Raw genomic sequence first — 114,251 nt, 5'->3', positions numbered from 1 at the left:
TTGAAGGGGCCTTGTACCTCTGCGGTGATCCAGCCTCCGTAGAAGTCGCCTTCCTGGGCGGTGACGTCTTCTCCGGCGACGGTGCAGCGGTCCATGCGGCTGGGGTAGAAGGCGAGGAAGTCGGTAATGGCTGCGTAGTCGGGCTCAGGGTGGGGGTAGCTCCAGGCGGCGCGAGCGCGTACATCGTTTCCGACGATGACGTCCCAGTAGCGGGCGGTCCCCTTCCACTCGCACCGGCTCCGGCCCGAGACGGCAGGGCTGACAAGCTCGGTGCGGACGTCCTGGGCCGGGATGTAGAAGACGGGGGGATGGCTGGTTTCCAGTACGCGGATCGCGCTGCGGGTCTCGGCCACGACCTGCCCGGCGCATTCGACGCGTACGAGGCGGTCGTCGTCCTGGAGGGCCGGTGGCCGTGGGTAGTCCCAGACGGACTCGGCAGGGCGCGAAGCGGAAGGCGGCCGGTGGCCATCCAGCGGATCGAGGTACACCTCGTCCTCATAGCACCAGGCCCACGCCTGGCCCGCAGCCAAAGTCAGGGCCACCGGGTGATCGCTGGAGTCGAAGTGCGCTGTGGCGTGAGCGCCGGGGGAGCTGTCGCTGCAGCCCACATGCCCGCACGTGAGGCACAACAGCAGCTCGCCCGGCACGCGTCCGCGCGCCCCACAGGGCAAGCACGTCTCACTGAGCGGCGTGGGGTCGGTCGTCCACGTATGGGAGCAGTGTTTGCCGGACGGCCGTCCGCCGTCGTGTCGGGGCGTCCATCTCGTCATCGCTGCGCACCCGTCCGCCTGCCTGCTGCATCGGGCCTCTTCGGACCGCCGGCCCGCGGGCCGATGTCCCCGTTGCTCATGAGTGCTCCTCCGGTCGTTTTTGTGTCCTCGTCGGTGCTTCGGCGCCGCCTTGTGCGAGGGATGCAGGCTGGGGGTCGCCGACGTCACGAGAGGGGGCGACGGCGCCCCTGGGGCGACCATCGTGGTGGATTCCGGGATCACGCCGCCGGTATTCCACAGTGGTGCGTTCACCGCTCGACGCGTCCCGTGAGCTGGAGGCCCGACATCTCCGCGGAGGGGCATCAGGATCGGCCGGATGCACAGCCGGCGTCCGCCGTACATCTCGACGGCCGCCGCGGCGGCAGCGTCGGCCGGGCTGGTCAGACGCCGGAGCCTTCCCGCAGTCCATCGCGTACGGGGCCGTGCCAGTCCAGGCACACGACGGTGGCGTCGTCCAGCACGAGCCCCTCGCAAGCCTCAGTGACTGCGGCTACCAGGGTGCGCACGACCTCACGCGGATGCTCGGACGTGGTGGAGAGCAGCAGGTCGGGAAGGTCGACCGCTGCCGCCCGGCGGTCCTGCATGCCGTCGGTGTAGAGCAACAGGCGGTCGCCGGGGCGCAGATCCAGGTGCTGCACCGTGTAGGGCCCCTGCCCATGGACTCCGAAGGGCAGGTTGACCGTCAGGTGCAGTTCCTCGACCGTGCCGTCGCGCAGGCGCAGCGGCCAGGGGTGTCCGGCATTGACGAGCTGGACGCCGGAGCCGTCGAGGGCGAGGCGCAGGAGCAGGCCGGTGGCGAACGTCCGCCGGCCGTGGTCGAGCAGGGCCTGGTGGGCCAGGCGGGCTTGTTCGACCAGGTCGACGCCGGCGCGGCGGGCCCCTCGCGACGCGTTGACCAGCAGTGTCGCCATGAGTGAGGCATTGACGTCATGCCCCATCGCGTCGGTGATGGACAGGTGCAGGGTGTCTTGGTCGAGGGAGTAGTCGTAGGTGTCCCCGGCGATGTCGGAGGCCGGGACCAGCGCGCCCGCCAGCGAGAACTGGGCGGCTTCGCAGGACGGCGCTGACGGCAGGAGCTGGCGCTGGATCTCCGCCGCCAGGGTGACGGAGGTCGTGCGGTTGCCCCAGTGATAGAGATCGGTGAAGCGGCGGTCCGTGACGATGATGTACGCCAGCGCGTGCGCGGCCTCCTCCACCTGCCTCAGCACGTCCTCGGTGACCTCGTCGAGAAAAAGCTCCAGCACGCCGATGGCGTCGCCGCGGTTGGTGACGGGCGCGAGGACACGCTGTCCCTGCTTCCCTTCCGCGGCCCGCACCAGTTTCTGGGTGCGCAGGACGTCGTCGTAGACCCCGCTGCCGGCGAGGGGGACCTGATCGGCGCGCCGAACCCGCGGTGTCTCCATCGCGTCGCTGACCCGCAGCAGGCGTCGGCCCACGATGTCGACGAACAGGAAGGACACGTAGCGGGCCTCGAACCGGTCGCGCAGATTGCGTGCCACGACATCGAGGGAGGCCACGGGTGCGGCCTCCTCTGCCGCTGCCAGCACCTCGGCCAGTCCGATTCGGCCACGTTCCACTTCAGCCTCCCTAAGCCATCAGTTCTTCTCTTCTTCCCGCTCAGGCGTCGGCATGTCGTCCGGTCGGATTTCAGCCGTGTACGTGGCACGATGCGCGCGTTCGCTCCGCAGTGCGGGGACGGCGGACGAGATGGGCGGGGATGGCGCAGGGGCGCCCGGGTACTCACGTGTGGGTGGTCGTGACCGGCCGCGGCCGGTCAGGTTCTGTGAGGCAGGGGGCATGCAGTGGGTTTCGTCGAGTCGGGTGCCGCCCTGGTGTCCCGTTGCAGTGCCCGAGTGCTGGCGGGCCGCTACCGCCTGGACGCAGTGATCGGATCCGGCGGCGCCGCCGACGTCCATCGGGGCTTCGACCTGCGACTGCGCCGCCCGGTAGCGGTGAAGGTCTTCCGGCACGGAACCGGCTTCGACAGCGAGGAGGATTTCCGCCGCGAAGCGGAGATCCTGGCCCGGCTGGAGCATCCGGCCGTGGTGAGCGCGTACGACACCGGGCGGCACGGCGCCGACGGCTACCTGGTCGTCCAGCTGGTCGACGGCCCCACATTGAAGGCCCGTATCGCCGAAGGGCCCCTGCCGTGGCAGACGGCCGCGGTGCTGGGCGCCGGGCTGGCCGACGCTCTGGCCCATGCGCATGGGCAAGGAGTCGTCCATCGGGACGTGAAGCCGTCGAACATCCTCCTGGACTCGTCCGGGCGTCCCTACCTGAGCGACTTCGGTATCTCCTGCCTGCTGGACGCCACCACCCGCGCAGCCCCCGGTGCCCTGACGGGCACAGCCGCCTATTTGTCCCCCGAACAGGTCATGGGCAGGCCCGTCGACCGGCCCGCGGACGTCTACGCCCTGGGCCTGGTCCTCCTGGAATGCCTCACCGGCAGGCTCGAGTACGGCGGTGCACCGCTGGAAGCCGCCATCGCGCGACTGCACCGCCCGCCCCGTATACCCGACAGTGTGCCCGCGGAGTTCACGGCCCTGTTGCGGCACATGACCGACCTGGACGAGCACGCCCGGCCCGGGGCTGACGACTGCGCGCGGTCACTGAGCCTGCTGGCAGCGTGTACCGGCCCCGGGACAGCGGCCGCCCCGTCCGGGGTGCGGCCGCATGAAATCCCCTCGCCGCCGATGGCGAGGGACGCGGGTCTCGCCCTGGCACCAGACGTCGCGCGGTCCGACACGACGACGGCCGCCTCCGAAAAGCCGGGGGGCGCCGCGCCCGCGCGCCACAGGGGGCGGATGGCGGGTGCGGCGGTGGCCGTCGCCGCCTCGATCGTGGCCTTCGCCGTCATCGAGGGCACCGCCGGTCACACCACGGGGGGCGAACAGGCCACCCCCGTCACGTCACACACGCCGGCCGAGGACACTCCTGCGGGGACGGGCGCCACGCCCGCGGATGAACAGCCGGTTGCGTCCCGCGCGCCCACCGGCACCGCGGCGGGACAGGGCACCACGGGCCTCGGCAGTCAGCCAGGAACCAGGCCCGCACAGGCCGGTCGCGCCCCCACGCTTGCGCACCCACCCGCCGCTCCAGGGACGACGAAGGCCGACGAACCGCGTGGACAAGCCAAGCACAAGGCCGGCAGCGGGACGTCAGGCAAGAGCGGTTCGGCTGAGCGGGGCAAGCAGCGGCAGCGCCCTTGACGGGGCGTCTTCGGCAGACGAGACGACTCACGCTCCCGGGTGAACAGGCGCCCAACCTCGCCGGCTGGAGGGGCCGCGGAGACCGAGCAGGTGGGCCCGGCTCGCTCAGGGGCAGACGGGGCAGGATGCCACAGGCAATCCAAGCCGCCGAAGGTCGTCGCCCTGGCTTCCGTGGTCGTGCGCGACTCGTGCCGCCATGGGAATGCTGGCTGCGCTGGCCGGACGCGTAGCGCCTGGCGAACGGCGCGCTCATCGAGAAGGTAGGAGGGGAGTGCCCCGTTTCAATCGTCTGCGCCGACCAGCCGAACCGCTGTTCCGCTTCATACGTCGCCACTGGCGGTCAGGGCACGGTGCTCTTGCCGGTGACCAGATCGGTGACGGCGGGCAGGCCGCCACGGGCCAGGGCGGCGCGTTGCCGATCGGCGCCGGTGCCGTCCTGCAGGAGCCGGTGGACCAGGGCCGTCACCTGCCTGCTGTCGCCGGATGCGTCGAGTGCGGGAGCGACATGGCGCAGCAGCTCGTACAGCATCTCGCCGGCCCGGCGTTGCCGGCCACCCGGGTCGATGAGGGTGCTGCTCAGCCCGTGGCGGGCCGCGTGCCACATGCTCGCCTGCAGCAGTTCCTGATCACAGTCGAGCACGGGAGCATCGGCGGCAGCCTCCGCACGCGCGGTCTCCACCAGGGCCCGGACGAGGCCCGTGAGCATCACCGCGTCGTCCGGGCGCAGCTGCACGTCCAGGCACCGCACCTCGATGGTGGGATACCGGGCCGAGAGCCGGGCGTGCCAGTACAGCTGACCGGTGTCCGAGATCAGACCACTGTCCAGCAGCTGTTGCACGCGCCTGTCATGGTCGGCGACGCCGGCGAAGTGCGGTGGCATGCCGCTGACGGGCCAGCGGCTGAAGATCATGGTGCGCCAGCTGGCGAAACCGGTGTCGTGACCGTCCCACAGCGGAGAGTTCGTGGACAGGGCGGTGAGGGTCGGCAGCCACACCCGGATCCGGTTCAGGATCTGCACGCCGGTGTCCCGACTGGGGACGGCGACGTGCACATGCATGCCGTTGACCAGCTGCTCCGCCACCAGTTGGGGCGCCTGGGTGAGCATGGCCCGGTACCGTGCCTGGTCGGTGACCGCCATGGGGTGGCCGTGGCGTAGCGGGGGTGTGGCGCAGGCCGCGATCCGGCAACCCTGCTCCGCGGCGGCCGCTCCGACGGCGTGGCGCAGTCTGAGCAGGTGCCCGCCGATCTCTTCCAGGGTGCCGCACACCGGTGTGGCGACCTCCACCTGCGCCTGCAACAGCTCGAAGTGCACCTCCTGGTCGGTTACGAGGTGCCCGAGGCCGGCCGCCGCGCGCACCTTGTCCGCCATGGGTACCGGCAGACCCGTGACCGGGTCGAGCAGCAGGTACTCCTCTTCGACACCGATCGTCGTCATCGATTGCCTTCTGTTCCGCCCGTCCGTGCCGGGCTGGCTCCCGACGCGCCCGGCGGGTGCATCGCACGGCGAGGACTCCTGGGAAGGGTCCTTTGCGGTGTCCGAGTGCCGCGCCCCACTTCGCGGTAAACCATCACCCGGGCCGGTCGTTCAGCCGTGGCCCACGCGGCGGCCCGGTCCTTAGCCAGCCATTAGCGGTTGCGGCTCGTCGGCGGGGAGTCCGAGCCGGCGAAACGCTGCAATGGGGCGGGTGGACCCAGGTCCGTTCCCGGGCGCCTCACGGCGGGGCGTCGCCGCGCCCCTGTTCTTGCTCCAGGAGGGCGTCAAGGTCGGTGAGGCGGTCCAGTCCCCGAACGGCCTGGGCCATCCGCGGATTGTGCTCCAAGCGGGAGCGATGGCGTTGCAGAAAGGCCCAGTAGCCCGCTGTGAAAGGGCAGGCCGTCTCGCCCACCCGTACGGTGGGCCGAAAGGCGCAGGGACCGCAGAAGTCACTCATCCGCTGTACGTAAGCCCCGCCCGAGGTGTAGGGCTTGGTGGTCATGAGGCCGCCGTCCGCGTACTGCGACATGCCCACCACGTTGGGCAGCATGACCCAGTCGTAGCCGTCGATGAAACAGCGGTGGAACCAGTCGGTCACGGCTGCCGGGTTCCAGCCGCGCTGGAGGGCGTGGCTGCCCAGCAGCATCAGCCGCGGGATGTGATGGGTCCAGCCGGTGTCACGGACCTGGGCGAGAACCGTGGCAAGACAGTGCGCGGTGACTGCCTCGGCGTCGAGTTCCAGGAACCATTCCGGCAAGGGCGCCTGGTGCCGAAGAGCGTTGCGATGGCGGTAGTCCTCGCCGAAGTACCAGTAGAGCTGCCAAACGTACTCGCGCCAGCCGGCGACCTGGCGGACGAATCCTTCCACGCTGTTGACCGGAGCGTCACCGGAGCGCCAGGCCTGCTCGGCAAGTTCGACGCACTCGTGCGGGTCGAGCAGCCCCAGGTTCAGGGACGAGGACAGCAGGCTGTGACTCAGCACCGGATCAGCCGACATCATCGCGTCCTCATGCGGGCCGAAGCCGGCGAGCCGCTCTGTCACGAAGCGCCGTAGAGCGGCGAGTGCCTCGCGACGGGTGGCGGGAAAGAGGCGCGGTCCGTCGCGTCCCACGAAGGTCACTTCGCCGGAGCGCTCCCAGCGGTCGAGGTCGAGGCGTACCTGGTCGTCGATGTCGTCCTCGCGTGGCCGGTAGGGCGGCGGGGCCCCGAGGGAGATCTCCTTTCGGGGCGGGGGCTGCCGGTTGTCGTGGTCATGGTTCCACCGGCCGCCTGCGGGCTGCGCACCGTCCATGAGCAGGTCGTGGTTCTGTCGCACCCAGCGATAGAAGTCCTCCTGGCGAAGCCGCTGCCCGCCGCGGCCGTCGGCCCACGCGCGGAAGTCCTCGTGTGCTACGAGGAATCCGCGCGCCGGCAGGACACGTACGCCCTCGATCGCGTTCACGAGACGCAGTGCGGCACGAGAGGTGGGGTGGTGGACGGTGACAGGCGCGCCGCCGGTCGCCTTGCGCAGGCCCTCGCGGTACGTTTCCGCCCTCACGTAACGGGCGCGGTCGCCGAGTTCCGCGGCCCGATGGCGCATGGCGGACAGCACGAGATGCGCTTTGGCCCGGTGAAAGCGGCGGCGTCGGAAGACCGACAACGCCTCGATGATCACGACTGGCGTGTCGCGGCCCGGGCCGTGCGGACCGGGGCTGAGGTAGTGCGGTCCGAGCTGATCACCGAAGAGCCAGTGGAACGTCGTCATGCCGCCTCCGCCGCTGTGCGTGGTGCCGTCGGTGTCGTTCGAGTGGGCGTCGCCCTTTGCCGGGGCGGCGTGACAGGTAGAAGCCCGTAGGAAGGGGGCGGGGCGTGAGACACGGGGCGCCTCCGGGCTCTGCTGCGGTCAGGACCTACACATGGCTTTCGCTCGGCGGGGTATGCATGGATGCCCGCCGTAAGGGTGAAGGTGATTTTGGCGGCGCGTGCGGAGGTCGAGTCGGGCAGTGCAGTTTGGCGAGCGTTGTCGGGAGTTGGAAGCGCGCGGGGGCCGTTGGGCAGCGGATGCGTACTGGGCGTGAGTGCAGGATCCTGATCGCATGACCGACCCGTTGGTACCTCCGGAGGAGACTCCCCCGGTCGAAGGTTCGACAGCCGAGGCCCACGAGGAACGACCGGATGGCGGCATCTGGGAGCACCCGCGTTTCTGGATGTGGCTCGTCATGATCGGCGCCGTCCTGTTTGCCGCGTTCTTCCTCGCCCGGGTCTTCTATCTGTAGGCGTGGCTATCGGCCGGGCGGATCAGCCGACTGACGTGAACTGGGGGCGCAGAGCGGCGGGCCACTGTGGAGTGTCGGGCCAGCCTTCGGGCGCTCCGAGTGGGCTGAGCGCCCATGTCCGTGGAGCCGTGGAGCCGCGGAAGGCCAGTTATAGGGGAGTGCCCGGGCGGTGCGACCGTCCGCCCCGCGAGCCGTTCTCCGTGGGCGGGCGCCCTCTGGGGAAGGAGGCGACTTGCACTCCGGTTGCACGGCCGTGCCTGGCGCGCAGGTCAGCGATCGAGGCGTCCGCCCGCTGAGGTGCCGGTAACGCCCAGAACCGCGCATGTCCCACGGGCGACGCGCGCGGGGACGTCGTCCTGGTCCGGTCCGGGCAGCAACATGTGGCTGAGCGTCAGTCGTACCGCCACGTCCGCGGCTTCGTCGCGGCGCTGCTGCGCGCTCCCGGGCACGGTCTCGGCCGGCCAGGAGGTCAGCAGGTCACGTGCGGATGAGACACCGGGCCGGGCCGGCTCGTCAGGAACGGAAGCAGCGCGTCCGTGCCTCCTCGCGCGGCCACGAGGACGGCCCGGATGAACGGGCTGTGCCGCTTGGTCTCGCTCTCCACCAGGGCTTGTCCGACCCCTGCTCGGTCTCCGAACTCCTTGTGGATGGAGGGGCGTGACACCTCGGCCCGCTCCTCCAGGTCGGCGATCCGCACTCGGTCTCAGCCGTCGTGAGCGGCCAGCGCCCACGCTTCACGCAGCACGCGTTCACGCATCTGGCGTCGCCAGGCGACACGCTGTTGTGCCGACTGCGTCCTGACGGGCGCTACGCATGGAAGCTGCGGAGGGCCGGCGGGGCGAAGGCTGTCATTCGTCGTGGAGTTCGGCCGGCACCGCGGCGGCAAGTCGGTCCGGCGCGGCGGGGGGCAGCGCAGAACCGGCGACTTGACGAGCACTGAACCGAAATTCGGCGCCATCTAGGAGCCTCGCCATCGGTTCCGTGTCATCAAGAACGTCGTATCAGTCCGGGCGCAGGCAGCCGCGGGGGCATCGTTCGGCACGTTGCGAGAACGGATGCGTCCGAGTACAGCAAGGTCCGGCGTTGCTTCGGAGGTATCGGCTGGCCACCCCGACGGTCGCCGTCGGGCCATAGCTTGCGGTACAGCATCGGCGGGCCGCTGCGGGGCGGCTGGCCGGGCGATCCTGCCGACCGCGGCGAGCGTCAGGTCCTCACTTGAGAAGCGCGACGTTGGTCTGAGGTCCTTCTCGCGGGGCGTGCGTAGCGAGACGGACTTTACGGGCGGTGGAGCACTCCCCGCAGACCGTTCACTCTGCGTCAAGTGGAGAGCGCCAGTCTGTCGGTGTGCGGCGGCGTCAATGCCCGCCGGGCTCGTCATCGCACTGACGAGATGACCTTGTACGTCCGCATCTGATGAAAGAGGGAGGACCCACCTCATGAGCCCAGTGGGCCCGTTCCGGAGAATCGTGACCGGCCATGACGCGTTCGACCATGCCGTGATCGTGCAGGACGCGCCGCCGACCCGTGTAGTGGAGATCGGCGGGCCTGGCGGCCCGACCTTCTACGAAGTGTGGAACACACGCCAGACACCGGCTCTCATCGACCGGCAGGCAGGCGAGCCGGCGGAGGACGTTCTGGTGCTCGGGCCTCCCGAGCGTGGTACTCGCCTCCGGGTGATTGATTTCCCGCCGGAGGACGACCGGATCCGGAACCTGACGGGGGCCGAGGCCGCTGAGAAGTTCGGGGAGATGGGCGGGGCCGACGCGGCAACGTCCGTTGCCGATGCCCCGCATCCGTTGATGCACCGCACGCAAACGATCGACTACGGGATCGTCATAGAGGGCGAACTCACGCTCGTTGTCGACGATGGTGAGACCACCGTGCGCACCGGAGACATCGTGATTCAGCGTGGCACCAACCACGCGTGGGCAAACCGGTCCGCTGCGAACTGCCGGGTCGCCTTCGTCCTGATCGACGGCCAGTACGCCGACGGACTTTGAGGAGGGAGAATCACATGCGCATTCGACCCATCCCGCCCACAGAGCTCGACCCTCAGCTGCGCGAGGTGCATGACGGCATCGCCGGTCTCGTCACCGAGGAGCAGGGCCGCGTCGTCATCCTTGACGACGACGGTGCGCTCGTCGGACCGTTCGCGGCGATGCTGCACTTCCCGACGTTCGGGGTTCCGGCTCTGTTCCTTCAAAGGGCGGTCGCGGCCGAGGCTCGCCTCGATCCCATCGTGCGTGAGGTGGCGATCCTCACCGTGGGTGGCGCCCACGGTGCCCGGTACCTGCTGTACGCACACGAGCAGACGGCAGATCAGGTCGGCCTTCCGGCGGCACAGATCGCCACCTTGGCCGCGGGCGGGCGACCCTCCGGGCTGAGTGACGAGCAGGCTGTCGCCCACGATGTCGCGATGGCGTTGACCGCCGGGCGCGTAGTGCCGGACTCCACATACGATCGTGCCACGCAGTTGCTGGGCCATGACGGGGTCGGCGAGCTCGTGTTCCTCATCGGCAGCTACTGCCTCATCGCGATGGTGTTGAACTGCTTCGACGTGCCGGTCCCGGATCGAGATCCGTCAACTCCCCAGCCGTGACAACGACAGGTGTCCGCCGACGATTACGGTGGCCGCCGCCCGCGCCCGCGAGCCTGTGGAGGTCTTCTGCGGCGAACTCCTCGCCGGCCTGGCCGCCGACCACGGCGACCACGGCGACGACGTCGCCGTCCTCGCCGCCCGCCATCCGGTCTGAGGAGCAATGGTCAGGAGTTGTGGCTCTCGTGGCGTGAGAGTTGGGGCACCGCACCGCACTCGGGCGTGCCCCTCCCGGCTCTCATCCGTGGCTGCGGCAGCCGGTCATCCCTCGTCGAAGCACAGGCAGAAGGAATGGCCGGCCGGTCGAGGAGAACCCGGACATTGTCCTGCGGCTGAACTTCACCACCGTGGCGCCCAGGGCGACCGCCGAGTCCAGATCGCCGACCTGGACGTCGAAGTGCATCATCGGGCGCGATTCCCCCTCGACCGGAGACCGGAGGCCACACCGGCGGCGTGATGGTGAGCGGACGGCAGTGGACGGCCCGCCATCCGATGTGGGCCTCGGTGGTGGCCCACCATCTGTTTGCGCTCATCTCCACAGAGTGCGTCGGTCTCCTGCGGGGCGCACGACTGCGTCGCGAGCCGCTCCCGACCGGCAGAGTGGTGGTCCGAACAGCATCGCGGCAATCGTGGCCGCCCGGATGCGCCGCCGGACAGCACCGCGTCTCCTCTCGTGAGGCGTCTCCGTCCTCTAGGACGGGGACATCGCGGCTCCTTGGTCTCGTCCCGGATGCTGGTCCCGGATTCTTTGCGATGCCGCGTGCCCCGCTTGGCCTAAGAACACCGTTTGCCTAGGGCGGTGGTCCGCAGAACGGATCACGGCGGCCGGTCGGAAATGGTCCTCGTCCGTTACAGGGATGTGCGTGCGCGGTGATGGTTCGCCGGTACCCAAGGCACCGGGACCTGTCCTGTTTCCCGTACAGCGCGGCGGGGCACAGGCCGCTGACGGTACGTGGCGTTCGTCCTCGTCCACGCGCCTACGTTGCACGTCGCGCCCACCGTGTGACGTCGGTTCGGCCCGGCGCCCCGGGACCGGCAGAGGGTGCTGCGAGGCCGCGTGGCTCTCCCTGAGGGGCGGATTCCGGTCAAGAGCGGTGTCCAGATGCTGTAGGCCCGCTACAGCCCGGTGTCAGCATCCTGACACCGATGTCCCCCCTGGTGCGGCCTGCGCGCTGGCATCGTCGAAATGGCCGGAAGCGATCCGGTGAGGAGCTCCGACCAAGGGGGAACCTTGACCAGAACATTGCCCTGTAGGAAGTCGTCCGTACCAGCGCGTGTCATCACCGCGCTGGGGCTCACCATCGTGGCGGTGTCGCTCTCAACCGGAGTCGCAATGGCGTCCGGCGGCGAGGGGCCAGGGGCGTCGGCGCGGTACGGCGCGGTCGGCCCCACGCATGCGGCCCTGATCGTCTGCGAGCGGTTGGCCGAGGCCGTGGCCACCCATCCCGTCGCGGACGCCGTCGTTCCGGTCTGTAAACTGGTCAACGGCTGGGACTAGGCGAGCGTGATGCGGTTTCTCATACTCGGGCCGCTGAGCATCACGGACGGCTCCGACACCGCCGTACTCCAGCCCTCCAAACCCACCGTCCTGCTGGCCGTACTGCTGCTGCACGCCAACACCGTCGTCTCCGCCGAATACCTTCAACGGGCCATCTGGGGCGAGGAACAGCCCGTCACGGCCCGGGCCGCGCTCCATACCTGCGTCCTGCGGCTGCGGCAGCTCTTCACCCGGCACGGCGTGATCGACACGCCCGTGGAAGCGGTGCCCGGCGGCTACCGGATCACCGCCGGACCGCGGGCCCTGGACCTGATCGGATTCCGGGAGAAGGTCGGCCGGGCGGAGGCGGCCGACACCCCGGAGACCGAACTCCATCTCCTCAGGGACGCGTTGGCGCTGTGGCAGGGGCCGCTGCTGGCCAACATCCGCTCCGACTCGCTGCACCGCGACGAGGTGCCCCGGCTCGCGGAGGAACGGCTGCGGACCCTGGAACGCGTCTGCCGGCTGCAGTTGCGTCTGGGCCACTGCAGTGAGGCCCTCGTGGACCTGTGGGGCGCTACCCGGGAACACCCCGGTCATGAGCGGTTCCGCGAGCAACTGATCGAGGCCCTCTACCGCACCGGCCGGCAGGCCGAGGCGCTGGCCGAGTACCGGCGCGTCAAGGAGTACCTGCTGGACGAGCTGGGCGTGGACCCGTCCCCCGCTCTCCAGAAGCTCCAACTGGCTGTCCTGCGGGGCGAGGACCTGGGCCCCGCGACGGAGGCACAGCGGCCGAGGACGGGGGTGACCGGACCGGAACTGCGGGCGCGCGTCACGCACCCGGCACCCTCGCTGGTGGTCCCCGTGCCCGGGGTGCCGTCCTTCACCGGGCGGACGGCCGAGGTCGCCGCCATGGTGGCCCGGCTCACGGCGGCAGAGAGCAGCGGCGAATCCAAGACCGTGTTGATCTCCGGAGCTCCGGGCATCGGCAAGTCGGCCCTCGCCCACCACGTCGCCCACCTGGTGCGGGACAGCTTTCCGGCGGGCGGGCTGCTGGTGCCGATGGTCCACCCGGACGGGATGCCGCGTCGGCCGTCCGAGGTGGCGGAGGACGTGGCGGCGGCCCTGCACGGCCGGCGGCCCGGCGACCGGGCGCTGCTCGTCCTCGACGACGTGGTGGACGCCGACCAGGTGGGACCACTGCTGACGGCGGGTGGCGGCGATGCCGCCATCGTCACCAGCCGGAGGGGGCTCGCGAGTCTGGTCGCCACGCACGGCGGCTGGGTGCACCGCCTCTCCACCTTCGACGACGAGGACGCCTACCGGCTGCTGCTCGCCGTGCTGGGCGCCGAACGCGTGGAGGCCGAGCCCGAAGCGGCGCGTCGTCTCGCGGCGGCCTGCGGCCACTATCCGCTCGCCCTGCGGATCATGGCCGCCCGGTTGCTGACCCGCCCCGGACTGCGGCTCGCCGACGGTGTCGGCTGGCTCGCCGAGGACCCGCTCGCCCGGCTGTTGTTGGCCGACTCGCCCCGGATGTCCGTCGAGCACGTACTCGGCGGGGCGCTCGGCCGTCTCGACCCCCGGCTCGCCGACGCCTTCGTGCGGATCGGGCGGCTGCCCCTGAAGGCACTGCGCGCACAGGACTGCGCACCGGGGCTCGGGATGGCCGTCCCCGAAGCCGAGAGCGTCCTGGAACGGCTCGCGGACGCCGGGTTCCTGGAGGAAGGGCCGCCCGGCCCGTACCGGGTGCACGACCTGCTCCGCGTGTACGCACGCCGCCACGCCCCGAACGAACTCGACCGGACAGTGCTCCGGACGGCAGACCGGACAGAAAAGGTGTGATCCTCCATGGCTGAAGCCATCGCTGAAGAAGTGACCGGTACGTTCGACTCGCTCGCCGGCACCCGGCCCCGCATCCGCCGGGACGTCCTGTTCACCGAGACCCCGGGCGGAGTCCTCTTCCACAACGCCGACGGCGGCTTCCATCTCACGGGCCGCACCGCCTACCGCTTCGCCTCCCTCATGGTCCCGCACCTCGCCGGCCACCACCGCCTGGACGAGGTCTGCCAGGGCTTCGGACCGGCCCAGCGGGCCATGGCGGCCGAACTGGTCAAGACGCTGTTCGAGCGGGGCTTCGCCCGCGACATACCGGAGACCGAGGACGGTGACCGGGTGGCACTGGGCGAGGATGTCGAGCGGCGGTTCGGCGCCCAGATCGCCTACGTCGACCACTACGTCGACGGCGCGAGCGAGCGGTTCGCACGCTTCCGCAGTACCCGGGTCGCGGTGCTCGGCGACGATGAGGTGGCGCGCTGGTGCGCACTGAGTCTGGTCCGCAACGGCTGCGCGCGCATCGGTGTCACGACCGGCTTTCCCGACGTCGAGGCCGAGGCTCAGGAGGCGACCGCGGACGGCTGCGCGGTGCGGCTCGACCGGATCGGCCCGGACACGGACGGTGAGAGCCGCATCGGCTGGGACGACCTGGCCGAGTACGACGTGGTCGTCGTCACCGGCGCGGGCGGCGCCGCCCGCGCCCAGCGGCTGCTCGCCGCCGGCGTACCCGAGGGCAGGACGCTGATCCCCGCATGGACCTTCGGCGAACGGGCCGTCACCGGCCCGCTGTCCACCGCTGTCTCCACCGGCTGCCTGTGCTGTGCGGTGCTGCGGCTCGGAGGCAACGTCGACCCCGGTGCGGCCGCTGACCTCTGGAGCGGGATCGCGTCCGGTACCGCGGCCCTGTCACCTGACGCGGGCGGCCCGCTCCAGGGGCCGGTCGCCGCGATGTCGGGCAACCTCCTGGGCTACGAGGTCTTTCGGATCACGACGGGCGCGCTGCCCGCGGAGACGGAACGGCAGGTCCTCGTGCAGGACCTCGAATCGCTGGACGTCATCGCCGAGCCGGTCCTGCCCCACCCGCGCTGCCGCCGCTGCGCCTCCCTCACCGACCGGCCCCTCGCGGAACTGCCCGACGCGCTCGCGCTGCCGGTCACCCCGACCGTGGACACGGCCCGGGAGGCCGAATCCGTGGTCGACGAGCTGAACCGGGTCAGCGCCGCGCTGGTCCGCCCGTACACCGGCGTGTTCAGCCGGTTCGACGACGAGGACCTGACCCAGACCCCCTTGAAGATCAGCCGGATCGAGGTGGCACTGGGTCACGGCGTGCGCCGCAGGATCGCCGCCTTCGACGTGCACCATCTCGCGGGTGCGCGGACGCGGGCGCTGTACGCGGCGGCCGAGGTGTACGTCGAGCACGTGGTGCCCCTCGTCCCCACGCGGACCCGCGCCGGAGCGGCTGTGGGTCCCGACGCCCTGGCGACGGGCGCGGGCAGGGGCGGGACCGAGCAGGACGTGGCCGCCTGGATCACCGCTACCTCGCTGCTCACCAAGGAGCCGGTGGCGGTGCCCGCGGCCGCCGTGCGGCCCTTCGGCGCCTACAACCAAGGGCGGCTGCACCAGGCGACGGCGGCCGGCACGGGGGCCGGGGGCACGGTGCAGGAGGCGGCGGGGCGCGGGCTGCTGTCGGCGCTGGCCCATGACGCGCTGCTGCGCGCCGTGCGCGGCACCGCGGAGACCAGCGCGGTGACCGCCGACGCCGACCCCGAGCTGGTCTTCCTGTTCAAGTCCGCGGCCAACCTGGACATCGAGGTGGAGCTCGTGGACCTCGGGGAGGGCGCGCGTTCCTCGGCCCAGGTCGTGCTGGCCCGCGAGGCAGAGGGTCGCTGGGCGGTCGGCTCGGGCCTGTCGCGGCGGGCAGCGGCCTGTGCGGCGCTGCGCGACCTGCTGGGGCGGATCCAGCTGGCCGCGGAGGACCCCACCGAGGCGGTCGACACCGGCGACCCGCTCCTGCACGACCTCGCCGCCGGCACGATCGCGGTGACGGGCGCTCGCGTCGCCGCGGACGACACCGCCACCACCTTCGACGCCGTGCTGGAGCGGCTGCGCGGCGCGGGCCGGGACGTCCTCTACATTCCCACCACCCCGGCCGATCTGCCCGCGGGCGGGATCAGTACGGCCCGCGTCCTGCTCACCACCGAGGCCACGGGCGGCAGCGATGTCCGCTGAGACCACCGCCCCGCTGGAGCGCTCCTGCGCGGACCTGGCCGAACGGCTCCGCCAGGGGCTCGCGGCCCACGGCGCCGAGGCACCGCTCGACGTGGCCCCCCTGGGCGTCCACGACGCCTTCGGCCCCACGGCGCCGCAGCCCGCGCCGGGCGCCGTCCCCGTACGGTTCTACGGTCGGCACGCCATCGTCGGCCCGTTCCCGTTCCCGTTCCCGGCCCCGGGACGGGACAGGGAACGGGGCGCTGCCCCGTCCCTGGCGGGGGAGCGAACCGACGGTGTGCGGGGATCCGGCGGGCAGGAGAAGGAACCCGCCCGGCCGTGCGCCCGCTGTCTTGCACGGCGCTGGCAGGCGGTGCGTTCCGTCGCCCTGCGTGAGGCGCTCGAACTCGGTTCCGGTACCCGGGCCGCCGGTGAGTCGCCCTACCTCACCCCGTTCACCGCGTCCGCGCTGGCAGGGCTGATCGCTGCCCGGTTGGACGGCACCGGACCGCGCACCGGAACGTTTCCCGCCATCCACCTCGTGGACCTGGTGACCCTGATGGTGCGTCACTACCCGCTGGTGCCCGATCCGGAGTGTCCGCGCTGCGGACGCAGCGAGCAGGACACCCCCGAGGCAGCGGTCCTCACCCTCCGGCCTGCCCTCAAGCACAAACCAGGCACCTTCCGGGTACGGGACATCAGCGCCTACGAGCTGCCCGTCGAGCCGTACGCCAACCCCGTGTGCGGATCCCTCGGCCCCTCCGTCATCCACGATGTGTCGTCGCTGTCCACCTCCGCCACCATCGGCTGCTTCTCGATGCGGTCGGGCGAGTACCTCCGCGAGACGTTCTGGGGCGGACACGCCGACACCTTCGGGCACAGCGAGCGGATCGGCGTACTGGAGGGCCTGGAGCGGTACGCGGGTATGCGTGCCCGCGCCAGGGCCGCCGGCGTCCGGGACTCCCTCAGCGGGCTGCGGGCGCGCGGCGAACACGCCCTGGACGCCCGGGAGTGCGGGCTGTACTCGCAGGAGTTCCACCGCGCCAACCCACACGTAGCCCCGTTCACGCCCGATCGTCAGATCCCGTGGGTGTGGGGGTACTCGCTGCGCGACAGCCGGCCGATCCTGGTCCCCGAGGTGCTGACGTACTACCACGCACCCGGCCTGGAGAACCGCTTCGTGCAGGAGAGCTCCAACGGCTGTGCCTCCGGCGGATGTCTGGAGGAGGCCGTCTACTGGGGCCTGATGGAGGTCGTCGAACGCGACGCCTTCCTGCTCACCTGGTACGGGCAGGCGGCGCTCCCCGAGATCGACCCGCGCACAAGCGCCCGGCCCGCCACCCGGCAGATGGTCGACCGGCTGGAGATGTACGGCTATGAGGCCCGCTTCTTCGACACCCGGATCTCCTTCCCGATTCCTGTCGTCACCGGTGTCGCCGTGCGGCCCGACGGCGGCCTGGGCCGCATGTGCTTCGGTGCCGGCGCCGGACTCGACCCGGAGGCCGCGCTGGCCGGCGCGCTCTGCGAGATCGGCACGGACGCCGTCAACCTCCAGGGCCGCACCGAACGGGACGAGGCCCGGCTGCGGGCCATGGCCACCGACTTCGGCAAGGTCGAGGCGCTGCACGACCATCCGTTGGCGTACGGCATACCGGAGATGGGCGACCACGCCCACTTCCTGATCGGCGCACCGGGCGCCCCCCGCCCGCCCTCGCACACCATGGCCGAGCTGTACGGGAACGGCTCCGTGCCGCCCGTCTCCGACGATCTGCGCGACGACCTGACGCGCTGCGTCGAGGCGGTCACGGGCGCCGGGTTCGACGTGATCGTGGTCGACCAGACCATGCCGGAGCAGCGCGACCTCGGGCTGACGACGGTCGGTGTCATCGTGCCGGGTCTGCTGCCGATCGACTTCGGTTGGACGCGCCAGCGGGCGCTCGGCATGCCGAGGCTGCGCACCGCGCTGCGGGCGGCCGGTCTGCGGGACCGGGATCTGGTGCCGGCCGACTTCAATCCCGCGCCCCATCCGTTCCCGTGACCCGGATGGCGCCCTCCCTCTCGTGAGCGTCCGGGCGCCCGACCGGGCTCAGACCGCGCAATGTGACCAAGGAGTTCACCATGGGGTACGCCCATGAATACGCCGCTGCCATCCTGCAGCGCGGCCGGGTCCCGATGCCGCCGGCCGACTTCGTGCCGAACTGGACCGACAGCCCGCGCAAGACCAAGTTCTATCCGGGCACGGACATCGTGCCGCTGCCCGACGGAGGTTGCCCCGCCGAGGCCACCCTGGACCGCGGACTGGCCGAAGTCCCGGACGAGGGGCTGCCGTTCGACCTCGACCTGCTCTCCGGCATGCTGCGCGACTCGTACGGGCTCGTCGGCCGCCGCCTCGGCGTGCAGGCCAACACCGACCTGAGCGCGCTGCCGTCCTACCCGCTCGCCAACTGGTCGCGCGGCACGGCCTCCGGTGGGGGCCTGTACCCCGTGAGCGTCTACTGGGTCTCCGGGCCGGGCGGGCCGCTGGCGCCCGGAGTGCACCACTACTCGACCCGGCACCATGCCATGCGGCGGCTGCTCACCGGCGACGTCTCGGGCGAGGTGCGCGCGGCCCTCGGGGAGGACGCGCCGGGCGTGGACACCGACCAGTACCTGGTGCTCGGCATCAAGTACTGGCAGAACGCCTTCAAGTACAACAGCTTCTCCTTCCACGCCGTGAGCATGGACGTCGGCACCGTCGTGGGGACCTGGCGCATGTGGGCGCGAGCGCGAGGCCTGGGCGTCGAACCAGCGCTCTGGTTCGACGAGGAGCGGCTCGCGCGGCTGCTCGGGGTGCGCACCGAGGAGGAGGGCGTCTTCGCGGTCGTCCCGCTCAACTGGCATGGAGCCGCACCGAGTTCGCGGACCACCTCGCCCGTCGCCGGGGCCGTGCGGCACCGGGACGTCGAGCGTTCCAGGACCGTCCTCACCTTCGACGCGGTACAGCGCATGCAGGCCGCCACCTCCCGGCACGCGACCCGGCGGCCCGCTCCGGGTGAACTCGCGCCGGCCGCCGCCCTGCCCGCGGACCCCTCCCGGCCGCACGTTCCGCTGCCCGACGCCCGGCCGCTGGACACCGACGTACGCAGCGCGCTGCGCCGACGCCGCAGCAGCTTCGGCCGCTTCGACGCACAGCGCCCGGTCACCGGCGACCAGCTCGCCGCCTGTCTGGCCGCCGCGACGTCCGGGGCGCGGCTCGGCGGCGACACGGGAGACGCCCGGCTCGCGAAGCTGTACGCCTTCGTCAACCACGTCGAGGGCCTCCACCCCGGCTCCTACGAGTACGACCCCGACACCCGCGGTCTGCGGCTGGTGCGGGAGGGCCGGCCGGGCGAGTTCCTGCAGGAGAACTACTTCCTGTCCAACTACAACCTCGAACAGGCCGGCGCGGTCCTCGTACCAACGGTCCGCACCACCGCCGTCCTCGACGCCGTGGGCGACCGCGGCTACCGGCTGGTCAACGCCACCGTCGGTGCCGTGTCCCAGGCCGTCTACACGGCGGCCTCGGCCCTGGAGCTCGGCTGCGGTGTCGCGCTGGGCTTCGACAACATCTCGTACATCGAGGAACTCGGCCTGGAGGAGACGGGCGAGGCGCCGCTGCTGATCATGATGATCGGCAACGAGCGGCCGGCTCCGGCCGACTTCCGGTACGAGATCGCCTAGCCGATGAGTACCGGAAGGGGAGAAACGTCGATGCCGTTCATGATCCGGGTCGCCGGACTGCCCATCGAGACCGTGCATGGCCTGCGCTGCCCCGACAGCCGTCGCTGGGCCGATGAAGTACTCGCCATGACCGAGGAGTTGCGTGTCGCCGCCGAGAGCGTGGGCGAGCGTCTGCACACCCTCGTCGGCAGCGGCGAGGACGACGCCGTGCGGCGCAGACTGCTGAAACTGCGCCGTGAAGTGTTCAACAACCGGTTGCCGCAGGACGGTGACACCGCTCTCGCCCTGGTCCGCGGCCTTGACCAGGAGAGCGGCGCTCAGCTCGACGCCTGGCTGTCCGGCCGGCGGCGGCTTGCGGGCCTACAGGCCAGGGGCGCCGCGCTGCTCGCCGCCGAGACCGCGCGCAGCCGCGCCGAACTGCGCCGCCTGGTGGGGGAGGAGCGACTGCGCGGCGGGCTGCTGCTGGCCTCGCCCTCGCTGGACGCCCAGCTCGGTGCCTTCGCGGGGACGGCACCGGAGCACCCCGGCAAGAAGGAGCGCAAGATCGAGCGCTCACTGCTCGCGTACCTGTACCGGACCGTGTGCAAGACCAGCCCGTTCAGCACCTTCACCGGCGTCGCCCTCGGCGCGTTCGGCCACGGCGGCCTGGACGTGACGATCGACGACGAGTGGAGCAGCCACCCGAGGCTCAGCGTGGTCGCCGTCGCGCGGCTCGCCGAGGCCGTGGTCGCCGACCCGGCCCGCCGCGCCGACCTTCCGGTGGCGCTCGCCTCCGGCTGGGGACGCGACGACGACCGGGTGCGCTACGTGCGGCGCTGGGTGACCTCGGGTGACGACGACACCGCCGTCACCTTCGACGCCGTCAAGGACCGGCTGTTCTTCCTGCGCCGCAGCGGCACCCTGGAGCGGCTGCTCGGCCTCTTCGAGGAGCGCGGGACCCTCCGTTACGGCGAACTGTCCGCCTGGCTCGCGGCCGACCGGGACGCCCCAGCGGACGAGGTCGAGCAGTACCTGGAGGCACTCCTCGATCTCGGCATGGTCCAGGTGCCCTGCCTGCGCACGGAGGTGCACGACACCGATCCGCTGCGAGCCTTCCAGACGTCGCTACGGGCCCTGGGCCGCCCCTGGGCCGGGCAGTTGGCGGACCGTCTGGACGGGCCGATCGCCTGCGTCGACGGCTTCGCCGCGGCCGGCCCCGCCGAACGCGGTGAGCTCCTGCGCCGGTTGCGTGAGGGGCTGCGCACGGTGCAGGAGGACCTGGGCGTCGAACGCGCCAGGGTCCCGCAGACCGTGCTGTACGAGGACGCCGCGGCAGGCCGGGATGTCACGCTGGACCTGGACGCCTGGACGGAGCTGGCCTCGGGACCGCTGAGCGCGGTGGAGCGGATCCTGCCCGCCTTCGACCTGACCCTGCCGCAGCGGATCACGTTCAAGGGCTTCTTCCTGGCCCGCCACGGACAGGGCGGGCGCTGTGACGACCTGCTCAAGCTGGTGCACGACTTCCACGAGGACTTCTTCGACCAGTACATGTCCTTCACCGCCGGGCGTACGTCGTTCGACGCGCAGGGGCGGTACGTCCCCGAGGAGAACTGGCTGGGCCTGGCCCAGCTGAAGGCGCTCGACACCGCGCGCCAGACCTTCGTGGAGCGGATGCGGGCCCTGTGGGACCGAGCGGGCGCGGGCGGGGCGGACGGCTGCGACGAACTCGTGCTCGACGACGGCCTCCTCACCGACGTGGCAGCCGAACTCGCGGGCGTGGCACCGGTGTTCGCGCCGATGAGCCACCACCTCCAGCTCGCCCTCGGCGACGGCGATCCGCTGGTCGTCCTCAACCGCTCCTACGGCGGACTGTCGTTCCCCTTCAGCCGGTTCACGCACCTCTTCGAGGGGCTCGACGACCGACTGCGCGAGAACGCGGAGCGAATGTGTCCGCCGGGCGCGGTGTTCGCCGAGGTCACCGGAGGCCCTGTCACCAGCAACCTGAACCTGCACGGCCGGTTGACCGAGTACGAGATCGTCTGCCCCGGCGAGAGGGGCACCCTGCCCGAGGAGTTCGGGCTGCGTCTCGACGACCTGCGCATCGAACACGACGAGGCCGAGGACCGGCTGGTGCTGCGATCGAAACGGCTCGGCCGTGAAGTGATTCCGGTGTATCTCGGCTATCTGGTGCCGCTCGCCCTGCCGGAGCTGGCCCGCACCCTGCTGCTGCTCTCCCCGACCTCGATGGCCCCGCTCAACGTCTGGGGCGGCGTCCCGGAGAGCGAGCCCGTGGACGGAGTGACCCGGCGACCACGCGTGCGGCACGGCAACGTCGTCGTCAGCCGGCGCAGTTGGAGCGCGCCCGCCTCGGTGCTGCCACTGCACGCGCCAGGCCTGTCCGACCAGCAGTGGTTCCTCGGCTGGCACCGCTTCCGGCGGGCGCACGCACTGCCCGACCAGGTCTTCGTGACCGTCTCGGACAGCGGGGCACGGGGTGCCACCGGTGCCAAGCCCCAGTACCTCGACTTCGACAGCCCCCTGTCGCTCACCGCGTTCGAGGCGCTGCTCAAGAGCCCGGAGGCCCGCGCGGTGTTCCGGGAGATGCTCCCGGACGAGGGCGGCCTGCACGCCGTCTCCCGCCGAGGCCGCCATGTCGCCGAACTGGCGGTGGAGACCGCCGCCTTCACCGGCGCTTCGACCGACACCACCGGCGTTCTCGCTGCCGGCTCCATCCCACAAAGGACCACGTCATGACCCTCTCCACGGTCACGGGAGCCGGCGCGTGGCAGGCCACGCACGTCTTCTACGCCGCCAACCCGCGCCCCCTGCTGATCGACTGCGTCCGCCCGCTGGTGGACGAACTGGAGGCGGAAGGGCTGATCGCGGGCTACTTCTTCATCAACTACTGGCTGGAGGGCCCGCACGTCCGGCTGCGCCTCAAGGCCACCACACCCGAGGCCGAGCCGGAGGTGCGCCGCCGTACCGAGCGGGCGATCGACGCCTTCCTGGCCGCGCGACCCGCGCTGTACGAGGTGGACTCGGGGTTCCTCAACGATTTCTACAACACCCTCTTCGAGATCGAGTTCCCCGGCACCGAGCGCGGCCACTACATGGACGACCAGGGGCGGATGAACCTGCGTCCCAACAATTCGCGCAGCGCGGAGGCGTACGAGCCGGAGTACGGCAAGTACGGCGGCCCGGCCGGGATCGAGCTGGCCGAGTGGCACTTCCGGCACTCCAGCGACCTGGTCATCGACGCCCTGCGGACCAAGAACCTCCATCTGCGAACCGTCCTGCTCGGCACCGCGGCCCAGCTGATGATGGTGATGTCCGCGACCTTTCTGCCGGGCGACCAGGAACTGGCCGACTATCTGGACAGCTATTACGAGTTCTGGCACAAGGCCTTTCCCGGCACCGGCTTCATCGGCAGCGCCGAGTACGACACCAACTACGCCGCGATGGCACCCGGCTTGAGCGCTCGCTTCGCCGGAATCCGCGCGGCCGTCACCCGGGGCACGTCCGGCGGACTGCCCGCCTTCCTCGCCGGCTGGGCCGACCACTGCGCCGAACTGCGAGACCGTGCAACCACGTTGGCCACCGACGGTGACCTGGTGTTCCGGTCCTGGGACGGCGAACGCGACGAGACCGTCACGGACCCGGCGGTGGCTCTGCCCCTGCTCCTGTCCCCGTACATGCACATGACCAACAATCGGCTGCACGTCACCATCCGGGACGAGGCGTACCTCTCCCACGTGTTGGGCCGCTGCCTGCGCGAGAGGCTCACGGAGGCGGCGTCATGAACACCCCGTCCCCGCCGGCCTCCCCGGTCGCCTCCGCCCAGCAGTACCGACCCGAGCTGCGGGCGGAGATACGGGTCAGCGACGAACTGCTGCTGGGCAACGGGACCGTACACCTGATCAAGAACACGCGCAGCGGGCAGTCCTTCAAGGTCGGGGGCAAGGAGCACTTCCTGATCTCGCGGATGGACGGGTCGCGGAGCCTGGAGGAGATCGGCGCGGAGTACGCGGGGCGGTACGGGCGGCGCCTGTCCGACGCCAACTGGCAGCAGCTGCTGAGGATGCTGGGCACCCGAGGGCTGCTGGTCGGGGCACCCGCAACAGCACCGCAACAGGCCTCGGCACCTCAGAGCGGTGAGAAGCCGGCGGACGCGGACGCGCCCAAGCCCGGACGGCGGCTGCTGCGCGGCACGCTGCCGCTCGTCGCCGACGCGGACGCGACGGCGCACCGGCTGCACCGCGCGTTCGGGTTTCTGCTGTCCCGCCGGTGGATGGTGCCGCTGCTGACCATGGCCCTCGTCATGGAGGCCACCTTGGTCGTGCGGGCGGGCGAACTGGCCCTGGCCACCCGGGAGACGTTCACGAACCCGGTCCTGCTGACCGCGACGGGTGCCCTGCTGTGGCAGAGCACCGCTCTGCACGAGCTGGCCCACGGCGTGGTGGCCAAGCACTACGGGGGGCGCGTCGCCGAGATAGGCCTGCGCTGGCGGCTGCCCACGGTGATCATGTACTGCACGGTGGACAACTACCTGTACCTGCGCACACGTTGGGCCCGAGTCGCCACAGCACTGGCCGGGGCCGCGATGAACCTGCTCTTCCTGCTGCCCTTCTTCGCACTCTGGCTGCTGGCACCCCTGGACAACGCCACGCACGACGCCCTGGCGGGGTTGCTGTTCCTCGGCAGCGTCCAGGCGTTCGCCATGTTGCTCCCGCTCCCGCCGCTCGACGGCTACAAGATCGCCGCTCAGGTGCTGGGCGCGACGGAGCTGGCGGCGTCCAGCGGCGCGTATCTGCGCCTGGCCGTACGCCGCGACGCCCTCGCGGCCGGATATCCGCGCCGCGCCCGGATCGCCTACACCGCCTACGGGCTGCTCTGCCTGTTCGTCCTCGGTGCGCTCGTGGCGGGCGCGGTGTCCCTGTCCCACTTCCTGCTGACGACGTCTTGAACGCCATGAACACCGCGAGCACCTCGACCGACGCGCGCACCGATCCCAAGGAGAGTTCCATGACCGTCGCCTCCGCCCAGTCCGCCGAGGACGGGCCGGCCGTCGTCCTCGACGGTGTTCACAAGCGCTACGGAAGCATCCGGGCCGTCGACGGCGTCTCACTGACGGTGGGACGCGGCGAGTTCTTCGGACTGCTCGGCCCCAACGGCGCGGGCAAGACGACCCTGGTCGAGATCATGGAGGGGCAGCGGCAGGCGGACTCAGGCACGGTGTCGGTCCTCGGCCAGCGGCCCTGGCCACGCAATGTCGCGCTGCTGCCCCGGCTGGGCGTGCAGACCCAGTCCTCGGCGTTCTTCGTGCGGCTGACCGCGCGTGAGCACCTGCGGACCGTGGCCGCGCTCTACCGGACCGACCGGGCGGCGGCCGAACGCGCCCTGGCGAGCGTCGGGCTCAGCGAGCAGGGCGACCACCGGGTGGACGCCCTGTCCGGCGGCCAGCGCCAGCGGCTCGCCATCGCCTCCGCGCTGGTCCACGGCCCGGAGCTGATCTTCCTCGACGAGCCCACCGCCGCCCTCGACCCGCAGGCGCGCCGCGCCCTGTGGGAGGTGCTGCGCGACCTCAAGCGCGCGGGCCGCACCATCGTCTACACGACCCACCACCTGGACGAGGCCGAGGCGCTCTGCGACCGCGTCGCCATCATGATCCACGGCCGGATCGCCGCCCTCGACACCCCCAGGCGCCTGGTGGCGGCGAAGAGTCCCACGACACGGCTGCTGGTTCCCGGCGAGCGGCTGACCCTGGAGGTCGCGCAAGCCATTCCAGGAGTGGACCGGGTCGTCCAGGAGAGCGACGCGATCGTGCTGGAGACCCTGCACTCCGGGCCCGTCCTGGCCGCCATCGACGAACTCGTCGGTCTCCAGGGGGTACAGACCCGCACTGCAAGCCTCGAGGACGTCTATCTCGAACTCACCGGCACCGCCCACTCGTAGACCCGGCGCACCGGCCGCCCCCACCGGCCGGGCCTCACGGCAGCGACCGCCACCATCGGATACGGAGACACCATCATGAGCGCCTACGCAGCGCTGAGCCAGGCCGGGTACCGGGCCTACACCCGGGACAAGACCACCCTGTTCTTCACCTTCGCCTTCCCGCTGCTCTTCCTGATCGTCTTCGGGCTGATCTTCCACGGCCAGGCGGTCGAGCAGAGCGGCAAGCCGTACATCAACTACATCGCTCCCGGCGTGCTGTCCTGGGGTGTCGCCAACGCCGCGGTGTTCGGCGTCGGCTTCACCCTCATGCAATGGCGCCGCGACGACATCCTGCGCCTGGTACGGATGACGCCGACCCGGCTGTCGGCCGTGCTGGCCTCCCGCTATGTGCTGGCCCTCGCCATCGGCGTCGTCCAGGCGGTGCTGTTCGTGGCCGTCGCCCTGTTGCCGTCGTTCGGGCTCAGCCTGTCGGCACGCTGGCCGCTGGCGCTGCCCGTGCTCGTGCTCGGCGTCACCGCGTTCCTCGCCATCGGCGTCGTCGTCGGCTCGTACGCCAGGACACCGGAGGCCGTCGCCGCGGTCGCGAACTGCCTGATGATTCCCATGGCGTTCCTGTCCGGGTCGTTCTTCCCCCTGGACGCCATGCCGGACTGGATGCAGACCCTGTCCCGGGTGCTGCCGCTGCGCTACCTGAACGACGGCGTCTCCGAGGCTCTCACCGGGACCGACACGATGGGCGACATCGCCGTCGCCTGCGCCGTGCTCGCCGCGTTCGCCCTCGTCTTCTGCGCCGTCGCGCTGAAGACCTTCCGCTGGAGCGACAAGTCATGACGCCGTCGACCCCGACCACCGGGGCCGCGCCGGCCCAGGCAGACCTGGCGGAACAGGCCGCGCACACGCCGCTGGAGGGCGGCCGCGCCGTGCTCCAGCAGGCGCTGACCGCGCGCCACGCGGCGCTGTACGGCCCGGCGGGCGGGGAGCATGTCCTGCCCGCACCGCTGGTCGTGCCGCTCGGCGCCGCCGACACCCTGGGCTTCGGCCACCGCGACCCCTACGCCGCGGTCCGGCCCGCGGCCACCGTCCACCTCACCTCCCGCGCCGCGCTGATCGGCCCGTGGGGAGGAGAACCGGGCACCACGGCCTGCGGGCAGTGCCTCGCCATGCGCTGGCAGCGACTGCGCAGCCGCTCCGAACGCGAGGCCCTCGAACTCGGCCACGAGCCGAACGGGGCGGTTCAGTGGCCGGTGCTCACCCAGTACGCCGTCGACGCGGTCTGGGCGGCGTACCGAGCGGTGCTGGGCGGCACGGAGGGGGCGACCTCGGCTCTCGTGGGTGGCGTCGAGCCGCCCCACCTACCGCAAGGCGCGCTCGCCGCAACCCGGCGCCCCGTGGCCGACCGTGTGCTGCCGCAGGTCACCCGCGTCGATCTCGTCACCCTCGCAACCGCCGGCTTTCCCCTGCTGCCCGAGCCCCTGTGTCCCTCCTGCGTGGCGACGCGTCCCGACACCGCCGAGTCGGCGCGAATGAGACTGGGGTCCGCCCCCAAGCCGGACCCGGCCGGATACCGGCTGCGCGCCCTGGACTCCTATCCGCTGCCGACCACCGCCCTGGCCAACCCGGTCTGCGGCGCCCTCGGTTCGGACACCTGGATCAACCCGGCGTCGACCACCACCGCTCCGGTCGCCGGCACGCACTTCGTCCGCGGCTACGCCGGACTCAACGACGTCACCTGGAGCGGCCAGGCCAACAGCTACCGCACCAGCCGCACCCTCGCCTACCTCGAAGGCCTCGAACGGTACGCCGGTACGCACCGGCGCCGCGGCACCACGCCGGTCGTCGACTCCTACCACCGCCTCGCCGACCACGCGCTGAACCCGGCGGAATGCGGCTTTTACGCCCCCGAGACATACGCCAGGGACCACCTCGTCAGCCCCTTCGACCCCAACCGGCCGATCCCCTGGGTATGGGGGCACTCCCTGCGCGACGACCGCCCGATCCTCGTGCCGTCCCGGCTGGCGCACTACAGCGCCGGCGTGGACGCCGACAACTTCGTCTTCGAGTGCTCCAACGGCTGTGCCACCGGCGGCAATCTGGAGGAGGCGATCCTCTTCGGGCTGCTGGAACTCATCGAGCGCGACGCGTTCCTGCTCGCCTGGTACGGCCGGGCCCGGCTCACCGAGATCGACCTCGGCTCCTGCCGGGGCACCGTGCGCTCCATGCTCGACCGGGCCGCGCTGCACGGCTATGACGTGCACGCCTTCGACACCCGCATGGATCTCGCCGTCCCGGTCGTCACCGCCCTCGCCGTACGCCGTGACGGCGGCTACGGCACGCTCTCCTTCAGCGCAGCGGCCGGCTTCGACCCGCACGCAACCGTCGAGTCCGCGCTCTCCGAGGTCCTGACGTACATCCCGCACCTGCCGTACCAGGTCGCCGAGCGGCATCGCGAACTGGAGGACATGGCGCAGGACTTCACCAAGGTGCTGCACCTCAAGGACCACGCCCAGCTCTACGGACTGCCGCAGATGGCGGAGCAGGCCCGCGAGTATCTGGAGCCGGAGGCCGTAGTGCCGCTCGGTGAGCTGTACCGCGACTGGGAGACCGTACGGCCGCGCACCGGCGACCTCTTCGACGACCTGACACTGCTGCGCGACGAACTGGTCCGCACCGGACACGACGTCATCGCCGTCGACCAGACGACGCCCGAGCAGCACCGGATGGGACTGCACACGGTCAGCACGATCGTTCCGGGCCTGCTCCCGCTCGACTTCGGCTGGACCAGGCAACGCGCCCTGCTGATGCCCCGGCTGAGGACCGCCCTGCGGACGGCGGGACGGCGCACGGACGATCTGTCCGAGTCGGACATCAAGGCCGTACCGCACCCCTTCCCGTGACGTCCGCCGTCCGGCCCTGCGCGCACTCCACGCGCGCGGGGCCCGCTTGCCACCGCGTCACCGGCGGCACTGCCTGCCGCCGGTGAAACGCGTGCCGTCCGTGCCGCAACGCCCGGCAGCCCCCTCCACGACGGGGGTGCCGTCGAGGAAGGGGCTGCCGATCGGAGGCAGGTGCCGGATCAGGCGCTGCAGGAGGTGGTGCTGGTGGTGCTGGAGCAGGTCGACGTCGAGGAGGAGGACGTGGACCCGGCGAGGACGACCTCGACCGCGTCCGAGTAGTCCGAGATCTCGAAGGTCTCCGACTCCAGCTCCAGGATCTCGTCGGCGAGGGTGGCGAGCTCGGTCTTCGGGGCCATGGGATTCTCCTTTGCCCGGAGGGGCCGCGCCGGCCGTTCCGGCGGCGTTCCCCTTCGATGACTCCATTCCAACGGAGCCCGCTGTCAGATCGGCCCGGCTCCCGCTCTCAGGTCGCTGACACCTCCTGACAGCGATCCGACAGAGGTCTGGGGCCCACGGACCGCACGCTCGCGAACAACGGACACGGGCGACGAACGGCCCCGCGGCAACCGCCGGAAGCGATCGAACGCACGCCGCGCACCCCGCGACGACCGACAAGGACGAGTGAGGGAAAAAGGGAGGTGAGGGCAGTGACCGAAGCATCCGACATCCCGCGGGACGTCCTGCGGTCCGCCATCGAGCTCTACCTCGATCTGCACGCCCACCCGGAGCTCTCGGGCGCCGAGGCCCGCACGGCGGCGCGCTTCGCCGCGCTGCTGCAACAGCACGGCTGCACGGTCACCCGCGACGTCGGCGGCCACGGAGTCGTCGGCGTCCTGCGCAACGGGCGTGGCCCCACGGTGATGCTGCGCACCGAACTCGACGCGCTGCCCGTCGCGGAACGCACCGGTCTGCCGTACGAGAGCACGGCGCCCGGCGTCATGCACGCCTGCGGTCACGACCTGCACATGGCCGCGGTCGCGGGAGCGCTCATGCAGCTCTCCCGCGACCGCGACGCCTGGAACGGCACCGTCCTGGTCGTCGGCCAGCCCGCCGAGGAGACGCTCGACGGGGCCCGCGCGATGCTGGCCGACGGACTGTACGAGCGCTTCGGCACACCCGACGTGGTCCTCGCGCAGCACACCGCCCCACTGCCCGCGGGCAGCATCGCCCACGGCCGGGGGCCGCTGATGGCCGGCAGCACCGCGCTGGACGTCGTCATCCACGGACGCGGCGGCCACGCCGGCACTCCGCACCTGACGATCGACCCGGTGACGACCGCCGCAGCAACCGTGCTGCGCCTGCAGACGGTCGTCTCCCGGGAGAGCGCCCCGGCGGAACAGGTCGTCCTGTCGGTCGGCTCGCTCCACGCGGGCCGCCGCGGCAACGTGATCCCGGACGACGCCGAACTGAGCCTGTGCGTACGGGCCTTCTCCGCCGCCGCACTGGACCGGGTGACGGCGGCCGTCGAACGGATCGTACGCGCCGAGTGCGCGGCTTCCGGCTGCCTCAAGGACCCCGAGTTCATCGTCACCGGCCGCTCGCCGGTACTGATGCCCGACGAGGTGCTCACGGGGCCCGTACGCCGGGTGCACGAGGAGCTGTTCGGCCCGCACCGGGTGGCCGACTGGCCGGCCTCGACCGCCACCGAGGACTTCCCCTGGTTCGCCGCGGCGGCCGACGGGGTGCGCACGGCGTACTGGATGCTCGGCGTGACCGGCGCCCAGCAGTGGCGCGCGGCTCGCAACGGCGGTCCGCCGGTGGAGTCGAACCACTCGCCGGGATTCGCCCCCGACGTCCGCACGGCCCTGCCGACCGGAATAGCGGCGATGACCGCCGCGGCCCTGCACGTGCTGAACCCGTCGCGCATCGAATCGCCCAGGGGAGAGCGGACATGCTGACACCCGATTCCACCTCCGAGACGATGGAGATCGTCACGGTCCGCCGCGATCGCTCGGCCCCGTCCGGCGAGACCACGGTGGTGCGCCTCCTGGGACTGCTCCCGGCGACCTGGTCCTGCACCGCCGAAGCCAGCGCTGACCGGGTCCGACTGCGGATCGATCTGACCGGCGGCACGGACCGGAGCACGGTGCGCCGCGCCCTGCGGGCGGTACTGGCGGACACGGCACTGTGCGGCTGGGACCAGGAGAGCTGAGACGAGACCAGGGGCCGCGGTCAGATCCAGCCGCGCTCGCGCGCCAGCAGCGCGGCCTGCGGCCTGCTCGCGGCGCCGAGCTTCTCCATGAGATCGGCGACGTATCGCCGGTAGGTGCGGACCGAGACCCCTAACTCGCGTGCGCCCGCCTCGTCCTTGCCGACCGAGCACATCAGCGCGAGCACCCGCTGCTCGGTCTGCGACAGACCGCACGTCACCTCCGCGCCCTCCGCCGCGTCCACCTGCGCCAGATCCTCGGCCTCGTCCCAGATCCTCTCGAAGAGGGCGATGATGTTGGCGACGATTCCGCTCTTGTGCGCCAGCAGCGCGCCACGCGAGGTGTTCTGGGGATCCAGCGGCACCAGCGCCGCCGTGCGGTCGTAGACGAGGATGCGTTCCGTGGTGGCCTCGACGAACCGGATCATGGCGCCGTGGGAGACCAGTTCACGAAGGTAACCGGAGCTCATCCCGTCCTCCAGCACCTTGCGCAGCACGACACTGCGGATGCGCACGCCCCGGCGCAGACAGCGCAGGTCCAGCGGCCGTGACCGCTCGATGTTCTCCGGTGACAGCCTGGTGTAGGGCTCCACGGACAAGATCTCGTCACGAGCGAAGAAGGCCAGGTCGTCGATGCGGTCACGGATCTCGGCAAGGCCTTCCAACTGCTCGATGCCCTGGGCCGAGGAACTGCGCGCACCCAGCTCCGCGCGCAGCCCGTCCACCACGTGCCGGGAACGGGTGACGCGCTGGAACTCCTGGTGAAGCTCGTGCAGTCGTACGTCCACCAGCCGGGCCAGCGCCACTTCGGGATCCGTGGGAGAGATCAGCTCGTTCGTGCCGGTGGGGTGCAGCAGGCCCAGGTCGTACAGTCGGCCGAGACAGTGCTGTGCCATGTCCGGCTCCATGTGCAGGCGCAGATGAATGTCATCCGCGGGGGTGTCCGGATTCCGCAGAAAATGACGGTAGATATCCTCTTCGACCGCGGAAACGCCGAACACCGACATCTCGTTCTCACCCACGTGGTCCCCTATCGCGTGGTCCCTCTCGCCCACGGGCCTGCCGGAGGTCACCCAGCCATCGGCCCGCGGTTGCCTACGCGTTGAGTCCCAAGACTAAGCAAAGGCCAGATGGCCGAACATCTCGCTATTCGAATCCTTGAGCGGAAGCACAGGCGCCGCCACCCGCCTCTGAGCAGAAGCGCTCGGCCAGGAGCGCAATCGGCTGCGGTCGGAGCGGCGCCACACGGTTACCGGGCCGGCGGAACGCGAACGCCCGTGGTCCTTCTCGACCTCCCGGTGACATGGGCAGCCGTACCGATCGTAAGGCCGCACCTCACCCCCACCAACTCGCAGACCATCCCAGGCGTACGGGCACGCGAACGCGACCCGGACTACTCGCCTGGCGTCGCCATCACCTCCTCCGTCCACCTCGAACACACCACGCCACTAGAGCCGGTCCGCTACGCCCGCGGCAGCAACCTCCTCGGCCTGCTCGACGCGCCGCTCGTCGACCCCGTGCCCGGCCGCTCCCGGCTACGAGTGAGACTCGCCGCCAGGGCCCGCAACGCCAGCAGTCCCTCACCACTCTCGCGGCAGCGGAGACCAACCCCTCCGCCATCCAGGCCGACCGGACCCTGAGCGTGCCCACGCAGCACATCGGCGACAGCGCCAACACCATCGCCAAAGTCGCCGACAACCAGCAGAAGATGTACGACGCCAAGCCGTCCCGAACCCAGCCACGTGCCATCACCGACGGCTTCCACTACGGCTTCGAAGACAGCTCGGGCATCAGCTGCGACAGCGCCGCCATCACCCGCGCCACCCAGCTGAAGCCCACCCACGGCATCACGAACGCCTGGCTGCTCCACACCCTCGGCGCAGACACCTCGCTGCACGACCACGTGTGGGACCCCGCCGCCCAGAACCTGGCCGGCGTCGCAAACTCCGCCAAGCCCTGACCCGCCAGAAGTCCGTCCGGAAGGGCGTGATCGGGTAGTCGCCGGGCCGTCACGAAGACTCGTGGCCGCCCGCCGACGCGAGTCCCCGACGCCGCACCGGACACCGAGAAGGCCCGCCCGCAGCGGCACGTGCAGCACTCTTGCTGCGAGAACGGAGCCTGTGGCTGACTGGCAGCGACTGCGAGGGGGAGCGGATGGGCGACTGGGTCGTGACCGCGGAGTACTACAGCGACGTGCACAGGACCGAGTTCATCTGCCGGGGGATGGAAACGAGAGAAGAGGCACTGACGGCACTTCGCGCGGCCCTCCCCACCTATGTACCGAGCAAGAACATCATCGAGAAGCGGCGCCAGGTGTACCGCTTCGCCGACCAGGAGACGTACCTGGTGGTGATCAAGGGCAAGTTGACGCAGTGGGAATGCACGCTGCGCATCGCGCAGCTCGTCTCCGACTCGACCGATCCGGCCGTGGCCAGGCGAGCGCAGCGGGAGCACGGGGCGGCAGAGGTGGCTGACGTGCCGCAGGACCGGATCCCGCCCGGCTTCTGAGCGACGGAGATCCTGTACGGCGACCGGCAGATCACGAAGGCCTTGGAACCTTTAGGGTGCGGGCTGCTGCGCCTTCGTGAGGAGCTCGTCGGCGTCGAGTCGGCGGTGAGCAGTCCGGGGGAGTGCGGCTTGTGCCGGACGGTGAGCCGAGGGTCGCCGGGCCCCGGGGTTGACCTCAAGATGCCCGTTGACCAGGCCCCAGACCAGGCGGTTCACCATGTCGAGCGCGGTCAGGCACCCGCTGCGGTGCGAACGGCTTGATGGACTGCGCGAGCCACGCGTCCGCCCCACAGGGAACGTGGCCCGGCGAAAGGGAGAACCTCGGCGTTGGGGCCAGGAGCGCGGGCGGCGATACACACGGCATCGGTGGGAGTGCCGGAGCAGTCGAAGCCCGCATCGAGCAGGGCCTGCACCTTCGCTTCGGTGGCCGTGGCCACCGCGTTGACCAGCGCGGCGTCGGTCAGAGCCACCGGTAGCGCCACCACGACGTTGATCGTGCCGGGCGCCACCTCCAAGACGGTGCCCTCCGGAGCGGCAGCCCAGCCGCGGACTCCGAGCCCCACGGTGGCGACGGCCTCCACACCGCCGTCGCAGGCGTGACCGTACGCCCGCACATCGGCGGCTGTCATGAGCCCGACCCCCGGCCCGTAGGCGCCGGCTTCACGGGCCAGCTCGGCAAGGTGACGATGTGGGTCGGTACGTCGGTAGCCGTGGAACACCTGGGCGTTGAGGACCCAGGAGCGCTCCCCGATCCCTCCGCCGAGAACGGCGCTGCTGACCATCCGCCAGCCGTCGCCAGCCCTCCACAGCAGGCTGTGCAGCCGCTCGCCGTCTTCGAGACGGGTCAGCTGCTGCACGGGCAGCAGGCCGACAGCCGGGCGGGGTGGGGGAATGGTGCTCATCGGGCAGGAACTCCTTGAACGGGTGGGCGCCGGCTGATCGTACGTGCTCGATCTGGGTGAATCGTGCCCGGTCACAGCGCCACGGGCCGCCAGCCGAAGAGGGTGGCGTTGAGGCGCCCGTCAGGCTCCCCCGTCTTGGCGGGCAGCCGCGCCCGGGCCTCGTGCGCGGATTGTGTTCAGTCGCTATCGGTCTGCTCTGGCTGGACTCGTGGAGGCAGTACACGTACCCGTTCGCGGCGTCGTCAACGCGACGTTGCAAGCAGCAGGCCCAAGGTTGAAGCGGGGACGGTGACCGTGTAGGGCGATTCGGCCGGTGCCGACCGGCCGGGCCCGGTGACAACGGTGGGGGCGCCGGTCACGGCGAACGACGTGCCCGCGGTAATTGCGGTCGCCGCGACCGTGAAGTAGCGCAGGGAGCCGTCACCGTACTGCGCAGCCACCCTCACCGAGCATGCGCGGGTGCCGGCGTGCGCACTGCGCACCGCGGTGACCGAGACCGGATGCGGCTGCGCGTTCGAGACAGGGTCGGGCCGTTTGACATCGTGGGCCATCGATTGCGCAAGCCGCGCCTGCGCAGTTGTGGTGTCGTGGTGCTGCTGCGCAGCCGGCGTGTTGATGAACATCTGCGCATTGCTGGCCGGGTCGGGAGCTGTCGCCGTGTCGGGCTGCGCAGTGCTCGGCTGGTCGTGCGCAGCCGCCACGGTTGGCGTCGGGGTGGCGGTGATCGCGACGGCCAGCGCGGCAGGGCCGCTATGACTGTCCACATCACGATCCGTGATAGGCCGCCCGGCGTCGCATCGCCTCCAGGCAGGGCGTCTGCGGCCACTGCGTCAGCACCTTCCTTGGGTGAGGCCTCGTGAACCTCCTGGACTGGGACGGATGTTGCTGGTCAGGGGAGCTGCTGGCCTGACCAGACCGTCGACCAGGTCAGGCTGACCACGGTCACGATGAGGACACAAATGGCGTGGTCAGGGCGTGGTCAGCCTGACCATCCCCTGACCACGGGCAGTGGTGTCGTGGGTGAGTGGGCACCGCCGCGTGTTTGCGCAGCGGAGTGTGCGCAGGCGCAGGGTGGGGCTGGTGTGGGTGTGCGCAGTTGAGGGTTCGGACCTGCGCAGGGCAGAGGTGCGCAACAGGCTGCGCAGTCCTGCGCATGCAGCGGTGCCGAGGCCTGTCCGGCGCTGCGCAACGAAGCCGACGGACCATCGCGCACCGTTCATGGTTGCGCAGCCCTTGTTGCGCATCGGGTCTGCGCGATACTGCGCAGGCTGCTTGCGCATTCGGGTCTGGGGCCGCGGTGTGGTCAGGGCGTGGTCGGCCTGACCACGCCCTGACCATGCTTTGACCACGGCCGACCACGGCGGATATTGCTCGGATTGTGACCGTGGTCGGCCTGACCTGGTCGATGGTCTGGTCAGGGCTGCTGGCTGTGCTGGCGGGCATGGATCTCGCCTGCGCGTGCGCACGGAAAAGCCCTGACCGCATCCCCCTCCGCGGCATGCAGCACGACCTAGCCGCAGCCACCTTCACGATGCGTGGGGGAGTGCAGTGAGCCACGGGGCGGGGATCCGCCGGGGCGTGATGGCGGCGGGGGCGGCGGATCGGTTCACCCAGATCGCCAACGCCCTGTTCCGGGACAGTCGTCTGTCTTACAAGGCGAAAGGGATCTTCGGATACATCAGCACCCACCAGGACGGCTGGCTGGTGACCGTCGCCGGGCTCGTCCGGTGTGGTCCGGACGGCCGGGACGCGGTGCGCACCGGGCTGAAGGAGCTGGAGGGTTGCGGCTACCTGCTCCGGAAACGCCTCAGGCGTAGCGATGGCACCCTCGGCGAGATCGTCTACTCGATAACTGAGCGCCCTGCGTTAGGCGACGCCTTCATGGCGCACACCGCCGCAGCAGTCCGCGCGCCGTCGACGCCCCCGGGCGGCGGGAGCGGCAGCGGTAGGGGCATCCGGCGCGGCGTGAAGGCCGGCGATCAGTTCACGCAGATCGCCAACGGCCTGTTCCGCGACACCCGCCTGTCGTTCAAGGCGAAGGGTCTGTTCGGACTGGTCAGCACGCACCGTGAGGGCTGGCGTATGACGGTCGCCGGTCTCGCTCGCTGCGGCCGGGAGGGCGTCGATGCGGTGAAGACCGGTTTGGAGGAGCTTGCGCGCTACGGCTTCCTGCAGCGTGAGCGTGAGCGCAACCCGGACGGCACCCTCGGCGCTGCGATGTACGTCATCACTGACCTGCCTGCCCTGCAAGACCCCACGTCACGACCAGAGTCGGGAAATCCAGGACTGGATAACCCTACGTTGGCTGACCGCCCCACAAAGAACACCATCGTTAAGAAGACCACCCAGCAGAACACCATCCCCCTCCCTCCGTGCCCCCGCAGCGAGCACCTTCGCGGCCCGGCAGCTGAGCCGCCCGCGGGCCCGGCCGCACCGGCGGCGCCAGATCCCGGCCCCGGCACGCGGCTGCTGCTGTCGATCGGGTCCGCCCACCCCGAACTGATGCTGCAGAAGAGGGCCTTGCGCGACCAGGGCCGGGTGGTGACTGCGATGCTGGACGCCGGCTGGAGCACCGGGCAGCTGCGCCGCGTCATCACCAGCCGCCCGCTGCCGGGCCGGATCCGCACCTCCGTCGACGCGATCGTCGCCGCCCGCCTGCGCTCCGCCCAGCTCTACCCGCCCCCTGCCGACAGCAGCCCTCCCACCGACCGGAACCAGGCCGCGCACACGCCGCAGCCCACTACGGCCTCAGCCGCCGACCGCACCGTCGACGAGGCGATCGCCTACCGGGCGCTCGTGGAGTGCTCGGGCTGCGGCATACCCGCCACCGCCCCCGGTCAGGACCTGTGCCCCGCCTGCCTGGGCTGGCCGCCATGCCGCACCTGCCCCGGACCGACTCCCCGGCGCGCCCACCCCGACGGCGACGGCTGCTGCACGACCTGCGCCTCCGCCCTGACCACGACCGGCCTCCTGGAAGCGAGCCTGTCATGACCCACACGTCCCGCACGCCCCCGCAGTCGACGCCCGGGCAGCTTCTGCGTCCTTTCGCCCAGGAGTCGCGACGGTGGGAGGAAGAACAGTCCCGTGTGCTGTGGCGGGGCCACATCTGCCCCGGCGCAGGATCCGCCGGCAGGTTCCGCCGGCAGGTTCCGCCGGCAGGTGTGAGCCCGCGCTTGTGGTGCAGCGCACCGGCTGGGCGTGGCTTGCCCGGACGATCCCCGAGGACGGCACACAGCCCCAACTCCCGCAGCAGATCGGCGTGGCCATCCCTAGTGCGACGCTGACGCAACGGCCAGCCTTGTACTGGCTGACCCGGCGCCCTGCGACCCGCATCGTCCTGACCAGCCACAGTGCCCCCTCGCTGCGGCTTTCCACGATGGCTGTGCGGGCTGTCAGCCTCCTTGCTGCGCTGTACCCGCTGATCAGCGGCATCCCCGCGGTCCTCGCGCTGGTGATGCTGCTCGCCCCACTGCTCATCGAGCATGTCCCTGACCGACTCGACGACCGGGCCGCACGGCACGTCCGCAGGGTCGAAGACGAAGCCGCCCGCCGCTACCTGCGGTGCCTTCCGGATGGGGCGTGCCTGCTGTCCAGTTGGACTGGGCGCCCCTTCGTTGTGTCGCTGGTGCGGGGTACTCGGTTTGGATGAATCTCAATAAGAGAATGCGATCTGTCCTGGTCGCGGTGGTGATCTACGTGGTTGCCGTATTGGCTCTGCGGTTCTCCGGGAGTGGCATCGACTGGTGGACGGCGCTAGCGATGGGCCTTGTCGTGACCCCGTTGGCGCTCTGGATGGCGTGGCTGCGGCGACGCTTTACGGAGCGAGCGGTTGAGTTCGGTCGGCGTAGGGCCTCGCCGTGGCCGGAGGAGCGCCGCCACTGAGGGCGGCGATCCTGGCGTCTCTTCGCTGGTGTGGCCGTCCCACGGGGCTCGCGGTCGGCGATGTCGACGCGCTCGACGTGCGTGAAGAGGCTGACGTGACGTGGGCTGATGTGCCAACTGGCTTGGTGGCCTTCGACGCTGTGGTTGACGCTCCGCCAGCCGGGTCGTCCATGTCGGTCGCATGGGCGAAGACGGCGTCGTCCGTCATGGCGGCGAGGAGCGCGACGAGGCGGGCATGTTCGGGGTACACGCCATCCGGCTCGGCCTCTACTCGGGCGTTGCGCTGTTCCAGCGCAACGCGGGCGCGAGCGGCGAACTTGGTGACGCCGCGAACACAAGGTCGCAACCGACGCCCGCATCGGCCCGATCGCCAACGACCTCATCATCCGGTTGGCCGCCCGCGACTTTCCCGGACGGCCAACCCGACAGACCAACTCGTGCTAAAACATGGCCTAGTTCCCGAGGCTAGGTGAATGACATGCAAAGCGAAAACAACGAAGAGTGGCTGGATGCAATCTCGCGCTGGCTTGTGAGTGCGGGTTTTGGCCGAGTCGATAGGAGCTCCGGAAATTCCGCAGAGGGAGTCAATATCCAGTTCAAAGGAGCAGCGTGCGAGGTCATCGTAGGAAGGGAGAGGCTCCAGTGGTACATTGGCGTCGCTCCGCGAGGCGGTGACCCCGTCATGCTCCCTAAGATCTGGTCCTGCTATCTCGATGGATTTGAACCTGATGCCAGCAGTGTAGAGCCACTGCAAAGCCAAATCGACTTTGTGTACAGTCGCTTGGGGGAAGTGGCTGAAGCGGTGGAGCGAGACCCTGAGGTCGGAAACAAGCTTCTGGCGATGAATCGCAAACTCATGATGGCTAGACTGAGGCTGGGACCTGACATGAAAAGAATTGAGCCGGATTCTTGACCTCGAGTGCATTCTGTCCCGGCTGGGTATCTCCGCGGTAGATGCCCCTTCGACGTCTTGCCAGGTATGGGAGTGGCCTTTGCATAGCTTCTGTCCCATCGCGCAGATGACGGCCTCAGTGACCTCTCCGGCTTCCTCCTGGACCTTGAGTAATGGGAGGAGGATTCTCTGTCCGAGGGGGAGGCCGGATGGGCGTTCGAGGCGTTGCGTGAGGCGGGAGATGGTGTTCCAGGGGTGACTTGATCAGCGGTCATTGACGAGGGCGACGAGGTCGGTGAACTGGCCGTCGGCGTTGACCGCGTCCTCGTGGGTGCCCTGTTCGATGACTCGTCCTTGGCCCATGACACGGGTGTGGTCGGCGGGTCGGGTGTTCTCCAGTTGATGGGTTACGACGATCGTCATGCGGTGCGGGGCCAGGCGCCTGATCTGGGTGAACATTCAATGCCCGTCGCGGGCGTGCATCGGCGAGGTGGGTTCGTCGAGCATCATCGGGGGCGTTTGCCGGTACAGCGCGCCCGCATACGAGCAGCTGCCACTGGCCTCCCGACAGTTCGGCGCCTCCCCACAGTTCGCCGGTGAGCAGGGTGTCGAGCTGATTGGGCCGCTTCTCGATCTCGTCGCGCGTGCCCATGGCGACTGGACGGCAAGCGCTCGAGTGTTAAGGGGCTGGCCGGAGATGTGTCGGCCGGTCGTGGAGGCGCCGGGCGCGGATGAGCTGCTGGATGACCGTGGTGCTTTCGTCGGGGTGTGGGTGCAGGTCGATGGCCTCGACGCGGAAGCCGTACTCGGTGAGCAGGTGCTCCCACAACTGCGGTGCCAGGACCCACATCTGAGTAGGCAGGGGCGGGTCGTCCCGCAGCAGGATCGCCTGCTCACGCGACGCCGCTTCCATGGATGGACCGCGGCCGTGCAGGTCGGTGTGCAGGAGCGAGAGGATCAGCGGGGCTCCGGGGAGAAGGCCGCCGCGCAGTGCTGGCAGTGAGCGGCGCGGGTCGATGAAGGCGAGTGACCCGATCGCGTACGCGGCGTCGAACGGCTCGGCTCCGGCCAGATACTGGGTCACGTCCGCTTGGACGAACTCCACGCCGTCCACGTCCGCGTGGGCGCCGACGGCGCGTTCGTGCTGGGCCGGGGACAGCTCGATGGCGGTGACGCGCGCCCCGTGTGCCTGAGCGAGATGGACGGCGTGGTGGCCGGCTCCGGAGCCGATGTCCAGGACGCGGCGGCCGGTGACGTCGCCGAGGACTTCTGCTCCCGGTCCGACCCCTTCCCAGGGCGTCCAGGCGAGCCGTTCGGGGACGGGTGGGGTGTAGGCACGGGTCAGTTGGCGCTGGCCGTAGATCTGCCAGGCCCGGCTGTTGGTGTCCTCGGCGGGCACGGTTGCCTCCTGGTGGGCGGGTGTTGAGGGGTCAGGTGTGGGTGATCAGGTAGGCGGGGCCCTCGCCGCGGCGGGCTCGTTCGATGGCGTCGAGGCGGGCGAAGGTGCGCGGCGTCATCAGCTCTTTCCAGGTCGCGAGGTTGTGGACGGCCCACATGTCGTGTTCCGCGGGATCGAGCCGGATCCGGCCGAGCTGCTCGGCGGTCAGCTGCCCTCCGTCGAAGATGAGCCCCATCTTGTTCAGCGGCAGCCGGGGCCCGGCGTGCAGGAAGTGCGTCAGGAGCAGGGTCGGTGCGTTGAGGGCGAGTTCGAGTCCGGTCTCCTCGGCCGTCTCCCGCCGGGCGGTCTGCAGCGGGTCCTCGCCTGGGGAGTCCAGGTTGCCGCCCGGGCACTGCCAGGGTCTCGAGCCGTAGACCGAGCGGAGCTGGACCGGCCGGTCATGCTCGTCGCGGATGTACAGGCAGCCGTACACCGTGTGGTGGGGGACCGTCTGCGCATACTCATCGGCCGTCATCGGCATGGGGCGGCCGGGCCGGGCAGGTCGGTGGTCGAATGCGAGGGCGAGGACGCCGAGGGCTTCCTTGGCCGGTGGGTAGATGCGGCGGAGGTTGGCGAGCAGCTCGCTGGGCGGCCCGGCCGGGTCGATGCGCGCGGCGTCCTCCGAGCGGAGCAGGTCCTCGAAGGAGGGGTACGGGGTGATCCGCTGTACGAGGACGTCGAGTTCCCGCCCGGTATCCCGGTCGTGGAAGACGACGGTGTCTCCGACGCTGATGTCGCGCTTGTGCGCGGTGGCCACCCTTACTTCGATCGTCTTGCGCCCTGCTTCCACTTGGCGGTAGTACCGCCCGAGCAAGTGCATGTGGTGCTCGTGTGGCTCGTTTCCGGCCGACGGGCTCGGGACGTCTGGGAGCGCCTGCTGGATGTTGTCGGGCATACATGCCTCCGTTCGATGCATTGCGACCGTCGCGGTCGTGGGGCTGCGACCGGCCATGGAGCGGTGGCTGCGCTGCTGTGTCTCCGGATCGGAGTGGATGGCGAGGAAAAGGACGAACCGGTCGGCGAGCTAAGGCAGTTCGATCGGTCCGTAGCGCGCGTGCGGTTGTTGCCGCATCAGCGCGTCGTACCGGTCCGCTGCTGAGAAGTGCCAGAACTCGGTTGCGTAGTTCGTAAAACCCGCGCTCTCCATGGCGTGGAGTAGCAGCGTGCGATGGTGGCGCGCGTGATCGCTGAGGTTCGGAGCGTGCGTGAAGCAGGCGCCGCCGCTCTCCTCCGGGGAGGCATTGACACGGGTGCCGAGATCGAGTTCGTGGCCGTCTTGGTCGACGAGGGTCACGTCCACGGCCGCGCCCGCGGAGTGAGGCGCGATCTCCGGCGGCGACACGTATCGGCTGGCGGCCTGATGGAGCTGCTCAGCTGTCCAGCCGGGCTGAGCGGCGGCCAACTCGTTGTGGTAGTCGGTGAAGTAGCGCTGCTGAAGGGAAAGTGGCCGGTAGCCCTCGATGAACAGCAGGTCGGTGCCGGCGGGCAGGAGCGAGCGGGCGTGCTGCAGCCGGGCCAGGACACCTTCGCGGACGTGGGCGAACGCGCCCAGCGGATCCTGCTTGCGGGGATCGACACGGAAGTCGTGGTCACGGATGTCGACGAGCGGTTCCTCGCTCTCGAGCACGGGGATCGCGGCGACCCGTGGATCGGACATCAACACCAGAGGGTTCATCGCGTTTCTCTGTGACAGTTTGGACTGCGGTGGCGGGGTGGGGGAGGCGGAGGCCAGATCGGTTTCGCGCACAATTTGCGCGATGGTGTCCTGCAGCGTGCTGTCGGCCGGGATCACGGTCTCGAGACCGCCGGGCAGGAGATCCATCTCGCGGTACCAGGAGGTGAGGTGGCTGTCGGTGACCTGCGCCAGGTATGCGGCGTCCGCCTTCGATGCGTGCCGGATCAGCGTCGCCTCCAGCGGCACGTCCAGGTAGTAGCAGCGGGAGAGACCGCGGTGGTCGCGGACCAAAGACGTGATCATGTGGCTGTAGCGGTCGGCGTACAGGATCCCTTCGAGCACCACGTGAAAGCCGGCGTTCAGTGCTTCGCGTGCGATCCTGCCCAGCAGGGCGATGTTGGCGCCGCGGGCGGTGTCGTGTTCCCTGAGCACGTTTCGGCGGATCATGTCCTGGCCCACGATTGCGACACCGCGGCCGTAGTGATCTCGCAGTCCCTGGGCCGCGCTTGACTTGCCTGACGCCGAGTTGCCGCGGATCACCACGAGGCGGGTGTCCTCACGTCCGACCGCAGTCGCAGTCGGCACGCGACGGTGTGCGCGCTTCGTTGTGCCGGTCATGAGGGCCAGCCCGTCTCGCTGTACAGCTCCCCGTTCTGGATCTTTCCGATGGCTACCCGGGTGTAGGAGACGAGGTTGTCGGGGAGCGCGGCAGGGTCCCAGAATTTCCACTCGGTGCACTTGTCCGGCTCGCGCAGCTCCGGCTCGCCGCTCCAGGCATGGGCGCGGAAGAACAGGCCCATGCGGGGCTGGTCTCCGGCCTTGTCGATGTGGTGGACGACGTGGACGAGTTCGACGTCCTGGCGCTCGATGCGTAGGCCTGCTTCCTCCCGTGCTTCCCGGATCAGGCAGGCGATGGCGCTCTCCTGCTCGCAATGGCCGGCCAGGGCGTGCCAGGTGGATGGCGCGAACGTGGAGTTGGGGTGGCGCAGCCCGAGCAGCACCGTCCCGTCGGAGCGCTCCAGGTAGAGGTGGACGCCGATGATGTTCAGGACCGTGCCGTTCGGTGAAGCCGGGTGAAGCTCCTCGGGCGAGGAGAGCCCGCTCTGCGGTGCGGTGGTGGCCGGGCGGCTGGCGGCGTGGCTCCGTACGAGGTCGCTCGTGGTCTCGGCGATGCGGAGGCGGTGGAGGTCGGCCGGAGCGAACCAGGCCAGCATCACCCCTTCCGTCAGGCGCAGTTCGCGTGGATCGCCGTTCCATCGGCCCGCGTAGATGGCGATGGGTACGACCGTGCCGGCGTCGTCGGAGGCGTACTCGGTGCCGAATGGGGTCAGATCTGCGATATCGAGGCCGGCTTCCTCGGCCAGTTCGCGCCGCACTGTGTGTGCCAGGGTGGGGTCCCGGGGCTCTCGGCCGCCGCCCAGCAGGGACCACATGCCTGGCTCCCAGATCTCGCCGGGAAAGTAGTCGCGCAGGTGGAGCAGGTACTCGCCGCGGTCGTTGTAGATCAGGGCGGAGGCGTTGGCCGTCTCCGGTTCGACCTGGAGCGGAAGCTTGAGGAGCTTTTCGCGCAGGGAAAGGGAGGCCGCTCTGTCCGCGGGCCGCCACTCGATGCCGCCGATCTCCTCTTCCTGCAGCATCACCTTCACCTCGTTCGCGGTGTGCAGGCGGAAGAGGAACCGGAAGTCGAAGTGCTGGTGGCCTGGTTCGTCTTTGCCCGGGTTGGCGTCGATGTCGTGGATGTCGATGTCGACTGGCATCGTCTCGTAGCCGGGCCACGGCGTGACCGCCTGGGGCGGGATCCCGGTCTCCTCGTGCAACTCCCGCAGCGCCGCTGCTGCCAGGCACTGGTCGGTGGTCTCGGTATGTCCGCCAGGAGCGAGGACCTTCCCGCTCGCCAGGTGCAGCACATGCAGGACGCGGCCGAGCGGGTCGATGACGATGGCGCCGCAGGTGACATGTCCGGTGTACGTGGAGCGGCTCGCGATCTCGTCGCCGGTCCGGTGGAGGGCATCCAGGAGTGCGCCGAGCTGTTCGCGCTCGTGAGGGTGGCGGGCGAGGTAGGCATCGACGGTGGTGCGGATGTGATCGTGCGACAACGGCATGGGGCTACCTCAGAGGGCGTGGAGCGGGAGGAGTTGAGGTGAGGGTGGGCGGGTCGGGTCAGCTCAGCCGCATCCCCTCCGTCGGGATCTCCTCGACGGCGGCGGTGCGAGCGAGGGGAAGTCCCCACCGCTTGCGTGCCGTCTCCGCCGCGAGCTGGGCTTGCCGCGCTCCCGGCGGGCCCCATCCCAGCAGCGCGGCTGCCTGGGCAGGCGTGGCGAGCAGGCGGGCGAAGGGGTGGCCGGTGGCGGTGTCGACGGCCGCCGGGCCGATGGCGGTGACCCGGGCGGCCAGGCGGAGCCTCGCGTTGGGTCCCACGCAGCCGTACACCTCGCCCGTCTCGTCCAGCACCCAGCCCAGTCGCACCGGATCGGCCAGGGTGAGCTGGGCCTCCTCGGCAGCTTCGCGGTACAAGGTGTCCTCGGGTGTCGCGTCGGTCGTTTCCACGGTGCCGCCGGGCAGCATCGGCAGTGCGCCCCGCGGGCTGGGGTCGGCCACGACGACGACCCGGCCGTCGGGGACGAAGCACCACGCCCAGGCTTGCTGTACGGGCAGCCGCTCGGGCAGGGGACCGCGGTGAAGAGGGCTGTCCCACAAGGGCTTGTAGCGGACGTGGACGTCATGGCGATCCAGCGCCGGGACGTCGAGGATGTGCCGGCCGTCGGCGAGGTGAGCGGTCGCGGTGTTCCCGAGCCGGGCACGGTAGGCGGCAAGCATGATCTGCCCGTCCACCGGGCGCAGCTTCTGCACCGCGTCCCGGGTCGCCAGGAAGGCGTGCGCGGATAGCTCCTCGCGCGGCAGGCGGATCGCCTTCACCTGGTCGGGGGTGAGTGTTCCCCCGTCGAAGACGAACCGGACCTCGCCAGGGCAGGGCGTGCCGGGCTGAAGGTCGGAGTGGTGTGGGGAGAAGGAGTGGACGGCGAGCACGGCCGACAGGGGCAGATCCAGGCCCAGTTCCTCGGTGATCTCGCGCCGGCAGGTGACGTGCGGGTGCTCGCCGGCTTCGACCACGCCCCCGGGCAGCAGCCACGACTCGTCCTTGCGGTAGGTGGGGTGCACCAGCAGGACCCGTCCGACCTCGTCGGTGATGATCGCGGCGACCCCGATCCACGCCGCATGCCGGTTCGCGGCGTACTGCGCCGCTGGCACAGCGGCACGCGATGTGACGTGATCCGAAGGGGGGAGGGGAGAGGGCACGTATCTCTGCCTTTCGCGACGGTGGACGGGCGAGCACGCAGCACGGAGGAGTAAGCGGTGGCCGGGAGGTACCGCCGTTCATCGGGTGTCGCAGCTCCCCGGGTTGGTGGGGCGCGCAGTGCTGCCGGGCACGAGCGGCCAGTCCACGGTGATGCGGGTGTGCTTCTTGGCGAACACGTGTGGTTCGTGGTCCGTGCCTGCCGGGCCGGGGGCAGCGGTGGGGCGAGCGGTGATGAGGGGGCAGCGGGCGCCGCGGTGGTTGAGTTGCCAGTACTGGACCTGCTGGGCCATCTCCTGCGCGGAACGGTGTCCGTGGTCGCCGTAGCCGTGGATGACGAACTCGTAGCGGCCCTTGCCGTCGTCCCCGTCGCCGATGCGCTCGGTGGCCAGCTGGGCGAGGGAGCTCCCGCGCACGATCGTGGCGGCGGGCCAGTGCTTCGGCGGCGGGTGGAGGAGCTTGTTGTCGCCTTCGGGGTCGGCTTCCAGTCGGCAGAAGCCAGGCAGGGCGCCGGCGAGGTAGAGGGTGAGGGCGTCGAAGGGTTCCTGTCCGCCGACCGTGACGTTGGTGCGGGTGACGGTCGGCTCGCGGGTGAGGGCGGGGGCGAGTTGGTCGACGGGCAGTGGGGTGCCGTCTTCCCAAGACAGATGGATGCCGGTGCCGGGGACGGTGCGGCGGTTCGACGTCCATGCGCCGTCGCCCTGCATGGCGACAAAGCCGCAGATGATGAGCGGCTCGTCGCTGTGCAGGGTCCCGTTATTCTTGGTCAATCCGATGGCCCAGTGGTAGCCGTGCAGACGCAGCGGTGCGACGAGGCGGCCGCCTTCGGCCAGGGCGTCGATCCAGGGCAGGTCCCAGGTGTCGACGGTGACCACGATGGCGTCGAAGCCGCCGTCCGGAACCACACTGGCGGGCAGGTGCTCGGCGTCGGCGGTGACCACGCTCACCTGGTCGTATCCGGCCTGGGGCAGGAAGCGGCGGGCCCGGTCAGTGACGGCGGGGTCGATGTCGAGGGTGGTGATGTGACCGGTCGGACCGACGAGTTGGGCGAGGAGAGCGGCGTTGTAGCCGCCGGAGCCGATTTCCAGAACGCGGTGGCCGGCCCGGATGCGGGCGGCTTCGAGCATCTCGGCCTGCAGCCACGGCGCGGAAATGGAGCTGGTGACCCGGCCGTCGTGGCTGTGTCGAGTCGGGACGATGTCGTTGGCGTATGCAGCGGGAAGGGGGATCTCGGGGGCAAAGGCGTGCCGGGGCACGGTGCGGAAGGCGTGCTCGACTGCGGCGGAGCGGATATGGCTGTCGGCGCGGAGTCGCTCCACGAGCTGGTGGCGAAGCTTGCTCGCGTCGCCGAGTTCGGTTGCCGGCGAACTCGTCACGGCACTCCTTTCCGGGTTCCTTGGACGGGAACATGCTGCGAACGGAGCATCAGGAGCGGGCCGGTGTCTTGGTCCAGCAGGCCGGTGGCCCTGGCGCGGGCCCGTTGATGGTGGTCACGGGGTGTCCCCGCTCATCTGGCGCTGCAGCTCCCACAGGGTCCGGAACAGCCCTGGCTGCTGGGTGAGCTCGGCGTAGGTGCCCTCCTGGACGATCCGCCCTTCGTTCAACACCACGATTCGGTCGGCGACGGCGACGTTGGTGAGGCGGTGCGTGATCAACAAGATGGCGCGGTCCTTGGCCAGTTCGCGCAGACCGGCGAAGATCCGGTGCTCGGCCCGGGCGTCGAGAGCGGCCGTGGGCTCGTCCATCACCAGCAGCGCCGCCTGCCGGTGGAACGCTCGGGTGAGAACGAGGCGCTGCCACTGCCCGCCCGAGAGCTGCTGCCCGCCGAACCACTCGCTGGTCAGCAGGGTGTTCAGGCCCGAGCGCAGGCCCGGCAACATCTCTGAGGCGCCGGACGCCTCGCAGGCGGCGAGCAGGGCCGCGTCGCTGGTGTCGCCCTGCCCGAAGGTGATGTTGTCGCGCATCGTCAGCGGCAGGTACGTGAACTTCTGCGGCACCAGCGCGACATGCTTCCACGACTCCCACGGGTCCAAGTCCGCTGTGGAGGCGTGGTCCCAGGCCACGTCGCCTTCGGTGGGCAGCAGCAGTCCGCACAGCAGGCGCGAAAGGGTCGTCTTGCCGGAGCCGTTCTCCCCGACGAGCGCCACGATTTCCCCGCGCCGCACGTGCAGAGAGATGCCGCTCAAGCTGTCTTTCGGGGCGCCGTCGTAGCGGTAGGTGACGTCGCGGACCTCGAAGCGCTCCGGGGCTGCGATCACGGGAGTGGTTCCGCGGGAGTCTGCCATGGCCTGGCCGTGGGCGTTGTCGAGGAAGTTCTGCCAGTCCTGCACGTACCAGCCGGTGCGTACCAGGCGGGCCCCGCCGTTGATGATGGCCCGCACCGAGCTGGTGGCCGTCTGGAGAGCGAAGACGGCTCCGCCACCGGCGGCCAGGCTCATTCGGCCGGAGGCCAGGAGCCACAGCAGCGCCGCCCACACCGCAGTTGAGGCGAGTCCGCCGGCCACGGCTCCGGCCAGGCCCATCCAGGCCCCGGTGTTCGCGGCCGTGCGTTCGGCCGCGTTGACCGAGGCGGCCAGCTTCCGATAGCGGCCGATCAGGAAGGGACCGGCCAGGCACGCGCGCATCTCCTCGCTGGATTCCGTGTAGGCCATGTGCCAGCGCAGTTTGCCCAGCATCCGGCGCCGCCCGGAGGTCTCCAGGGCGGCGAGGTAGAGCACACGTGCGGAACGGATGTATGCGGCGGCCTGCGGCAGGCACGCGAGGAAGAGAAGGGGCAGGAGCAGCGGGTGCAGGACGGTCAGGACGGCGGCGCCAGCCGTGAGCGTAGCGATCGCCGCGAGGACGTCCTGCGCTTCTTCGACGAGGTCGGGGGTGACCTGGGCGCCGCGGTCGGCGATGTCGTAGGCGTCGTTGTAGCCGGGCTTGTTGTTGGCGGCCAGTTCGGCGCCCAGTGCGGCCTCGATCATCGTCAGCTCCGCTGCCCGGCTGAGCACCGGGCGCAGACGGCCGGTCAGCCAGACGACGGCGATGCCCAGCAGTGCGCGCAGTCCGGTGGCGGCGGCGATCACGGCCAGCTGGGGGGCTGCGTCCCACAGCCGCTCGGTGATGCCGCCCGAGGAAATGAGGGCGGTGATCGTACCCGTGACGGCCAGAAGGCCCAGGGCCGTGAGGATGCCCGTTGCGATCTGGCACACCAGCAGGCCGATGGTCGCGCCGCGGTCCACCCGCCAGGCCATCCGCACCGAGCTCCGCACGAGCGAGGGCAGCCGTCGCGCCATGGTGCGGGAGGTCAGCAGGGAGCCGGCTTGGAGCCTGGATTTGTCGCGGAAGAGGTACTCCTCCTCTCGAACACCGGCTTGCTGCGGTTCGCCGTCCGGCGCGCTCCCCTTGGGTGGTTGCGGCGGTTGGTCCTGCGTAATGGCCGAGGTCATCGTTCCCCCTAGGACGGTCGCTGCGGCTGAGTCGTGAGGTTTAACGACATGACTGCGGTATCGAACACACGTCATTCGGTCGTGCTGGGAAGCCTGGAATCTTCTGCGTTCGCGGACTTGGCAGGCGCCCGATCCCTGGTCTGGCTTGGAGTGGCTGTGAGCGGGAAATGGCCGAAACGCCGACACGGCCAAACCGGGTGGGCATGTACGGCCGGGCATGATGGGGCGGCCTTTCGGAACTGGTGTTCGGGCATGCTCTGGGAGGCTGGGGAGGGAGACGATCCCGATGGAGGAAGGGCGCGTGTACGACTGAGCATCCTTGGATCCGGCGGCCGCGTGGAGCAGCTCCGCACAGCATGCGCACCAGATCGAGCGGGAATCAGCGGAGAACCAGAATGACGTGCGCCTTCCTGCGCCGGGGAGGCTGCCGCTGGGAGCTCAGAAGTGGTCCGGCAGCCAGGGTTCGTGTTGGATCGTCCCGATGAGTCGGCTGAGCGCGGTGTCGGTTTTGGCTGTTACTCCCGCCAGACGGGCTGCGGCCGCTGTCCGGTAGCCACCGGCGTACCAGACGGCCAGTTGCCGCCGGGTCAGCTGGACTTCAGCAGGGGCGTGAGCCTTGGTGAGTTGTCCGTCTCCTGCTTTCACTTCGAGTACGTAGCGCTCCCAGGTCTGGCCGTCCTCGCTTTCAATTTCCAAGGGCAGCGTGGTGCTGAGTTCTTGCGGCCAGCCCCGTAGGCGCACGGCTTCGACCACGTCGAGGATGCGCAGCATCCAGGGGTGCCATGCTTCCGCGGTGGGCCGGTACCGGTGGAGGGCGTGCAGCAGCGCCGGGTACGGAGGGAGGGCGGAGCGCCGGAAGTGGATGGATGGGGCGCGGGTGTGGTGGCTGGCGAGGAACGCCATCATCTCGGCGACGGTGGGTGCGTCGGCGGCCCAGAAGTCGTGCACGGTCAGCTGCATGCCGTGCGGCTCGCGGCGTTTCATGGTGAACGACAGCAGCCCCGTGGGGGACTGTGCGGGGCCGAACCGGTATGTGGTCAGCTGCTGCTTGCCGTCGATCCAGCTCGGCCACCAGTGCGGGCGCTCGACGGGGCCGTTCCATTGCCGGGCGAGACGACGTTGCAGGGCGTCGGCTTCCGCCGTACGGCCGTACTCGATCGGCATCGACGAGCGGGTGAAGGCCCGTTTGAGGTCGTCGGTGGCGATGGACCACGCGAAGACGGGGATGGGGGATTCCCAGCCGAGGCGGCGGACGTATCCGCCCGACGTGGTCCACAGTGTGGAGATCACCGCCCCCTGTGCGCGCAGGTGGCGGAGACGTTCGGCGAGCATGTCGGCGGAGAGGCGGGCGCCGCGCTCCTCGGGGGCGACGCACCCGGCGCTGAGCAGGGCGGAGGGCACCGGGGCCCCGCCGAAGAACTGCGGGACGAGGAGCCCCAGGCCCCCGGCGATGACGCGCCCATCGCGGACGGCGACGCGGATGTCCGCGTGCGGGCGCAGGCGGGTGATGTCGCCCACCGGATGGCCGTAGCTGCGGGTGGCGAGGGTGTCGTACTGCTGCCGCAGCTCGTCGTCGGCAGCCACAATCCGGACCGCATTCGGCATATCGCCTTCCCCCTTTCAGTAGTTGGTGCGCTCGCGCACGGCATCGGCGTCGATGGGGACGAAGAAACTGCGCGTAAAGGTCACGACGGCCGTGCCGTCCTGGTTGTGGCCACGGGTGCGGCTGGTGACGATCCCGGTGTCCGGGCGGCTGTGGGACAGGCGTCTGCCGATGATCTCCGTTTCCGCATACAGGGTGTCGCCCACGAACACGGGGTGGGTGAAGCGGACTTCGTCGAACCCCAGGTTGGCCAGGGTCAGGCCGCTGGTGCTGCGGACGGTCATCGCGCCGACGATGTGAAGGGTGATGCTGCTGCACACCAGGGGCCTGCCCCATGCGGTGAGGGTGCTGTATTGGGCGTCGGTGTGGATCGGGGCGTCGTTGCCGCCGAGTGTGGTCATCACGACGTTGTCGGCCTCGGTGATGGTGCGTCCGGGCCGGTGCTCGATGACTACGCCCTCGCACAGCTCGTGGTAGCCGAGACCGACGACCTCGCGGTAGCGGCCTTCGCCGATCCGCCGGTACCCCGCAGGTGCCGGAATGCTGATGCTCACGCGCTCACCTCGCGAGGCGTACGGCCGGCGGCGCGGGCCAGCAGGGTGCGGGCGGCCGCGACCATGGGCGGTCCGATCATCTGTCCGTCGACTCGGACGATGCGGCCCGCAGCTTCTGCAGCGGCGGCGACGATGGCGCGGGCGTCTGCGATCTGTTCCTCTGTGGGAGTGAACACGGAGGTGACGACGGGGAGTTGGTGGGGGTGCACGCAGCACTTCCCGGCGAAGCCGAGGGCTTTGGCCCGTTCCGATTCGTGCCGCAGCGTCTCCAGCGCGTCCAGGTCGAAGAACGGGGAGTCGATGGCGAGGATGCCTGCGGCGGCGGCGCTGGTGACGAGCGCGGACCTGGCGTGCTGCAGGGCTTCCCAGGTCTGGGCGCAGCCGGTGGCGGTCGCGTAGTCGGCCGTTCCGAACACCACGCCGGCGATGCGGTCGGCCCGCACGATCGACGGCAGGGCCTCCAGTGCGCGTGGGGTCTCGATCAGCGCGTACAGGTATGGCGTGTAGTCGGACGCGTCGAGGGTCCCCGCAGCGATCTCGATGTCCCGGGCTGAGTCGACCTTGGGGATCAGCACCAGGTCCGGCCGGACCGGGTAGTCGGCGATGGCGGCCAGGTCAAGGATGCCGTCACGTGTGGTGGGGGAATTGATCCGGATCCCGAGCACGCAACCGGAGCCTCCTGCGGGAGCAGTGAAGAACGCGGCGGCGTCCTGGCGGGCCTGCGGCTTCGCCGCAGCGGGGACGGAGTCCTCCAGGTCGACCAGGGCGACGTCCGCGCCGCAGCCGTGCGCTGCCGGGAACCGGGAGGGGGTGTGCGCGGGCGTGACGAACCACACCCCGGCTGGGGCAGGTGTCTGCGTCATCGGCCGGCCTCCAGTGAGGCCAGGCTGCGTGCCGCGTCCGGGATGACGTCCTCCTGCCCCGCGATGACCCGAAGCCGGCCGAGCTCGACGAAGACGTCCCAGGGGTGCACACCCTCGCTTTCCGCCGCGGCCAGGACAGGCTTCTTGAATCCGGAGAACACCCCGGCCAGCCCGGAGACGAGACTGGTGGAGTCGATCGTCGGCGGGGCGGGCATCAGCGTCCGCTCGGCGAGGTCGGCGGCGTCGGCCAGGCGCCGCAGGTCGATTCCGGTCCGGTGGCCGTAGCGCTCCAGGACGGCCACGAGGACCTCCAGCTGGGTGTTGCCCGCGCCCGCGCCGAATCCGCGCGCGCAGGCGTCGATCGTGCGGGCGCCCGCCTCCACGGCCGCGACCGAGTTCGCCACGGCCATCGCGAGGTTGTTGTGCCCGTGGAACGCCACCGGCACGTCAACTGCCGCGGTGACAGCGGTGATCCGGGCGGTGACGTCGTCGGGCAGGAAGTGGCCGGCGCTGTCGAAGAGGCACACTGCCTGCGCGCCGTATCCGGTCATCAAGGCGCACTGCTCGGCGAGTTCGCCGGGAGATGCCATGTGGCTCATCAGCAGCACGCCCTGGGCCTCGGCGCCGAGCTCACGGATGGCCCCCAGGTGACGTTCGGTAACACTGGCCTCGGTGCAGTGCGCGGCCACGCGCACGACGTCCACGCCGAGGCGGACGGCGTTGCGAACATCTGCGGTGGTGGCCCAGCCGGGCAGCATGAGGGTGGCCAGCCTGCTGTGGGCGCAGGCTTCGCGGGCGGTAGCGAGCATCTCGTCGTCGCTGAGCCTGGTGCGGCCCACTTGGAGGGAGGAGGCGCCGATCCCGTTGCCGTGGCCGACCTCGATGACGGGGACGCCGGCCGCGTCGGCCGCTGCGGCGTAGGTGCGGATCTGCTCGGCATCCAGCTGGTGCCGTACGGCGTGCTGGCCGTCGCGCAGGGTGGGGTCGTGCACGGTCACCGTGGTCTGGGCGGTCATCGGGCGAGATCCTTGAGCGCGGGGGCCTGGGCGAGGGCGTGCTGCTCGGCCGTGTAAAGGGCGGCGGCGCTGATCACTTCGAGGTTCCCGGCGTGGACCGGCATCCGGTTGCGGGTGGCGGTGACTTCCGCGATCACACGGACCGTGTCGCCGGTGACGGTGCATGAAGTGATCCGGTAGCCGGGAACGACGGTCCGCATGGCCGACGCAGCGGCCTCCACGACGTCACGGGCCCGGGCCTGCTCCACCCCGGGGGCCACCAGCGACATGGCGATGCGGAACGGCGGCGGGGGTTTCGCTGCGGAGATGTTCAGCATGGCCTTGACCGCTCCGGTCTGCGTGAGCTGGCGGATGGCGGCTTGGGTCGTGTGCACGTACTCGTCGAGGTTGATCCGGCTGGCCCGGCCCACGCTGGCGCTGGCGGCGGTGGCCACCATCTCCACGTACTGCGGCCGGTAGTGCTGGGCGAGGGCGTAGAGGACGGGCAGTGAAGCCTGGCCCCCGCAGGAGATGAGGCCGATGTGCTGGTGACGTGCGGCCTGGTCGCCGTTCACGGCCGGCACGATCAGCGTGCCGGCGCTGGTGGGGGTGAGGTCGATGAGCACGGCGCCGGTGTCGGCGAGGCGTGTCCAGTGCTCGTGGTGCTCGAAGGCGTTGGTGGCGTCGAAGACGATGTCGAAGCTCTGGTCCGCTTCGAGCAGGGCGGCGATGCCGCCCGCTGCGGTGGGGCAGCCCAGTTCGGCGGCCTGGGCCAGTCCGCGGCTGTGGTGGGTGCGGCCGACGACGAGCCCGCAGTTCAGATGCGGGGAGTGGTGCATGCGCTCGACCAGGTCGAGTCCGAGTAAGCCGGAGCCGAGGACGGCCGCGTTCATGGTGTTCGATGGCATGGGTGTTCCCTGTGTGGGTGGCGGGTCATACTGCCTGGACATGGACTGAGGGGAGCCGGGTTGACGTGGCCCGGAAATGTGTGCCGGGGGTCAGTGGGAGGCTCGCGTGCACCGATCCGGCCAGCACGATGTCCCCGGCTCGCAAGGTGGTGCCCAGCACGGGCAGACGCTGCGTCAACCAGACCAGCGCCTTGAGCGGGTCCCCGAGAATGTCCCGCCCCTGCCCCGCGGCGACTGATACGCCGTCGGCCTCCACCCGGATCTGCTCGGCGGCTGCGTCCCAGTCCGGATCGAAGGGGACGGGGTTGCCGGTGATGACTCCGGCGCAGGCGGCGTTGTCGGCGACGCTGTCGACCAAAGTGATGTTCCAGTCGGCGAAGACGGTGTCGAGGACCTCGAACGCGAGGAACACGTCGGCGACGGCGCAACGGACGGTGCGAAGGTCGCAGGGCCCGGCCAGGTCGCGACCGAGCCGGAACGCGAACTCCGTCTCGATCCTGGGGTTCCTGAAGCCGTCCGCCCGCAGCTGGGTACCGCTGGCGGCGACCATGCCGTTCAGGACGACTCCGGAGTCGGGCTCGTCGATGCCCATCTGGTGCTGCATGGCAGCCGAGGTCAATCCGATCTTGTGACCGGCAATGCAGGAGCCTGCCGCGAGCCGCTCCGCGACGTTGATCCATTGGATGCGGTAGGCGTCCTGAAGGGTCAGACCGGGGAAGCGTTCGGACAGGTGCCGGACGGGCGGCCCGGTTCGGGAGGCGTCGGCCAGCTCCCGGGCCAGATCAGCCAAGGCGTTCTCGTCCGTTTCAGGCCCGATCGTCTGGCCGGCACGATGGCCTTCGGCGCGCGCTGGGCTGGCCATCGTCTACCTCCGCGGGTGAGCCTGATCCGTTTGCCCGCTCGCGGCATGGCGCGCGGCGAGCACCGGCAGGAAGTCGGCGTACCGGCCGCCGAGACCTGCCACATCGGCGTCCGACTCGAGGAACGCAATACGGTCCAGCTCCGGGGTGCGCCCCCGGGCCGCCTCCGCAGCGGCGAGCTGCTCGTACTGCTCGACAATCGCCTCAGCGGGGCAGGCGGGGGCGCGGAAATGCACTCCCACGTTGCCCTTGTCGCCACGGGTCACCGTCCACAACTTCAGCTCTTCGAAGGCGACTTTGCGCCCGACCTCCTCCACAAGCTCTTGCGCGGCGTGCCGGCGCAGGCACTCCACGTCCAGAGCGGCGCCCGCTTGCTGGGGCGGCTCGATCGTTCCCCCGGGCAGCTGCCAGCGTCCGGAATGCGCGGTGGACGAGGCCATCCGCCCGACGAGCAGGCGCCCATCGTCGGTGGGCTGCGCTACGGATACGAACACCGATGGGGCGGGCACGGCGTGGACCGGGTCAAGGCGAAGCAGGTACAGGCGGTAGGTCGCCCGATACCAGGTCACCAGCAGCGTCTGTGGGTCCGTCCACTCCAGACCCGCGCACACCACGGTGGGCCCGTCGAACAGCGACGGGTTTGCCGCAAGGGCCGCTTCCCATCTGCGCGTCATGGCTGCTGTCTGTACATCGGTGAGCCGGGGAGGGGCCGTCTCCTCCAGGAGCAGGTGGCGGACACGGGGAAGCTCAACGGCGGGAGACTGCATCTGGCTGGGCAACAAAGCCTCCTGAATCTGATCGGTCACGGCCAGGAGATCGTGACGCGGGAGTGCGGCCGGTCGATGACCCGGCCCGCGGGGAGTTGCTCGTCCGGCGTGCCGGCCGGGTAGACCTCGATGTGCGCGCGATCGCCGCGGTGGTCGCTGTTCCACGTCTGTATCTCCGCTACCAGCCGCTCGGCGACTTCCCCGCCGCGGGGCCCGTGTCCGATGGCGCCCAACTCGAACCGGTTGGGGTCGTCGGTGGGCCGCACGGTGCGGTAGGCGAAGCTGTCGCCGACGACGAGCGTGGGGAGACCGAGCGGGGAGGCAGAGGCGACGAGGCCCCGTTTACGGGCTGCGGGCTTCGCGGCCATGAGGGGCAGGTCGTCCAGGGCGGTGGCCAGCCAGAGGTCCACGTGTTCGTTGGACTCGTCGCCCGCGAGCGTCACGCCGGACCACGCGTCGCGGCGGGGCATTCGCAGCACTTCGGCCAGGGCTTTGGTGTCCGGCGTGGGGTGGTCGTCCAGGCGCAGGGCGATTTCTTCCTCCTGAACGTCGTGGAGGACGGCCAGCCGCATGCGGTTCTCGCCCCCGCCCTGCATGGGGACGTAGCCGCACCGCTCGAAGCCGTCGCTGACCAGCCGGTCATCGTCACGGACGAAGGCGATGGTTCGCGTCATGCCGCGCATCCGCAGGGGCACGACGAGTCAGCCGCCCGTCGTGAGCTGGTGCACCCAGGTGGTGGGGATGTCGGCTGCCTGGACGGTGACGATGATGCGGTCGAAGGGCTGGAAGTCGGTTGCGCCGCCCCCGCCGTCACCAGTGAGCACTGTGACGTTCCGGTAGCCGGCGCTCTTCAGGAAGTGGGTGGCTCGCTGAGTGACCTCGGGGTCGATGTCCATGGTGACGACGCGACCGTGGTCGCCGACCAGTTCGGCGAGGTAGGCAGCGTTCACTCCGCCGGAACCGATCTCCAGGACGTTCATGCCGGGGTGGATGTCGGCCTGCTCCATCTGCAGGGCCTGGATGCGGGGGGCCGACACGGAGCTGATGTCCATGCCGTCCGCGTCGGTCTTCGTGACCAGCGCGGACTCGGCGTCGTAGCTTTTGGCCATCGTTGCTTCGGGAGCCGCAAGGTGCCGGGGCACCTTGCGGAAGGCCGCTACCACGCGCGGGCTGCGGGCGGCGCCGCTCTCGATGAGGTGCTGCACCATCGCGTCGCGCAATTGCTGTTCGGACGGGGAGAAGTTCGGGGGGCTGTCGGTCGTCATGCCGGGGCCGGTATTCACGTGCGATCTCCTTCTCGGCGCCCGCGAGCCGAGGGGTAGCGGGCTGATGATGGGGCGCCCGGCACAGGGGCAGTTCCTTCTCCTTGTGGGGAGGTGAGTTGGACTGTCGTCCCCGTGCCGGGCCGGTGTCCCGCGTTCGGCAACGGGGGATGCCGAGCACGGGACGTTGGACCCGCGCACGGTCGGTGGAGAGCAACGGTGGTGACCGTGCGCGGGAGCTTGGTCAGGCCACGGCCTGGTCCGGTGGGACGGGGCTTGGGGCCTTTGTTGTTCTTGAGGTTCGGGTGTGCGGGTGGTCGGCCGCCGGTGCCCGGATCGCCGACTGTCCGGGAGTGCGGCGGCCGACCGGGCCCGTGCACGGCGGTGTGGACTTCACGGGGTTGCCGTGCACGGGAGCTCTCAGGTGCCCGGGAATCTTGTGTGCGGCGGGGCTGCTGCGGGTGGGCCCATGTCACCCGATGCCGTCTTGTCCTGGGCGTGTTGGGCTGCTCGGGTCAGGTGACGTATGGGCCCCATGGCGGTGCCGCTCCTTCGGGAGTGAGGGTGGCGAAGCGGGCCTGCCAGGCGGCCGCTTTGCTGTGTGTCTCTGCGCGCAGCGGGGCAAGGGCTGGGATGGTCCACACTCGGTTGAACACGTCGAGACGGTGGGTGTTGATGATCTGGGCGACGGCTTCGGCGCCCTTGAGGTGGCGGGTGGCGAGGGCCTGGCGCTGCGGGTTGGCCCAGAGATTTCGGTAGCGGACGGTGGCGTAGGGGCTGGGAGCGTTGGCGGGCACGGGATGGCCCAGGAGTTTCGTGGTGATCCGCTGGGCTGCTTCGTGTGCATGGCACTCGGTCAGGAAGGGGTAGTCCCAGCCCCACACGCCGCGCAGCTGCGGGAAGAAGGTGTACTGGGAGGCCCACAGTGTGCCGCTGCTGGCCGTGTACTGCGCGATGCGGGTCATCTCGTGTGCCAGGACCCGGTAGAGGAACGGGTCGTCATGGAGCCGGCCTGCCTGCTGCAGCGCCGCGGGCAAGACGACCACCTCCGGCTGCCCGGGCTCCCACTTCACTGCCTGGCCGCCCACGGTGGGCCAGAGCAGCCGTACCTCCCTTAAGCGGGTCTGGTGGAGCTCTCGGGCTTCTCTCATGTCGGTGCGGGAGGGGCTGAGTTCGGCTGCCTCGGTGTGGAGCTGCTGGTCCGCGCTGTCGCGGTGGGCCCGCAGCCAGTCAGGGATCGTCATGGTGCGGATGCCTACCTGGTCGGGCAGGGGTAGTTGGGTGACCAGCTCGGCCACCGGCACGATCTCCTGGGCTATGTGTTGCAGACGCTCCGCAAGACTTTCGAACTGGTCGCCGGCTTCCTGACGTACGTCAACGGATGGCATTGTGTGCTGCTTTCGGGAGAGAAGAGTTCGGAGCAGAAGGGGTGCAGGTCGCCGTGCGGGTCATGCAGGGGTCGGGTCCGGGGCGGCGGTCCCAGCTGTTTCGGACGCCATCCGCTGGGACCACTCGACCTCGGTCTCGTGAAGAGTGGTGCGGGCGAGGTGGATGCGCTGGAATTCGCCGGTACCGGCGGGCGCGTAGGTGTAGGGGATGTCGCGGAAGAGGCGTTGGAGGGGGTAGTCGCCGTCCAGGGCGTGGGCGCCGTGCAGTTCCATGGCGTCCCGGGCGGAGTCGGCGGCGAGTTCGTGGCCGGTGGTTTTCGCGCTGATCAGTTGAGCGTCGCAGGCCAGTCCCAGGTCGAGAAGGTGCACGGCTTGGTAGGCGACGCCCCGGGCGGTCTGGAGGCGGTTTTGCATGGCGCCGAGCCGGTCGCGAGCGACGGGCAGGTCGGACAGGTGCCCGTCGTAACGCTTGCGTGTGGTCAGCCAGTTGACGGTCGTGGTGACGAGGGCTTCATGGATGCCGAGGCTGACGGCCGTCAGGTTGGGGCGGCCGTAGAGGATGCTGGCGCTCTGGGCGACGAACAGGCCCTGGCCGATCTCGCCGAGCACGTTGGCCGCGGGGATGCGGACGCGGTCGAGGCTCAACTGGCCTTTGGTGAAGCCGCGCAGGCCCAGTCCGGGCCGGTGGGGTTGGACGGTCAGGCCCTTGCGGTCGTGCTCGACCAGGAACGCCGTAAGGGCGCGCGAGGCGCAGACGCCAGGGGGTGCGGTCCGGGCGAGGACCACGTGGCAGCCGGCTAGGTGCGAGTTACCGATGTGGATCTTGTTTCCGGTGATGATCCACCCGTCGCCGTCTTGTTCGGCGGTCGTGGCGATTCCGCCGATGTGTCCGCCGGCCTGCGGCTCGGTGACCGCGATCGAGAGGAGAACCCGGCCCGCTGCCGCGAGCGGCAGCCACGTCGTCTTCTGCTCGGCCGTGCCCCACAGATGCACGGCTCCGGCCGGGATCAGGCTTGCCTGCAAGATGGCCGCCACCGCGGCGGAAACCGTGCCGATCCGGTGGATGAGCACCGTCTTGGCGACATGCCCGGCCGCCATCCCTTCGTACTGCGAGGGAATGGTCACCCCGAACCAGCCGAGGTCGGCCATGAGTTGGGCGGCCTCTCGTTCGACCTTGAGCGGATGGGCTTCCATCCGCGGGACGCGGGGTGCGATGTGCTCGGCGGCGAAGGCGTCGGCCTCGTGCCACAGCCGGTGGTGGTCCGGGGTGAGATGGGGGAGGACTTCGGTGGGCCAGGTGGCAGGCATGGTCTGATCCCTTTCCCTGTGGGGTCGCAAGGCGGGGGTGCGGCCGGGGCCCCGGCGTGCGGGTGCCGGACGGGGGCGAGGGCGAGGCGGGATTCAGCGCGCGGGGGCGCCGCTGGTGAGGGCCTTCAGGACCAGGTCGGCGCCGTCTTTGACCGCGTCCAGGAGGTGCTGGGCGTCGGTGCGGGGGCGCGCGTCGGGGTCTATGGCGCACACCGTGCCCAGCACGATCCCCTCAACGATCAGCGGGGCGCCGAAGTAGGAGCGGATGCCGACCATGTCGACCACGAGGTTGCCGCTGAAGAGTGAACTGGCATGGACGTCCCACAGGGGCAGTGCCTTCTTGCGTCTGACCACTGCGGGGCACCAGCCGTCGTTCAGGCTCATGGTGCGGCCCAGGATCATGTAGCCGGTGTCGGGCGGGGGGTTGTGCAGGCCGACGAAAGTCTGCTCGGTGAGGAAGATGTTGACGAAGCCGTAGAGCATGCCGGTGGTATCGGCGATGTGGTCCGCGAACTGGTCCATGCGGTCGTCCGGCCTGGTGGGCATGCCCAGGCGGGCCAGGAGGTCCGCGCGGGCCTGCCGTTCGGCCATGTCCTTGGCCTGGGCCGCGCTGAGCACCTCCTGGCCCGGGCGGATCGCACCCGGCTGCGGGACGATCACCTCCTGTTGGCCGAGAGCAGGACGTAAGCCGCTGCCAGCGCTGGGTGCGGGCGGGTAGGGGGTGGTGTGGTGGGTCATCAGACGTCCAGACAGGTGGAAGGGGATGAGGCGGAAAGCAGGGACAGTGCGTGGTCGACGAGGTGGATCAGGACCGCAGCGACCGAGGTCGCCTCACGGGCGTCGCAGGTCACGACGGGCACGTGCGGGGTGAGGGCGAAGGCCTGCCGGATCGCGGCGAGGGGGTAGCGGTGGGCGTGGTCGAACTGGTTGACGGCGACGACGAACGGCAGCCGGGTGCGTTCGCAGAACGTGACGGCATCGAAGCTGGACTCCAGCCGACGGGTGTCGGCAAGGACCACGATCCCGACCGCGCCGCGCGCCAGGTCGTCCCACAGGTCCATGAAGCGGTCCTGGCCTGGTGTGCCGAACAGCATCAGCTCGATCGGCACCGGCTCCTGGAAGCTGATGCGGCCGAAGTCGAAGGCCACGGTGGTGCGGTGCTTCGCCTCCACCCCGTCCAGGCTGTCGGTGGCGGCGCTGTGGTGGGTGAGGTACTCCTCGGTGGAGACCGGTTCGATCTCGCTGACCGCGCCGATGGCGGTCGTCTTGCCCACCCCGAACCCTCCGGTGACGAGGACCTTCAGGACCGCAGGGCCGCCGGCCGCGCGAACCGTAGCGGGTTCGCCAGGCGTGTCAGCAGGCCCTGGCGGGGACATCGGACCACTTGCGTGCGAGACCAGCACGGACTGCCTCCAGCAGCTGAGAAGTAGGACGGTCCCCGGCCTTGGAATCGGGGTCGGCAGCAGGCGCGTAGGCGGCGGTGACGGACAGCACCAGGATGCGGGCGTCGAGCAGGTCGGAGAGCAGCACCCGGGCCGCGGTCAGGGGAAGTCGAGTGGTGCCGGCCAGCTCGGCGACCGACCGGCGCCGCTCACGGCACAACTGCACGAGCTGCCCGTACTCTGCCTCCGCCAGCCCTGGTCCCGCTCTGCCCGGCCCGGCCTCCACCAGGGTCTCGGGGCTGAGCCAGTGACGGGCATGCACCCGCCCCCGGGTCACGAGGAACGGCCGTACGAAGGCGCCCCCAGCGTTTGCGGCCGATGACCGTGGTTTTCTGCTGGGCCCGGTCATCACGTGCTGCGCAGGGCCGTGACCATGTACGGGGCGAACCGGTCCACGAGCTGACCCATCTCGTAGCCCACCGTGCCCACGTTGGCACTCGGTTCGGCGAGCACCGCGAGCACCGTGTCGACCTTGCCCGCCGTGTTGCCCGGATGGTTCGGGAAGACCTCACTGGTCCCGGCGATCGACACGAAGATCAAAGCGTCCTCGCGCTCGACCATGGCCAGTTGCAGGCGGCCCTTGTCACCGTGCGGGCCCGGAATGTTCTCGCACAGCGACGCCAGTGTGCCGAGCGTGGCCGCCCACTTGTCGGCCCAGGTCCTGGAAACTCCGCTGTCCACGAGCTTTAGCCCGTCCCGGGACACCAGCAACGCGTGCGTGACCCCGGGCACCGCCTGAACGAACTCCGCCAGCAGCCCGGCCATCTGCTCCTGGGCGGCCCTGTCTCCGAACGCGGCGGCGATCATGATGTCGCCACCGTTGTCGTCGGTCATTAAAAAACGCTCCTAGGGATGGGGGTCCGCCGCGACTGGGCGCGGGCCCCGGAGGGTGGGGGTTACGGTCGTCCGTTCGGCGGCACGGTGCCGGAAACCCCCGGCTGGGCCAGCGGCGAGGCGTCCCGAGTCCGGTCAGTACCGATAGCGCCCCTGAACGCCTCAGCCAGGGCATAGCGCGGCCGGCTCGCCGCAGGCCCGACGCGGTCCGCAGTCGGCGCATCGGCCTGAGCCGACACCACACGCTGCGGCAGAGGCGGAGCGGCACTGTGCACCTCGGGAGCCTGCGCTGATCGTTCAGGCACAGGTGCGTACTGTGCTGGCCCCCGGTCTGTCACCCGTGTGGCCTGGGCGGACGCCGGAGCCGGGCGCCCGGGCCGCGGCACGGGATGATGGGCACCAAAGGCGACGGGGGCCTGCAAGGACACCAGGAGCCGGTCCGGGACGACCACCAGGGCCGTCGTCCCGCCCGTCGGATTCTCCACCAACTGCACCGTAACGCCATGGCGTTGGGCGATCACGGCCGCCGTGAGCAGACCGATTCGACCCGCTCTGACCAAGGCACTCACATCAACCCGATCGGGCCCGGCCAGCAGGCGATTCCAGTGCACCCGCTCCTCGGGGCGCATCGGAATGACGACGCGGTCCTCAACCTCGATCTCAAGTCCCCTGGCCACTCGCTGGGCGCGCACCTGCACCTTCGTAGCCGGATCGGAGAACTGGGTAGCGTTCTCGATGAGTTCGGCCAGCAAATGCGTCAGGTCGGGCCCCACATGACGCGGCAGGCCCAGCGAAGTGCCGACCGTACCGGCCGCAACGGTCACCCGGGCGTAGTGCATGATCTCCTGGTTCGCACCACGCAGCACCTGCATCACGCTCACCGGTTCACGGGCCTCGCGCAACGACTCCCCAGCGACCACGGCCTTGCTCTCCACCCAGCGCCGCAACCGCGTCACCAGATGATCCAGCGCAAACAGCAGCTCCAGCTGCCCCGGATCCTCCGTCGACTCCTGCAACTGGTCCAGCTTCTCCAACGCCCGTGCGACCAAGGCGTGTTCTCGCCGTGCGAACTGGTGCAGCATTGAAAGCAGCACCGCAGACTGGGACTCGTCGTGTACGCGGATCAGGGTGGCGATCGCCTGTATTTGAAGTTCGGCCAGCTGTGCGACCGCCTCATCCGCGAGGCCCGCCCTGTCCAACGCCGGGACGGAATCGGGCAGCGACACCTTGCCGCCGCGCAGCAGCTCCTCCGCCGACCAGGCCACCAGCTTGTCCACCGCGGCAGTCGCATCCAATACCCGCTGCATCTCGACCGCATACGCCCGCTCCACGGTCCGTGCCGCCGACCGCCCCCGCACGGTGCCCACCACGAGTGCAGCGCAGAGACCTGCGGCTACCGCGGCCAGCAATGCGCCGGTCGAGACCGGAAAAGTCAACTTGACGACGGCGGCACCACCCAGGGCAGCCAGCACGATCACCAGCGGGGCGACGACCGCTGCGCGTACCTGTTCTTGGACGAACCGGTCCGCGGGCGCGCGACGCTTATTCCTGCGATGAGTGTGTGAGGCCCGATGAGGCTGAAGATGGAGCTGAGGGGAAGGCATGGGATCCTCAAAGTCGTTTTGAGCACGGGAAGGTGGTCGTGCGGGATGCGCGTGCTCAGGCGACGGGGAGGATCGCCTGCACGGTCTTGCCTGAGAGCTGGCCGTCTTCGGCCTTCATCACGTCCCACGACAGATGGCCCTGGTAATGCGCTACCCACCACAGACCCGGAGGCGTGCCGCGGAGCGTGCTGCTCTGGTTGACGACAGCCGCGAAGTCAGGGAAGTCGGGAAGGGCGTCATCGACCTCGATGAGCAGTTCCCTGGTCGTTGCGTCGATGATCAGACGCAAGGTGACCGTGCCGTCGCCGAACGGCTTGCCGTGGACGATGGCGTTGTCCACGAGCTTGTCGGCCACACGGGCAGCAATGTCCACATTGCCTTCCCAGCGCGCCATCGTCAGCGCCGGCCGGACCCGCTGCCGCGCCAGCAGACCGCAAGCCGCACTGGCCACCAGCGACACCCTCCACGAAAAGGCGGGCTCGACCTCCGTCCTCAGCGGCAGCAGTGAAGTCGCGGCCTTATACACGCCGCCGCGTGACTGATGGCCCTCGCCCACCGTGCCGTCATCGGGAGACGACACGTGACCCGGCTTGTGGAAGCTCATCTCTGCTCCTCTGCGGCCGGTAACGCCAGGAAGCACCAGGTCTTCGCACCCGCGTCGCTAGTGCCCCAGGCCCCGTCGCAAGCCTCGGCCACGGCCGCGACGAGCTCAAGACCACGCCCGGACTCGGCATCGTCACAGGCCTGTTTGAGCTGCGCCGCACCCGGCATGCCATCCACGACGGTGATGACCAGGAAGCCCTCGCGGACGGCCAGGTTCAAGGAGACCTCGCTGGTACCGCTGTGCACCAACGCATTGGTGAGCAACTCCGAGACGATCAGCATCGCCTCATCAACCAAGGCCCCCACACCACACGCCCCGAGCCGCGCGGCAACAAGGCGGCGCATGGCACCGACACGGCACGCGGCGTCCTCACGGGGCGGCCCCGCGCCACAGTGAGGCTCGACCTTGAACCGCTCACACACGACGACCCTGTCGTGAGTAAAGACGGCGCGGATGGGTTGTACGGCTGTCGTCGTCATCACGTCCTTTGCGGTGTGGCGCCGCACCCACCAGATGTCTGCCGTCGTCGGCCAATCAAGTGGCGCAGGAAGGGCGTAAGCCCTCATTCCCGGCCGGTGTTGAGTAGCTCCGTATCGACGGTTGAGATGCGGTGCGGCGGTGTGCCGCGTCGCCAGACCACTGGTGCATGCTCGGTCCTGCCAGCAGCGTGCAGTGTCAGGGCAGCGGTCAAGACAATCCTCAAGGGCTGCGTGAAGAGCAGAGGCACCGGTGCGCCAACTGCCGTCTCCCGGACATGTTCGCCAGTGCTGACCGTGACCCTGAGTGCGACGCCCCCGAGGAATCGCCACGGTGCCCCGGTCGCCGATCACGCGAGTGCACTCGAGGCCCCATCGCGATGCCGTGCCAACAGGAACCAAGTAGTAGACGACCTTCGCGTAGGGACGCTCGACGACAGCGCCGCAACGGCTACTCAGGATCGTCATAGCAACGGCTCCGAGAGGCTGGTGCACACGGATCGCATTCCGCTCTCGACTGGTGTCGCGCAGCGCAAGTCCGACTGTCGTTGGCAGACGTCTGGTTGGCATCAGGGCTCCTCTCCGCGTCCGCTATTGGGTGAGCTCCAGCCTGGTCCTCTTAGTCGTCACAAACGAGGACTTTGAGAGGCCTTTCAGGTGCCTCTAAGAGGACTTTTCTTGGCCCAATCCCGTGATTCCTGGCTATATAGAGGGCCTCAGGTAAAACTGGCTGCAGTGTTGGACACGGAGGTGCAGTAGTGCCAAGGCCTACAGGCAACAAGCGACTCAAGGCAGCCCGGGTAGCGGCTGGTTTCAGCTCCCAACAAGCCCTCGCCGATGCTCTCCGTGTCGGTGTCCGCCAAGTGAGGCGCTGGGAGTCGGACAACCCGCCGTGGCCTCATCCGGAACAGGCCCAGGCCTTGACGCGTGAACTCGGACAGGAACTCGAAGCGTTGGGCTTTACCGCACCTCACAGCGCTGAGTCCACCAGCGGCCGTCGCACCGTCTTGTCGGCGACCGCAGCGGCAGTCGGCCTCGCTGCAGTACCGACACAGACAGCCGTCACCCAGCCCCCAACGGTAGCCGCGGACTTCGCGGCGGTGACGCGCTCTCATCGACGTCTCTACTGGTCCGTCGCCCCCGCCATCCTGCATCCATCGGCGCTTGCCCACGCCACACTCGGGTGCGCACTGCTGACCGAAACCGCAGGCCAGACCAGGCGTGCTGTCGCTGCAGCGCTGGCTGAGACCTACCTCCTCGCCGGGCGCATTGAGTTCTTCGATATGCGTGAAGCCGATCGCGCAGGCCAAACCTTGCTCCGCGCACTCCAAGCAGCCAGCGAGGCCGACGACCCGTTGCTGGGCGCAGCTACCCTCGCGCACGCCGCCTTCGTGCCCGGCTGGGAAGGGCGTCGTGATGACGCGGTCGAACGATTGGTGGCTGCGCGTACCTACGCGCGGCGGGGCCCGGCATCCGCCGAACTGCTCGCATGGCTGGACGCGGTGGAGGCTGAATGTGAAACCCGATGTGGCAACACCCGCACTGCCCTCCATCTGATCGGGCACGCCGAAGACATGCTGGCCGCCGACTCCGAGCACGAGAGCCCACCATGGCTGGACTGGTTCAGCCCGGTCCGGCTCGCGGCCTTCAAAGGCAACACGCAGTTGAAAGCCGGCCACTTGCCCCAAGCGCGCGACACCCTGCTTGGTGTGCTGTCCGCCCTGGAACCGAGTGAGGAGAAACAACTCACCGTTGTCCTTGGGGACCTGGCTGCAGTTGAAGCAGCCTCAGGCCGACCGGAAGAGGCCTGCGCTTACGCGCTGCGTGCCCTCGATCAACTAGAGAAGACCTGGTACGCCACGGGCATGGACCGCATTCGAGAAGTGCGGCGCAGTTTGGCGCCGCACCAGCACGAAGGATGTGTACGAGACCTCGACGACCGGCTCTACGGGTGGTCGACGACCGTCAGCGCTCTGAGTCGTTGAAGTTGTGGATCAGACCCGATAGCTCCGAGAGGCTCTCGACACGGAACGTCGGGAGCCTCTCGGCTTCCGCGTCTCGCCACTGAATCGTGGCCCACGGACCACGGCGCACCAAAGCGGTTTGCATCCCCGCGGAGACCGCCGGGCGGAGGTCGTTGTCGACGCGGTCCCCGACGTACAAGATCTCCTCACTGCTGAAGGGGACGATCTCAGCAACACGATGAAAGAACTCAGGATCAGGCTTGCTCGCACCCCAGTCGTCCGAGGTACCAATCAAATCGACGTCGGAGGAGAACAGCTCACGCAGGAGCTTGCCAGCCCGAATCGTCTGGTTGCCGGCAATGCCGAGCCACAAGCCATCCGCCCGTAGCTGCGTCAACGCGGTTCGTACATCGTCATAGAGGTCGTCCTCGCCAAACGACTCCGGCTGCCCAGCGGCCGCCCGCTTCTCGCGCTCCCCGTACAGATCGAAACCAGGCCGGAACTCCTGGAACACCTCGCGATAGTCACGCCCCTGGGCGATGACAGCGCCGAACATCGCGTGGAAGGTGTGCCGGGGCACGCCGAGCCAGTCGGCCCACGTTCCGTACTCCCGGGTCTCGTCCACCAGGCACTCGCCGACATCGAAAACCACTGCACGAATCATGACGGCAGGGTAGCCGGGTAACGTGGACGAGCTCTTTGCGCAGGCTGGCTGCCTGGTTGCCTCTCCCTACGCCGACTGTCGGCTCCTGCCGGCCAGACGGGACATGGTCTCAAGAGGATGGCTTACGGCTGGAGAGATCAGGCGAATCGAGGAGCCGATCAAGATCTTCATGACTGGTGGGACCGTCGTCGTCCAGGGACGTGCGGTGACCGATCCCGAGGCCCTGAGCCAGATGAATTGGTGGGACTACGAGACCGTGATCGAGGTCCCCGGGACCGCGATCGCTAGGCTTAGCGGAGGGACCTCGTGAAGCTGATCTCAAGTGCCCAGCGCTACCGACTCTTTGAGAGCTTCACCCCGGACGCCTTCCACCTGGAGCTGAGAGACGACTACTCCGTCCCCGGCGAAGACGGCCCGTACGAGCTGGCGTAGCGGCGAGCCCGTCGACTACTCGTACATGAAGTCCCGGAGCCGGCTCATACAACGCGCCACCGGAGAGGGCAAGACGGTCCGACGGGTCCGTGTGGTCACCGAGCCGCGTACGCCGTACATGCAGCCCGTACCCGTCGGGGCGGGTGTCGGGGCTGGGAACATCCCCGCAGGCGCGGGGAGCAGGTCGGATTACCGGGCGTGAACCGGTGATCGTTGAGACCATCAACCGCGAGTGCGGAGAGCAGTTGACGATGTCCGAGATCTTGGTGGCCTTCTCGGGAACATCCCCGCACGCGCGGGGAGCAGAGCCAGGCTCCCCCGGCTCTTAACACCGTCCAGGGAACATCCCCGCACGCGCGGGGAGCAGGACTACCGGGACCTTGACGCCCCGGAGGAACAGGGAACATCCCCGCACGCGCGGGGAGCAGTCTGGGCGGTCCGGGCAACAGTGGCAACGATCGGGAACATCCCCGCACGCGCGGGGAGCAGGTCACCAACTGCACGCCGAAGATCGCGGACACGGGAACATCCCCGCACGCGCGGGGAGCAGCCGCCTGCGGTGCCGGAGACGACGGTGGTGCCGGGAACATCCCCGCACGCGCGGGGAGCAGAGTGTGCCACGCGGCACTGACAACGCGGTGTGGGGAACATCCCCGCACGCGCGGGGAGCAGTGAGCGGTCCTCACGGCCTCTCTCTCGCCCTCGGGAACATGCGCGGGGAGCAGTCTTCCTGGCCTGCGACTTTACGGCCCGGAGTGGAGGGTTTCATGCACTTTCCCGGAAACCGAAGAATGGCGTATTTAGCCTATATGGGGTTGCTCGCCCTGGGCTTGAGTGTGCCCTGGCAGGTGGGGTCCCGAGGCGAGTCGCGTTCTCCTTCCTGTGTCTGCTCAGGTCACATCCTTGCGTGGACGGGGCGGTGCAGCCTTGCTGCTGGCGCTCTCCATAGTGAACGGGAAGCCTCCGCTATTGCGAGGACCAGGATTTGGACACGTTCGAGGTGAAGTCCCTTGGGGGACCATCCCCGCGGGAGCGGGGAGCAGTGCAAGGGCAAGTCGGCGCGAAAGCGATGGTCGGGACCATCCCTGCGGGTGCGGGGAGCAGACTTTCGCACAGGGTTGCCACTCGTACATCTGGGGACCATCCCCGCGGGTGCGGGGAGCAGTCGCGCTCCAAGTCCTCGCCCTGAATCGGCTTGGGACCATCCCCGCGGGTGCGGGGAGCAGTGCCGGGCCAGCGCCGGGGCATCCTCCACCAGGGGACCATCCCCGCGGGTGCGGGGAGCAGTGTCCCCAGTGTTCCTCGGCCGGGGGCACGGTGGGACCATCCCCGCGGGTGCGGGGAGCAGACGGCGACCGCTTCCACAGTCCGGTCGGCCCGGGGACCATCCCCGCGGGTGCGGGGAGCAGGTGTGCGTCATCGCGTACATGACTTCGAGGGAGGGACCATCCCCGCGGGTGCGGGGAGCAGTGGTGGGCTCAAAGGTCTTGCCGGGCATGCGTGGGACCATCCCCGCGGGTGCGGGGAGCAGAACGGCCGCGACTACGGGTCGTTCACGCTGCCGGGACCATCCCCGCGGGTGCGGGGAGCAGCGGCACTTCCGGTTTCGCGCTGCGGAGAACTCGGGACCATCCCCGCGGGTGCGGGGAGCAGGCCAGCCGAGCTGTGCCCGTGTCACCAGTTTCAGGACCATCCCCGCGGGTGCGGGGAGCAGTCGGTGGCACAACCGGACGACGGCGCCGACCCGGGACCATCCCCGCGGGTGCGGGGAGCAGGATATTCCCTGTTTCGGGTGGTTTGAGGGAAAGGGACCATCCCCGCGGGTGCGGGGAGCAGGACGGGATCACCCGGCAGTCCGCCCACACCAAGGGACCATCCCCGCGGGTGCGGGGAGCAGAGGTCGGCCTGTACGGCGGCGACGTCGTCCTCGGGACCATCCCCGCGGGTGCGGGGAGCAGGCGGACGGCCCAGAGTTCGTCCGTCGAGAACAGGGACCATCCCCGCGGGTGCGGGGAGCAGGCCTCAATGTCCTTGAGCGAGACCACCTCGACGGGACCATCCCCGCGGGTGCGGGGAGCAGGACCGCGCGGGGTCCCGGCCCGGCCAGAGGGAGGGACCATCCCCGCGGGTGCGGGGAGCAGCCCCCGGGATACGTCCTGTGGCCGCCTCACACGGGACCATCCCCGCGGGTGCGGGGAGCAGGACAAAACATCAAGTGGCATATGCAAGTTCGAGGGACCATCCCCGCGGGTGCGGGGAGCAGTCTTGGGGTCGCTGTTGAGCCGCATCAGCATGGGGACCATCCCCGCGGGTGCGGGGAGCAGAGCGCACCGGAGCCTCCTCACCTCATGTAGATGGGACCATCCCCGCGGGTGCGGGGAGCAGACTGCTTGACCTGCGACTCTAGATCCCGAGGCGGAGACATTCACTCACTTTCACTGAAACCGAAAAATGGGGTATTTGGTGTAGGTGGGCGTCGTTCGCGCCGGACTCGGGAACATCCTTGCCGGTGTGGGGGGTAGGTGCGCGGCCGGACTCTGGAGCTGACACGGGCGGGAACCTCACAGGTAAGGGGAGCGGGAGGACGTCAACCTCGCCGTGGTTGGCAGCAGGAGATCTCCCCCGTGGGTGCGGGGAGTAGGCCTGTGGGGCGGCAGGAAACTGTCCGCCGTCGGGGCCATTGCTGCACGTGCGGGGAGCAGGGAGAGGTGCGGGTCTGTTGGCTGGACGACGCGGGACATCCCCGCACGCGCGGGGAGCGGTCGGCGGTGGATCCGGCCGACCGGATCCGGGGGGACAGCCCCGCGGGTGGGGGCAGGTCCCACCCGGCCGAATCCGCTCTCATGTGGGGGACATCCGGGTTCGGTTACGCCGTCGCGGACGTGGGGAGCGGAACGTTCATTACGTCACCATCACCGCGGCCAGGGGAGCTTTCCCGCGAGTGTGGGGAGGGGTTTGGCCTCTGGTTTTGGGTGGTGCTAAACGGTCTATTTTACGGTCTGGGCGTGTTGGGGGTGTGCTGTTCGGGGGGTTTTGGTCGGGGTGCGGGCTCGTTTTTGTGATGTGGCCTGCTCTGTTGGGGTGTGCGTGTAGGTATGTGGCATGGCTGGTGGGGGAGAGGGTCGTGCTGGTCTGCGGTCACGGCTGCAGGGGGCGGCGCGGTCGGTGTGGGCGAAGCATGACCGTGACACGGAGGGGTGGCTGCCGTTGTGGCGGCATATGGAGGATGCCGCGGCGGTAGCGGGTCTGTTGTGGGATGAGTGGCTGGCCGGCAATGTGCGGCAGTTGATTGCTGAGGCGTTGCCGGGTGGTGAGGAGGATGGCCGGCGGCTGGTGGTGTGGCTAGCTGGTGTGCATGACATCGGTAAGGCCACTCCCGCGTTTGCCTGTCAGGTCGATGGGCTAGCTGAAGTTATGCGGTCCAGGGGTTTGGACATGCGGTCGTTCCGGGCGATGGGTGCGGATCGGCGGTTGGCTCCGCATGGGCTGGCCGGTCAGGTGCTGGTGGCCGAGTGGCTGCAGGAGCGGCACGGGTGGGCGCCGAAGCAGACAGGTCAGTTCGCTGTGGCTGTCGGTGGTCATCATGGTGTGCCGCCGGAGCATGGTCAGATCAAGGCTTTGTACGGGCATGAGGAGTTGCTGCGGACGCCGGGTCCGAGCAGCCAGCTGTGGCTTCAGGTGCAGACGGAGTTCCTGGATGCTTGTGCGGAGCGCTTTGATGTGGTGCGGCGTTTGGAGGCGTGGCGGGCGGTGCGGCTGCCGCAGCCTGTCCAGGTGCTGCTAACGGCGTTGGTCATTGTGGCGGACTGGATCGCCAGCAATCCCGATCTCTTTCCGTACTTTCCCGATGCGGCGTCCTGCAGTGATGAGGAGCGTCTGGCTGCCGCGTGGCGGGGTCTGGATCTGCCGGCGTCGTGGCGGGCTGTGGAGCCCCTCGAGGGGGCGGACGAGTTGTTCGCTTCCCGGTTCGGGTGGCCTGCGGGGGCGGGGGTGCGTCCGGTGCAGGAGGCGGCTGTGGGATTGGCCCGTGAGATGGACGGGCCGGGGCTGATGGTGATCGAGGCGCCGATGGGGGAGGGGAAGACCGAGGCGGCTTTGGCCGTGGCGGAGATTTTCGCGGCGCGTTCGGGGGCGGGCGGTCTCTTCTTCGCGCTGCCGACGATGGCGACCGGCAATGCGATGTTCCCCCGGCTGCTGGACTGGCTGAAGCGGATGTCCCACGACGCCGGTGCGCGGCACTCCGTGCATCTTGCCCACTCCAAGGCGGCCCTCAACGACGACTTCGCGAGTCTGATGGCCGGTTCCGGCCGTGTCATGGCCATCGACCTGGACGGCGCCGTGCCCCCACTGCGGCGGCTGGGGCAGGACGGACGGTCGGCGGGCGCCGAGCTGGTGGCTCATGCCTGGCTGCGTGGCCGTAAGCGGGCGATGCTGGCCTCTTTCGTGGCCGGCACGGTGGATCAGCTGCTGTTCGCCGGGCTCAAGAGCCGGCACCTGGCCCTTCGCCACCTGGCCGTCGCGGGCAAGGTCGTGGTGATCGATGAGGCGCACGCCTACGACACCTACATGAGCGTCTACCTCGACCGGGTGCTGTCCTGGCTGGGCTCCTACCGGGTTGCGGTGATCGTCCTGTCCGCGACCCTGCCCGCGGGGCGCCGGCGCGAGCTGGTCGAGGCCTATTCCGGCGTGACGCATACGCACAGGCCAGCGCCCGGCGCCGACTTGGAGGCAGAGCGGGGGTATCCGTTGCTCACTGCGGTCACGCCGGGCGGCACGCCGGTAGTGAGCTGTCCTGCTGCCTCGGGGCGTGCGACTGACGTACGGGTGGAGCGGCTTGGGGACGGTGTGGATGTGCTGGCCGACCGGCTCGAGCAGGAGCTGGCGGAGGGCGGGTGCGTGCTGGTTGTGCGGAATACGGTCAGGCGTGTGCTGGAGGCCGCGCGCGTGCTGCGGGAGCGGTTCGGCGACGACGCTGTGACGGTGGCGCATTCCTGTTTCGTGGACGTCGACCGGGCCGCCAAGGACAGGGACCTGTTGGAGCGGTTCGGCCCGCCGGGCAAGACGTCGGGCAGACCTGCGCAGCGCCACATTGTGGTGGCCAGTCAGGTGGCCGAGCAGTCCCTGGATGTCGACTTCGATCTCCTCGTCAGCGACCTGTGTCCCGCTGACTTGCTGCTGCAGCGCATGGGCCGGCTGCATCGCCATCAGCGCGGCGTGAGCCAGAGCGAGCGGCCCGCTCGGCTTCAGGCGGCCCGGTGCCTTGTGACCGGTGCGGACTGGGAGGCGCAGGTGCCCGAGCCGGTGCGTGGCTCGGTCGCGGTGTACGGGCAGTACGCGCTGCTGAGGTCGGCTGCGGTGCTGCTGCCCTATCTCGATAGTGGTGGGCGGCGCCCTGTTGGGCTGCCGGCGGACATTAGCCCTGTGGTGCAGGGTGCGTATGCCGACACGCCGCTGGCCCCGGACAGTTGGGGACCGGCGCTGGAAAAGGCGCGCTACGGGTTCGAGCAGCAGCGGGCCGATCAGGCGCAGCGGGCGTCGGTGTTCCGTCTGGCAGACGTCGGTCGGCCGGGACGGCCGTTGTTCGGCTGGGTGTCGGCCGGCGTCGGCGACGCGGATGACACCCGCTCCGGTCGCGCGCAGGTGCGTGACAGCCGTGAAAGCCTGGAAGTGATCGTCGTGCAGCGGCGGGCCGATGGCACGCTTGCCACGCTGCCGTGGCTGCAAGCGGACCGCAGGGGCCGTCGGCGCGGCGGCCTTGACCTGCCCCAGGAGCAGACACCCACACCCTTTGCGGCCCGCACGGCCGCGAGCTGCGCACTGCGGTTGCCGATCCAGTTCTCCTACGCCGACACCTTGGAGGCGGCGATCGGGGAACTTGAGCAGCTGCACCTGCGCGCGTGGCAGGGGAAGGACTGCCCGTGGCTGGACGGCCAGCTGATTCTTGCCCTCGATGAGGACTGTCAGACCCAACTGGCAGGCTACGCACTCCGTTACAGCCCCCGTGATGGTTTGGAGGTGACCCGTGCCTGAACCAAGGGGTGACAGCACGGCCCAGGTTCCCTTATTCGATCTGACAGCCCAGCCCTGGATCGGGGTCCTGCGATGCGACGGCACACAGGAAGACCTTTCGCTGGGCCAGGTCTTCGCCCAGGCCGCGCAGGTGCGGCGCCTCGCGGGAGACTTGCCCACCCAGGAGTTCGCCCTGCTGCGTCTGCTGCTGGCCATCGCCCACGATGCCCTTGAGGGCCCCAGGGACATCGACGAGTGGAGCGAACTGTGGGCCGCCCCTGACTGCTTCGCGCCGGTCGAGGCCTATCTGGACACCCACCGCCGGCGTTTCGACCTGCTCGCCCCGGCCGCCCCGTTCTTCCAGACCGCCGGACTGCGGACCGCGAAGGACGAGGTGTCCTCGTTGAACCGGATCGTGGCCGATGTGCCCAACGGGGAGCCGTTCTTCACCGCCCGGATGCCCACCGTCGAACGGCTCACGTACGCGGAGGCCGCCCGCTGGCTCGTTCACGCCCAAGCCTATGACACCTCCGGGATCAAGTCCGGTGCGGTGGGCGACGATCGCGTCAAGGCAGGCAAGGTGTACCCGCTCGGTACGGGCTGGGCAGGCGGGCTGGGAGGAGTCTTCGCTGAGGGCGACACGCTGCGCGAGACGCTGCTGCTGAATCTGGTGGCGGCCGACACCGGGGAACTGGAGTTCACCGGTAACGACCGGCCCGCCTGGCGACGCGAGCCGAGCCCTCCTGGGGGATCGGAACGCCAGCCGACCGGAGTGCGCGATCTGTACACCTGGCAGACCCGCAGGGTGCGCCTTGAGCACCGCGACGGCGCCGTCACGGGTGTGGTCCTGGGCTACGGCGACCCTCTGACCGCCCGCAACATGCACCGGCATGAACCCATGACGGCGTGGCGGCGCAGTACGGCGCAGGAGAAGAAGCTGCGCCAGTCGCCCGTCTACCTGCCCCGGGAACACGATCCGGCGCGCGCGGCCTGGCGAGGCATCGCCTCCCTCATCGCCGACCGGTCGGAGACCGCCCAGGGCGAGGAAGCCGCCCTGTTCCTGCGCCCGGGAATCCTGGAATGGATCGCCCGCCTGGTCACCGAGGGCGAACTGCCGCGGGATTTCCTCATCCGGGCCCGCATCATCGGTGCCCGGTACGGGACACAGCAGTCCGTGATCGATGAGGTGGTCGACGACCACGTCACCATGCCGATCGTGCTGCTCCACCGCCAAGACCGCCTCAGCGCCCAGCAGGCGGTCGGAGCCGCCGAGGACGCCGACCTGGCCGTACGGGCGCTGGGCGACCTGGCCACCGACCTGGCCCGCGCGGCCGGATCCCAACGGGAAGCAGCCCGTGCGGCAGCACGTGAACTCGGCTTCACCGCATTGGAAAACCCCTACCGGGCCTGGGTCGCCGCCCTTGTCGGCACCGGCGACCCGCTCGAGCAGCGCCGCGCCTGGCAGCGCGAGGTGCGCGCCGTCCTCGGCCGGCTCGGGAATCATCTGATCGTCGGCGCGGGGGATGCCGCTTGGCAGGGCAGGACCATCCCGGCCAAGAGCGGGACCCTGTGGCTCAACGCGGGTCTGGCCGACAAATGGTTCCGCCGGCGCCTGGCCACCGTCCTGGGCCAGCCCTTTCACCCCGACGGCAGCGACACGACAGCCGCGCCAGGACTGCAAGGCCCCGCCCACTTCGATCTCACCCTGACCGACCTGCAGGAGCCCGTATGACCACCACCGCCGCGCCGACGGCCCGCACACGGGTAGCCGAACTCGCCGCCGCGCGGATCACCCCGTGGCAGGACGGCTACTTGCAAGACCGCTCCACGGCTGTGGCCGCCCTCGCCAGGCTGCGCCGTGGTGCCGGGCGCTCCGCAGCAGACCTGCCCGACCTGTGGACGCTGGTCGACACCACACCGCTGCACCACAAGACCGACAGCGCACCACTGCTGGGCGAGCAGCAGCTCACGCGCGCCGAAGATGCCCTGCACGCGGCCCTCACCCTGTGGGCCCTGCATCAGCAGTCCCGCAGCACACGGATGCACCGCCCTCACACCGTGCAGCGCCCCACCGGGCTGGGCGCGGCCGTGCGACGGCTGATGCCGCCCGACGCCATCGACGAACCGGTACGCAAACGCCTGATCCGGGCAGGAACCGCAGCCGACCTCGGGGCCCTGTCCCAGCGGCTGCGGGACCTGATCGTCCTGCTGCGCCGCGCGGACATCCCGCTCGACTACGGCCTGCTCGCCGGACAGCTCTACACCTGGCAATGGCCCGGCGGAGCCGACACCGTCCGCCGTGAGTGGGGGCGCTCCTTCCACGCCGGGGCCCAACCGGCCACCCACGATGCGGACGCCGGCGCCGCCTCCACCGCATCCGACGACAGCGACAAGGACCCCTCGTGAACCGCTTCTTCCTGGACGTGCACGCCCTGCAGACCGTCCCGCCCAGCAACCTCAACCGCGACGACACCGGCGCACCCAAGACCGCCGTCTACGGCGGCGTCCCCCGCGCCCGGGTCTCCAGCCAGGCATGGAAGCGCGCCACCCGCACCTACTTCGATGACGAACGCCTCCTCGACCCCAGCGAGCTCGGCGTGCGCACCAAGAAGATCGTGGAAGTCATCGCGAAACGGATCACAGCGCTCGAGCCCTCCCTCAGCGGTGAGACAGCCGTGCTGCTCACCGACGAGGTGGTCAAGGCCACCGGCCTGAAGACCGAGGTACCCAAACGCAAGGCCAGCGCGGCCAAGGACAGCGACACCGCGCCGCCACCGGAGGCGAAGTACCTGGTCTTCCTCAGCGCCCGCCAACTGGACGGCCTGGCCCGCCTCGCCATCGACGGCGCCGCCGACATCACCGCATTCCTCAAGGACAAGACGAACAAGGACACAGCAAAGGAGATCGCCGACAGCCGGCACTCCGTCGACATCGCCCTCTTTGGCCGCATGGTCGCTGATGCCGCCGACTACAACGTCGATGCCGCCGTCCAGGTCGCCCACGCCATCAGCGTCCACCGGGTGGACAACGAATCCGACTACTACACCGCTGTCGACGACGAGAACACCGAAGAAGAGACCGGCGCCGGAATGATCGGCACCATCGACTTCAACTCCGCCACCCTCTACCGCTACGCCGCCCTCGGCATCCACCAACTCGCCAAAAACCTCGGCCAGGGCCTGCGGGACGACGAACCCGCTACCGAACCGGTGCGCCGGGCCGTGGAAGCCTTCGTGCACAGCTTCGCCGCCTCACTGCCCACCGGAAAGATCAACACCTTCGGGCACCACACCCTGCCCGACGCCCTCGTCGTCAAGCTCCGCACGACCCGGCCGATCAGCTTCGTCGCCGCCTTCGAAGAACCCGTCCGCGGCGACCAAGGCGGACACCTGCGCGAAGCCTCCGACCGCCTCGCCGCCTACGTTCCGGACATCGAACGCGCCTACGGCCACCAGGAATCCACCCAGACCTGGGTCCTGCGCGTAGGGCCCAACACCCTCAAAATCGGCGACCTGGGCACCGAATCCGCCAGCTTGGCCGACCTGGTGGCCGCGGTCGGCCGCGCCGTCACCGAACGCCTGGACGAGCCCGTATGAACACCGTGCTCGCCCTGCGCCTGGCAGGCCCGCTGCAGTCCTGGGGCGCCACATCCCGCTTCACCCGCCGCACCACCGAGTCCGCCCCCACCAAGAGCGGCGTCATCGGCCTGCTCGCCGCGGCCGCAGGCATCGAACGCGGCGACGACACAGCCCTCGCGCCCCTGGCCGCCCTGCGGTTCGGCGTCCGCATCGACCAACCCGGCACCCGCATCCGCGACTTCCAGACCGCGCACCACGCCGTCACCGGCAAATCCATGCCGCTCTCGGAACGCTTCTATCTCGCCGACGCAGTCTTCGTCGCCGCCATCGAGGGCGACAACACCCTCCTCGCTGCCCTGCACGCCGCGCTCAAAGCCCCGGTGTACACGCCGTTCCTGGGACGCCGTTCCTGCCCACCCGCCCAACCGGTCGAACTCGGCCTGTACCCGCACACACACCTCGAACAAGTACTCAAGGACGTGCCCTGGCAGGCATCCCCCTGGTACCGCAAGCAGCACCGCCCGCAACACGAGCAATCCCTGACCGTCCTGCGCGAGGCACCACCCGGCAACCAGCACACTGCCGCAGACACCCTGCGCGACCAGCCACTCAGTTTCGCCGCCACCCACCGCCGCCACGCCCTGCGCACCCTCATCACCACCACGGTGACCTTGCCCAGCGCCCCGCCGGACCCTGTGCGGCACGACCCCTTCGAAGCACTGGAGGATGAGAGCAGCTGATGTTCCTCTCCCGCTTCCGCGTCAACACCGCGCGCCCCGGATCCAGGCGCCTGCTCTCCTCACCGCAGGCCCTGCACGCAGCCGTCATGGCATCGTTCCCCACCCTGCTCCCCAGCGACCCACCCCCACCCAACGCTCCACGGGTGCTGTGGCGCCTGGATACCCAGGCCCGCGCCGAAGTACTGCTCTACATCGTCAGCCCCGACCGCCCGGACCTGACCCACCTCGTCGAACAGGCAGGCTGGCCAACCGCAGCCGATCCGGACCACCCCGGCTGGCAGACCCGTCCCTACACCCCGCTCCTGGACAAGCTGACCACCGGCGACCGATGGGCCTTCCGCCTGACCGCCAACCCGGTCCACACCACCCGCCGCAACTCCAGCGAGCCCCGCAAGATCACCGCCCACCTCACCCCCGTCCACCAGATGCGATGGCTGCTCGAACGCCAGGAACAGTGCGGCTTCCGCATCCTGGAGAAGGAAGACGGGCAGCGACTTCTGCCCAGCGGCACAACGCACCAGGGCAAACACGAACACCACGGCGACCGCTACGAGGTAGCCGTCCGCGACCACAAAGCCCTGTCCTTCGCCAAGGCACGCAGCGCCAGCGCACACCCGCAGGGGCGGCCCGTCACCCTCGTCACCGTCACCTTCGACGGCCGGCTCGAAGTCACCGACCCTGACGTACTGCGCCGCACCCTCACCCAGGGCCTCGGCCGGGCCAAGGCCTACGGCTGCGGACTGATCACCCTGGCCCCCCTCACCCCACCCCCACGGCAGACACCATGACCACCGTCTCCAAGCGCACCGCCCTCACCCCGCGACACCTCACCCGCACCACCGACCGCACATGCTTCATCTACCTGGAACGCTGCACCGTCCACCGAGACGCCAACGCCATCACCGCCCAGGACGCCGAGGGCACCACCCACATCCCCTCCGCCACCATCGGCACCCTCCTGCTCGGCCCCGGCACCCGGATCACCCACCAGGCGATGAGCGTCCTGGGAGAAACCGGAGCAGCCGTCTGCTGGGTCGGCGAACACGGCGTGCGCTACTACGCCGCCGGGCGCGCCCTCAGCCGCTCCTCAGCCCTCATGGAAGCCCAGGCACGCCAGTGGGCCAACACACGCAGCCGTCTCGCGGTAGCCCGCGCGATGTACCAGCTGCGCTTTCCCGACGAAGACCCAGCCGGACTGACCCGCCACGAACTCCTCGGCCGCGAGGGCCGCAGGCTAAAGGACTGCTACCGCGCCCAAGCCACCCGCACCGGCGTGCCCTGGCGCGGCCGCCAGTACGTCGCCGGCGACTTCACTGCCACAGACGCCGTCAACCAGGCCATCACCGCAGCAGCCCAGTGCATGTACGGCATCGCACACGCCGTCGTCACCTCACTGGGCTGCAGCCCAGCCCTCGGCTTCATCCACTCCGGACACGAACTGTCCTTCGTCCTCGACATTGCCGACCTCTACAAAACAGAGATCGGCATCCCGCTGGCCTTCGATATCGCCGCACAGGACGAAGAGGACGTCGGCCCCCGCACCCGCCGCGCGCTCCGTGACCGCATCAACGAAACATCGCTGCTGAACCGCTGCGTCGACGACATCAAACGCCTACTCCTGCCGCAAGGAGACATCCCTGACGACCAAGGCGCCGATCGAGACGTCGTCACTCTTCAGAGCGACGGTGGTCGCCAGCTGCCCTCCGGCTTCAACCATGACGCCACCGGCGACTACGAGCAGGTGGCCTGGTGACCGTCATCGTCCTCACCAACTGCCCCGCAGGCCTGCGAGGTTTCCTTACACGCTGGCTCCTGGAGATCTCCGCAGGAGTCTTCGTCGGCAACCCCTCAGCCCGTGTCCGCGAGGTGCTCTGGACGGAAGTTCAGCAGTACGCAAACCAAGGACGCGCCCTGCTCGCCCACACCACCAACAACGAACAGGGATTCACCTTCCTCACCCACGACCACGCATGGCACCCCACCGACCACGACGGTGCAACACTGATCTGCCGCCCCAACCCAACTCCCTCGCCCAACGAATCGACTCGTGCCGACACTGGTTCTCCCGGATGGAGCAAGGCAGCAAAACGACGCCGCTTCGGTAAACGATGACGAGATTTCATGCGATTCAAGGCGATTGCCCGTTTCTCGCAAAGTGCTTGAAAGCCGGTGCTACCTGAGGAAAACCTCCTGGTCGCAGAGTCTGCTCCCCGCGCCCGCGGGGTTGTTCCCCAGCGTCCCCCGGCTATGTGCTTCGCTGTGAGCTGCTCCCCGCGCCCGCGGGGTTGTTCCCCGTGGAGGGGCCGTGGATGGTCTGGTGAAGTGCTGCTCCCCGCGCCCGCGGGGTTGTTCCCATCCCGCACTCCATGCTGCGACCCTTGGTCCACTGCTCCCCGCGCCCGCGGGGTTGTTCCCCAGCCCCGGGCCGTACGCCTGCTGTCCCAGGCCTGCTCCCCGCGCCCGCGGGGTTGTTCCCGGCGACCCCACCCCGCGCCCCCTCACCCGGCACTGCTCCCCGCGCCCGCGGGGTTGTTCCCACGCGCACCAGGAACTGGTGGGGAACGCGGGCCTGCTCCCCGCGCCCGCGGGGTTGTTCCCGGCGTGCCGTCGAAGGCCACCTTCGAGCGGGCCTGCTCCCCGCGCCCGCGGGGTTGTTCCCGCCTCCCGCGCCGCGACGACACCGCCGCCGACCTGCTCCCCGCGCCCGCGGGGTTGTTCCCTCGGCCTGTCGGTCCGGAAGATCCGCCGGGGCCTGCTCCCCGCGCCCGCGGGGTTGTTCCCGAGAGAATCCTGCGCCGGGCCGCCGCCAACGACTGCTCCCCGCGCCCGCGGGGTTGTTCCCATGCGCGTGCGGAGCGCCGGCCGATGAACGACCTGCTCCCCGCGCCCGCGGGGTTGTTCCCGAGAAGAACCGCCAAGTGGTGTTCCACGCGAACTGCTCCCCGCGCCCGCGGGGTTGTTCCCTTCACGTACCGCACCGACGTGAGCAGGTTCGGCTGCTCCCCGCGCCCGCGGGGTTGTTCCCTCGATGCGGCGGCCGCGGACGGCCTTCTCCTCGCTGCTCCCCGCGCCCGCGGGGTTGTTCCCCGGCGCGTACCCGAGCACGTGGTGCGCGCACAGCTGCTCCCCGCGCCCGCGGGGTTGTTCCCACGGCGAGCACGACGGCCGCCTACGCGGTGCGCTGCTCCCCGCGCCCGCGGGGTTGTTCCCGCCACACAGGAGAACTACGTGATGGTGTACGGCTGCTCCCCGCGCCCGCGGGGTTGTTCCCTCCGGCCAGGTGCCGGAGGAGTACCGCCGATGCTGCTCCCCGCGCCCGCGGGGTTGTTCCCTCCCACGGCTCGGAGCCTTCGCCCAGGTCGGCCTGCTCCCCGCGCCCGCGGGGTTGTTCCCGGCGACCGGCTCCTGGCGCTTCCCATCGCGGTCTGCTCCCCGCGCCCGCGGGGTTGTTCCCCGAAGAGGCCGGGCGGCCCGGCGACACGCCCACTGCTCCCCGCGCCTGCGGGGTTGTTCCCACCCAGTCGGACAGCGGCCGTCCGCAGCGCCTCTGCTCCCCGCGCCCGCGGGGTAGTTCCCGCGGCGACCAGCTTGCATGCCTTGGTCCCCAGAGGGCGATCCGATGGGCATGGCGTTCTGGCGTTCGCCGCGCCTAGCCAGTTGCTCGCTCGCTCTCGCCATGTATTTCCTGTGAGTGCCGACGGAGGCGCGCTTTCCACACCTGCAGAAGTCCTCCTGGGCTGCTGGTATGCGTGGGAGAGATCCCGGCCCGTAGACTGGTCAAAAGCCGCTACATCACGCGCGATTAGCATCCAGCGCGCGACGGTTTCCGTACGTTGTCGCTCGATAGTGAACATCTCAACATGTATGGCGTAAGACAGCCTTACAGTCGACAGCATGACCAATGATGATTACCCCGAGCGGCTAACAAGCCTGGTCCAAATGCGTTTCGCTACGCCAGGGCCTCCCGCAAGCGCCACAACAAATTTCTTTCCGCGGCGATCGGACGGCGCTGGGATTGTTCTTGGAGGGGGCTCTCTCGTACCTCTCAGTAGGAAGTCGCGACCTCCGCCAGAGGCTCGTGCGGTCAGTGAGTACGTAGACAAGAGGGACCCCGGCTAAAGGCAATCTAGCGTCTTCCCCAGACCTGCGGGGATGGCCCCATGTAGGGCGTCAGTGATACATGCTCCCCGCACCTGTGGGGATGGTGAAGTGCTCCCGGACTATTCGAGGCTCTGTGCGTTAACTCCCACCGCAGGTTGGGGCTGATGTTGAGCGTGGCAGCTGGTCTCGTGCTCCTGGGGTTGGATGTGGCCGAGCTGACCACGGTCACGATGAGAACACAGACGGCGTGGTGCGTTGCTGGTCAGCCCGAACGCGCCCCAACCACCCGTAGTTGCGCGGCGGGTGAGCGGCCGCGGCTGAGCGTCTGCACGACCGCCTGCGTCATTGCGTCGAGGCCTGACACCTACCCTTCCGATCGGGCTCGCCACACCAGTATCGGCCTGCCCACATTCCTCACCCTTCCCCCCTGACGTCCCGCACCCGCGCACTCTTCCGCATGGATCGGCGACCCTCCTCTTTTCTGGAACGGACCCCTACGACGATGATCTCCACCATGCTGGCGATCGGCACGGGCGCAGGCACCCTCGCGGTGACGGCCGTCTCGGCGCTGTGCGTCGGCATCCTGGGCACCTACACCCTGCTGCACCACCAGCAGGTCTTCGCCTGGATGCGCAGCATCCGCCACGCAGACCAGTCGAACGCCGAGCTCGACAAGCCCGACCAGTGGCTGGCCGACCTGTACAAGGCGCAGTGCCGCTTGGCTCACAAGCCCTGCCGCGCCGAGGACTTCGAGGAGGTCACCCAGATCGGCACCATGCTCCGTGGTGTCGCAGATCAAACGCACGCAATCGCACCCGAGCTGGCTCGGGTTGTCGAGCGGGTGAAGGAGTACGTCGCCACCGCCCTGCCCGATCCTGGTCCGGCGGTGAAGCTCTCCCTGCTGGAGCACCGCACGCAGTTGGTGAAGGCAATGCAGCAGGAGAGCGCCCGCGGCGAGCTGGCCCGGGCCATGATGGCAGCCCAGCAGAAGATCACCCATCTCAAGCGCGGCTGACCACACATCACGAGGCAGAGGCCGTCACCAGACCACCCCCGCAGCCGCTCGCACCCATCGGGTTGGTGAAGACCAAGTCCCGTCAGGGCCTGACCTCTACGCAGCAGGCGGTCGACGGTCGCGGTGGCCAGGGTCTTGGGCATAGGTCGGGGCCCCGCCGATCTGCCGGAGCGTCGAATCCAGACAACTCGCAATGGTCGGCAGCGTTTTGTCGAGGACCGGGATGATGACGCGGAACCTGGACCAGGCCAGCCAAGCGCACCACAGCCAGGTCTTTCGGCCCGCGATTTTCGGTCCGTCGCCCCAGTCCCATTGGATCCACAAACCCGGCTCGGGAATCCACGGTCTGAACACCCTGCGGTGGCCGGCCTGATACGACGCTTTCGCCGCGGCGACCGCCCGCCTGGTGGTGCGGTCGGTGCCGGTGAAGCCCATTGCCGCGATCTTTTCGTGGACCCGGTCGGCACCGATCCTGCCGCCGGACCGCTCGATGAGTTCCTCGATCTTCGGCAGATAGTCGTCGATCATCTTCGGCCGCTGCTGGCGTTTCGTCGGGTCGCCGCCCTTGCCGCGAAGCTCGACATACCGCTTCACGGTGTGGTGGTCGACTCCGGACAGCTCGGCCGCCGCACGGTAACTCCCCGTGAGGTCGTACGCTTCCAGAATTTCCATGATCTCCTCTTTGGTCTTCACACCGGCCAAGGGAACAGGCCGGATGATCAAGACGGCGAAGGGATCACGCGTCCGCCAGTGGGGACGTTCGCTGTCCGCCAGCGGGGAGACGATCTATCCGCCTACGGGGAGCATCACATTTCCGCCGTCATTACGCCCGAAATTTGCTGAGCCAGGTTCCGAAATCGGCCCAGCCATGGGTGGCAACGCTGCTGCGGACCGTCTTCGAACAGCCCGATGCCGACGCCGTTCAGTCCCAGATGCAGCACGTCCTGGACGCCCTGGAGGCCAAGTTCCCCAAGGCGGCAGCCCACTTGGACACCGCCCAGCACGACCTTCTGGCGTTCACCGCGTTTCCGCGCGAGATCTGGCGGCAGATCTGGTCGAACAACCCGCAGGAACGACTGAACAAGGAGATCCGCCGCCGCACCGACGTGGTCGGTATCTTCCCCGACCGCACCGCCGTCATCCGCCTGGTCGGCGCGGTGCTGGCCGAACAGAACGACGAGTGGACCGAGGCCCGCCGCTACATGGGGCTCGACCTGCTGGCCAAGGCCCGCCTCCATCCGATCGGGTCAGAAACCGACGACACCGACCTGCCCACTGAACTCACCGCATAGCCTCAAAGAAGAGATCACCGAGTGGCCGTCAATACACCACTCCAGCGGACGTCACCCCGCGAGGACCAGCCAGCGGTCGTGCAAGGGATCACCACCCCGTTCAACTCCGGTGTGAACGAAGGCCGGATCACAGACCTGAAGCTCCAGAAAAGAATCATGGCTGGCCAAGCGGGAGTTCCACTCCTTCGCCACCGCGTCATCCTCATGGCCCACCTCCGACGCCGCTATCGGTGACGGAGCGTCACCGGCGCACGGTGGCACACCCCGGCTTCACGGAAATCTATAAGATCGCCCCGGGGAGGTGAGATGTTGTCTTTAGCGATCACCTGGCAGCTGGGCAGCCACGGGTGGGCCACCGTCAAGGTGTCGGACGATCGCGGCGAGGCAGAGGTCGTCGCTTCCTACATCACCGATGCGCCCGAAGAGTTCCTCTACGCCGTTGCCCGACTCGTCCTCGGTGACGAGGAAACGCGCGCCGAGTTCAACGGAGAGCCAGAGCTGTATCGGTGGTTCTTCCGCAGAGACGGTTCAGCGGTCGATGTCCGTCTGGTCCTGGCCGACAACGCCCAACTCCCGGAAGGCTCAGCGATAGTTCTCTGGTCAGGCCGCCACACCGTCATGGCACTGGCACGGTCCACCGTCCGGGCCTTCGACCGGATCGCGTTCGAGCAGGGCGAGGAAGGCTACGACGCCCAATGGGGCCGGCCGTTTCCGCGAACCGAACTCGAAGCTCTGCGAACAGCGATGCGGTCGCACCAGAGGGTTCCAGAGGCGAACGGCACAGCCACCGAGGCCGGTTGAGGAGTAGCGAACCTGGGCCGTCCGACGCCGCTCGGCGGTAGCCAATGACGACCAACAACGACGACCAGGCGCACGAGCCACCGCCCCTGACCAGCAAAAACCCAGCTCACCAAGATCCCCGACAACACCCTGAGGAAGAGGTGAGGCTTCACCAGCTGCCTGGTGGCCTCCACGACTGGTCCTCTGCGCCCTCTCTGACCTCCCGGGCAGCTGCCGAGTCTCGGGCGACGGCTCACCCGTCGGCCGCCGCGCGGCCGGGGAAACCGGGCCTTGTGGCACGCCGGGGAGCTGTCGCAGGCCCGTATGGAGGCGCTGGAGGAGATCGATCCCGGCTTGTCCCCGGAGTGGGAGATCAGCTGGGCATGCTGTCACCGGTTGCTGCTCCGGCACGTCCAGGCCGCAGGCGCGCTGCCCGGCAGGGCGGGTGAGCTGGTGGTGCAGGGCGAGGACCTAGCCGTGTGGATCGCCGGACAGGTCGCCGGGTGGGACAAGCTGGCTCCGGCGCAGCAGTACCTGTTGGAGAGCCTCGGAGTGGACCCCGACGTCACGGGGCAGGAGGTGCGGCCGGTGCGGCGGTCACAGGAGGAGCTGTGGGAGCGGAACATGACCGCCGCCCGCCAGTTCCACGCCCGCGAAGGGCACCTGCGGGTAGGTCGTCAGCACCGCGAGGACGTCGACGGGGAGATTGTGGGGCTGGGGTCGTTCATCCCTTCTGGGCCCGGGTCCAGGTCGAACTACTCAACCGCAGACGGTGGCGGACGCGTCTGGAGCTGTCCACCGCGCTCTTCGAGTACCTGGAAATCTTCCATAACCGACAGCGCAGGCACTCTGCGCTGGAGTTCGCCGGCAGCGGGAAATGGTCCCGGGCCAAGCGCCTTTCGGAAGCCTCCGCCCATGAGGAGGACCTGCGGGTCATGGCCTACCGGCTGATGGACAGCGCCGCGCTGCAACGAGCACGGCTGACCGGGCTGATGCTGCGCGCGGACGACCTCCTCGACGCCGACCAGGTCGCCGAACAGGTCTCCCTGGACGCGGCACGGGAGGCGCGGCTCCTCGCGGAAGCGGTCGTCGACCGCGCCCGGTCACGGTTCGGAGCACGGGTGATGGTGGGCCCCGCCGCGCTGCTCGCCAGAGCGTCCTAGGCATGGGCCCCGCGATGGATCCCACGAGCCGGCGCCCACGGCAGGCGCACCAGACGGCAGTCGACCAGGACGCGGTCGAACTGCCGCCCCCCATGCCGCAGCCGTTGTCGCACTGGAGCGAGACGATGACCAACTGCACCGGTCTCTGGCTTGAGATGCAGTGGCAGGGCAGGCGCGAGAGGACGGAGATCCTGGAGATCCTCGATATGGCCGACGGCCGCCGCGCCCTGCTGGCGATCGTGAACACACGCCGGCCGGACATCCGTATGGCCTGGGTCGTCTGGGACCCCGACCGCATGGGACTGGTCAACCGGTGGGAGCGGGGAACGCCGTCGCCGGCGGAGGCGGTGAGGTGCAACGGCGACGTCCACCCGATCGCTGTGGGGGAGATGACCGACTGTTTCACCGGGAACTTCACCACGTTCCCGCCGTACCGCGCGGTCGAGGTACGGGCCGGCGGCCGATGGCACCCAGGCCGGCTGACCGCCTTCCATCACGGACCGGAAGGCCGGGCGGTGGCATCGGTGATGACGCTGTTCTACGAGCCGGAATGGGAGACACACGTCGCCTACAAGCGGCTGTACCAGTGGGATCCCGCCACGATCAGAGCGGCGTCGGGAAGCGGGATCATCACCCCCCCCACAGCGACCGCGGAGAGCGCAGCTGACGCAGACGGTGGCGGAGCCCTCGGGTGGGCCGCTCCGGCTATGGATCGAGCAGGAAATCGACGGTGCAGTTGACACGCTTGGCGAGATCGCTGTCGGTGTATCGGGAGCTCGGGTTCAGCTCAGGGAAGCCGGATTCCTTGGCCAGCTTGTACTGGACCCGTCGATGGTGGGCGCCGATCCCCTGGAAGATCAGGGGAACCATCTTGACCATGCGGACGTCCGTCTGCCCGGCTGTGACGAACCAGCCGCCGGGGATGGGGAAGAAGCGGTCGAACGCCTCAAGAGCTGTCGGGATCTCGTCGGCCGGGATGCCGGAGTACTTCGACATCCACTCGAACTCCTGCTCCTCCCGGTCATCGAGATAGAACCCGCCCCACCCCCAGAGCAACTGCTGCCAAAAGGTCGCGTAGCGACGGAAGTTCGGCTGTTCACGCAGCCAGGCCATGCCGCTGTGGAACGTTGCTGGCAGAGCGTGGTACGTAAGCCCTTGGAAGATGAAAACCTTCCGGTCCTCCGACACTCTGAACTCCGGCGCGCCGTTGGGATGCGCGAGCGCGTAGTCGACTGCCGACTTCAAGATCGACAGCCGGGCTCGGTGCTCCAAGTAGGCGCAGGCCTGTAGTTCCGGGTGTTTCCCGTCAAGCATGCCCCTGTAGCTCACGCTGCCGGCAGTCTCCGACTGCGGATCAAACGTCTCTCCATCGAGCTCATCGGCATAGCCGCGCGTCAGCTTCGGGTGCTCAGCGTATGCCTCGTACAACATCGCCAGGGACTCTTCCGGTGCCCGCGCGAAGAAGGTGCCGTTGTTGATCTGCCGATGGTAGGTCTTCGCCGCCCGAGCCCCTTCATCTCCTGCCTTGGCCCGCTTGTGAATGAGCTTCACGAACTTGCGCTCGACGCTGTAGGAGTGGCGCCACAGCCCGATGAGATCGGGTTCCTCGAACCCTCCGAAGCCCTTCTCCGTGAAAAGGTCCGGGGCGGTCGTGAAGTCGTCGAAGCAGACGACATCCAGGCCCAAGGGCTCCATTCGGCGCGGCGCGGTTCCGCGGTCGTCCCACCGGGTGACGAAGAAGGCGCCGCGGGCAATCTTCAGGTACTGCATCCACCCGACGACCTTGAACAGATCGGTGTATCCCCAGCCCCCGCCCTTGACTTCGACGAGACGTCGCACGGCCTCCTTGTGCGCGTAGTCCGTGGTGACGATGTCAAGCTCCAGGAGGTCCGCCGGATCGGACTCCACGATCTGCTTCTCCACGTAGTGACCCGACGCCTGGAACAGCGCGGCAACGTAGTCCTCAAGTTCATCGCCGGCCCGTGGAATGTCCGGCAGCTCAACAGACCGCCCGCTCATTAATGATCCTCTCCGCCCAGACGGACTCTATCGGCCGGAAGGCCAAACTGGCGGGCCCTCGTTCCCGTGCCCGGCGTAGCCTGCTCGGGAGCACGGACCGTGACGTTGCGCCTCGTTCGGCTCCACACGCTCTGGGAGATGGGAGCCGGGCATGGCCAGCAGCGGGCAGATGGAAGCTTCCGCCTTGGCGGTGATGGTCAACGAGCGCGCCGCCGTGAACGTCCGGCTGGCACTGGTCTCGGACGCACAACGGTGGCAACTGCATCATGGCCTGGTCACCTTGGACGACGACGCCCCGGTAAAGGAGCGATCCTGGCGCTACAGCACGGCGTGCTTCCTCGAACTGAGATTGCCTGGCCGGGAGGTTGCCGCGCTGCTGCGAGGCGAGGGGCATGTGCACGGCCTTCACATCGTCTGTCCCGGCCCACTGCCCTCCACTGCTTCCACGTACCGACTGAGTGGTCGACAAGAGTGGGGCCGGGTGACCACGCCATGGCCGCGCACCGAGTGGACCCTCAGCCGGGACACCAGCGCGCCCCATCCCGGCCATGGCCTGCTGGTCGGGGACGGCCCATCGTTCCTGAACTTCGATCAGGCCCTCAGCGCATTCCTCCATCAGCGCCCCCATGACGCCAACGCCGGCCGTGAGGACATGTGGCGCATCGTCCTGCCGCAACGCGCGGCCTGGTTTCCCCAGATCACCATCAGCCCCGACCTGCTGACGGCCGTCGTCGAGGGCGAGGCCTTGGACGGCGCAATACTGGAGCTGAGTTGGGCGGCGGGCAACCAGAGCCAGTCCGTCGATGGTGCCGGCACCTACAGCTTCGCGCTGCCCCAGGGACTTGCGCCCGACAGCCTGTTGATGCTTCGCCGCGAGGACCAGTGGCTGGACTGGCGGAGCTTTCCGGCTCCCACGTACGGGCGCGCCCGTGACGCTTCGGTTGTCTGGGAGCAGCCCGGCCCTGAGCTGGACGTCCTCCTGGCGAACGGTGAAGGACAGCACCTGGAGTGCAAGCAGGAGGTTCCGCAGGGTGACTCGCGGAAGAAGATGCTCAAGACCGTCGCTGCCTTCGCGTCGCGGGACGGCGGTACTGTCTTGATCGGCGTCCGGGATGACCTGCAGATTGTGGGCCTGCCCGAGGGATCGAACGTCGACAAGCAGGAACTCCAGGTCGTCGACATGATCCGGGACAACCTGGAGCCGGCGCCGCCGTACGAGACACGTGTGATCGACTACGACGGCAAGAAGGTCCTGGCTATCGAGGTCTCCGGCGGGGGCCAGATGTACGCCTACCGCAATGGACAGCGCCCAGAGTTTTATGTCCGCGTTGGCCCGAATACGGTGCCCGCACGCCACCATGAGATTGCCGCCGGATTCCGGCGGGCCCCGACCGTCACAGCACTCTGACCAGACTGATCACTCGAATTCGAGTGGAATCGTTCGAATCGACGGCACCGAATCAAACAACCTGGACTATCGGTCCCTCGATCAGATCACTGGAACTGAGGCGTGCTGTGCCCAGGTGCTGATCTGGGTTCGTTCGGATTCGGACCAGCCGCTGGCGATGATTGAGCCGTCGCGGCTGATCTGAGCGAACTCGCTCTTCCCAGACCACGGCTACGACCACGACGTCTATCGCGGCCAGGTCCAACGTCAGCGGCTCGCGCGGTCTGCGTGCCGCTGCCTCGCCTTGGCCCTGGCGAACGTCTCCAGCCCGCTTCGAGGGTGCATGTAGGCGTAGCGGTCGGCAGCGAGGATCTGCACGGTGTTGGCCTCGTCGACGAGGGCCTGGGGGATGGTGCCCAGCAGGTTCTTCGGTCCCAGAGCCAGGAGGTGCCTGGGACCGATCGGCAGGACGATGGCGTGTGCGTCCCCGAATGCCATGTTGTACGAGAAGGGCATGGAGTCCGTGCGCACGGTCACCGCCGGGCTGTCGCCGATGAGAAACTGCCCGTTCTCCGGAGTCAGCACCTCCAGCTGCCACTTCGAGGCCATGGCACGCACTTTGTTGAACATGTTCTCGATGCTTGTGCGAAACAGCTTGCCGGTTCCGAAGTCCTGGGTGACCTCGGACTGTTCGATGAGACGTTCGGCAAAGGAACCGAGCGAGCCGGAGCCGGGCAGATGGAATCCGGTCTGGCGCAGCGCTGCACGACGGACGTCCTCCGGATATTGCCTGATGAGCTCGCTGCGGACGTTCACGCGCACAGTCTCGAACGCGTTGCTGTACACGCCGCGGTAGCGGTGCGAGCGCACATAGTGGAGGACGATCAGATCGCGCAGGACTTCGACGTGCACGGGGTCGGAGAAGGGGGTGCAGGCTTGCACGGCCGCGAGCGCGGCGGGTACACGGGTCTCCACCGATCCCCACAGCTCCTCGGCAGACGCGGAGTCGAACGCCACGAAGTCCTTGGCCGCACCGCATGCTCCCGGGCCTTTCAGCTTGAGCCGGCGCTCCGGGTTGCACACGTCGAAGGGCTGCAGTTGCCAGCCGCTGCCCTTGGGTCCAAGCATCGTGAACTGCCTGAGGAGGACCTGGGAGACGAGGTGCTGCTTGGATATGTGAGCTGCTTGCACCCGCCAGATTCTGTCAAGCGCCCGGCAGATGACGCCAAGGGTTTGATCGCCTCGTCGTGAGGGCTCCTGGGCGCCCGGGGTCAGCCCGAGGACGAGCCCCGTGGCCGGCCACGCTTTCGGCGGCCACCCGGTCTCCGGTAGGGCGGCAGCAACGCCGGATTGATACCGTTCGCCTTCAGCCGTGCGGTGTGGACGCCGTTCGACGGCGGCACATGCGGCCGCTCACGGCACTGCTCACCCTGCATGGCGTAGCACTTCGGGCAGGTGCCCTGACAGCGTAGGTCCACCGGCCGCGCCGGAAGCCGGTGAACGGTCATCGGAGTGCCGTACCTTCCCCGCACCATAACTCAGCTCCCCTCATGCCCGGTGAACTCAACAGCATCCACCTCGAGCAATGTGCCTTCGGGCACGGCCGGTCCACGCACCGCAGCCGCTTCCAGCCGAGGACCGGGGACCACCGAGCCCTTGGCCGCCTCTACCTGTTGGATACGGTCGGTGCGCCACATCACGATCTGCGTCGTGGTGAAGCCGTACCAGCCGGTTCCGCGTACGACCTGCAGCCGCAGATCGGCCTGCTGCTGCCAGTACTCCAGTCGCTGTTCGTCTTCCGGACCGATGTAGTACGGCGCGGAGGTGATCGCCGCCGGGCGGGAGCCCTTCAGCCACGTCACGGCATGGTCCAGCCAGCCCCTGTCGGGCTGGGCGAGCCGTGGCGCGTGCATTGGCTGCCCCGATGGTGAACATGCACCGGCGGCTCGCGGCCTGGCCCTGCCACAGCGGGCAGCAACCGACTGGACTCAACCGCAGACCGTACCGCTTCGCCCACGCGACCATGACTTCCTGACGGGTCATGTCCCGCGGGGTGGTGTAGTCACGGCAGCTGCTTCGATTCCGGTTGTGGGGTGATCTCCGACTCGGGCGGGGTCGGCTGGGTGGTGAAGAGTTCGGCCATGGAGGCTTCGGAGAGGTAGCGGCGGTCGAAGACCTGCCACTCGTCGTGGAGTTCGGCCAGGACCGCGGCGGCGAGCCGGTCCAGGGCGGCAGGGTTGGGGAAGACCTGGACGACGTCGGCCCGCCGTTTGATCTCCCGGTTCAGCCGCTCCAGCGGGTTGGTCGACCAGATCTTCTTCCAGTGCGCCGACGGGAAGTCCGCAAACGCCGTGATGTCCGGTGCGGCGTCCAGCAGCATCTTCTTGACCTGCGGGAACTGCCGTCCGAGCATGTCAGCGACCACATCCAGCTGAGTACGGACCTGTTCGGCGGTGGTCTGCGCGAAGATGGTGCGGATGGTGGCCGCCACCATCTCCCCGGAACCCTTTTCGATCACCGAGAACACGTCCCGGACAAAGTGAACCCGGCAGCGTTGCCAGGCCGATCCGAAAAAGACCGTGCGGATCGCGGCCACCAGGCCGCTGTGGCTGTCGGAGATGACCAGCTGGACGTTCTCCAGGCCACGAGCCCGCAGACTGCGCAGAAACTTCGTCCAGAACGGCTTCGACTCACTGTCGCCGACCATCACACCGAGGATCTCGCGGTGCCCGATGGCCGAGATACCGGTCGCGATGACCACGGCCTGCGAGGCGATCCGGTGATTCACCCTGGCCTTGCAGTAGGTGGCGTCCAGGAAGACGTAGGGGAAGACGGTGTGATCCAGCGGCCGTTCCTTGAACGCGGTCAGTTCCTCGTCCAGTTCGCCGCAGATGCGGGAGACCTCGGACTTGGAGATCCCGGAGTCCGCGCCGAGTGCTTTGACCAGGTCATCCACGCTGCGGGTGGAGACACCGTGCACGTATGCCTCCATCACCACGGCGAACAACGCCCGGTCGATGCGCCGCCGGCGTTCCAGCAGCGACGGGAAGAACGAGCCGGTCCGCACTTTCGGGATCTTCAGGTCCAGGTCGCCGGCCTGCGTGGTCAGCAGCCGGTCGCGGTGTCCGTTGCGCCAAGTGGTGCGCGTCTCGGTGTGCTGGTGCGGGGCGGCACCGATAACGTCTGTGGCCTCGGCCTCGATGAGCTCCTGCGGGATGCGCTCGCACACCACCCTGATTGCTTCAACTCCCTCGGCCCGACGTAGTGACTCCAGCAGCCGCATCAGCTCAGAATGGGACAAGGCCATCGCGTGCTCCTCCGGTTGAACTGCCCGTTCACCAAGGAGACTTGCGCGATGGCCTGCCCTTGTTCAGGGAGCATGCACCGCCAGCGGATGCACGCCCCGGGCAGACACCCGCGCGTTCCGGGACTCGGCCCGACTACACCACTTCAAGGGACGCCATCGGTCTCCCCGTTGGGCGAGTTTGTCCTGGGCACGGGCAAGGCTGACTTCAAGTGCTCCCAGCTCACCCAGTCAGCCATCTCGTTCAGCCTCGAGGATGCGGGCCACGAGGTTGGATCCCGACCAGGCGGCCCTGCTGGCTGGGCTGGGGCCGGAGCGTTGAGCGTGCAGTTGTCGCAGTGCAGCGTTGTACGGCTGGAAGGTGCCGTGTCGCGTCCGCCGCGGTCGGGTACGGCTTCGTCAACTGGCCGACTGGGAGGGGGCGTCGGGGTGGGGAAGGCGAGCCGGGCCAAGCGGGTGCGCAGCCGTGACCGGGCCGCGGAGTGGACTGCCACCGGCGCGGCGAGGGAGGCGTGGCGGCTGGCGGAGCTGACGCAGCGACTGCTGAGCGGTAATCAGTGGGTGCAGTTGATGATGGCCTCGAATCTCGGCAACGTCGTGTCCGAGGTGCATGCCGTGCTGGGGCACAGTGACTTGGCGGAGATGGCGGGCAGGCCCGAGGGCGTTGAGCTGGAGGCGGCCTGGGCGATGGTGCTGGGCAAGCAGGGCTACCGGCCGCCGTGGCCGCACACGCCGGGGGAGGGGGCGGCGTGGCAGCGGCAGCAGATCCAGAAGCTGCTGCGGCAGGCGGAGGTTGTCGTCATCTCCCCGGCTGCTCATGCCGCGGTGATGGCCGCGGCCGCCACCTTGGAGCCGGCCGACCTCAGCACCCTTGACCGGGACCGGGACATCCTGATGGCGACGGGGCTGCTGGTACTGCCCGAGCCGGTCGTGGTCGTCAACCGCACCGGATCCTTGTCGGACACCAGAGCCTTCGGATGGCAGTTTGTCACCCAGCATCAGATCCTGCCCACCGCCCGGTACCCGGGTGTGCAGGTCACGACCTTCATGGACCGCGATGGTCCGGTGCAGCCGGCCGGTTGGCGGCAGGCCGTCTCCGGCGCCCGTGCGTCGGGCAGCCCGCTGCCGCCGCTGATGCCGGACGGCATGTACGGGATGCGGGGCGATGCCTGCCTGGCGGAAGAGAGCACCGGGGCGCTCGCGGATCTGTCCGAACAGCATCGGCAGATGCAACGGGCCCTCACCGACGCGTCCCAGTGGCGTACGGAGCCGGTTCCCGAGATGGGGGAGTGGGCCGGCGGCCGTGTCGAGGACCCGTACGACGATTTCGTGGGCCGCTACATGTTCGCCTTCTGGAGGCTGATTGCGCAGGGCGTCACCGCGGTCGGGCCGTCGCAGTCGGCATCCCAGGTCCGTGGCAGCGGTGACCACTCCGAGCCCCGGGATCCTGACATGCGGGTGATCCGGCTTGCCGCGCCTTCGCCCCGTCCCTCGGAACCAGTAGGAGAGAAGCGGGTGTACCACCACCGGTGGCCGGTGCGGATGCACAAGGTCCGGCAGTGGTATCCACGCCTCCAGGAGCACCGGGTGATCTGGCGCGGCCCCTACATCAAGGGCCCGGCTGACGCACCGCTGATGATGGGGGAGAAGGCCTACCTGGTCGATTCCTGATGTGCGAGGGGTGTCGGCGAGGGAGCGCTGACAGCTCGCGCGAGGTAGTCGAGTGCGGTGGCCAGACGAAGCCGGCCCTCTTCTGACTCCCGGCCGACCGTCGATGCTGGCTACGGCGTAGCCGAGGGGGTGCCGCTGGAATCCGCTGCTGTGGCGTTCGGCCTGGCGCAAGCACGTGAGCAGCGCAGCGACGGTGGGCCGGACCGGGATGGGCAGGCCCAGCCTGCGGCGTGGAGGCTCATGTCGTTGAGGCGCACAAGGTCGTAGGGGACGTCGACAAGAAGCTCGTGGTCAGGTACGCGGGTCCGGGCTCTGGGCCCTCCTCTGTGAGGGACGCTGCTACCAGATCGCGCCACCGGAACCACTCGCCGCATGACGCCCCGCTGCCGAACCCTGATCCGCGGACAACTCAGTCGCCGGCCTGCAGTCCTTGCGGCAGGATCAGACAGAACGACATCGTGGGGAGAAAAACTAATGATCACCGTCACCCAGGGAGTGAAGGACACCTCGACCTGCGTGGCCTGTGGTGGCGTATTGGTCCGCGATCTCGGTCAGTTCGTCGACCGGGGCCAACTGCGCTGGGGCACTGAAGGGCGATGCCAAGCCTGCCCCAACGCGTGGTGCGAGACGGGCGCAGGCCCAGCTCCCCAAGAGATCAGCCAGGCACTGCTTGCCGAGCACGGGGCAACGCGGCTTCGCCTGGCAACCGAGGAAGCCAGTCTCGTCCCCGTGTTGCGAGCCCTGCGCGAAATGCGCCACCTCTCGCTGGGCGAAGCCCGGCTGATGGCTGCCGAACTGAGTGGAGCTGGCATGGTCGGCACGTCCGTGGAAATGGCGCATCTGGCGGAAGGGCTTCGCAATCGGTCCATCGCCACGACTCTCGTTCCGTCGCCCGCCTGACCGACCACGAAGCTGCTCGGACGAGTTCACCGACGGCATTAGGAATCCCTGTCACGGGACAGCGGGCCCGGCTGTCAGTGCTCGCGGATATCGTGCACGGCCCGGCACGGCACGGCACGGCAAGTCGCGTACGCCGTTCGCCGCCGCCCACCACCGTCCACGCCGCTCTGGGACACTGTCGGCCAAGGTCTCCCGGGGCCCGCGCAGCAGCTCTTCCGGTGGCCTCGACGTACACGGGCGGCGGAAGCGTGGGGCCGTCGTGTGGGAGTACGCCATGCCGAAGCAGCAGAGCACCGCGGGCAAGAAGGCGCGCGCCGCCGCGCGCGAGGGCGCGAAGTTCACGACCGCCCGCCGTCACCACCAGACCGATCCCAGCACCCGCTCAGGGACCGAATGCGCGCCTGCGGTGTCCACGGTCAGCTACATTCCCACCGGTGAGGCCGACGACGAGCAGGTGTGGGTCCGGCCCGTCGAGGGCTGCCCCCGCTGCCCCTGCCACACCGCGCGGGTCTGCGCTGACGCCCTCTGGGTCCACGCATCTAGGCCCGCCTTCCCGGACGGCCGCCCCTACACCCGCCCCTGCCCAGTGAGGAAGCTGTCCGCACCCCCGCTCACCCTCACGTTCAAGGGGATCACGCAGACGCTCGATGCCGAGTTCTTCCGGATACCGAAAGGGGAGAAATGGTCATGGGGGAAAAATCAAGCGTTTCTCGATGAAGGTATCCGGAATGGTGACACCTTCAGGCTCGCCACACCCATCGAAGAAATGAGGGACGCCTCCATTTACACGGATGAAATAGACTACCTCTTGACCAATGGGTATACATTTAACCCTGTCGGAGATGCCATGATTCCCGAAGGTTAGGTGACTTAGAGTGCAGGAAGAATGGTTGAATGTCGTCTCGCACCGACTGTCGGATGCCGGTTATGAACGAGTAGACGAAGAGCTCGACGGGCCTTTCGGTAACATCCTCATCCGATTCAAGGGTGAAGAGTGTGAGGTGATTACAGGGAGGGAGAAGCTGCAGTGGTATATCGGTATTGCCCCCAGGGGTGGCAGGCCAGTTATGATGCCTCACGTATGGGCTATTTATCTCGACGGGGTGGAGCCTGATGTTCGCGACGCGGAGCGTCTGGAATGGCAACTTGAATTTATCTACAGCCGTTTGACGGAGGTAGAAGAAGTTGCGGCGCGAGACAGCGGCGTTGGCGATAAGCTCCGCGCTATAAATCGTAAGCTAGTAATGGATCGATTGAGGCTGGGTCCTGACATGAAAAGGCGTAAGAACGACTAACGCAATGAGCCTTTTCCATCTTCAGTCTGAGCTGGTCAGATGGAGAGTGAGGACGGCTTGGACGAGGCTGGTGATTCGGGTCGTCGAGCAGCGGAGCTTGCGTAGGAGCCGCCAGGACTTGAGGGTGGCGATGGCTAGTTCGACCAGTGCCCGTACCTTTGCATGGGACCGGTTGACGGCCTGCTGACCGGCGGAAAGGCTGTCCCATCGGCCGCGGTAAGGGAGGCGGACCGTGCCGCCCGCGCCCTGGTAGCCCCTGTCTGCCGAGCAGTTGATGCCGGCCCGGGCGAGAGCGTCGATGATGCCGTGCTCGCGTGCGGCCCGGACGTCGTGGACGGCTCCGGCCAGGGCTGGTGAAGCCCACAGGAGACGTCCCTTCGGGTCGGCTATGACCTGCACGTTCATGCCGTGCTTCTTGTGTTTGCCCGAGTAGAAGGGGCGGTCGGCGGCGATCCTGTCGATCGGCAGCAGCGTTCCGTCCAGGATCAGATACGCCTTCATGGACGCGGCCAGTACCACTTCGGCGAGCGTGGGGGCGAGGGCGGCCAGGAGTTCGACGGCCTCGGCGACGTACCGGTAGACGGTGGTCGTGCCGATCCCGAAACCGGCCGCGAGCTGGGCGTAGGGCTGCCCGTTGCGGAGGTGGGTGAGGGTGAGCAGAGCCTGTCGGCCCGCGCTCAGGCGACGCCATCGGTGCCGAGAGCGGCGCGGTGTTTCCTCAGGCGGCCGGCGAGGAAGCGGAGGGCAGAGCTGGACACGTCGACGCCGGACGGGTAGACAAGCATGCGAAGCCTCTGGTGGAGACGGTTCTCTTGGTCGAAAACCCATCTACCAGGGGCTTCACCCGTTTGTCAGGCCAACTGCCCAGCCAACGCGGGAGGTTGGAAAAGGCTCACTGTGGTGGAATCCAGGGTCGTCCAGCTCCATGGCCATCGCATATTTGAAGTCGATGCGGCAGCGGACCGACTCGGCGGCCTGCCTGTCCGACAGACCGAGGAGGAACTGCAGGACACAGACGGTGGCCAGCTGAGCAGGCGAGAGCCGGTCCGCCGTGCCAAGGGAGTTCGGCACGGCGGATGCACTCGGCGACGACGCGGTCGGCCATCGGTCAAGGGCCCTGCTGGTCCTCACGAACCGCGAAGCCACCCCTGAAGAGCAGCGACGTTCCTTCCTACGCCTATGAAGCCGTGCTCAAGGACGGACGCTGATATCCCGGGCGCCATCCAACCGACAGGCCCCAGCGGATTCCGGCGCTGGCCGTAACCGTGATTTTGACGTGTTGCTTGCTGCTGCCCAGACCGATCTCGTTGTAAGTCGTCGAGGGCGTGGCCCCGCATGAGATGGTGTAGGTGGCCAATTCACCGATGGTGATGACCGTTTTTCCCTCGCCGGCGCATTCGGTCGCCACAGCCACGGTTCCGGCCTTGACTGTCGCGATCACGGCCACCTCTTCCGACCCCGTTCTGTCTGCCAGTCGAACAAGGGCTTTGGTCGAGCCAGAGATGTCGGGCGGAGTTGTCGCCAGGTCAATGGCGGAAGCGGAGCTGGAAGGGCTCGTATAGGCTTCCGGCTTGTTCGGCGAGTCCTGGCCGCTGCGTGCCGTGCAGCCTGTGACGAGTGCAAGGCCCGCTGCCAAGCCGATCGTTACGATCGCATGAGCCTTGGTCAGTTTTGCCATGTGTACCAGCCGACCGTGTAAGGCGTGTAAGACTTGACTGTTGAAACGTTGACGTGCCCGCAGAGGGAAGTGACGTTGTAGCTGGTGCCTACGATATGCCGTCGCCAAACACCGTACTTGGCACCGACGCTCGAATGCGGCGGAATGGTGACGGTGATCGAGTTGCCCAGTTTCGCGGTCAGTGACGCCGAAAAGTTGATGCCGAAGGTGGCTTCTTGCTGTGCGACCAACTCATTGAGGGTGACCTTCAGTGATCCACTGAGGGCGATTCCGACGGTCCCTGTCACCTCAGCAGTGAACGTGGAGGTCGCCTTGCTGCTGGTGTTGTTGTAGTTGGTTTGAGAGGGCCCGATAGCGTGGATGTACTTGCCCTTGAGTGAACTGGGCTTGTAGACGCCGTGAGGGTTGCAGGTGGCAGGGTAGGGCGTGATGTCACTGCTCGCCGTGTCCGTAGGGGCGGCTGGCTCGGACGTAGCAGCCTCTGGGTCCGTCGGAGCTTCGGTCAGGTCCGTCTCAGAGGGTTCGACCGGCGGCAGCGTCGCCAGAGCGCCGTCGTCGCTGTTGCCGTCTATGGAGAACCACCCTTCCAGGTCGACAATGAGCTGGATGGTGCCGGAGCTGCCGTTGTAGAAGCTCACCGCTCCTTGGTCACCGGGCTGGGCAATCACCAGGTCGGCCGTTGACGTATTGGTCTGGAAGCTATCCACCGATGTGGTGGTCGGCATGGGCTGCCCCGTTGGCCACACGCGCAGGTAGCCGGAGCTCTGCTGTCCTGTCGTCGTCACATTGAGCACCGCGGCGCCGAAGGACGTCGGGACTCCGTCGCGGCCGCCCACCATGACACTGACGCTCTCGCCGGCCGGGACCGCGGTGGAGGTGCGGGTGTCGAGCAAGCGGTCCTGGACGGCGGTGAACAGGCCCCCGTCCGAGGCAGCTTCGGAGAAGTAGCCGTAGACATCCAGGACAACATCGATTGACTGCGTGGACGACCCGTTCTTCAGGGTGATCTGACCGTCCGTTCCCACCGGGATGACCGCGCCCTGGGAGGTGGTGACGCTCTTGTAGTCCACGACCGGTTGCCCGGATGAACCGCCGCTTGCGTAGGCGTACAGGGCTCCGTGGTCTCCGGAAGCGGGCACGATGAGGTTCGCGTACACGGACGCCTCGTCAGTGATGCCGGCCTCGCCGTCGATCTGGACGTTCAGCGTTCCCCCGGGAGCAATCTGCGCCGTCGGGGCCCCCGTTCCGTTGCGGGTGTCGACGAGCCGTGACTGCGTGACCGGAACGTACCCGCCCGAAGAGGCAGCGCCGCCGTCGCCGGTGAAGTACCCGCTGACGTCAACGACCAGGTCAACAGAGCCACTGGAGTTGTAGACGTCGATCATCCCGTTCGACCCGACCGCGACGATCGCCGCGTTGCTCGTCGGGCTGCCGCTCGCGAAGTTGACCGTGGAACCGGGGGAGGGCTTGGTCGTCCCGTCAGGCCACAGTTCCAGATAGCTGCCCGAGGACGTGGCGTTCACGGCCTTGACGACCAACGACACCGCCGACACGCCGGAGGAGGGCACTCCACCCACACCCGTCACCTGAAAGGACGTGGTGGAAGCTGCACCGAGCGCGGTGGTCACACCGAGAGACGAACGAGTGTCGACGATCTTGGAAGAAGGCGAGACGGGGACGAATTCACCGCCGGAGGCGGTAGCGGCACCCGCATGCGCCAGGCTCCCCAAGCCGAGCCACGCGAGCACCGAGAAAAACGCGACGGCCAGCGCCAGAGGTCTGTGCCGGGCACGTCTGGTCTGCAACATCTATAACCCCCCAAGCATTTAAGGACTTCGTCCCCGATAGGGATCATGTCCGAGTCGAGAGGACGGTAAGGGTCGCCTACTTCAATGATCAATAATCATTGGCCTAAGGGATCGCAAAGAAGACGAGGGCGACGGGCACCAACCTGCGCAAGGTCACTACTCCACCTTGCGTCCGTTAGGCCTCGGTGATCTGCGCGTGGGGTTTCCCACAACGACCGCATACACAGGCATAGTTGGGGCTGTACAGCGTGACCTGATACTCGATGCCCACGACCGGACAGCCATCCGTACAGCAGGCCACGAGGAACTTTGCGGAGGACGAGACTCATCTTCGACTACGTCTGCCATCAGCTTCCGATCAGCCCGCCGCGGAGCAGCCGACCATCTGGTGAGCGTGCTGATGGCACGCCATGGAGAGTTCCCGCATCAGCTCCGTCACGCGATCTCCCCCGTGCGGTGTCGGCAACGGCTGAGCAACTACCAGAAGTCATCGCCTGGCCGCGCTACTCGTCCCTGGGTGGCCAGGCCAGAATGAAGCTTTATGAACGACGGATCGAGCTGGCCTGTGGACAAATTGAGCGCACTCCGCCTCGGTAGAAGGCTCGTTGCGGAAGTTCCAGCGTCGAGGCCGGGTCGCCGGGCATTTGTGGACGTCCGTCCCAAGAGGAGCGATCCCGACGCCCAAGCGCAGGGCGAGGGATGGGTTCGCAGCGACGCTGAACGCGGCTTCCGTCTTGAGCACTGGGAGTACGACCGCGATCGCATCGACGGCTTCGACTACGACATCGGAGCAGTCCTCATCGGGTCCGCTGACGCCACGGACGAGTCCGAACTGATCACGGTGCTTGACGCATGGGGCGCCCGGCCTGGCCTCTTCGTCTACCCCTGGGAGAGCGAGGACCCCAAGTAATACGACGAAGAAGCCGTCAGCTCGTGCAGACGATCAGCTGGCGTTGCCCGACCGAGCGTCTTGCGAGGGCGGCTGTTCAACTCGGCCGCTACCGCATCAAGGTGCTCGTGAGTGTGGACCGAAAGGTCGGTGCCCTTGGGGAAGTACTGCCGCAGCAGGCTGTTGGTGTTCTCGTTCGAGCCGCGCTGCCACGGGCTGCCGGGTTCGCAGAAATGGACCGGGACGTGGGTGGCGATGCTGAAGCCGCGGTGAGCGGCCATCTCGGTGCCTTGATCCCAGGTCAGAGATCGCTTCAGACTGGGTGGCAGGGGGGTGATGGTGGCGATGAGGGCGTCGCGCACGGCTGCTGAGTTGTAGCCGTCGGGGAGGTGGACCAGCATCAGGTAACGGGTGCTGCGCTCGACCAGGGTGGCGATCGCGGCGTGCTACTTGCGGCCGAGGATCAGGTCGCCCTCCCAGTGCCCGGGAATCGCCCGGTCCACTGCCTCGGGCGGCCGTTGGCTGATCATGATCATGTTCTTGACGGCTCTTGAGCGTCGGCGGTCGGCCAGGCGGCGAGGGACTCGCCTGGCACATCCAGTGCGCAGAGCCTGGGTCAGTTCGCGGCGGAGTTCCGTGCGGCTTTGGGAGTAAAGGGCCTGGTAGATGGTCTCGTGGCTCACGTGCATCTCTGGCCGATGGGTGAAGCGTCTGCGCAGGGCGTGACAAATCTGCTCGGGGCTCCAGCGCAGGGCAAGGTGAGACTGGATGAAGTCGTGCAGTTCCGGGTTCTGGCCGATCTTCCCGGTCTTGGGTCGAGGCCGGCGGGCGTCAGTGCGGCGCTGGGCGGTATAGGGCCGGTAGTGCCAGCGGCCGTCGGCCAGCGCGGGTGCCGTTGCGGCGGACTTCGCGGCTGATCGTGGACGGGCTTCGTCCCAGCTCGGCGGCGATCGTCCGGATGGTGGCCTTCTCCAGTAGCCGGTCGGCTATGTGGACCCGGTCGGCCTCGCGCAGATAGCGCGAAGGGTCGGTCGATTCAGCAACGGGTGCCGCGTTGAGCGGTGGTACTGCCTTGAACCGACCTGAGGCACCACGTCCGTTGCGCCATCTCTCGCCGGTGAGGGTGCTGATGCCGACGGCCCTGGCAGCCTCGGCAAAGCTCATTCCTTGATCCACAAGCAAGAAGTATGTCTCCCGTTCGTGGACCAACGGCTTGTTGCCCTGGGGCCTCCGGTTTGCACGAAATTCGACGTCCACTGCCACCTCTGAACTGAGGTGTTGCAACGACCGATAGAACCCAGATGGTCACTTGGTCGGGTCCGTGGTCGGGGTGGTGTTGTGGCGATCAGGTTGTTGGCGTCGTTGTTCAGTCGGTGGGGAGAAGGCGGTTGATGGTGGCGGGAGACGCCGCTGGCGGTCTTAGCGTTGGTCTTGCTGATATGCGGTGGTGACCGCCCACGTGGTCAGAGGGTCCCGCAGGTCGCGGGCGGCGGCCCAGGCGGCGAGCAGCTCGCGCGCCATGGTCTCGGGAGCGCTCAGGCCAGGAATCTGGTAGGTGGTGCTCGGCAGTTCCCACGCCGGGTGGAACGGGCAGGGGGCGTGGGCCAGGTTGGGGGCGGCGGCAAGGAGGGCCAGCCGGCGCGGCATCAGGTCGCGGCTCCAAGCGAGCCTCGTGCTGAGCCTTTCGATATGTTCTTCCGGGCTCGCGACGGCGGGTCCGACGCGTATTCGAGGGGGGGGAACGTGCCTGGTGAGCGGCTTGACGCGGAGTGGGTCCGGTCCTGGTGGGGGCAGGCCGACACGGCGCTGACGAAGCTGATGGAGTCCTTCCTGCCGACGCACGGCTTCCCGCCCGGCCGCAACGCCGTGATGCTCGCAACCGACGACAGTCACCAGGCAACCAGCGTACTTGTGGACCTGACGCCGATCCCCTCCGACCTGACCACGCTCTACTGGGTGATCAGCGAGGCTTCCCTGCCCGACGTCGACAGCGGGTACTTCATCCACTCACCTGCGACGGTGGCGGAGCACTTCCGCGAGTACGGCCCCGCTCCGATTGAAGGCGAATTCATCGCGCTGGTCTTCGCCAGCGATGGCGGGGGCCATCTGTTCGCGATCGGAGACAGCGGACAAGTCTGGAAGTCCGCCACGGCCTCCTGGTTCGACGACTTCGAGGTCGCTGCGTCCAGCTTGCAGGAGTTCCTCGAACAGCTCGGCCGGCGGATCGCGGACCAGCCCTGAGCATCGGCCGAGGAACAAACCGGCACAGAAGTCAGCTCATTCCGTATCTGGGGAATCGTGAGCAGGTGTGGGGTCACCCCTGAGCAGGGGGTGGCCGATTTCAAGGCTCTGTCCGCAGTTCCGTGAATTCCCAGGTCAGGGAGGTGAGCGAGGGATCGTTTCGGCAGGGTATGTCCCGGCATGGCGAGCAGGACGGTCGAGGCTGTGCTGTTTCCCGGGATCGATGTGTGAGTGGAGCGCGTAAGCGACTCCTCCGACGTCCTCGTGCGGGGGTGGTGTCCACCGCTCGCCCCGGCCGGTGCCCGGACTGCCGGAAACAGGCGAGACGCATACACAGCACGTACCAACGCATCTTGATTGAAAGGCCGTTGGGATCTCGTCGGGTCATCGTCCGGCAGCGGGTCCGCCGGTACTTCTGTGACCGGAAGACCTGTTCCCGCAAGACGTTCGTCGAGCAGGTGGCGGGCCTGTCCGAGCGGCACCGCCGCTCCAGCACCGGGCTGACAGGCTGGCTGCGGTCGATCGCAATCGAGCTCGGAGGCCGTCCGGCCGCACGGTTTGTGCCGCCGCCTGCGGCTGGCCGCGGGCCGGACCCGGCTGCTGACGGTGCTGACAGTGCCGGACCGTGCGCCTCGGGTGCTGGGGGTGGACGAGTTCGCCTTCCGCAAGGGCTGCACCTACGGCACCGTGCTGGTCGACGTCGAGGCCGGCCGGGTCGTGGACGTACTACCCGACCGGACCTCGGAGACTTCGCGGCCTGGCCCACCGAGCATCCCGGCGCCGAGATCATCTGCCGGGACCGGGTCACCGCCTACACCAAGGCGGTCAAGGAAGCCGCACCTCACGCTCTGGAAAGTGGCTGATCGCTGGCACCTGCTGCAGAACCTGTCCGCTGCGGTTGAGAAGACCTGTCACCAGCACCGCGACTGCCTGCGCAAACGCGCCGAGGAAGAGACTGTGACCGAGGTGCCCGAGCCGCCCCCGATGCTCTTACCGCCCCCCGGAACTGCCCCGCACCCAGATCATCGAACGCACCCGCCACCGCTACGAGGACATCCACCGCCTGCTGGAGAAGCGCTGGACGATCAGCGCCATCGCCCGGGCTGAACCTCGACCGCAAGACGGTGCGTCGGCGTACGAGTGCAAGGCCCCAACCCGGTACGGATGAACGTCCCCAGTTCGGTGGCTCGGATCGTGTTCGGTGGCTCGGATCGTGATCGTGCGAGGATGTGCGGGTGGGGACTCCGAGGGCTTCTTTCCGCTGGCAGCGCATGATCGAAGCGCTTGCCGTACTTGGTGCGGACTCGGCCGATCAGCTCGCCTGGATCGACAAGCACAAGGTCGTGACCGACGAGCTGGCCCTGGAATTCGATGACGCCTTTCGCCTGATAGCCGACCTCCAGCAGGAAGAGTTCCTGGATATGGACGCCTTGGGCAAGCTGCAGCTGATTGACGCGGTGCTCGAGGAGATGAGCGGCAGAGAGAACGCCGAGCGTTGGTCAAGGGAAGCGCTGGCCACCGACGCAGGGTGGCGTCAGGTTCGGACCCTCGCGCGCGCCCTGCTGGTCAGCTTGCAGGATGATTGGCGCCGGACACTTCCCGAGATTCACGTCGTGCGATGACAGGATCGGGCGGTTCGTTCAGGCCACGTCGGCTCGGCGGCCGGGGGCACGATCAGTCGTCTTCGAGTCGCTGGAAAACCTCAGAGAACTCGTCGTTCTCGATCAGTCCGGCGATCACCTGGGTCAGTTGTCGATGCCGGGATCCCGGACGATCAGGCCGTCCGAGACCCAGAAGTAACGGCCGCCGAGAGCCTCGTCGGTTCCTGCCCAGGTCTGCATCAAGCGTTCGACCTCTGCGACCGTGAAGACGGTTGCGCTCCACCGGGAGCCGTCCGTGAGGTCCACGAAGACATCGACGTTGCACACCAAGTCCAAGTCCTCGAGTGAGCTGGGCAGGAACGATGCCTCGAAGTCGTCCGTCCGGACCCGGTACCAGGGCCCGTCCCAACCTCGTTCGACCGATCCGGCCAATGCACTGTGACTCATCGTGCGAGTGTCTCCGGCCAGCCTGGCGATCTTAACCAGGATCCTCACCCGTGCTCCTGCCCGCGACATAGCTGGGGACGTTCATCTACGCCGATACGGTGCGCCGCTTCCGCGACACGGACCTCGACGAGTTGCTGGTCTCTGCCCGCGAGCGCCGCCCCAACGGCGTCCTGGAGCCGTTCAAGGCATACCTCAAAGCCCGATTCACGGAAGCCCAAGGGCAGGTCAGCGGCAGCTCTTCTTGGAGATCCAGGCTCGTGGCTACCGCGGCAGCCGCCAGGTCGTCCGCAAACACCTCGCCGCTCTCCGCGCGGGCACCGCCAAACCGGTCCGGCCGACATCCGCAGCCCCCGCAAGATCAGCTCGTGGATCATGCGGCCCCGGGAGACGCTCACCAACAGCCAGGACGAGCGGCTCCTCCCAGTCCGCTACGCCTGCCCGGACATCACCCGGGCGTGCGATCTCGCTCAGGCGTTCGCCGACCTGGTCCGTCACCAGCGCGGATACCTGTTGCTGGAGTGGGTCCGGCAGGCCGAGCAGGACGCACCGAAGCCCATGAGGGGCTTTGCCGGCTTCCTCCGTCAGGACCTCGACGCTGTCACCGCCGGACTGACCCTCCGGTGGAGTTCGGGGGTGGTCGAAGGGCACGTGAACCGGGTGAAAACCCTCAAGCGAGCGATGTATGGACGGGCCTCATTCGAACTCCTCCGGACCCGCATCCTCGCGCAGTCGTGATCTGCATCAATCAGCCCAAGGCACTGCCCTCATTGCCAGAGGTCAGCTCCTTCGCGTCCGCTGGGATCCATTGTCAGGAGGTCTTCATGCAGGCCCGACAGTGCGCGTCCAGTCGGAGAGCCATCTTCGCCCGACTCCATGACCACCCAGCCGGCCTCCACACCCGACACGTTCACATCGCCGCCGGCGTCCAGCTCGTCGAGCGTCGCGAACACCGCCTCATAGGCAACGGCTCGGACTAGGCAAACAAGGTCCTTCTGGTCCGCTCCGGCGGCAAGAAGGCGTTGCGCGGATGGCAGTTGATCGAGCGAGCCCGGCTCGCCCCAGCCGTTGATCGCACCGTGCCACAGGCTCCGCAGCAGTACGAATCGCGCGAGCTGCGGAATGTCTTCCATGAGCTCTGACTTGATCAGGTCGAGAGGATCGGTCACGCCGAGGGCGCTGAACTGGGCACGCAGCGGCTCCGCGGCCGCCTTCCGTGGCACGTCCAGGCTGTTCAGCCATTCCTGCCATGCTGCTTGAGGATCACTCACCGCAACAGCATGCCCCACGGTCGGGAGATGGGGCGATCGGCGCATGAATCTCTGCTGGCGCACCAGACGCTGTGGTTCACGGAACTGCGGACAGAGCCGATTTCAAAGAGCGTCATCAGCGTGGCGGCGGCCACGCGGCGGTTGCCGTGCATGAGGTCCAGGCGTACGCCGTGGGCCCTCCAGGTGCCGTGTTCCTCTGCCCACTGCTGCATGCCCGGTCTGCTGGATGACGTACCAGCCGCTGGTGCGGTCCTCGGTCGTGATGTCCATCAGGTCTCCTCAAGAGTCAGGGGGTCAGAGAGCGGCACGCAGCCGTACGGCCAGGTCCAGATCACGCCGACCGGCAGCAGCCGGTTGTCCTGGTACTGGACGCGGATACGACCCTGGTCGCGGCATGTGACGCCCGTAGGCGCGCCGGTGTCCCAGCCCGGGTCGCTTCGGTCGCTGAGGACGATGCGCGCCCGCTGAAGGAGCGTCAGGACATGCAGACGGTCGTCTTCGTCGGCGATCTGGTCGACCTGGTCGGCCAGGAGCGGCCGTCAGCGTCTCCCCGTCCGGCCGGGTGCGGCGGTTGACTTGGGGGTGATCGTCGTTGGCGCGGTGTCACCCGGCAGCACGATCGTGTAGGAGACGGAAAGATCCACAACCCCTCCAAGGGCCGTATCGATCGATACGCGCCAGGGCAAGGGGTGCGGGCGTTCAGGCACCCACCTGGTGAGTCCAATTGACGTGCTGCCCGGGTGCGGTGACAGGCCGCCAGACGGGCGCTGAGGGCCCATTGCGCAGAAGATCGGTGAGGGAGGCGGCGTAGATGGGGACGGTGTCGCGGAAGGCGGGCCCGGTCAGGCGGGCGCTGGCGGTCAGGGCGGTGATGCGGTTCTCCACGCCGGCGGGGCCGGTGGCGTCCAGGACGAACAGCAGCCGCGGGAAGACCGGGTAGCGGCGCCGCCAGTCTTCTTCCTGCCGGGCACGTACCGCTCTCGGCTGTCCCACGGCCACCGGCACGTAGGTGAACAGCCGCTCGTAGGCGCGGATCTTCGCGGCGAGGCGTTCGGGGCCCATGGTGGCCCGGTCGACTTCCACGAAAGCCCGCAGCATCGACCATCCCTCACCACCGCGGCGGTCCTGCCGGTAGTAGACCAGCGCATCCGGTATCACGGCTTCCCCGCCCCCGAGCGGGTGGTAGACCTCGGGGATCCAGTCCAGCGGCCGGCACACATCCCCACACCGGCGGGCGTCCGCTACGAATGCCAGCCCGGTCTCCGTCACGGTCAGCGCGTGCCCGACGCGCAGCCGGGCCGCGGTGCGGTCCGCACCCAGCTTGGCCGGCCGCCACTCGCGCAACTCCGGCCACTCCGAGACGACCTCGACTCCGTAGGCGGTGGCGAACCACACCCGCGTACGGCCTGCCTGCGGCAGCGTGATCCGGTCCACCAGCCCTTCCTGACGCAGCTTGGCCAGCCTGCGCCGCGTCCGCTCGATGCGGACCCCTGGCGCGATCAGCCGATGCATCTGCTCCGTCGTCGCCATCCGGTACTGCGCCAGCACCCCCAGCGCCAGCCGATCCCCACCACCCGCATCCACATCCACCATCAGCCAGCCCTCCCAACCTGCGGCCCGCCGTCCTGCCCGGCGCCGCGCTAGAGAACTCACGGCATCAGCTGGCCCTGACCAGACGTCCGACCACCAGGGCCTGACCAGCGTCACAATGCGATAACTGTGCCCCCGACCAGGCCCTGGTCAGGGCCGACAACCCGGCCGATAACCCCGCCCTCAACCGACTGCACCCCAACGGCTTCTGACGGAGTATCCGCAGCTCACCACACCTGACCAGGCATGGCCTGCAGCCCGACATCCCCCTCTGCACACCCCCACGCCCCCACCACAAGCAAGAAAGAAGGAGAAGGGAAAGGGCGGGGACGGCTGGGGTGAGCCTCGGGGGATCGGAGCGCCGTCCTCTCCTCGTTGCGCGTCAGCGAGGCCTCCGCGCCATGCGCCGGACACAGCCGGCTCGAAGGCCGGGTCGGGCGGCAGGGAACATGCGCCGACTCTCCAGCCAGATGTCTCCCTCGACCACACACGTCGAACACGCAACGCTTATGATCCAGTACGTTCCGTGATGACAGTGGATCGCCCTCAAGCGGTCCGTACCACGGAGAGGACCTCAACGATGATGCGACGCATGGCCATGACCCTCAGCGCGCTGGCAGGCGCGGCCACCCTGGCCATCACCGTGCCGGGCTCGGCCTACGCGGCGAACGGTGTCCTCGTCATCAACGGCGCCGCGTACGAAGACCCGAGCGGCTGCTACGCCGTGGACACGCTCCCCTCAATGCTGAGCAACTTCACCGACGCCATCGCCGAAGTCCACAGCGGACCGGACTGTACGGGGCCGGTGGAGTGGCTGGTCTACCCGGGCGAGACGCACCACTCGGATACGGCTCAGAGCATCTTCGTCCTCTGACCCAGCGGCGATGGCGGCGCCCCATACCCCCCCCGGGGCGCCGCGGGCCGTTGACGCCGGCGACGACCAAGCACCGTCTTGGCGGGCTTCAGCGCGGGCCCTGACGCGGGTGATGCGCGGCGGGTTCAGAGGCGAAGTCCTGCACCGGGGCCAAAGAGCGCGCAGCCTCCCTACGGCGAGGCGACATCACCTACGATGGGAGAGCCTTTTGAGAGAGGCACTGCTGGCGGGGACTTCCGGAGCGGGTTTGCTGACCCACCGGATCTGCCGTTCCCCGCCAGCAGATTAAAATGCAGCAATCGATAGAACATGCGGGGCGCAGCAGAATGCGGCGCGAAGAACATCGGGCATTAATTCACCGCCCACATTTCCCTGAATTCTTTTGCGCGCGGTCTGCTCCGCAGACGCGACGCGCCGCCGCTACGCGGCGGACACCCCAGGAGGCTCCGCCCCCTGGAAAGGGCGGCGATGGCATCGCTACGCGATGCGGAAGGAGGGGCGGCCCGCATCAGCGGGCCACCCCTCCTTTGTCTGTCCACGACGCTCCGCGTCGTTGCAGGGTGGGGGCGCCGGAGTCGTCCCTTGTGACCGGCACCCCCACCCACCCTGCCCCGCGCCCGGCGTTCACAGGGCAGGGAGCGCGGGCCAGGCAGCCACCCCGGCCCGCTTCACAGGGCAGCTACAGGACGGTGTAGGCCACCGGCGGGTAAACCGCCTCGATCTCCTCGTCCTCGTCACCGCCGTGCAGCCCGAACGCGTCCGCGAACTCCGCCGGTTCACCCACACCGACCAGCTCAGCCGCCTCAGCCACAGTGCACTCGCGCAGCGTGCAGTAACTCAGGTGCCAGGCCCGGATCACACACGCCGCACCCTCCACCTCCGACGACGAACGCAGGTACAACGTGCCGTACGACAGCGGCTGCGCCAGCCCGACCATCAGCAAAAACGCCATGTTGTCCACGTACTTCTCTTCCGCGCCCACCAGGTCCTCAGGGCCGCCGTCACCCTCCACGGTCAGCGGGAGCGCCGCACTCAGCGGCTTCTCCTGACCGTCCATGGTCACGCCCAGCCGCACCACGTGCTCGCCCGGCGCCAGACGACCCATCAGGCGGGCCAGCACCGCGTAAGCCTCTTCACGGGCCTCCGCAATCCGGGTCGGAGAAATAGGCTTCAACTTCGCCATTACCACTCCTTGAGTCCTTTTGAGAGAGTTCCCGCCCGATGAGGTTGCTGCCCCATCGAGATAACCCAATTATATTTCCCGAGCAGGCCCCCGAGAATGGGGAGTTCAAGCATTCCCGGAAAACCAGCCATAGCCTATCGATCACCCAATAAACAGAATGTTCCCAGCGCCCATAAAACCCAAGGGAGTTCGCTACACTCCGCTACGCAGCGGCGGCAGGGGTAGTGAATCAGGCCAGAATCAATCGATTGAGCCAAACTGACACACACTCAAGATGGCCGGAAACACATATCCCCGAGACCGGAGGGGACAGGCCGTCCTTGTAGGTGCCCCTGACGCGCCCGGAGGGGGCGTCAAGTTCTGTGACGGACTGCGGAGCAGGCCGCCACAGAACGAATCTGACCGAAGGTCAGATTCCCGGATCACGGAGTGATCCGGCCATCGTCACGGAGTGACGATCCACCAACTGGTGTTGTGTGGTGTTTTGTCGGTGGGGTTTTTGTTGTTGGGGTGTCAGTGGCAGACCGGGTTGTTTGGGCTGGTCAGTGCCTGATGGGGGCTGACAGTGGTTGCTGAGGTTGTGCTGACAGCTTGTGCAGAGTGTGCTGGTCGGCTGGTTGCCGATCGCTATCACGCTGGGGGCGCAAGGAGCGGTGTCTGCTGTTTTTCGTGGGATGTGGGCCAGGCGGGGTCGCCGGTCAGGCGTGTGATGGCGGGGTGGATGCCGGCGGCGGCTGCGAGGTCGTAGAGCTGGTTGTGGTGGTGGAAGTTGGTGTGCTGGAACAGGCGCCGGCTGCTGTAGGGGTGTCCGGTGTGGTGCTGCCAGGCGCGGGCTGCGATGAGTGCGGGGCGCGCCCATACGGGTATGGGGTGCCAGGTCCGGTCGGGGGAGCGGTAGCGGCCAGGGTGGGGCAGGGCCAGGGCGGTCGCGTCCGGGGCGAGGTCGGTGAGACGGACCTGTGCGAGTTGCTGGGGTGTGGGCTGGCCGCAGGCGAGCTGGGCGGCGAGGAGCCCTGCGTGCAGTGGATGGCCGACTTGTTGCAGCCACCCGACCACGTGGGCTGCGGGCTCTGTGTCTGCGGCGTTCGGGTCGTGTGGGACGAGGGCGGGCCGCTGTCCGCGACGGCGTAGCCGCTGCTGGGCGGTTTCCTGCTCGCTGATGAGGGCCCAGGGTCCCTCCTGCCATGCCTGTGCCCGGTCGTTGAGCCTTTCGGGGGTGTCGTGCCAGACGAGGGTGAGGTGGATCCCGGTGCGCCGCTGGAGGCGGATCAGCTGTATCCATCGTGCGGGGCTCTGGGTGTGGGCGCGTAGGAGGATGAGGTGACCGATGCGCTGTGCGTGGATCCAGCTGGCGGCCGCGGTCCAGGTGGGGCGGACCATGTCGGCCCATGCCGCGCGGTGCCGGGGGACGCCGGCCTGGCGGCGGGGGAGGGTCTTACCGAGCGCGGCCAGGACGTCCTGGGCCAGACCGGGCGGGTGGGAGGCTGCCGGGGTGGGGTGGACGACCAGGCGTCCCGCGCCAAGCCGGTGCGCTGCGAGTGCGGCCTGAGTGACAACTGGGTCATCGTCGGTGTCGAGGAGGACGGTGAATGCTGCTCCTACCGCATGACGTGATGCTGCGCCCGGATCTGTCCTGTGCCGACGGCCTGGCTTCACTGCTACATGCCGCCGATCTTGCTGTAGACCCAGTGGACCAGGGCTTCGGTGACCGTGTCCGCGCCGGTCTTCCTCATCCCTGCCACGAGGTGGTGGGTGATGTTGGCCCAGTTGCGGAAGCTGCCGTGCGCGGCTTCGACGTCGACCGCATTGATCAATCCCGGTTCAGCTGTGGCCCACACCGGATGGAAAGCTGCGATGACCTGCCGTACCTCCGCTTTGGGGATGCGGTCGAACTCCTGCCAGATGTACATCCGTGAGGCGAGCATCGGCTCACGCCGCAGCACCCGATAGCAGCTGTCGCCACCGGCGAAGACGACCGCGATGTCCGTGTGGCGGTCATCCCACAGATGACGCCAGAACTCGAACCCGGTGCGGCTCATCCACTGGGCCTCGTCGCAGACCAGGACCCGGAACTGCTCGGCGAGGACGTTCTTCAGGAGCGCGTCGAACTCGATCGGGCGCTTGGGCGGCTCACCAGGCAGGCGCAGAGCCTTGAACAGTCCGTGGCGGATGTCGCGCGGGGTGGGACCGGAGCGCAGTTCCAGGCGGTAGGTGATGTCAGGCGCCAGGGCCCGCAGCGCGGAGTTCACGGCCATGGTCTTGCCGTATCCGGCCGGCCCATAGGCGCACATCATCGCCTTGGCCTCGATGACCGCCTCGATGTTGTCCCGGGTGGTCAGCAACGCCTCGGTCCCCACCAGGTGCGCTGCCTCCAGGCCGAGGAAGTGGTCCTCGCGCTCGTCAGGCAGGCGTCCGTAAGCCAGGTCAGTCCTCATCGCACCGTCCGTCCTGCTGCTTGGGATCCACCAGCTGCACCCAGTGCTCCGGCGCCGGGCCGTGGGGAATCAACCCCGGCCGGGCCAACTGGTGCCTGTCCCGTCGCGCCCCGCCCTCCAGTTCTCCGGCTGCCTCACCGCGGGCCGGGGTACGGCTGCGTTCGGCCGGGCCGGCCACGGTCTGCGCCTTGAACCGCTCCCGGCGCAGTTTCTCAGCGGCTTTGAGATCAGCCCGCAGCCGGCGGGCCGATGCCGTGCGGGCAGCTCTGAGCGCACGGACCTGCTCCGCCGTGGCGGCCTCGGCCAGGTACGCGCTGCCCAGGTGCGTGCCGTCGGCGGTGAAAACCTCGATGACGTCGTCGTGGTGAGGCAAGTGCCGGATGGAGACGCGCGTGCCGGTCCGGCCGACCATCCAGTCGGCGATGTAGTCGCGGCGGTGCCACCTGATGCCGTGACTGGTGACGGTCCGCTCCCGTCCGTCGCCTTCGAGCGAGAAGTGAGCCAGCTGCTCGGGCGGAGCCTCAGCCAGCGGGGTGGCATCGGCCATCCACGCCCCCAGCGGGGTCCTGCCATCCAGGCCGGCAGGCCGGTGCTGGCTGTTCCACCAGTTCACCCAGTCCAGCAGCCCGGCCACGAAGGCCTCGAAGGCGAGAGCGGGCGCGTCCGGATCAGCGCTCTTGCCCCCAGTGAGTTTCTGCCGGTGCAGGTAGCGGGGCAGGAGGACGAAGTGCATCTCCTCGGCTGCGTCATTGAGCGCCTCGACGGTGCCTTTCAGATGCGGCGTGTACGGGGGCAGATCCACTACGGCGACGGCGAAGCCACCCATGGCGGCAGTCACGGTGCGGCACAGGAATTCCTTGCCCCGGTCGACCCGGATGGCACCAGGGAGCCCTCCGGCCGGACCGTAGGGCTCACGCCGGTCGATCGCGCACCGCAACGAAGCCAGCACCGCGTCCCGGCTGGGCGCATGAGGAGTGACCGCAACACCGACAACCACTCTGGTCGCACAGTCGATGAACCACGTCACCCAGGGACAGACCAGCTCCCCTTCGACATCGACCTCAACGGGAACCCGCTTGTGATCGCCTTCCCAGACAGCGTTGCGGTGGACGGGCGGCCGTGCAGCGAAGACGTCGTGCACCCGCCGAGCTGCTTCACCCTGACGCAGCCCGGCCCGCTCACCCGCCGTCAGGTCCCGGCGGATCGCCCGATGCAAGGTCGCCAACGACGGCACCGGCCCACTGGCAGGATCCAAGCGAGCCCGCTCGGCCAACTCGGCGTGAACGCGGGAAGCGTTGCCGCCCCACAGGGCCAGCAGCGTGCGCACTTCCGGTGTCACCGTGAACCGCGCCGCAGAAACGCGGCCGTAGCGGCCCTCCTCCCGCGCAGCGGACAGCCACCGCCACACCGTCCGCTCGGAACGCCCCAACGCCTGGGCCACCAGGCGGACATGGGCAGACGTCAGCTCATCGCGGCTATCGAGGTCGATCAGGCGTTGCACTGCGGCGGTCCGGCCCGCCTCGGCCGGCACCCTTCCTACGCGCTGCCGTTCACCTGACTCCTCTTCGGCCATGCACCAGTACTCTCACACCATCGGCAGAGTTCTGACGGTCTTCGGCATCGTGATGACAGTAGACAGACGCATCTGCTAGCAGCGCCCGCAGAAGAATGATCAAGAATCCCCGAACACGGGATCAAATCTGATGCTGTGTCAGCATTTAGTGACGAGACGTCAACTTACCCCTCCCACACCCTAGTTGCTGCTTCTTCCGGAGTTCGTGGAGCGGACTCCGGCGCCGGATCGCGGAGCGATCCGGCTTCCGGGCCACGGAGTGGTCCGGTCCGGCGGCGGAGCCGCCGGGGAGGCGGGCGCGGAGCGCCCGCAGGGGGAAGCCGCGTAGCGGCTTCGCGTCGTGTCTGCGGAGCAGACCGCGCGC

At 68.8% G+C, this 114,251-nt stretch carries 98 protein-coding genes, 8 pseudogenes and 3 CRISPR repeat arrays (1 of these 109 running past the window's edge); of the genes and pseudogenes, 51 read left to right on the top strand and 55 right to left on the bottom strand.

The window, feature by feature from the left end:
* Both ACIHIX_RS24705 and ACIHIX_RS24700 read right to left on the bottom strand, forming a co-directional pair.
* Window positions 1-770, bottom strand: partial view of a DUF427 domain-containing protein gene (locus ACIHIX_RS24705; protein ID WP_399959618.1) — the 5' portion only. 28 nt of this gene lie to the left of the window's left edge; only the first 770 of its 798 coding nucleotides appear in the window; it begins with the start codon at window positions 768-770; its stop codon lies off the left edge, out of view.
* A 380-nt stretch (window positions 771-1,150) separates the two neighbouring features.
* A complete protein-coding gene (locus ACIHIX_RS24700) occupies window positions 1,151-2,347 on the bottom strand; it encodes a PP2C family protein-serine/threonine phosphatase (RefSeq protein ID WP_399959616.1) in 1,197 nt (398 codons plus the stop codon).
* A gap of 225 nt (window positions 2,348-2,572) precedes the next feature.
* Between ACIHIX_RS24700 and ACIHIX_RS24695 the strand changes: the two genes are divergently transcribed.
* Window positions 2,573-3,979 (top strand): protein kinase, encoded by a 1,407-nt coding sequence (locus ACIHIX_RS24695; RefSeq protein WP_399959615.1) that lies wholly within the window; start codon window positions 2,573-2,575, stop codon window positions 3,977-3,979.
* 340 nt (window positions 3,980-4,319) lie between these two features.
* Here the strand turns inward: ACIHIX_RS24695 and ACIHIX_RS24690 are convergent, their stop codons facing one another.
* Window positions 4,320-5,414 carry a glutamate--cysteine ligase gene (locus tag ACIHIX_RS24690; protein WP_399959613.1) on the bottom strand — a complete coding sequence of 365 codons (1,095 nt, stop codon included), beginning with the start codon at window positions 5,412-5,414 and terminating at the stop codon, window positions 4,320-4,322.
* A 277-nt stretch (window positions 5,415-5,691) separates the two neighbouring features.
* A complete protein-coding gene (locus ACIHIX_RS24685) occupies window positions 5,692-7,197 on the bottom strand; it encodes a cryptochrome/photolyase family protein (protein ID WP_399959611.1) in 1,506 nt (501 codons plus the stop codon).
* 331 nt (window positions 7,198-7,528) lie between these two features.
* Here ACIHIX_RS24685 and ACIHIX_RS24680 point away from each other — a divergent pair, with 331 nt between their 5' ends.
* A complete protein-coding gene (locus ACIHIX_RS24680; protein ID WP_399959609.1) occupies window positions 7,529-7,708 on the top strand; it encodes a DUF6480 family protein in 180 nt (59 codons plus the stop codon).
* A gap of 269 nt (window positions 7,709-7,977) precedes the next feature.
* Here the strand turns inward: ACIHIX_RS24680 and ACIHIX_RS24675 are convergent, their stop codons facing one another.
* Complete coding sequence (locus tag ACIHIX_RS24675; protein WP_399959607.1) at window positions 7,978-8,157, bottom strand: hypothetical protein; 180 nt, start codon at window positions 8,155-8,157, stop codon at window positions 7,978-7,980.
* 20 nt (window positions 8,158-8,177) lie between these two features.
* Window positions 8,178-8,405 (bottom strand): hypothetical protein, encoded by a 228-nt coding sequence (locus tag ACIHIX_RS24670; protein ID WP_399959605.1) that lies wholly within the window; start codon window positions 8,403-8,405, stop codon window positions 8,178-8,180.
* Window positions 8,406-9,174: 769 nt separating this feature from the next.
* On the opposite strand from ACIHIX_RS24670, the gene ACIHIX_RS24665 reads away from it, so the two are divergent.
* From ACIHIX_RS24665 to ACIHIX_RS24600, 14 genes are all read left to right on the top strand, one after another.
* Window positions 9,175-9,708, top strand: coding sequence for a cupin domain-containing protein (locus tag ACIHIX_RS24665; protein ID WP_399959604.1), 534 nt, complete (start codon window positions 9,175-9,177; stop codon window positions 9,706-9,708).
* Between the two features lie 65 nt (window positions 9,709-9,773).
* Entirely contained in the window at window positions 9,774-10,307 is a 534-nt protein-coding gene (locus ACIHIX_RS24660; RefSeq protein WP_399959602.1) for a carboxymuconolactone decarboxylase family protein, read from the top strand.
* Window positions 10,308-10,335: 28 nt separating this feature from the next.
* Window positions 10,336-10,461, top strand: a complete 126-nt coding sequence (locus ACIHIX_RS24655) for a hypothetical protein (RefSeq protein ID WP_399959600.1) — start codon at window positions 10,336-10,338, stop codon at window positions 10,459-10,461.
* A 1,074-nt stretch (window positions 10,462-11,535) separates the two neighbouring features.
* The gene (locus tag ACIHIX_RS24650; protein WP_399959598.1) at window positions 11,536-11,802 is read left to right on the top strand and encodes a hypothetical protein; all 267 of its coding nucleotides are present in this window, start codon (window positions 11,536-11,538) and stop codon (window positions 11,800-11,802) included.
* 9 nt (window positions 11,803-11,811) lie between these two features.
* A complete protein-coding gene (locus ACIHIX_RS24645) occupies window positions 11,812-13,623 on the top strand; it encodes a BTAD domain-containing putative transcriptional regulator (RefSeq protein ID WP_399959596.1) in 1,812 nt (603 codons plus the stop codon).
* Between the two features lie 6 nt (window positions 13,624-13,629).
* Window positions 13,630-15,843: a TOMM precursor leader peptide-binding protein gene (locus ACIHIX_RS24640; protein WP_399959595.1), complete on the top strand. Its 2,214-nt coding sequence runs from the start codon at window positions 13,630-13,632 to the stop codon at window positions 15,841-15,843.
* Window positions 15,833-17,860, top strand: coding sequence for a TOMM precursor leader peptide-binding protein (locus ACIHIX_RS24635; protein ID WP_399959593.1), 2,028 nt, complete (start codon window positions 15,833-15,835; stop codon window positions 17,858-17,860). The genes ACIHIX_RS24640 and ACIHIX_RS24635 overlap by 11 nt, the downstream gene beginning before the upstream one ends.
* A gap of 80 nt (window positions 17,861-17,940) precedes the next feature.
* Window positions 17,941-19,521: a SagB family peptide dehydrogenase gene (locus ACIHIX_RS24630; RefSeq protein WP_399959591.1), complete on the top strand. Its 1,581-nt coding sequence runs from the start codon at window positions 17,941-17,943 to the stop codon at window positions 19,519-19,521.
* Window positions 19,522-19,524: 3 nt separating this feature from the next.
* On the top strand, window positions 19,525-22,254 hold the full coding sequence (locus ACIHIX_RS24625; protein WP_399959589.1) for a lantibiotic dehydratase: 2,730 nt from the start codon (window positions 19,525-19,527) through the stop codon (window positions 22,252-22,254).
* Window positions 22,251-23,300 (top strand): lantibiotic dehydratase C-terminal domain-containing protein, encoded by a 1,050-nt coding sequence (locus ACIHIX_RS24620; RefSeq protein ID WP_399959587.1) that lies wholly within the window; start codon window positions 22,251-22,253, stop codon window positions 23,298-23,300. The genes ACIHIX_RS24625 and ACIHIX_RS24620 overlap by 4 nt, the downstream gene beginning before the upstream one ends.
* Window positions 23,297-24,463, top strand: coding sequence for a site-2 protease family protein (locus tag ACIHIX_RS24615; protein WP_399959585.1), 1,167 nt, complete (start codon window positions 23,297-23,299; stop codon window positions 24,461-24,463). The genes ACIHIX_RS24620 and ACIHIX_RS24615 overlap by 4 nt, the downstream gene beginning before the upstream one ends.
* Window positions 24,464-24,522: 59 nt before the next feature.
* Window positions 24,523-25,452, top strand: a complete 930-nt coding sequence (locus ACIHIX_RS24610; RefSeq protein WP_399959583.1) for an ABC transporter ATP-binding protein — start codon at window positions 24,523-24,525, stop codon at window positions 25,450-25,452.
* Between the two features lie 75 nt (window positions 25,453-25,527).
* On the top strand, window positions 25,528-26,283 hold the full coding sequence (locus tag ACIHIX_RS24605) for an ABC transporter permease (protein ID WP_399959581.1): 756 nt from the start codon (window positions 25,528-25,530) through the stop codon (window positions 26,281-26,283).
* Window positions 26,280-28,346 carry a TOMM precursor leader peptide-binding protein gene (locus ACIHIX_RS24600; RefSeq protein ID WP_399959579.1) on the top strand — a complete coding sequence of 689 codons (2,067 nt, stop codon included), beginning with the start codon at window positions 26,280-26,282 and terminating at the stop codon, window positions 28,344-28,346. The genes ACIHIX_RS24605 and ACIHIX_RS24600 overlap by 4 nt, the downstream gene beginning before the upstream one ends.
* Window positions 28,347-28,525: 179 nt before the next feature.
* Here ACIHIX_RS24600 and ACIHIX_RS24595 read toward each other — a convergent pair whose 3' ends face one another.
* Window positions 28,526-28,702 carry a thiazolylpeptide-type bacteriocin gene (locus tag ACIHIX_RS24595; protein WP_018515646.1) on the bottom strand — a complete coding sequence of 59 codons (177 nt, stop codon included), beginning with the start codon at window positions 28,700-28,702 and terminating at the stop codon, window positions 28,526-28,528.
* 291 nt (window positions 28,703-28,993) lie between these two features.
* On the opposite strand from ACIHIX_RS24595, the gene ACIHIX_RS24590 reads away from it, so the two are divergent.
* Window positions 28,994-30,244: an amidohydrolase gene (locus ACIHIX_RS24590; protein WP_399959577.1), complete on the top strand. Its 1,251-nt coding sequence runs from the start codon at window positions 28,994-28,996 to the stop codon at window positions 30,242-30,244.
* Entirely contained in the window at window positions 30,238-30,498 is a 261-nt protein-coding gene (locus ACIHIX_RS24585; RefSeq protein ID WP_399959576.1) for a hypothetical protein, read from the top strand. Before ACIHIX_RS24590 ends, ACIHIX_RS24585 begins: the two co-directional genes overlap by 7 nt.
* 20 nt (window positions 30,499-30,518) lie before the next feature.
* Here the strand turns inward: ACIHIX_RS24585 and ACIHIX_RS24580 are convergent, their stop codons facing one another.
* On the bottom strand, window positions 30,519-31,502 hold the full coding sequence (locus ACIHIX_RS24580; RefSeq protein WP_399960197.1) for a LuxR C-terminal-related transcriptional regulator: 984 nt from the start codon (window positions 31,500-31,502) through the stop codon (window positions 30,519-30,521).
* Between the two features lie 635 nt (window positions 31,503-32,137).
* Between ACIHIX_RS24580 and ACIHIX_RS24575 the strand changes: the two genes are divergently transcribed.
* The gene (locus ACIHIX_RS24575; RefSeq protein ID WP_399959574.1) at window positions 32,138-32,455 is read left to right on the top strand and encodes a hypothetical protein; all 318 of its coding nucleotides are present in this window, start codon (window positions 32,138-32,140) and stop codon (window positions 32,453-32,455) included.
* A 194-nt stretch (window positions 32,456-32,649) separates the two neighbouring features.
* Window positions 32,650-33,003 carry a hypothetical protein gene (locus ACIHIX_RS24570; protein ID WP_399959572.1) on the top strand — a complete coding sequence of 118 codons (354 nt, stop codon included), beginning with the start codon at window positions 32,650-32,652 and terminating at the stop codon, window positions 33,001-33,003.
* 230 nt (window positions 33,004-33,233) lie between these two features.
* On the opposite strand, the gene ACIHIX_RS24565 is transcribed toward ACIHIX_RS24570, so the two are convergent.
* On the bottom strand, window positions 33,234-33,905 hold the full coding sequence (locus tag ACIHIX_RS24565) for an adenosylcobinamide amidohydrolase (RefSeq protein ID WP_399959570.1): 672 nt from the start codon (window positions 33,903-33,905) through the stop codon (window positions 33,234-33,236).
* Between the two features lie 242 nt (window positions 33,906-34,147).
* Window positions 34,148-34,669, bottom strand: a complete 522-nt coding sequence (locus ACIHIX_RS24560; protein WP_399959568.1) for a hypothetical protein — start codon at window positions 34,667-34,669, stop codon at window positions 34,148-34,150.
* Between the two features lie 817 nt (window positions 34,670-35,486).
* On the opposite strand from ACIHIX_RS24560, the gene ACIHIX_RS24555 reads away from it, so the two are divergent.
* Both ACIHIX_RS24555 and ACIHIX_RS24550 read left to right on the top strand, forming a co-directional pair.
* Window positions 35,487-36,896, top strand: a complete 1,410-nt coding sequence (locus tag ACIHIX_RS24555; RefSeq protein ID WP_399960195.1) for a hypothetical protein — start codon at window positions 35,487-35,489, stop codon at window positions 36,894-36,896.
* Between the two features lie 184 nt (window positions 36,897-37,080).
* The gene (locus ACIHIX_RS24550; RefSeq protein WP_399959567.1) at window positions 37,081-37,554 is read left to right on the top strand and encodes a hypothetical protein; all 474 of its coding nucleotides are present in this window, start codon (window positions 37,081-37,083) and stop codon (window positions 37,552-37,554) included.
* 1,389 nt (window positions 37,555-38,943) lie between these two features.
* Here the strand turns inward: ACIHIX_RS24550 and ACIHIX_RS24545 are convergent.
* The 26 genes from ACIHIX_RS24545 to ACIHIX_RS24420 all read right to left on the bottom strand — a co-directional run bounded on the left by ACIHIX_RS24545 (window position 38,944) and on the right by ACIHIX_RS24420 (window position 63,989).
* Window positions 38,944-39,102, bottom strand: a complete 159-nt coding sequence (locus ACIHIX_RS24545; RefSeq protein WP_399959565.1) for a hypothetical protein — start codon at window positions 39,100-39,102, stop codon at window positions 38,944-38,946.
* Between the two features lie 256 nt (window positions 39,103-39,358).
* Entirely contained in the window at window positions 39,359-40,078 is a 720-nt protein-coding gene (locus tag ACIHIX_RS24540; RefSeq protein ID WP_399959563.1) for a class I SAM-dependent methyltransferase, read from the bottom strand.
* 31 nt (window positions 40,079-40,109) lie between these two features.
* Window positions 40,110-41,012 carry an NUDIX domain-containing protein gene (locus ACIHIX_RS24535; RefSeq protein WP_399959561.1) on the bottom strand — a complete coding sequence of 301 codons (903 nt, stop codon included), beginning with the start codon at window positions 41,010-41,012 and terminating at the stop codon, window positions 40,110-40,112.
* A 129-nt stretch (window positions 41,013-41,141) separates the two neighbouring features.
* Window positions 41,142-42,410 carry a M15 family metallopeptidase gene (locus tag ACIHIX_RS24530; RefSeq protein WP_399959559.1) on the bottom strand — a complete coding sequence of 423 codons (1,269 nt, stop codon included), beginning with the start codon at window positions 42,408-42,410 and terminating at the stop codon, window positions 41,142-41,144.
* Complete coding sequence (locus ACIHIX_RS24525) at window positions 42,407-43,894, bottom strand: NUDIX domain-containing protein (protein WP_399959557.1); 1,488 nt, start codon at window positions 43,892-43,894, stop codon at window positions 42,407-42,409. Before ACIHIX_RS24525 ends, ACIHIX_RS24530 begins: the two co-directional genes overlap by 4 nt.
* Before the next feature lie 58 nt (window positions 43,895-43,952).
* The gene (locus tag ACIHIX_RS24520) at window positions 43,953-45,041 is read right to left on the bottom strand and encodes an NUDIX domain-containing protein (RefSeq protein ID WP_399959555.1); all 1,089 of its coding nucleotides are present in this window, start codon (window positions 45,039-45,041) and stop codon (window positions 43,953-43,955) included.
* A gap of 126 nt (window positions 45,042-45,167) precedes the next feature.
* Window positions 45,168-46,463, bottom strand: coding sequence for a methyltransferase, FxLD system (fxlM, locus tag ACIHIX_RS24515; RefSeq protein WP_399959553.1), 1,296 nt, complete (start codon window positions 46,461-46,463; stop codon window positions 45,168-45,170).
* A 114-nt stretch (window positions 46,464-46,577) separates the two neighbouring features.
* Window positions 46,578-48,518: an ATP-binding cassette domain-containing protein gene (locus ACIHIX_RS24510; RefSeq protein ID WP_399959551.1), complete on the bottom strand. Its 1,941-nt coding sequence runs from the start codon at window positions 48,516-48,518 to the stop codon at window positions 46,578-46,580.
* Window positions 48,519-48,956: 438 nt separating this feature from the next.
* Entirely contained in the window at window positions 48,957-50,102 is a 1,146-nt protein-coding gene (eis, locus tag ACIHIX_RS24505; protein WP_399959549.1) for an enhanced intracellular survival protein Eis, read from the bottom strand.
* Between the two features lie 36 nt (window positions 50,103-50,138).
* Window positions 50,139-50,675: a MaoC family dehydratase gene (locus ACIHIX_RS24500; RefSeq protein WP_399959547.1), complete on the bottom strand. Its 537-nt coding sequence runs from the start codon at window positions 50,673-50,675 to the stop codon at window positions 50,139-50,141.
* A complete protein-coding gene (locus tag ACIHIX_RS24495; protein WP_399959545.1) occupies window positions 50,672-51,538 on the bottom strand; it encodes an HpcH/HpaI aldolase/citrate lyase family protein in 867 nt (288 codons plus the stop codon). The genes ACIHIX_RS24500 and ACIHIX_RS24495 overlap by 4 nt, the downstream gene beginning before the upstream one ends.
* Window positions 51,535-52,554 carry a 4-hydroxy-2-oxovalerate aldolase gene (gene dmpG / locus ACIHIX_RS24490; RefSeq protein ID WP_399959543.1) on the bottom strand — a complete coding sequence of 340 codons (1,020 nt, stop codon included), beginning with the start codon at window positions 52,552-52,554 and terminating at the stop codon, window positions 51,535-51,537. The genes ACIHIX_RS24495 and dmpG overlap by 4 nt, the downstream gene beginning before the upstream one ends.
* Window positions 52,551-53,441: an acetylating acetaldehyde dehydrogenase gene (locus ACIHIX_RS24485; protein ID WP_399959541.1), complete on the bottom strand. Its 891-nt coding sequence runs from the start codon at window positions 53,439-53,441 to the stop codon at window positions 52,551-52,553. The genes dmpG and ACIHIX_RS24485 overlap by 4 nt, the downstream gene beginning before the upstream one ends.
* A 25-nt stretch (window positions 53,442-53,466) precedes the next feature.
* Window positions 53,467-54,303 carry a 2-keto-4-pentenoate hydratase gene (locus tag ACIHIX_RS24480; protein ID WP_399959539.1) on the bottom strand — a complete coding sequence of 279 codons (837 nt, stop codon included), beginning with the start codon at window positions 54,301-54,303 and terminating at the stop codon, window positions 53,467-53,469.
* Between the two features lie 3 nt (window positions 54,304-54,306).
* On the bottom strand, window positions 54,307-55,107 hold the full coding sequence (locus ACIHIX_RS24475) for an NUDIX hydrolase (RefSeq protein WP_399959537.1): 801 nt from the start codon (window positions 55,105-55,107) through the stop codon (window positions 54,307-54,309).
* The gene (locus ACIHIX_RS24470; protein ID WP_399959535.1) at window positions 55,104-55,742 is read right to left on the bottom strand and encodes a hypothetical protein; all 639 of its coding nucleotides are present in this window, start codon (window positions 55,740-55,742) and stop codon (window positions 55,104-55,106) included. Before ACIHIX_RS24470 ends, ACIHIX_RS24475 begins: the two co-directional genes overlap by 4 nt.
* A gap of 27 nt (window positions 55,743-55,769) precedes the next feature.
* Complete coding sequence (locus ACIHIX_RS24465; protein ID WP_399959533.1) at window positions 55,770-56,333, bottom strand: methyltransferase domain-containing protein; 564 nt, start codon at window positions 56,331-56,333, stop codon at window positions 55,770-55,772.
* Window positions 56,334-56,845: 512 nt separating this feature from the next.
* Window positions 56,846-57,718 (bottom strand): hypothetical protein, encoded by an 873-nt coding sequence (locus tag ACIHIX_RS24460; protein WP_399959531.1) that lies wholly within the window; start codon window positions 57,716-57,718, stop codon window positions 56,846-56,848.
* Between the two features lie 60 nt (window positions 57,719-57,778).
* Complete coding sequence (locus tag ACIHIX_RS24455) at window positions 57,779-59,026, bottom strand: acyl-CoA dehydrogenase family protein (RefSeq protein ID WP_399959530.1); 1,248 nt, start codon at window positions 59,024-59,026, stop codon at window positions 57,779-57,781.
* Between the two features lie 93 nt (window positions 59,027-59,119).
* The gene (locus tag ACIHIX_RS24450; RefSeq protein WP_399959528.1) at window positions 59,120-59,764 is read right to left on the bottom strand and encodes a GAF domain-containing protein; all 645 of its coding nucleotides are present in this window, start codon (window positions 59,762-59,764) and stop codon (window positions 59,120-59,122) included.
* Window positions 59,764-60,402 carry a GTP-binding protein gene (locus tag ACIHIX_RS24445; RefSeq protein WP_399959526.1) on the bottom strand — a complete coding sequence of 213 codons (639 nt, stop codon included), beginning with the start codon at window positions 60,400-60,402 and terminating at the stop codon, window positions 59,764-59,766. Before ACIHIX_RS24445 ends, ACIHIX_RS24450 begins: the two co-directional genes overlap by 1 nt.
* On the bottom strand, window positions 60,380-60,817 hold the full coding sequence (locus ACIHIX_RS24440; protein WP_399959524.1) for a DUF742 domain-containing protein: 438 nt from the start codon (window positions 60,815-60,817) through the stop codon (window positions 60,380-60,382). Before ACIHIX_RS24440 ends, ACIHIX_RS24445 begins: the two co-directional genes overlap by 23 nt.
* On the bottom strand, window positions 60,817-61,302 hold the full coding sequence (locus ACIHIX_RS24435) for a roadblock/LC7 domain-containing protein (RefSeq protein WP_399959522.1): 486 nt from the start codon (window positions 61,300-61,302) through the stop codon (window positions 60,817-60,819). Before ACIHIX_RS24435 ends, ACIHIX_RS24440 begins: the two co-directional genes overlap by 1 nt.
* Window positions 61,303-61,364: 62 nt before the next feature.
* Window positions 61,365-62,774: an ATP-binding protein gene (locus tag ACIHIX_RS24430; RefSeq protein ID WP_399959520.1), complete on the bottom strand. Its 1,410-nt coding sequence runs from the start codon at window positions 62,772-62,774 to the stop codon at window positions 61,365-61,367.
* Window positions 62,775-62,961: 187 nt separating this feature from the next.
* Window positions 62,962-63,510 carry a hypothetical protein gene (locus ACIHIX_RS24425; protein WP_399959518.1) on the bottom strand — a complete coding sequence of 183 codons (549 nt, stop codon included), beginning with the start codon at window positions 63,508-63,510 and terminating at the stop codon, window positions 62,962-62,964.
* Window positions 63,507-63,989 (bottom strand): ATP-binding protein, encoded by a 483-nt coding sequence (locus ACIHIX_RS24420; RefSeq protein WP_399959517.1) that lies wholly within the window; start codon window positions 63,987-63,989, stop codon window positions 63,507-63,509. Before ACIHIX_RS24420 ends, ACIHIX_RS24425 begins: the two co-directional genes overlap by 4 nt.
* A 755-nt stretch (window positions 63,990-64,744) precedes the next feature.
* On the opposite strand from ACIHIX_RS24420, the gene ACIHIX_RS24415 reads away from it, so the two are divergent.
* Window positions 64,745-65,971, top strand: a complete 1,227-nt coding sequence (locus ACIHIX_RS24415) for a helix-turn-helix transcriptional regulator (protein ID WP_399959515.1) — start codon at window positions 64,745-64,747, stop codon at window positions 65,969-65,971.
* On the opposite strand, the gene ACIHIX_RS24410 is transcribed toward ACIHIX_RS24415, so the two are convergent.
* Window positions 65,952-66,614 carry an HAD family hydrolase gene (locus ACIHIX_RS24410; protein ID WP_399959513.1) on the bottom strand — a complete coding sequence of 221 codons (663 nt, stop codon included), beginning with the start codon at window positions 66,612-66,614 and terminating at the stop codon, window positions 65,952-65,954. The genes ACIHIX_RS24415 and ACIHIX_RS24410 overlap by 20 nt on opposite strands.
* A 22-nt stretch (window positions 66,615-66,636) precedes the next feature.
* On the opposite strand from ACIHIX_RS24410, the gene ACIHIX_RS24405 reads away from it, so the two are divergent.
* The 11 genes and pseudogenes from ACIHIX_RS24405 to ACIHIX_RS24355 all read left to right on the top strand — a co-directional run bounded on the left by ACIHIX_RS24405 (window position 66,637) and on the right by ACIHIX_RS24355 (window position 82,489).
* Window positions 66,637-66,924: a hypothetical protein gene (locus tag ACIHIX_RS24405; RefSeq protein WP_399959511.1), complete on the top strand. Its 288-nt coding sequence runs from the start codon at window positions 66,637-66,639 to the stop codon at window positions 66,922-66,924.
* A pseudogene (locus ACIHIX_RS24400) lies at window positions 66,921-67,248 on the top strand (DUF6879 family protein). Before ACIHIX_RS24405 ends, ACIHIX_RS24400 begins: the two are co-directional and overlap by 4 nt.
* Window positions 67,249-67,323: 75 nt before the next feature.
* Window positions 67,324-67,771: direct repeats of the CRISPR family, unit length 29 nt; unit sequence GGGAACATCCCCGCACGCGCGGGGAGCAG.
* Window positions 67,772-68,060: 289 nt separating this feature from the next.
* Window positions 68,061-69,431: a CRISPR direct-repeat array (repeat unit 28 nt; unit sequence GGACCATCCCCGCGGGTGCGGGGAGCAG).
* A gap of 834 nt (window positions 69,432-70,265) precedes the next feature.
* A complete protein-coding gene (cas3, locus tag ACIHIX_RS24395) occupies window positions 70,266-73,076 on the top strand; it encodes a CRISPR-associated helicase Cas3' (RefSeq protein WP_399959510.1) in 2,811 nt (936 codons plus the stop codon).
* Window positions 73,069-74,787 carry a type I-E CRISPR-associated protein Cse1/CasA gene (gene casA / locus ACIHIX_RS24390; RefSeq protein ID WP_399959508.1) on the top strand — a complete coding sequence of 573 codons (1,719 nt, stop codon included), beginning with the start codon at window positions 73,069-73,071 and terminating at the stop codon, window positions 74,785-74,787. The genes cas3 and casA overlap by 8 nt, the downstream gene beginning before the upstream one ends.
* Window positions 74,784-75,461: a type I-E CRISPR-associated protein Cse2/CasB gene (gene casB, locus ACIHIX_RS24385; protein WP_399959506.1), complete on the top strand. Its 678-nt coding sequence runs from the start codon at window positions 74,784-74,786 to the stop codon at window positions 75,459-75,461. Before casA ends, casB begins: the two co-directional genes overlap by 4 nt.
* Complete coding sequence (gene cas7e, locus ACIHIX_RS24380) at window positions 75,458-76,651, top strand: type I-E CRISPR-associated protein Cas7/Cse4/CasC (RefSeq protein WP_399959504.1); 1,194 nt, start codon at window positions 75,458-75,460, stop codon at window positions 76,649-76,651. Before casB ends, cas7e begins: the two co-directional genes overlap by 4 nt.
* Window positions 76,648-77,373, top strand: coding sequence for a type I-E CRISPR-associated protein Cas5/CasD (gene cas5e, locus ACIHIX_RS24375; RefSeq protein WP_399959502.1), 726 nt, complete (start codon window positions 76,648-76,650; stop codon window positions 77,371-77,373). Before cas7e ends, cas5e begins: the two co-directional genes overlap by 4 nt.
* On the top strand, window positions 77,373-78,161 hold the full coding sequence (gene cas6e, locus ACIHIX_RS24370; RefSeq protein ID WP_399959500.1) for a type I-E CRISPR-associated protein Cas6/Cse3/CasE: 789 nt from the start codon (window positions 77,373-77,375) through the stop codon (window positions 78,159-78,161). Before cas5e ends, cas6e begins: the two co-directional genes overlap by 1 nt.
* Entirely contained in the window at window positions 78,158-79,126 is a 969-nt protein-coding gene (cas1e, locus tag ACIHIX_RS24365) for a type I-E CRISPR-associated endonuclease Cas1e (protein WP_399959498.1), read from the top strand. Before cas6e ends, cas1e begins: the two co-directional genes overlap by 4 nt.
* A complete protein-coding gene (gene cas2e / locus ACIHIX_RS24360) occupies window positions 79,123-79,485 on the top strand; it encodes a type I-E CRISPR-associated endoribonuclease Cas2e (protein WP_399959496.1) in 363 nt (120 codons plus the stop codon). Before cas1e ends, cas2e begins: the two co-directional genes overlap by 4 nt.
* A gap of 91 nt (window positions 79,486-79,576) precedes the next feature.
* Window positions 79,577-80,949: direct repeats of the CRISPR family, unit length 29 nt; unit sequence CTGCTCCCCGCGCCCGCGGGGTTGTTCCC.
* A gap of 1,039 nt (window positions 80,950-81,988) precedes the next feature.
* Window positions 81,989-82,489, top strand: a complete 501-nt coding sequence (locus ACIHIX_RS24355; RefSeq protein ID WP_399959494.1) for a hypothetical protein — start codon at window positions 81,989-81,991, stop codon at window positions 82,487-82,489.
* 141 nt (window positions 82,490-82,630) lie between these two features.
* Here the strand turns inward: ACIHIX_RS24355 and ACIHIX_RS24350 are convergent.
* Window positions 82,631-83,182: pseudogene (locus ACIHIX_RS24350) on the bottom strand (IS21 family transposase); the annotation flags it as partial.
* Between the two features lie 122 nt (window positions 83,183-83,304).
* Here ACIHIX_RS24350 and ACIHIX_RS24345 point away from each other — a divergent pair.
* From ACIHIX_RS24345 to ACIHIX_RS24325, 5 genes and pseudogenes are all read left to right on the top strand, one after another.
* A pseudogene (locus ACIHIX_RS24345) lies at window positions 83,305-83,781 on the top strand (transposase); the annotation flags it as partial.
* A 306-nt stretch (window positions 83,782-84,087) separates the two neighbouring features.
* Window positions 84,088-84,582, top strand: a complete 495-nt coding sequence (locus ACIHIX_RS24340; RefSeq protein WP_399959492.1) for a hypothetical protein — start codon at window positions 84,088-84,090, stop codon at window positions 84,580-84,582.
* A gap of 710 nt (window positions 84,583-85,292) precedes the next feature.
* Window positions 85,293-85,427 (top strand): annotated as a pseudogene (locus tag ACIHIX_RS24335) (IS3 family transposase); the annotation flags it as partial.
* 69 nt (window positions 85,428-85,496) lie between these two features.
* Window positions 85,497-85,724: a hypothetical protein gene (locus ACIHIX_RS24330; protein ID WP_399960223.1), complete on the top strand. Its 228-nt coding sequence runs from the start codon at window positions 85,497-85,499 to the stop codon at window positions 85,722-85,724.
* Between the two features lie 14 nt (window positions 85,725-85,738).
* Window positions 85,739-86,464, top strand: a complete 726-nt coding sequence (locus tag ACIHIX_RS24325; protein ID WP_399959490.1) for a hypothetical protein — start codon at window positions 85,739-85,741, stop codon at window positions 86,462-86,464.
* Here the strand turns inward: ACIHIX_RS24325 and ACIHIX_RS24320 are convergent.
* Window positions 86,430-87,743 carry a hypothetical protein gene (locus tag ACIHIX_RS24320; protein ID WP_399959488.1) on the bottom strand — a complete coding sequence of 438 codons (1,314 nt, stop codon included), beginning with the start codon at window positions 87,741-87,743 and terminating at the stop codon, window positions 86,430-86,432. The genes ACIHIX_RS24325 and ACIHIX_RS24320 overlap by 35 nt on opposite strands.
* A gap of 151 nt (window positions 87,744-87,894) precedes the next feature.
* Here ACIHIX_RS24320 and ACIHIX_RS24315 point away from each other — a divergent pair, with 151 nt between their 5' ends.
* Entirely contained in the window at window positions 87,895-89,151 is a 1,257-nt protein-coding gene (locus tag ACIHIX_RS24315) for a helix-turn-helix domain-containing protein (protein WP_399959486.1), read from the top strand.
* Between the two features lie 246 nt (window positions 89,152-89,397).
* Here the strand turns inward: ACIHIX_RS24315 and ACIHIX_RS24310 are convergent, their stop codons facing one another.
* The 3 genes from ACIHIX_RS24310 to ACIHIX_RS24300 all read right to left on the bottom strand — a co-directional run bounded on the left by ACIHIX_RS24310 (window position 89,398) and on the right by ACIHIX_RS24300 (window position 92,437).
* The gene (locus tag ACIHIX_RS24310; RefSeq protein WP_399959484.1) at window positions 89,398-90,321 is read right to left on the bottom strand and encodes a DUF4238 domain-containing protein; all 924 of its coding nucleotides are present in this window, start codon (window positions 90,319-90,321) and stop codon (window positions 89,398-89,400) included.
* A 347-nt stretch (window positions 90,322-90,668) separates the two neighbouring features.
* Window positions 90,669-90,992 (bottom strand): hypothetical protein, encoded by a 324-nt coding sequence (locus ACIHIX_RS24305; protein ID WP_399959482.1) that lies wholly within the window; start codon window positions 90,990-90,992, stop codon window positions 90,669-90,671.
* 200 nt (window positions 90,993-91,192) lie between these two features.
* Complete coding sequence (locus ACIHIX_RS24300; protein ID WP_399959480.1) at window positions 91,193-92,437, bottom strand: IS256 family transposase; 1,245 nt, start codon at window positions 92,435-92,437, stop codon at window positions 91,193-91,195.
* 426 nt (window positions 92,438-92,863) lie between these two features.
* On the opposite strand from ACIHIX_RS24300, the gene ACIHIX_RS24295 reads away from it, so the two are divergent.
* The 4 genes from ACIHIX_RS24295 to ACIHIX_RS24280 all read left to right on the top strand — a co-directional run bounded on the left by ACIHIX_RS24295 (window position 92,864) and on the right by ACIHIX_RS24280 (window position 96,300).
* Window positions 92,864-94,105 carry a hypothetical protein gene (locus ACIHIX_RS24295; RefSeq protein WP_399959479.1) on the top strand — a complete coding sequence of 414 codons (1,242 nt, stop codon included), beginning with the start codon at window positions 92,864-92,866 and terminating at the stop codon, window positions 94,103-94,105.
* Between the two features lie 474 nt (window positions 94,106-94,579).
* Complete coding sequence (locus ACIHIX_RS24290; protein WP_399959477.1) at window positions 94,580-95,005, top strand: hypothetical protein; 426 nt, start codon at window positions 94,580-94,582, stop codon at window positions 95,003-95,005.
* Between the two features lie 274 nt (window positions 95,006-95,279).
* Entirely contained in the window at window positions 95,280-95,870 is a 591-nt protein-coding gene (locus ACIHIX_RS24285; RefSeq protein WP_399959475.1) for a hypothetical protein, read from the top strand.
* A gap of 10 nt (window positions 95,871-95,880) precedes the next feature.
* Window positions 95,881-96,300: a hypothetical protein gene (locus ACIHIX_RS24280; protein WP_399959473.1), complete on the top strand. Its 420-nt coding sequence runs from the start codon at window positions 95,881-95,883 to the stop codon at window positions 96,298-96,300.
* A 21-nt stretch (window positions 96,301-96,321) separates the two neighbouring features.
* Here ACIHIX_RS24280 and ACIHIX_RS24275 read toward each other — a convergent pair.
* From ACIHIX_RS24275 to ACIHIX_RS24260, 4 genes and pseudogenes are all read right to left on the bottom strand, one after another.
* Window positions 96,322-97,085 (bottom strand): annotated as a pseudogene (locus tag ACIHIX_RS24275) (IS5 family transposase).
* 109 nt (window positions 97,086-97,194) lie between these two features.
* Window positions 97,195-97,341: pseudogene (locus tag ACIHIX_RS24270) on the bottom strand (transposase); the annotation flags it as partial.
* Window positions 97,342-97,477: 136 nt separating this feature from the next.
* Window positions 97,478-97,978: a hypothetical protein gene (locus tag ACIHIX_RS24265; RefSeq protein WP_399959471.1), complete on the bottom strand. Its 501-nt coding sequence runs from the start codon at window positions 97,976-97,978 to the stop codon at window positions 97,478-97,480.
* Window positions 97,966-99,786 (bottom strand): hypothetical protein, encoded by a 1,821-nt coding sequence (locus ACIHIX_RS24260; RefSeq protein WP_399959469.1) that lies wholly within the window; start codon window positions 99,784-99,786, stop codon window positions 97,966-97,968. The genes ACIHIX_RS24265 and ACIHIX_RS24260 overlap by 13 nt, the downstream gene beginning before the upstream one ends.
* A 541-nt stretch (window positions 99,787-100,327) precedes the next feature.
* On the opposite strand from ACIHIX_RS24260, the gene ACIHIX_RS24255 reads away from it, so the two are divergent.
* The gene (locus ACIHIX_RS24255; protein ID WP_399959468.1) at window positions 100,328-100,696 is read left to right on the top strand and encodes a hypothetical protein; all 369 of its coding nucleotides are present in this window, start codon (window positions 100,328-100,330) and stop codon (window positions 100,694-100,696) included.
* On the opposite strand, the pseudogene ACIHIX_RS24250 reads toward ACIHIX_RS24255, so the two are convergent.
* Together ACIHIX_RS24250 and ACIHIX_RS24245 are read right to left on the bottom strand one after the other, a co-directional pair.
* Window positions 100,666-101,839, bottom strand: a pseudogene (locus ACIHIX_RS24250) (IS30 family transposase). The gene ACIHIX_RS24255 and the pseudogene ACIHIX_RS24250 overlap by 31 nt on opposite strands.
* A gap of 255 nt (window positions 101,840-102,094) precedes the next feature.
* Window positions 102,095-102,322, bottom strand: a complete 228-nt coding sequence (locus ACIHIX_RS24245) for a hypothetical protein (RefSeq protein ID WP_399959466.1) — start codon at window positions 102,320-102,322, stop codon at window positions 102,095-102,097.
* Between the two features lie 42 nt (window positions 102,323-102,364).
* On the opposite strand from ACIHIX_RS24245, the gene ACIHIX_RS24240 reads away from it, so the two are divergent.
* From ACIHIX_RS24240 to ACIHIX_RS24230, 3 genes are all read left to right on the top strand, one after another.
* Window positions 102,365-102,916: a hypothetical protein gene (locus ACIHIX_RS24240; protein WP_399959464.1), complete on the top strand. Its 552-nt coding sequence runs from the start codon at window positions 102,365-102,367 to the stop codon at window positions 102,914-102,916.
* Between the two features lie 606 nt (window positions 102,917-103,522).
* Window positions 103,523-104,023 (top strand): transposase, encoded by a 501-nt coding sequence (locus ACIHIX_RS24235; RefSeq protein ID WP_399959462.1) that lies wholly within the window; start codon window positions 103,523-103,525, stop codon window positions 104,021-104,023.
* Window positions 104,024-104,187: 164 nt separating this feature from the next.
* On the top strand, window positions 104,188-104,538 hold the full coding sequence (locus ACIHIX_RS24230; RefSeq protein WP_399959460.1) for a hypothetical protein: 351 nt from the start codon (window positions 104,188-104,190) through the stop codon (window positions 104,536-104,538).
* A gap of 52 nt (window positions 104,539-104,590) precedes the next feature.
* On the opposite strand, the pseudogene ACIHIX_RS24225 reads toward ACIHIX_RS24230, so the two are convergent.
* A pseudogene (locus ACIHIX_RS24225) lies at window positions 104,591-104,964 on the bottom strand (hypothetical protein).
* A gap of 372 nt (window positions 104,965-105,336) precedes the next feature.
* On the opposite strand from ACIHIX_RS24225, the gene ACIHIX_RS24220 reads away from it, so the two are divergent.
* Complete coding sequence (locus ACIHIX_RS24220; RefSeq protein ID WP_399959458.1) at window positions 105,337-105,699, top strand: transposase; 363 nt, start codon at window positions 105,337-105,339, stop codon at window positions 105,697-105,699.
* 29 nt (window positions 105,700-105,728) lie between these two features.
* Here the strand turns inward: ACIHIX_RS24220 and ACIHIX_RS24215 are convergent, their stop codons facing one another.
* Both ACIHIX_RS24215 and ACIHIX_RS24210 read right to left on the bottom strand, forming a co-directional pair.
* Complete coding sequence (locus ACIHIX_RS24215) at window positions 105,729-106,232, bottom strand: hypothetical protein (RefSeq protein WP_399959456.1); 504 nt, start codon at window positions 106,230-106,232, stop codon at window positions 105,729-105,731.
* A gap of 699 nt (window positions 106,233-106,931) precedes the next feature.
* The gene (locus ACIHIX_RS24210) at window positions 106,932-107,825 is read right to left on the bottom strand and encodes a replication-relaxation family protein (protein ID WP_399959454.1); all 894 of its coding nucleotides are present in this window, start codon (window positions 107,823-107,825) and stop codon (window positions 106,932-106,934) included.
* Between the two features lie 589 nt (window positions 107,826-108,414).
* Here ACIHIX_RS24210 and ACIHIX_RS24205 point away from each other — a divergent pair.
* Window positions 108,415-108,696, top strand: coding sequence for a hypothetical protein (locus ACIHIX_RS24205; protein WP_399959453.1), 282 nt, complete (start codon window positions 108,415-108,417; stop codon window positions 108,694-108,696).
* Window positions 108,697-109,375: 679 nt separating this feature from the next.
* Here the strand turns inward: ACIHIX_RS24205 and ACIHIX_RS24200 are convergent.
* Complete coding sequence (locus ACIHIX_RS24200) at window positions 109,376-109,879, bottom strand: hypothetical protein (RefSeq protein ID WP_399959451.1); 504 nt, start codon at window positions 109,877-109,879, stop codon at window positions 109,376-109,378.
* Window positions 109,880-110,509: 630 nt separating this feature from the next.
* The gene (locus ACIHIX_RS24195) at window positions 110,510-111,259 is read right to left on the bottom strand and encodes a hypothetical protein (RefSeq protein ID WP_399959449.1); all 750 of its coding nucleotides are present in this window, start codon (window positions 111,257-111,259) and stop codon (window positions 110,510-110,512) included.
* A gap of 18 nt (window positions 111,260-111,277) precedes the next feature.
* On the opposite strand from ACIHIX_RS24195, the gene ACIHIX_RS24190 reads away from it, so the two are divergent.
* Window positions 111,278-111,493, top strand: a complete 216-nt coding sequence (locus ACIHIX_RS24190; RefSeq protein WP_399959447.1) for a hypothetical protein — start codon at window positions 111,278-111,280, stop codon at window positions 111,491-111,493.
* Between the two features lie 44 nt (window positions 111,494-111,537).
* Here the strand turns inward: ACIHIX_RS24190 and ACIHIX_RS24185 are convergent, their stop codons facing one another.
* Together ACIHIX_RS24185 and ACIHIX_RS24180 are read right to left on the bottom strand one after the other, a co-directional pair.
* The gene (locus tag ACIHIX_RS24185) at window positions 111,538-112,314 is read right to left on the bottom strand and encodes an AAA family ATPase (protein WP_399959445.1); all 777 of its coding nucleotides are present in this window, start codon (window positions 112,312-112,314) and stop codon (window positions 111,538-111,540) included.
* Window positions 112,304-113,887, bottom strand: a complete 1,584-nt coding sequence (locus ACIHIX_RS24180) for a Mu transposase C-terminal domain-containing protein (protein WP_399959443.1) — start codon at window positions 113,885-113,887, stop codon at window positions 112,304-112,306. Before ACIHIX_RS24180 ends, ACIHIX_RS24185 begins: the two co-directional genes overlap by 11 nt.
* Window positions 113,888-114,251 lie beyond the last annotated feature (364 nt).

The organism is Streptomyces sp. NPDC051913 (assembly GCF_044593635.1).
Lineage (GTDB): Bacteria > Actinomycetota > Actinomycetes > Streptomycetales > Streptomycetaceae > Streptomyces.
The sequence above is the reverse complement of the archived record's forward strand: the minus strand, read 5'-3'. Positions and strand labels throughout refer to the sequence as shown.

Bases quoted from the DNA above. Each gene is read 5' to 3' on its own strand.
- ACIHIX_RS24690 (WP_399959613.1), bottom strand. From the start codon at position 5,414: ATGACGACGATCGGTGTCGAAGAGGAGTACCTGCTGCTCGACCCGGTC.
- ACIHIX_RS24685 (WP_399959611.1), bottom strand. From the start codon at position 7,197: ATGACGACGTTCCACTGGCTCTTCGGTGATCAGCTCGGACCGCACTAC.
- ACIHIX_RS24680 (WP_399959609.1), top strand. From the start codon at position 7,529: ATGACCGACCCGTTGGTACCTCCGGAGGAGACTCCCCCGGTCGAAGGT.
- ACIHIX_RS24645 (WP_399959596.1), top strand. From the start codon at position 11,812: ATGCGGTTTCTCATACTCGGGCCGCTGAGCATCACGGACGGCTCCGAC.
- ACIHIX_RS24640 (WP_399959595.1), top strand. From the start codon at position 13,630: ATGGCTGAAGCCATCGCTGAAGAAGTGACCGGTACGTTCGACTCGCTC.
- ACIHIX_RS24635 (WP_399959593.1), top strand. From the start codon at position 15,833: ATGTCCGCTGAGACCACCGCCCCGCTGGAGCGCTCCTGCGCGGACCTG.
- ACIHIX_RS24630 (WP_399959591.1), top strand. From the start codon at position 17,941: ATGGGGTACGCCCATGAATACGCCGCTGCCATCCTGCAGCGCGGCCGG.
- ACIHIX_RS24625 (WP_399959589.1), top strand. From the start codon at position 19,525: ATGAGTACCGGAAGGGGAGAAACGTCGATGCCGTTCATGATCCGGGTC.
- ACIHIX_RS24620 (WP_399959587.1), top strand. From the start codon at position 22,251: ATGACCCTCTCCACGGTCACGGGAGCCGGCGCGTGGCAGGCCACGCAC.
- ACIHIX_RS24615 (WP_399959585.1), top strand. From the start codon at position 23,297: ATGAACACCCCGTCCCCGCCGGCCTCCCCGGTCGCCTCCGCCCAGCAG.
- ACIHIX_RS24610 (WP_399959583.1), top strand. From the start codon at position 24,523: ATGACCGTCGCCTCCGCCCAGTCCGCCGAGGACGGGCCGGCCGTCGTC.
- ACIHIX_RS24605 (WP_399959581.1), top strand. From the start codon at position 25,528: ATGAGCGCCTACGCAGCGCTGAGCCAGGCCGGGTACCGGGCCTACACC.
- ACIHIX_RS24600 (WP_399959579.1), top strand. From the start codon at position 26,280: ATGACGCCGTCGACCCCGACCACCGGGGCCGCGCCGGCCCAGGCAGAC.
- ACIHIX_RS24595 (WP_018515646.1), bottom strand. From the start codon at position 28,702: ATGGCCCCGAAGACCGAGCTCGCCACCCTCGCCGACGAGATCCTGGAG.
- ACIHIX_RS24585 (WP_399959576.1), top strand. From the start codon at position 30,238: ATGCTGACACCCGATTCCACCTCCGAGACGATGGAGATCGTCACGGTC.
- ACIHIX_RS24580 (WP_399960197.1), bottom strand. From the start codon at position 31,502: ATGTCGGTGTTCGGCGTTTCCGCGGTCGAAGAGGATATCTACCGTCAT.
- ACIHIX_RS24570 (WP_399959572.1), top strand. From the start codon at position 32,650: ATGGGCGACTGGGTCGTGACCGCGGAGTACTACAGCGACGTGCACAGG.
- ACIHIX_RS24565 (WP_399959570.1), bottom strand. From the start codon at position 33,905: ATGAGCACCATTCCCCCACCCCGCCCGGCTGTCGGCCTGCTGCCCGTG.
- ACIHIX_RS24555 (WP_399960195.1), top strand. From the start codon at position 35,487: ATGGCGGCGGGGGCGGCGGATCGGTTCACCCAGATCGCCAACGCCCTG.
- ACIHIX_RS24545 (WP_399959565.1), bottom strand. From the start codon at position 39,102: ATGACGATCGTCGTAACCCATCAACTGGAGAACACCCGACCCGCCGAC.
- ACIHIX_RS24535 (WP_399959561.1), bottom strand. From the start codon at position 41,012: ATGCCCGACAACATCCAGCAGGCGCTCCCAGACGTCCCGAGCCCGTCG.
- ACIHIX_RS24530 (WP_399959559.1), bottom strand. From the start codon at position 42,410: ATGACCGGCACAACGAAGCGCGCACACCGTCGCGTGCCGACTGCGACT.
- ACIHIX_RS24525 (WP_399959557.1), bottom strand. From the start codon at position 43,894: ATGCCGTTGTCGCACGATCACATCCGCACCACCGTCGATGCCTACCTC.
- ACIHIX_RS24510 (WP_399959551.1), bottom strand. From the start codon at position 48,518: ATGACCTCGGCCATTACGCAGGACCAACCGCCGCAACCACCCAAGGGG.
- ACIHIX_RS24495 (WP_399959545.1), bottom strand. From the start codon at position 51,538: ATGACGCAGACACCTGCCCCAGCCGGGGTGTGGTTCGTCACGCCCGCG.
- dmpG (WP_399959543.1), bottom strand. From the start codon at position 52,554: ATGACCGCCCAGACCACGGTGACCGTGCACGACCCCACCCTGCGCGAC.
- ACIHIX_RS24485 (WP_399959541.1), bottom strand. From the start codon at position 53,441: ATGCCATCGAACACCATGAACGCGGCCGTCCTCGGCTCCGGCTTACTC.
- ACIHIX_RS24480 (WP_399959539.1), bottom strand. From the start codon at position 54,303: ATGGCCAGCCCAGCGCGCGCCGAAGGCCATCGTGCCGGCCAGACGATC.
- ACIHIX_RS24470 (WP_399959535.1), bottom strand. From the start codon at position 55,742: ATGACGCGAACCATCGCCTTCGTCCGTGACGATGACCGGCTGGTCAGC.
- ACIHIX_RS24465 (WP_399959533.1), bottom strand. From the start codon at position 56,333: ATGACGACCGACAGCCCCCCGAACTTCTCCCCGTCCGAACAGCAATTG.
- ACIHIX_RS24460 (WP_399959531.1), bottom strand. From the start codon at position 57,718: ATGCCATCCGTTGACGTACGTCAGGAAGCCGGCGACCAGTTCGAAAGT.
- ACIHIX_RS24455 (WP_399959530.1), bottom strand. From the start codon at position 59,026: ATGCCTGCCACCTGGCCCACCGAAGTCCTCCCCCATCTCACCCCGGAC.
- ACIHIX_RS24450 (WP_399959528.1), bottom strand. From the start codon at position 59,764: ATGACCCACCACACCACCCCCTACCCGCCCGCACCCAGCGCTGGCAGC.
- ACIHIX_RS24445 (WP_399959526.1), bottom strand. From the start codon at position 60,402: ATGTCCCCGCCAGGGCCTGCTGACACGCCTGGCGAACCCGCTACGGTT.
- ACIHIX_RS24440 (WP_399959524.1), bottom strand. From the start codon at position 60,817: ATGACCGGGCCCAGCAGAAAACCACGGTCATCGGCCGCAAACGCTGGG.
- ACIHIX_RS24435 (WP_399959522.1), bottom strand. From the start codon at position 61,302: ATGACCGACGACAACGGTGGCGACATCATGATCGCCGCCGCGTTCGGA.
- ACIHIX_RS24425 (WP_399959518.1), bottom strand. From the start codon at position 63,510: ATGAGCTTCCACAAGCCGGGTCACGTGTCGTCTCCCGATGACGGCACG.
- ACIHIX_RS24420 (WP_399959517.1), bottom strand. From the start codon at position 63,989: ATGACGACGACAGCCGTACAACCCATCCGCGCCGTCTTTACTCACGAC.
- ACIHIX_RS24410 (WP_399959513.1), bottom strand. From the start codon at position 66,614: ATGATTCGTGCAGTGGTTTTCGATGTCGGCGAGTGCCTGGTGGACGAG.
- cas3 (WP_399959510.1), top strand. From the start codon at position 70,266: ATGGAGGATGCCGCGGCGGTAGCGGGTCTGTTGTGGGATGAGTGGCTG.
- casB (WP_399959506.1), top strand. From the start codon at position 74,784: ATGACCACCACCGCCGCGCCGACGGCCCGCACACGGGTAGCCGAACTC.
- cas5e (WP_399959502.1), top strand. From the start codon at position 76,648: ATGAACACCGTGCTCGCCCTGCGCCTGGCAGGCCCGCTGCAGTCCTGG.
- cas6e (WP_399959500.1), top strand. From the start codon at position 77,373: ATGTTCCTCTCCCGCTTCCGCGTCAACACCGCGCGCCCCGGATCCAGG.
- cas1e (WP_399959498.1), top strand. From the start codon at position 78,158: ATGACCACCGTCTCCAAGCGCACCGCCCTCACCCCGCGACACCTCACC.
- ACIHIX_RS24355 (WP_399959494.1), top strand. From the start codon at position 81,989: ATGCTGGCGATCGGCACGGGCGCAGGCACCCTCGCGGTGACGGCCGTC.
- ACIHIX_RS24340 (WP_399959492.1), top strand. From the start codon at position 84,088: ATGTTGTCTTTAGCGATCACCTGGCAGCTGGGCAGCCACGGGTGGGCC.
- ACIHIX_RS24330 (WP_399960223.1), top strand. From the start codon at position 85,497: ATGGCCTACCGGCTGATGGACAGCGCCGCGCTGCAACGAGCACGGCTG.
- ACIHIX_RS24325 (WP_399959490.1), top strand. From the start codon at position 85,739: ATGGATCCCACGAGCCGGCGCCCACGGCAGGCGCACCAGACGGCAGTC.
- ACIHIX_RS24320 (WP_399959488.1), bottom strand. From the start codon at position 87,743: ATGAGCGGGCGGTCTGTTGAGCTGCCGGACATTCCACGGGCCGGCGAT.
- ACIHIX_RS24315 (WP_399959486.1), top strand. From the start codon at position 87,895: ATGGCCAGCAGCGGGCAGATGGAAGCTTCCGCCTTGGCGGTGATGGTC.
- ACIHIX_RS24300 (WP_399959480.1), bottom strand. From the start codon at position 92,437: ATGGCCTTGTCCCATTCTGAGCTGATGCGGCTGCTGGAGTCACTACGT.
- ACIHIX_RS24290 (WP_399959477.1), top strand. From the start codon at position 94,580: ATGATCACCGTCACCCAGGGAGTGAAGGACACCTCGACCTGCGTGGCC.
- ACIHIX_RS24285 (WP_399959475.1), top strand. From the start codon at position 95,280: ATGCCGAAGCAGCAGAGCACCGCGGGCAAGAAGGCGCGCGCCGCCGCG.
- ACIHIX_RS24265 (WP_399959471.1), bottom strand. From the start codon at position 97,978: ATGGCAAAACTGACCAAGGCTCATGCGATCGTAACGATCGGCTTGGCA.
- ACIHIX_RS24260 (WP_399959469.1), bottom strand. From the start codon at position 99,786: ATGTTGCAGACCAGACGTGCCCGGCACAGACCTCTGGCGCTGGCCGTC.
- ACIHIX_RS24255 (WP_399959468.1), top strand. From the start codon at position 100,328: ATGAACGACGGATCGAGCTGGCCTGTGGACAAATTGAGCGCACTCCGC.
- ACIHIX_RS24245 (WP_399959466.1), bottom strand. From the start codon at position 102,322: ATGCCGCGCCGGCTGGCCCTCCTTGCCGCCGCCCCCAACCTGGCCCAC.
- ACIHIX_RS24240 (WP_399959464.1), top strand. From the start codon at position 102,365: ATGTTCTTCCGGGCTCGCGACGGCGGGTCCGACGCGTATTCGAGGGGG.
- ACIHIX_RS24230 (WP_399959460.1), top strand. From the start codon at position 104,188: ATGATCGAAGCGCTTGCCGTACTTGGTGCGGACTCGGCCGATCAGCTC.
- ACIHIX_RS24220 (WP_399959458.1), top strand. From the start codon at position 105,337: ATGCGGCCCCGGGAGACGCTCACCAACAGCCAGGACGAGCGGCTCCTC.
- ACIHIX_RS24210 (WP_399959454.1), bottom strand. From the start codon at position 107,825: ATGGTGGATGTGGATGCGGGTGGTGGGGATCGGCTGGCGCTGGGGGTG.
- ACIHIX_RS24205 (WP_399959453.1), top strand. From the start codon at position 108,415: ATGGCCATGACCCTCAGCGCGCTGGCAGGCGCGGCCACCCTGGCCATC.
- ACIHIX_RS24200 (WP_399959451.1), bottom strand. From the start codon at position 109,879: ATGGCGAAGTTGAAGCCTATTTCTCCGACCCGGATTGCGGAGGCCCGT.
- ACIHIX_RS24195 (WP_399959449.1), bottom strand. From the start codon at position 111,259: ATGGTCCGCCCCACCTGGACCGCGGCCGCCAGCTGGATCCACGCACAG.
- ACIHIX_RS24185 (WP_399959445.1), bottom strand. From the start codon at position 112,314: ATGAGGACTGACCTGGCTTACGGACGCCTGCCTGACGAGCGCGAGGAC.
- ACIHIX_RS24180 (WP_399959443.1), bottom strand. From the start codon at position 113,887: ATGGCCGAAGAGGAGTCAGGTGAACGGCAGCGCGTAGGAAGGGTGCCG.